Origin of the sequence: Anaerococcus sp. Marseille-P9784 (genome assembly GCF_902500265.1) — a bacterium.
GTDB lineage: Bacteria > Bacillota > Clostridia > Tissierellales > Peptoniphilaceae > Anaerococcus.
In genome coordinates this window covers 172,643-287,985 of sequence record NZ_CABVOZ010000003.1, presented here as the reverse complement: position 1 = coordinate 287,985, position 115,343 = coordinate 172,643, and the positions used below count along the sequence as shown (strand labels likewise).

The window sequence follows — 115,343 nt, the reverse complement described above, 5'->3', positions numbered from 1 at the left end:
AGACTAACTATGGTTTTACTTTCCCAGAATTATTAAATAGAGTAGCAAAAATAAAAGGTGTTGAAAGACTTAGATTTACTTCAAGTCATCCTAAAGATCTTTCAGATGAGCTAATTTATGTTATGCGTGATAATGATAATATATGTAATTTTTTTCACTTGCCGATGCAATCTGGTTCAAACGAAGTTTTAGAGAAGATGAACCGTAAATATACAATCGAAAAATATATAGAAAGAGCTAATAAATTAAAGGAAGAAATTCCTGGAATCGCTCTATCAACAGATATAATTGTAGGATTTCCAACAGAAACTGAAGAAGATTTTCAAAAAACCTTAGAAGCATGTAAAATAGTTCAATTTGATTCGGCTTTTACATTTAAGTACAGTCCAAGACCAAAAACTCTTGCAGCAAAACTTCCGATAATTGACGATGAGATAGTACAAGATAGGTTTCAAAGGCTTTTAGATGAATTATATCCGATATTTTATCAAAAAAATAAAGAATATATAGGAAGAACTGTTAAAGTTCTAATAGAATCAGAATCAAAAAATAACTCTGAAATAATGACAGGTCGCACTGATACCTTTAAATTATGCCATGTCAAAGCTAGCAAAGATTTAATAGGTAAATTTATAGATGTCAAGATAAGAGATAATACTTCTTTTACCATATCAGGAGATTTGATTAAATAGAAAACAATTAAGTTATTATTAATAGAAATTATTTATAATCCTTTAATTGCATTAAATACAGTGTTATCATTCTTATGTTAAAGGAGATTAAAATGAGAGATGTAGTAGTAAAAGCTAAAGCAAAGTTGGGAAAAATTCCAGATAATGAATTTTTTCTAAATCTTGCTAGAGAAAATGATTATAATAAAAAAATTGATATCATATCCCAAAAAAATCCTTCAATTGATCAAAGCATGGATAAAAGAACGATTGAAAGAAGCAATTTTAGATATATTTTTGATGAGTTAAAAAGTATTGACTATTTTCTTCAAGGCATCGAAAGCGACTTCTTTAACCTTTATTTCTCAAAATATGAAATATTATTTTTGCAAGAAATAATAGAAGCCTTAGTAAATGAAAATTTTACAAGAAATTATCTGGATTTTCTGGCAAATCCTCTTAGTAAAAATTTTATTTTACAAGAAGATATGGATCTGGAAAAATTTGTAGAATCAAACAAAGAAAGTAAATATTACAGAACTCTTTTACCATTTTTAAATAAGAATATGCAAAAGGATAATTTGATATTTTTATTATCAAACTCATTGATGAAATATTATTATAGATCGTTAATTAAGTTAGGGAAAAAATTTCCTAGAAATGAAAAAGATAAGATTTTAAACTTTATTGGAGAAGAGATTAATTTAGCTAATTTTCAAATGATTTATCGATTAAAAAATTTCTATGACATTGATGATTATGGTATATTTAATTATCTTATAGCTGGAGGCAACAAATTTAATGGCAAAAGGTTAAAAGAATTATCGATCTTACCAATAGAAGATTTATTAAAATATGTTAGTGCTGGTAAATATAGAAGAATTTTCAAAAATGAAAATAATATTCATAAAGAATTTAGGAAATACCAATATAAGCTCTATCAAAGTGAGATAACTAAGGAAGAGTCAGACATTTTATATGTCATTTCTGCTATGAATATTCTTTTTATTAGTGGAGAAAATATTGATGCTTTGATTGAAATGGACGATAGTTTTTCAATTGATGAGCGTTTAGAATATCTGATTGTGAGGTAATTATGGCAGTAGAAAAAATGTATTTAGTCAATATGGTTTCTGAGCTAAAAAATCTGGATAAATTCCTTGAAGATGTAATAGAAATTGGGGATATTGAACCAGTTGATGCTTTTAACCAAGTGACTAACAGAAACTTTAATATCAAAGCTTCAGCAGAAAATGTCAATATAACTGAAGATATCAATGAACTTTCAGGTTTTGACAAAGAAGATTCCGACGATTTTATTGAAAAACTCAAAGAATTAAAAGAATCTTTGGATCTAAATGAAAGTTCTAATAAAAAGTTAGTTGATAAAAATCAAATCAACGAATTATATGACAAATTAAAATCTTTGCTAAAAGAAAAAGAAGAATTGGAAGAAAAATCAAAAATACTCGATGTTTATTCTGAAAATGTAGAATTGTTGAAGGAATACAAAATTGATATTGAAAAAGTAAAAAATTTAAAATATTTTGATTATAGGTATGGGTCAGTTTCAGAAGATGGTCGTTTTATATTAAAAAATAATTATGAAAATATACCATCTCTTATAATTCACCTTGATGGTAGGATAGATAATGCCAATCTTAGAGCTTTGGATGATATTTATTCTCTTGATCAAACAACCGATAAGCTAGAAGTTCAAACACAAAAAATTCTTAACGATGAAATAATCAATACAAGAAATGTAAGTTTAAGATTAGATCAAGAATATAATTCTAAGAATAAAGATTTATCAGAAAAAATCTATAAAGAAATTTTAGATGATGCAGATGTCAAGATCGAGAAAATCAACTTAGATTATCAATCAAAAATTGATTTTATGGATGAAATATATAAAAAATACAAGGCGGAAGTAGTTGAAGATGTCGTTGAGTCTATAATTAATGATAAGGATTTAAAACTTTAATTTATTAAATGCAGATAAGAATGCAAGTATAAAGTATGTTACAAGTAACTATAAGATATGAATATAGATTTTAGTTATAAATGAATAAAGGAAGTTAAAATTATGAAAAATAAATATCCAGATGAGGAAATGACTTCTAAAAATCAAATGCTTAATAATAAAGACAAAAACGTAGACTATAAGTCTTATAAACAAGCTGATGATGAAAGTTACTTATTAATATATCCCAAACAAGTTAAAGGAGATGTATCTAGATCCATTAATACTCTCGGTTTTTTAGATAAAGATACTCCAGAAGAATCTTCTAAGAAGTATTTGGATGATGAAAAATCTTCTACAACAAAAAAACTTGATGAAATAAGCAGAGAAACTAAAAAATTAAAAAGTGACAATAAAGAAATCTTAGATAACGTTCCTTACACATTGGATTACAATAATAAAGCTGAAGAACTAAAAAATAATATGGCTCATGGGAATGAGTATTTCTACCTATCAGGGAAAGTTCCTGAAAGTAAATTGGAGGATTTTGAAAAACTTGGGGAAAAATATCCTAACACTCTAATTAGTAATAAATACGAATATAAAGGGGGAGAAAGTCCGCCAAAGAGAAATAAAAATAATCAATATGTAAAATCAAATGAAGAAAATTACTTATTAATTTATCCCGAAAAAGTAAGAGAGGACGTTTCCAGATCTATAAATACACTCGGTTTTATTGATAAGGAAATACCTAAAGATTTTTTAATTGATTCTATAGACGATGAAAGATTTAAAACAAGTCAAAGACTAGATGAGATTGATAAAGAGATTAGAAGTATAAATGCTAACTATCAAGATTTACTAGAAAATATTCCTTATAGCTTGGATTACAGCAAAAAAGCTAATGATTTAAAAAATAACATGGCTCATGGAAGTGATTATTTTTATCTTTCAGGTTGGGTTCCAGAAAGTAAACTTGAGAGTTTTCAAAAACTAGAAAGCAAACATAAAAACACACTTATTAATAGCAAAGAAGTTTCAGAAGTTAGTGAACAGCCGCCAACAAGGTTGAAAAACAATCCTTTTGTAAAACCTTTTGAATATATGGTAAATATGTACGGTCCTCCATCTTATAATGAGATTGACCCAACACCATTTTTTGCCATAACTTATATGCTTTTATATGGGCTAATGTTTGGTGATCTTGGTCAAGGTTTAGTATTCTTAGGACTTGGTTTCTGGCTATCAAAGAAAAATGAAACTTTTGGAGCCTTATTAAAGAGAATTGGTATATCAGCATCCGTATTTGGGCTAATGTATGGTTCGTTTTTTGGTAGAGAAGATTTGATCCCTGCCTTGCTGATAAAACCATTTGATAACATTATGACAGTCCTAATTGCTTCAGTTGCATTTGGTGTGACTTTGATGGTGATTTCATATATAATCGGTATCTATAACAAAGTCCACCTTCAAAAAAACATTGAAGAAGGTATCTTTGGCAAAGAAGGGCTTGCAGGGCTTATGATGATGACAGCATTTATCATTATAGTTCTTGCAGTTGTAAATATAGGTCCTATTCCAAAAACTATTGGCCTAATCTTGCTTATACTTTCTATAGTGATGATAATATTTAAACAACCTATAGCAAGAAAGTTAGAAGGAAACAAAAGATTATATGACCAAGCAAAGGGAGATTACTATCTCGAAGGTTCGTTTTCAGTTATAGAAGCTCTACTATCAGTATTTTCAAATCTTGTATCCTTTACAAGAGTTGGAGCCTTTGCCATAAACCACGTTGGTTTGTATATGGCTTTTGAAGTTATGGCAAAACTTATTGGTGGTGGTGTCAAGGGCTTTATAATATTGGTAATTGGAAATATATTTATAATAGGTCTAGAAGGCATGATTGTAGGTATCCAAGGACTAAGACTAGAATTTTATGAAATGTTTAGTAAGTATTACGAAGGAAATGGTCGTTTATTTAGACCAATTAGTAAATAAATAATTAAAAAAAGGAAAGTAAGGAAAATTATGATAAAAAATATTGCATTTTTAGCATTAGCAGTTGTTGCTATAACAATTTATTCAGGTTTGTATTTATTAAAAACAAATGAAGATTCATCAAAAAATAAAATTAGAAAAGCGTTAAAAATTAACCTATTCACCTTTGTCCCAATAATGGCGATGATTATAATATTACTTTTGCCAGCAAATTCAATAGCTGCAGGAGGTGCTGCTGCTAGTAGTGCTGATGGATTAAAATATATAGGTGCTGCATTATCAACTGGTCTTGCTACTATTGGTACAGGATTTGCAGTAGGTAATGTAGGATCTGCAGCACTTGGAGCAATTTCTGAAGACCAATCTATATTAGGTCGTACAATTATCTTCGTTGGTCTAGCAGAAGGTATTGCTATCTTTGGTGTTATAATCTCTATAATGATTTTAAACGCATAAAATGAAAGCAAGAATACTTACTAATGACCCTAGTCTAATAGTTATGTTTAGATTAGGATCTATTGAAGGGAAGCTTGTTAAAAATACAAGCGAAGCAAAAGAAATGTTTAAAAATTCAATCAAAGATGAAAACTTGGCAGTTTTAATACTAACAAGAACAATTGAAGAATGGATTAATAAAGAACTTAGCTTATATAAACAAAAAGAAAGCATTCCCTTAATTGTAGTAATAGATGGTTGATAGGAGGGTATTATGCTCGATTTAAATGCAAAACTTACAAGCTTTAGAAAAATGGTTTGGGGTGAAGCAAAAGCAAAAAGTGAAGATCAATTGTATAATTCAACAATTGTCAATAGTAATCAAATTGAAGAAAAAAAGGAAAAATTAGAAAAAGATTTAGAAGAATCTTTGATAGCAAGAAGGAATTTCGCTCAAATAAGAGCAAATGAAAAAATTTCAAAACTAGAAGAAGAACAAAAAACTAATTTTTATTCCCACAAAGAATTACTACTTAATGATTTGATAGAAGAAATAGAAGAAAAGTTAGAAAATTATACAAAAACTGATGAGTACAAAGATAATTTAAAAGAAAGTATTGATAATACCATAAATAATCTAAAAGAAGATCCAAATGATTATCTAATTTTGGTAAAAAAATCAGATGCTAATTATCTTGATTATCCAAATATAGGTATTATGGATGATAAATATCTTGGTGGCTTTATATTAAAATCAACCAAGGGCAATTACCAATACAACAAAACTTATCTAAAACGTATCAAAGATAAAAAATATGAAATTGGTAAAACTTTGTACAAATTGATTGAAAGAGAGAGTTTTAATGAATCCAATAATTAAAACAATAAATGGACCTGTTGTTACAGCAAAAAATGCAGGAAAACTTAAAATTCGAGAGATGGTTTCTGTTGGTAAACTAAAATTAATTGGTGAAGTTATTTCTGTAGAAGGAGAACTTGCTACAATAGAAGTTTATGAAGATACATCTGGATTATCCAGTGGCGAAGAAGTTATTTCTACTGGTAGACCTCTTTCTGTAAAACTTGGACCAGGTCTTTTGAAAAATATGTTCGATGGAATAGAAAGACCACTTCTAAAAATCAAAGATAAGCATGGAGCTTTTATTCCGCAAGGAATTGGTTTTGAAAATTTAGACGATGAAAAAAAATGGGATGTAGAAATAAAAGTATCCAAAGGTGATCAAATTCACAATGGTGATATTTACGCTACCATTATGGAAACAAAAACGATAGAGCATAGGCTTATGAGCAGTTTTGATGGAACTGTAATCGATGTTAAAGCTTCAGGCTCTTATACTCTTGAAGATACTATTGTAAAATTGTCTACAAAAGAAGGCGATAAGGAATTAAAACTTTATCAATATTGGCCAGTAAGAGTTCCAAGACCAGTAAAAAAAATTAGACCACTTGAGTTATTACTTAACACAGGTCAAAGAGTTTTAGATATATTTTTACCTATAGCTAAGGGTGGAACTGTTGCTATACCAGGAGGTTTTGGAACAGGAAAAACTATGCTTCAACACCAACTAGCTCAATATTCTGATGCTGATATTATTATTTACATCGGTTGTGGAGAGCGTGGTAATGAGATGACACAAGTACTAGAAGAATTTCCTGAATTAATAGATCCTAATACTGGTTATGGTCTAATGGAGCGAACGATTCTTATAGCAAACACCTCAAACATGCCCGTAGCAGCTCGTGAAGCTAGTATTTATACAGGAATTACAATTGCTGAATACTTTAGAGATATGGGTTACCATGTAGCTTTAATGGCAGATTCTACATCTAGATGGGCAGAAGCTTTGCGTGAAATATCTGGTCGTCTTGAAGAGATACCAGCAGAAGAAGGTTATCCTGCATATTTGGGAAGCAGACTTTCTCAATTTTATGAAAGAGCAGGATATTTTACAAATTTAAATGGCTCAGAAGGGTCAGTTACAATAATAGGTGCTGTATCTCCATCAGGTGGAGATTTCTCAGAACCAGTTACAGAAAATACCAGAAGAAGTGTAAATGTATTTTTAGGCCTTGATAGAAAACTTGCTTATTCCCGTCATTATCCGGCAATAAACTGGTTGACCTCATATTCAAATTACCTAGATACAATTAAATCATATTATATTGAAAAAACTGGCATTGATATAATTGCAATAAGAAATGAGCTTATGAATGTTTTGCTAAAAGAAGAAGAAATAAAATCTATTTTAATGCTAGTAGGTAAAGATGCTTTATCAGATAATCAAAAAAATTTCCTAGATGTAGCTGAACTTATAAGAGTAGCATTCTTGCAACAAAATGCCTATAACGACATTGATAAATATGTTCCTTTAGAAAAGCAAATTAGAATGCTGGAAGTTATAAAAAATTACCTAAAATATTCAACTTCAGCTATCAAAAATGGAGTAACATACAAAGACTTATACAATTCAAGTTTGATTAATCAGATAACACAGATGAAATATACCATTGCAAACGATGATTTGGATAAATTTATAAATCTAAATAATGAGATTGAAAATTATTTTATCTCATTGGAAGGGAGGATTAACTAGTGAAGAAAGAATACACAAAAGTTAAAAAAATCGAATCCTCCATCATAGAAATAGAAAATGTTTCTGATGTAAGCTACAATGCGGTAGTTTCAATTCATGCTCTTGGTATGGATTTTGTAGGACAAGTTGTAAAAATTGATGATGAAACTATTTCAGTCGAAGTTTTTGGCAATACTGAAGATTTTTCCTTAGATGATATAGTCATTAATTTTGAAGAGAAGCCACTAGCTATACCATTAAATGAAAAAATTCTAGGAAGAACTTTTGATGGACTAGCTCGTCCAATTGACAATGGTGGAGAAATTTATGCAGAAAAAAAATATTCCATTGAGGGAGAACCATTAAATCCAGTTTCTCGTGAATATCCTAGAGATTTTATCCAAACTGGTATTTCTGCAATCGATACACTAACAACCTTAATACGTGGACAAAAATTACCAATATTTTCAGGCTATGGTTTATCTCACAACCAAATTGCTGCTCAAATCGTTAGACAAGCAAAGCTAAAAACTGATGAGGACTTTGCTTTTGTTTTTGCTGCCATGGGAATAAAAAAAGATGAAGCAATGTTTTTTGAAGATGCTTTTAATAAGGCTGGAGTTCGTGATAAGGTTGTAATGTATCAAAATCTTGCCGATAGTCCAATTATGGAAAGATTAATAGCACCAAAATGTGCCTTAACAGCAGCCGAATACTTGGCTTATGAAAAAGGCTACCACGTTTTGGTAATTATTACAGATATGACTTCATACTCAGAAGCTTTACGTGAAGTTTCTTCAATTAGACAAGAAGTTCCTTCTCGTAAGGGTTACCCAGGATATTTGTATTCAGACTTGGCGACAATTTATGAAAGAGCAGGAATGATTAGGGGAGAGAAAGGATCAGTAACTCTTATACCAATACTCACCATGCCAAATGATGATATAACCCACCCTGTTCCAGACTTGACTGGTTATATTACTGAGGGGCAAATAGTAATAGACAGATCGCTATCTAACAAAGGTATTTATCCGCCTATTAATGTTTTGCCATCATTATCTAGACTTATGAAAGATGGAATTGGCGAAGGTTATACTAGAGCTGACCATGAGGACTTGATGAATCAAATTTATGAATCTTATTCTCGAGTTGGTGAAGTTAGAAATATTTCTCAAATTGTAGGTGAAGAAGATTTATCAGAAATTGATAAAAAGTATCTTGAATTTGGAGATGAATTTGAAAAAAGATTTTTATCACAAGATCCTACTGAAAATAGAGAACTCGAAAAAAGCCTTGATTTAGGTTGGGAAATTTTAAGCATTTTACCAAGAACCGAACTTCACAGAGTAAGTCCAGAAAATTTGGATAAGTTTATAGGTAAGTAGTATGGAAATTAAATCTACAGCGCCAACCAAAGCTAATTTAATAGCTTCAAAAGATAAACTTAAACTCCTTAATACTGGTTTAGATATATTGGATAAATCAAGAAAAGCTTTAATAAAGGCTCACGATAGCAAAATTAAGCAAAGAAATGAACTTAATGACCAGGTAAACGAGAGTCTTGAGAAAGTTAGAAAAAATTTCAAGAAATCTATGGTTACCATGGGAGAATCAAAGCTTGCAGATATATCAAGACTTATACCAGTAGATAACAGTATTAGTCTAAAGGAAAGTGAATTTATGCAAACAAAAGTTTATGATATAGACTTTGTGCCTTCAAAACTTTCATTATCATATTCGTTTTATGAAACTAATCCTAGTTTTGATAGAGCGTTACTTTCTTTTAATGAGCTAAAAGAAAAAATATTAAAACTTGCAGAAATTGATACAACAATCAATAATTTAGATAGGCAAATAAAAAAGACAAGTAAAAAAGTAAATTCTTTAGAGAAGGTACAAATACCAAAACTTGAAGAAACTATAAAGGAGATATCTTCCCTTATAGAAGAAAAGGAAAGAGAAGAATTTGCAAAGACGAAAATGGTAAAAGATAGAAAACTAACAAAAAACACCGGCAATTAAATGCTCGGTGTTTTTATGTTTCTTTTACTTGATATTGATATTTTGCTTAAATCTACCAAAGAAATAGTATCATAATCTAGGATGTCAGGATCTTTTATAGATTTTTGCATGGATGCTGAAAGTGCTAATCCAATTTCAGAAAGACAAATTAGCTGGAAGGTTCCTCCAGAAGATAGAAAAGGTAAAGGAATACCAGTTACTGGCATAAGTCCAATCGTCATAGCTATATTTTCAAAAATATGGATAAAAAGCATAGCGGCAATTCCAGTTACCATATTAGTAACAAAAGTGTTGCGTGAACTTTTTGCTATTTTAACTAATCTTAAAATAACTATAGCAAATAGTACAATTAGAACTATAGCTCCTATAAATCCCAATTCTTCAGCTAGAACAGAAAATATAAAATCTGTTTCTTTTTCCGGAATATAACCATATTGAGATTGAGTTCCTTTCATGTATCCACGACCATTTAACATTCCAGATCCAATAGCAATAAGCCCTTGCTGTTGTTGCCAGTTAGATCCTGAAGTATCTCTATTAGGATTTAGAAAGTTTTCTATTCTATCGGCTCTATATCCGGATAAGTTGGTAAAAATAATAAATCCAGCTGCTAGCCCTGCTAATAACAAAATTATTATCCACTTCCAAGAAATGCCTGCTACAAATAGCATGGCGGCTATGAAAAACAAATAAACCATAGCTGTACCAAAGTCTGGTTGTAATAAAATCAAACCAACTGGAAATCCAACAAAAATCAAACTTAAAATTAATCTTTTTGGCTCATTAATGGTCAATTTATATTTGTCAAGATAAGCGGCAAATGAAAATATCAATAAAATTTTTACAATTTCTGATGGCTGTATAGAAAATGAACCAATATAAATCCAAGATTTTGCTCCCCAGGCATCCAATCCTCTACCTATTAGCAAAGTTAATATCAATAGGACAATAGAAATTCCGTAAATTACCCGAAAAGATCTTTTTATTACATCAAGATCCATTGTACATAAAATTCCTATGGCAATGAATCCAATTATTGTTGATATTAACTGTGTTCTAATAGCAGAAATATTTCCTCCATAAGCAGATAAAAGGACTATAAGTCCATATACACTTAAGGCAATTGTCGATAAAAGCAAAAGTAAATCTATATCTTTAATATTTTTCTTCTTTAAATTAAACATTATACACTCCCTATTCTAAAGTAATATTATACCATTTAATCCAAAATTCATAAATATGTAAATAACAATACAAGAAGAGTATAGTTTTATTAAAGGAAAAGGTGATATTATTTTAAGTAAAAGTGAAATTAAAGAAGTTTTAAATATTTTAGACAAAAATTATCCAGATCCTTCAAAGAATCTATTAAAATTTTCGACTGCTTTCGAAGCTCTTATAGCAACTATGCTTTCAGCACAAAGTACAGACAAAAGAGTAAATGAAGTTACAAGTAAGCTATTTAAAGTGGCAAATACTCCAGAAGATTTTTATAAGATGGAAATAGATGAGCTTGAAAATTGGATAAAATCTATCGGAATTTACAAAACCAAAGCTAAAAATATAAAAAAAACAAGTGAAATTTTATTAAAAGAATTTAACGGACAAGTTCCAAGAACAAAAGAAGAACTTATAAGTCTACCAGGAGTAGGAGGCAAAACTGCAAATGTAGTTTTAGCTAATGCTTTTGGTATACCTGCTTTTGCTGTTGATACTCACGTTTTTAGAGTTTCAAACAGAATAGGACTTGCTAATGGCAAAGATGTTATATCTACTGAAAAAGATTTAATGGAAAATATTGATAAAAATCGTTGGAATTTGACGCATAAACAACTTATTACCCATGGTAGGGCAATTTGCAAGGCTAGAAATCCGATTTGCCTTACTTGTCCGATAAATGAATATTGTATAGATTATAGGAGAAAATAGGAGAAAAAATGATTAAATTATTTGCAATTGATATGGACGGAACATTATTAAATAGCAATTCTGATATTAGCGAAAAAAATATTGAAGCTATCAAAGAATTAAACCAAGCAGGAATAAAAACTGTTTTGACTTCTGGAAGAGTTTCATCATCTGTTGATTATTTCAATGAAAAAATAGGAATTGATAATCCAATGGTTGCTAACAATGGAGCAGTAATAAAATTAAGTAAGGATGAAGTTTTAGCAACTCATCCCTTAGACGATGATGAATTAATCAATTTATTAGATTTTTGTGATGATAATGAATTTTCCTTCAATTTTTATGATTCAAATACATTTTATACAAATCGATTAATTATTGAAAGGCTTAATCATTTAAGAATCCACAGCGATTATGGTATGAATTATCAATGTGATATTTATGTTTCTTCAAATCCTTATAAAGAGCTAAAAAGAAGAAAAAACATGGCAAATAAATTATTGATTTCAGGTCTTGATAGCCATCCTTATGGTCAAGAAAAAGCCGTAAAGATCATAGAAGACAGATTTTTAGATGAGCTTTATGTAACATCTTCTGGTTTCGGCTTTATAGAAATAATGCATAAAAATGTAGATAAATGGTCATCAATTTTAGAATTAGCTAAATTTTTGGGTATAAATAGAAATGAAATTGCAACAATTGGGGATTCTTTTAATGATCTTCCAATGATAGAAAATTCTGAAATTTCTTTTGCTATGGGAAATGCTAATGAATCTGTAAAAAAAGCTGCAAGTCATGTTGTTTTGGATAATGATTCAGATGGTTTTATTAATGCCAAAGATATAATAATAAATTACAATAAGGAAAATCCAAGTGCTTAATATAGTTCTTTTATCGCCAGAATATCCAGGTAATGTTGGAAACATTGGGAGAACTTGTGTCTTAACAAAATCAACCTTACATTTAGTAAGACCCTTTAAGTTTGATTTATCTGATAAATCATTAAAAAAAGCAGGCATAGATTATTGGGATAAGCTTGATTTAAAAATACATGATAGCTTAGAAGAATTTGAGGAATTTATCAAAGATAAGAATTTTTATCTAATAGAAACTGGAAGCGATAAAGCATATGCTGATGTTAGATTTAAGGACAATGATTATTTGATTTTCGGTAGAGAAAAAGAGGGTATTGATAAGGAGATTTTGAAAAAGAACAAAGAAAAAATACTAACAATACCAATGACAAAAGAAATAGATAGGTCTTTAAATCTCGCAAACTCGGTTAGTATTGTGCTTTATGAAGCTTTAAGACAGAATAATTTTAATTTTTAGGAGATGATAAGAATGTATGATTTAATAATATTAGGAGCAGGTCCAGCTGGCTTAAGTGCAGGACTTTATGCAGGTAGAGCTAAATTAAATTGTTTAATAATTGAAAAAGCAGTTCCTGGTGGACAAATATCTTCAACTGCATATGTAGAGAATTATCCAGGATCAATGGAAGATCCAACTGGAATGGCTTTAGCTGAAAGAATGAGAGAGCAAGCAAGTGAATATTGTAAAATTTTATCAGCAAATGTAACAAAAGTAGAATTGGAAGGAAAAGTTAAAAAAATCCATACAAAAGATGGAAGCATTTACGAGGCAAAGGCTGTAATAATTGCAACTGGAGCAAGCCATAGAAATTTAGATGTTAAAGGTGAAAAAGAATTTGCAAGCAGGGGAGTTTCCTATTGTGCAACTTGTGATGGACCATTCTTCACAGACCTTGATATATTTGTTGTTGGTGGAGGGGATAGCGCCCTTGAGGAAGCCTTACATCTTACAAAATTTGCAAAATCAGTAACTATTATCCACAGAAGAGATTCATTTAGAGCAAGCAAGATTGTTGTTGACAAATGTGAAAATAATGAAAAGATAAAATTCCAATATGATTCTGTAATTAAAGAAATCAAAGGCGACAATCAAGCTGAATCAATAATTATAGAAAATGTCAAAACTGGCGAAGAAAAAGAATTAAAAAGTGATAATAATCAACCAATTGGGGTATTTATATTTATAGGATATCTTCCTCAAACAGAAATTTTCCAAGATCAAATAGAAATGGAAAATGGCTATATAAAAACTAACGAAGATATGAAGACAAATCTAGAAGGAATATTTGCGGTTGGCGATACCAGAGTAAAAAAAGTTCGTCAAATGGTAACTGCTACATCAGATGGTTGCATAGCAGCAGTAATTGCAAATAGATATCTAGAAGGCGAAGCCTGGTAACAATTTAATCGGGAAAACTTTTCCACAGATAAATAACTTGACAAATTCATAACAGATAGTTAAGTATTTATGAATGAAATTTTTAGGAGGAACAATGACAACAAAAGTAGCAATTAATGGATTTGGTAGAATAGGACGTCTTACACTTAGAAGAATTGCAGAAATCGAACAAGATATTGAAGTTGTTGCAATTAATGACCTAATTGACAAACATGGTCTTGCTTATGCTTTTAAATATGATACAGCACAAGGAAGATTCAAAGGTGATTTTGAAGAAACTGAAGATGGATTTAAAGTTAATGGCAAAGAAATAAAAGTTTTTGCTGAAAGAAATCCAGAAGATTTACCTTGGGCAGATCTAGGAGTAGATGTTGTACTAGAATGTACAGGATTCTTTACCGAAAGAGAAAAAGCTGAAGCTCACATCAAAGCTGGAGCTAAGAAAGTATTAATTTCTGCACCAGGTAAAGGTGATATGAAAACAATCGTTTTTGGTGTAAACCATGAAATACTTGATGGTTCTGAAACAGTTGTTTCAGCAGCAAGCTGTACAACAAACTGTTTAGCACCAATGGTAAATGTATTATTAAAAGAATTTGGTTTTGTTACAGGTCAAATGTCTACAATTCACGCTTATACAGCTACACAAGCTATTCAAGATACACCAGCAAGTAAGAAAGATCTTAGAGGTGGTCGTGCAGCAGCTCAAAATACAATTCCAGCATCTACAGGTGCAGCAAAAGCAGTTGGAAAAGTAATTCCAGAAGTTGAAGGCAAACTTGATGGTACAGCTTTAAGAGTTCCTACAATTACAGGCTCAGTTACAGAATTATATTCAATTCTAGAAAAGAAAGTTACAGTTGAACAAGTAAATGAAGCTATGAAAAAATACTCAAATGATGCCTTTGCTTATGAAACTGAAGATGTAGTATCAAGTGATATTATTGGATACCCAGCAGGTTCAATATTTGATTCTCAACTTACAAAAGTTGTAGAAAATGGAGATACTCAATTAGTTAAAACTGTTGCATGGTATGATAACGAAGCAGGATATGTATCAAACCTTGTAAGAACATTAGATTATTTAGCTAAACTATAAGAAATATTTGAGGGCAAGGGATATTATTCTTTTGCCCTTTTTGTGTATGGAGAAAAATTATGAATAAGAAAACTATAAAAGATATAGATGTCAAAGGCAAAAAAGTTCTTGTGAGAGTTGATTTTAACGTTCCTTTATCAAAAGAAAATAAGGAAGAAATTGCCGATGACGCAAGAATTAGAGCAGCAATACCAACAATTGACTACTTACTAGAAAACGGAGCTTGCGTAATCTTAATGAGCCACTTAGGTAGACCAAAAGGAGAAAATAACGCTGATTTTAGCCTAAAACCTGTTGCTAACTGGTTAGAAAATCACTATGGCGAAAAATTCCATTTCCTAGCTTCAGATTTTGTAGTTGACGATAAGGTAAAAGATGAAGTTAAGAACTTAAATTCTGGAGATCTTGCGCTTTTAGAAAATACAAGATTTGTAAAAGGCGAAACTAAAAATGATGAATCTTTTGCAAAAGAATTAGCTTCACTAGCAGATATTTATGTTAATGATGCATTTGGCACAAGCCATAGAGCACATTCATCAAATGTAGGAGTTGCTAGTCTTTTACCATCAGCTGTTGGTTTGTTAATAGAAAAAGAAATCGACATCATGGGTAAAGCCTTAGAGGATCCTGAACATCCATTTGTAGCAATCCTTGGTGGTGCAAAAGTATCTGACAAAATTGGTGTAATTGATAATTTAATAAATAAAGTTGATACCATTCTAATCGGTGGTGGTATGGCTTATACATTTTTAAAAGCTCAAGGCAAAGAAATAGGAAAATCACTTCTTGAAGAAGACAAAATGGATTTATCTTTAGACTTAATCAAAAAAGCTAAGGCAAATAATGTTGAAATTCTTCTTCCAATTGATACAGTAATTGCTGATGAAATAAAGGCTGGAGCAGAAACTCAAATTGTTGATATCGACAATATTCCAGTAGATAAAGAAGCTTTAGACATTGGACCAAAGACAGCAGAAATGTTTGCTGAAAAAATTAAAAATGCTAAAACAGTTGTTTGGAACGGACCTATGGGAGTATTTGAAATAAAAGAATTCTCAAATGGTACAAATGAAGTTGCAAAAGCTTTAGCAGATTCTTCTGCTATAACAATTGTAGGAGGAGGAGATTCTGCACTAGCTATAGAAATGGCTGGATTAAAGGATAAAATAACTCACGTTTCAACAGGTGGCGGTGCTAGCTTAGAATTTTTGGAAGGAAAAACTCTTCCAGGAATTGCAGCAATTGAAGATAAATAAGGAGATATTATGCGTAAACCAGTAATTGTAGGCAATTGGAAAATGAACAAAACTCCAAGCCAAGCTAAAGAGCTATTAAATGCAATCAAAGAAAGAGAACTAGATTCAGAAGTAGAAGCAGGCGTTTGCGTACCAGCTATTGACTTAACTTTAGCATCAGAAATATTAGAGGGTACTAATATCAAATTTGGTGGACAAAATATGTATTTTGAAGAAGAAGGTGCCTTTACAGGTGAAATTTCTCCACTAATGCTAAATGATATCAAAGCAAACTATGTAATATTAGGACATAGCGAACGTCGTGATATTTTTGGCGAATGCGATAAACTTATAAATAAAAAAGTTCTATCTGCTTTCGCTCATAATCTAACACCTATTCTTTGCTGTGGTGAATCTTTAGAAGAAAGAGAAGCTAATAAGCAAGAAGAAAAGGTAAAATCACAAATTACAGCTGACCTTAAAGATGTAAGTGAAGATTTAGTAGAGAAGATGATCATTGCCTATGAACCAATTTGGGCTATAGGAACCGGCAAAACAGCATCTGCTGATGATGCAGAAGCAATGTGTGCTTATATTAGAAACTTAATTGCTGATTTATATACTAAAGAAACAGCTGAAAAAGTTCGTATTCAATACGGAGGTTCAGTAAAACCAGCAAACGTTAAAGAATTAATGGCAAAAGAAAATATTGACGGTGCATTAGTAGGCGGAGCAAGCCTAAAAGCAGATGATTTCGCAGCTTTAGTAAATCATAGAAAATAAATATAATTAATAAGGAGATTTTAAAATGAGTTTAATAACAAGTGTATATGCAAGACAAATTCTTGATTCAAGAGGAAATCCAACAGTTGAAGTAGAAGTTGAAACAGAAATGGGTGCCTTTGGTCGTGCAGCAGTACCTTCAGGTGCATCAACAGGACAATGGGAAGCTGTAGAACTTCGTGACGGAAACGATGATTATTATTTAGGTAAGTCTGTAATACAAGCAGTAGATAATGTTAACGAAAAAATAGCAGAAGAATTAATTCTTAACTACGATGTATTTGATCAAATTGCCATTGACAATGCAATGATAGAACTTGATGGAACAAAAAATAAAGGAAATCTTGGTGCAAATGCAATTTTAGGCGTATCACTAGCTTGTGCAAAAGCAGCTGCTGATGAATTAGGACTTCCACTTTATAATTATATAGGCGGAGTTAATGCAAAATTATTGCCAACACCAATGATGAACATCTTAAATGGTGGCGAACATGCTGATAACTCTGTTGATATTCAAGAATTTATGATTTTCCCACTTGGAGCAGATAGCTTTGCAAATGCTCTACAAATTGGTGCAGAAGTATTCCATAGCCTAAAGAAAGTCTTAAAAGATAAGGGTTACAACACAGCAGTAGGTGATGAAGGTGGATTTGCTCCAAACCTTAAATCAAATGAAGAAGCCCTTCAAATAATCGTTGAAGCAATAGAAAAAGCTGGCTACAAAGCTGGAAAAGATGTTTATATAGCAATGGACTGTGCAGCAAGTGAATTTTACAACGCAGAAGATGGCAAATATCATCTAGAAGGTGAAGGAACAGTTTATTCTGAAGAAGAAATGATAGACTGGTTAGAAAGCTTAGTTGAAAAATACCCAATTATATCAATTGAAGATGGTCTTGACGAAAATGATTGGGAAGGTTGGAAAAAACTTACAGATAGACTTGGCAAAAAAGTTCAATTAGTTGGAGATGACTTATTTGTAACAAATACCGAAAAACTTGAAAAAGGTATCAAAGAAGGCGTTGCTAACTCAATCTTAATAAAAGTTAACCAAATTGGTTCTTTAACAGAAACTCTTAATGCAATTGAAATGGCAAAAGAAGCTGGATACACTGCAGTAGTAAGCCACAGATCTGGAGAAACAGAAGATGTTACAATAGCAGATCTTGTTGTTGCAGTTAATGCTGGACAAATCAAAACAGGTGCTCCTTCAAGAACAGATAGAGTTGCAAAATATAACCAACTACTAAGAATTGAAGAAGAACTTTGGGATAGTGCTGAATTTAAAGGATTGGACGCATTTTACAATCTTAAAAAATAATAAAAAAATAAAAATCTAAAAGCGGCTTAAATGCTGCCTTTAGATTTTTTTATGAAAAATAAGCCTATTAAACGATTATAAAATAATTAAAGGAGTTTTTATGAAACTTATTTGCTATAAAAAATGTACAACCTGTAAATCAGTTGAAAAAATGCTAGAAGAAAAAGGTATTAACTACGAATATAGAGATATTAAAGAAGAAAATCCTACTGCTGAGGAAATAAAAGACTGGCATGAAAAAACAGGACTTGATATAAAAAGATTTTTTAATACTTCTGGTAAAATTTATAGAGAAAATAATATTAAAGATAAATTAAAATCAATGGCCTTAGAAGAAGCTTACCAATTATTATCAACAGATGGAATGCTGGTAAAAAGACCAATACTCTTTACTGATGATGGAAATATTTATATAGGACCAGATGTTAAAAAATATATAGAAAATTTATAAAACCAAAGATTTTACAAATATTGACTATTACAATTACTTGTAATGGTCAATTTTTTTTGTTTTATTTTTAATGATTTGATATAATTATTCAAATAAGAAAGGAATTATAATGAAAAAGAAATTAGATTTTAAAGAAATTCTACTAATAGGATCTTTGCTTTTTGGCTTATATTTTGGGGCTGGGAATTTAATTTTCCCACTAGAATTAGGACAAAAATCAGGCTATAATTTAACACCCGTAACGATTGGATTTTTAATATCTGGAGTAGGACTTCCAGTAATTGGAATTGTAGCAGCAGCGCTTACAGATAGTGAATCTTTATTTGAAATGGTAAGACCAGCTGGGGATAAATTTGCTTACTTTATGACAATTTTATTATATTTGACAATTGGACCAGGCTTTGCAATTCCAAGAACTGCCACTGTTTCTTACGAAGTTTCACTAAAAGGAGTGCTAAATATTAGCGATGGAATTACACTTTTCATTTTCTCTATGATATTTTTTGCACTTGCCTTATATTTTGCCTTAAATAAGGGAAAACTTGTAGATACTATTGGGAAATATATGACGCCGATATTTTTGTTTTTATTAGCAATTTTAGTTATTTTTTCTTTGGTAAATCCCATGGGACCACTAAAAAGTTTAGAGCCAACTAAAACTTATGCAAATAGTCCTTTTGTAAAAGGAATTGTTGACGGATATAATACACTGGATGCACCAGCATCTTTGGCTTTTGCAGTAATCATTATTGGAGCAGTTAAAGAATTAGGAATTAAAGAACCTTCAAAAGTTGCTTCAGAAACATTTAAATCAGGATTAGTTTGCCTTGTTGGGATGAGTTTGGTTTATGCTATGCTTGCAATTTTGGGATCTGAATCTACAGCAATTTTTCCAATACAAGAAAATGGTGCCTTGGTTTTAGCAAAAATATCTCATTATTATTTAGGAAAATATGGACATATACTTCTTAGTTTAATAGTAACTTTAGCTTGTCTAAAAACTTGTATAGGCTTAATATCCGCTTGTTCAGAAATGTTTAATAAATTATTAAAATTTGACATATCTTATGAGAAATATTGCTTTATTTTTGCCGGCGTTTCGTTTTTAATAGCAAACTTAGGTCTAAATAAAATAATTTCCTTATCATTACCAGTTTTAATGTTTTTGTATCCACTATGTATAGTTTTGATTATTCTTTCACTTTTATCAAAGAAATTAGGTAAAAACCAAATTATTTACAAGTGGACGCTAGGCTTTACTTGTATTGCAGCATTTTTTGATTTTTTGAAAAATTCACCAGAAATAATTTCTAAGAGCAATATAGTGGAAAACTTTTTGGCTTTACCAAAGTCAGTTTTACCAGGATTTGATTTGGGATTTTCATGGATAAGTTTGGGATTAATAGGATTTATAATAGGTTTTATTATTGATAAATCAAAAAATAAAAGTAAAATTTGATATAGTGCTGGCAGCTAGACTGCCAGTTTTTTTAAGAGGAGAATTATGAGATTAAGATTTAAGGCAAATGCCATTCCAGAAATGAAAGAAAATCCAAGAATATTCTTCTATCCTAGAGACAAAAGAGGGAAGTGGAGCGAAGTTTTTGGCAATACCAATCCAATTTATCTAGAAGTTGGTGCTGGTAAAGGAGATTTCATAATAGAAATGGCAAAAAAACATCCTGAAATAAATTTTATAGCTCTTGAGATGAATACAAATGCTTTTGTTATCGCTAGTAGGAAAATAAAAGAAGAAAAATTAGAAAATGTAATAGGCTTAATAGATCATGCAGAAGATCTTAGGGATATTTTTGATAAGAAAGAAATAGATAGAATCTTCATTAATTTTTCAACACCCTGGCCAAAGACCAAGCACCACAAAAGACGCCTAAGTCATCCAAGATTTCTAAATATTTATAAGGACATTATAAAAGATAGTGGAATTATTGAACAAAAAACTGATGATAAAGACTTTTTCTTAGATTCCTTAGAATATTACAAAGATTTTCCATTAGAAATCTTAGAAGTTGATTATAAATTAGATATGGAAAAATCAATCGTAACTGAATATGAGAAAAAATGGCGTGATAGGGGAAAAGATATTTATTATTGCAAAGTTAAATTTGGCTATTAAATAAATTTCGAAATAACTAAAATTTCTTAATAATATACTTTATTTTATTAATAAAACCCGTATAGTAACATCAAAATATATACAAAGGATTTAAAATGACTAATAAAAAAAATAAAACAAATAAAAAAGTTTTTGGATTTTTGATTGCAATTATTTTGATATTAGCTCTGGGAGCTTATATAATTTCTAATTTAAAATCCAAAGAAAAAATTAGCATATCTTCAGAAACTGTTGAATCTTCTCTGAAAGAAGCAAAAGAGCTTACAACTCTAAAATACAATTACAAAAATGTGGCATCTTACGAAAATAGTCAAGAATTTCACGGAATCACTCTTCCATTTACGACAAAAAAATTCTTGTACACTTACCAAGGAGAGATTAACGCTGGTGTTGATCTTGACAAGGCAAGAGTTGATGTAAACGAAGCTTCAAAAATTATTAGCGTAACTTTACCACAAGCAAGCATTTTAAGCCATGATATAGATGAAAATTCTGTTATGGTTTATGATGAGAAAAATTCTATCTTTAATCCATTAAAATTAGAAGATTATTCAGATTTTAGAAAGGAAGAAGAAGCAAAAGTTGAAAAAGAAGCTATTGATAAGGGACTTTTGGAAGAAGCTAAGGAAAAATCAGAAAAAGCAGTTAAAGAATTATTAGATATTAATCCTATAATTTCAAAAGAATACACTATTAATATAAAATTTGAATAAAAGCTATAACCTCTTTACTAATAAAGTAAGGAGGTTTTATTTTATTAGAGAAAATATGAATGTTACTAAAGGATATAGAATTATTTGATGACTTAGATAAATTGGCATAGCTAATCTTCCGATTTTTGCTAAAATATTATCTTTTCCTTTATTTAAAAGTAAGTTTTCCTTATTTAAGTATTTTCCAAGAGTAAATCCAGCTAAATAAATAAAAATCCATGGAATCATTGGAAAATAATCACTTGAATTGAAGTTATAGGATGGGAAACCTAAAATAAATAGATTTTTATCGTAAATTCTTCTGAAAAATTCAAAACTATTAAGGCTTCCACTAGGAATATTGTAAGTTATTACAAATAATATCAAAAAAAATATTATGAAATTATCTTTAATATATTTTTGAAATATCCCAGTAATTATCATAGAAATTCCTAGTCCGTTTAACACTCCCCACAAAATAAATTGCTCAGGAGCTAGGAGATAGGTGATTATGGTAATTGCAAAGCCAATTAAACTTGTAAAAATTCCTCTTTTTATATTTTTTTCTGGACTTAAAAAATTAGAAGTTATGCCAGATATGATAAAAAAAGATCCAGCTATTGTAAATTGCCATATTCTATTTAATAATGTCTCATCATACCAGGATACTTGATGGTAAAAGTTTATATTGTAAATTAGATGAAAAAGCACCATAGATATTATAGTAAATCCACGGAACTTATCGATATTATAATTTCTTTTCATGTTTTAATTATAACACTAATTTATATAAAACAATAATTATAAATCTAATGGTCCAAAAATAAAAATGCTGTTTAAAAAAAGGATTAGTTAATCTCATTATTTCAAACAGCTACTAGCTTTATTTATTAAGTTCTTCTACAATTTTTTTGATCTGTGCTGGTAGGTCTTTTGGAGTTCTTGCAGTGATTATTTTATTATCAACTACTGTTTCCTCATCAACCCAAATTGCTCCTGCATTTTTTAGATCGGTTGAGATTTGTTTTACAGATGTTGCTTTAACTCCATCAAGAATACCCGCTTCTACCAACAGCCAAGGACCGTGGCAAATTGCAGCAACTATTTTGCCATCATCGTGCATTTTTTTCACAAAATCTATTGTAGCTTGGCATTTTCTCATTGCATCAGGAGAATAACCACCTGGAACATAAACTGCTTCATAATCGCTAGCTTTTACTTCTGAGCTGGCAATATTAGATTTTACTTTTAGTCCGCCAGATTTTCCTATATATTCCTTATCTTTTTCGCTTCCCACTAAATCAACTTCAAAATCTTCTCTAAATCTATGGTAAGGATAAAGTAATTCGCTTTCTTCAAAATTATTTTCAATTAAAACTGCTATTTTTTTCATTAAATTTCCTTTCTTTTTTATGTGTCTATTAATTCTTACCCATTATTGATTTTTTATATCTAAATAAAAGGGTGAAGGTTGGACTTTCTTGGCAATTCTCTTCTTTAGACTTAATAAGTATAGATTTTCTTTAGTTCTAGTCATTGCCACATAAAAAACTCTTCTTTCTTCTTCTAGATTATTTTCATCATCTCTAAGCATTGGGAACTCATTTTTCACTAAATCTATAATAAAGACATTGTCGTACTCTAAGCCTTTTGATCTATGGATTGTTGATAAAATTAAATTAGATGAAGTTAACTTTTGATTCATTTTTTCATATTTTCTTATTTTTTCGTGAAATTCGTCTAAACTTTTGAGATCTTTTGTAAAATTAATAAGGCTTTCAATATACAAATCTTTGTTATAAATCAATTCATAATATTTTTTTGAGAATGTATCTATATAAATTCCATATCCCATATAAGTGTAAATATAGGATATTTTTTTATCTAAGTGAAGTTTTCGCAAATGAATTAACTTTCGTTTAACATTAGCTAAATTATAGGATTTTTCATCATCGACTATTTCCTCAAGATAAGAAAAAACATCTAAATTTTTTGGCTTGTAAGCTAGCTTTACTATTTCTTCTTTGTTAAGATAAGTATTTATCTTATAATAAATTTCCGAAAATAGGTCAACATTATAAAAATCATTAGAAAATTCAATTATATTTTCCAAATCTCTAATGATTTTGGAATTAAAATAATCATAAGATGGGAAATTTATTGTAAAATCCCTATCATCGTCAATTAAAAAGCTTATTAAATTTAAGCAAGAAATATTATTTCTATATAAAATAGCATTAGTTTTTTTAGGATCCATGTGATCTATGATATACTTATAAGCCTCTTTGCTATCGTTAAGATTTGCCAAATGGACCTTATCTCCCAAATCTTTTTTTGTGAAAATATTTTTCTCATATCTATTAGTATTTTGTTTTATAAACTTATGGCAAACTTCTACAATATTGCCACTAGACCTATGATTTTCATTCATGCTTATGAATTTAGCATTAGGATATTTTTCTCTAAAATTTAGCAAATATGAAGGTTCTGCTGCTCTAAATCCATAAATTGATTGGTCATCATCAGCAACTATCATTAGATTATTATTAGGAGCTACAATTTTTTCAATAATTTTAAATTGGAGAATTGAAGTATCTTGACCTTCATCTAATTGAATATATTTATATTTATTTCTGATTGATTTTAATAAGTTTGGATAAGTATTTATTAATTCTAGGGCTAAAGTTTGCATATCATCATAATCTATGTAAAAATTATCTTTTTTAAATTTTTCATATGATTGATAAATTAAATTTATATTTTTTATTTGAGAATTTTTAAGATAGCTAAGGTCAGAAAGTGAATTTCTCATATAACCAACTACAGAAAAGAAGTTTTTCAAGTCTTCATCTGACATGATTCTTTTATTTGTCTTATAATAAATTTCTTTAATTAAATTGTATTTGTTGTAAGAATCATCTGCTTCTAAGATTTTTAATTCTAAATTCTGTTTTTTATAGAAATTTCTAATTACCAGATAGCAAAAAGCATGAATTGTCATAAAATTAGTATTTATCCTATCTTTTTGACTTTCGTTTAGATATCTGTTTTTCATATCATAAGCTTGATTTTTACTGAAAGTTAGAGTTAGGATTTTATTTGGATCAATATCATTTGATAAAATTTTAATTCTTTCTAAAAGCATTGTTGTTTTTCCTGATCCAGGGACAGCTAAAACCAGACAAGGTCCATCTTTGTGATTAGCAGCAAGCTTTTGTTTTTCTGTTAGTTTCATATAATAATAATACCATAATAAAGAATGAAAATATATTACTTTTATATTAATAAAAAAATAACGTTTTTATTTTATTTAATTATAATATATGTTTACTTTTTGGCAATTCTTGGCAAAGTAATTTTTCGATGTATGATTATTAGGAAAATATTTTCTTTTATCTATATTATATAATCGTAAATAGGGGGATTAATTTGAATCGATTAGAACTAGAAAGTCTAAGCAAAGCTGACTTGGTTATTAATGATATTTACAATAACCTAGCTAGTCGCATAAAAGCAAGTCCACTTGGCTTATGCCCAGTTGAAGTAACTAAATCATTTCTTGAATTGTGTTTAGCTCAATCATGTGGAAAATGTATTCCTTGTAGAATTGGACTCTTACAATTAAAAAATTTGATGGATGATGTTTTAGAAGGTAGAGCAAATGACAATACTTTGGATTTAATAGAGCAAACCTCTAAAATGATCTCTGAAACTGCTGACTGTGCAATTGGAACTGAAGCCAGTCACATGGTTTATGTCAGCATAACAAGTGCTAGAGAAGAATATAAATATCATGTACATAATAATCGTTGCCTAAGCAAAACATCTACACCAGTTCCTTGCGTTGGATTATGTCCGGCTCATGTTGACGTTCCAGGTTATCTTGCCTTGATTAAAGAAGGCCGTTACCAAGATGCAGTTAGAGTAATTAGAAAAGACAACCCATTTCCAACTACTTGTAGTTTTATCTGTGAGCATCCTTGCGAGGCAAGATGCCGTAGAAATATGATAGATAGCTCTATTAATATTAGAGGATTAAAAAGATATGCCGCAGATAAAGCGGGATTTGTAAAACCACCTGAAGTTGGACCATCAACTGGTAAAAAAGTTGCTATAGTTGGGGGAGGACCTGCTGGGTTATCAGCTGCATATTATCTTCAAATTATGGGTCATCAAACTACAGTTTTTGAAATGCTACCAGAATTAGGTGGTATGCTTAGATATGGAATACCAAATTATAGATTGCCAAAAGAAAGACTTGATGAAGACATAAAGGCTATTTTAGATACTGGTGTTGAAGTTAAATATGGTATTAAGGTTAGTAGAGATTTGACTTTAAATGATCTTAGAAATAATTATGATGCAACGTTAATTACAATTGGAGCGTCTACTGATAAGAAACTAGGCTTGGAAGGCGAAGATGCAGACGGAGTAATTTCAGCAGTAGATTTTCTTCGTGGGGTTGGATTGGGCAAAAAAACTGACTTAAAAGGCAAAAAAGCTGCTGTTATTGGTGGTGGAAATGTTGCCATGGATGCTTTAAGAACTTTAATAAGACTAAATGCAGAAAAAGTAACTTGCGTATATAGAAGAAGAATTTCTGATATGACAGCTTTACCAGTTGAAATTGAAGGTGCCGTAGCTGAAGGATGTGAAATGTTAACCTTAAAATCTCCTTCAAGGCTAGAAATAGAAGATGGAAAATTAAAAGGCATTTGGGTAAGTCCTCAAATGATTTCAAATATTAAAAATAACAGAGCTTCAGTAAAATCTAACGGTATGGAAGATGAATTTATTCCTTGCGAAGTTTTGGTCGTTGCAATCGGTCAAGATATCGAAAGTTCTTATTATGAAAAGGAAGGCATACCAGTTGAAAGAGGAAAAATTTTTACCTTAGCTAATGGTGGTTTTAGAGGAATTCCTGGATTATATGCTGGTGGAGATTGCCAATCAGGACCTGCAACGGTAATAAAAGCAATTGCAGCAGCAAAAGTTATGGCGGCAAATATTGACCAATACTTAGGATACAATCATCAGATTACTTGTGATGTTGAAATTCCAGATGTTGATCTTGAAGATAAGTTTTCTTGTGGCAGAAGTGAACTTCCAGAAAGAGAAGCAAATATAAGAATTAGAGACTTTGAATCTGTCGAACTAAATATGGAAGATGGTGCAGCTATGCAAGAAGTTTCTAGATGTTTAAGATGCGATAAAAATGGATTTGGTATTTTTAGGGGAGGACGAATAGAACAATGGTAAATCTAACTATAGATAATAAAAATATAGAAGTTGACGAAGGAACTACCATTATTGAAGCTGCAAAACTTGCTGGAATAGATATACCACATCTATGTTACTTAAAAGGCATAAATCAAATTGCTTCTTGTAAAGTTTGTTCAGTTGAAGTAGAGGGGATAAGTAATCTTGTAACAGCTTGCAATACTCCTGTTAGTGAAAATATGGTCATCCATACAAATTCTCCAAAAGCTATCTTAAATAGAAAAAGAGCAGTTGAATTAATACTATCAGAACATGATGCAAGATGCCCAATGTGCATTAGAAGTGGAAATTGCTCCTTACAAAAACTATCAAACGATCTAAATGTAAGGCAATTGCCTTTTACAGAATACATAATTAAACAAGATTGGGATGAGAATTTCCCACTAATAAGAAATTCATCTAAGTGTATTAGATGCATGAGATGTGTACAGATATGTGACAAGGTTCAAGATTTAAATATTTGGGAGCTTAGTGGCACTGGTCTTAGAGCTAATATTGATGTTTCTGGCTATAAGTCAATAAATGATTCTTCATGCTCACTTTGTGGTCAATGTATAACTCATTGTCCAGTTGGAGCTTTAGTAGAAAGAGATGATACAGATTTATTATGGGATGCAATTTTTGATCCTAACAAAACTGTGGTAGTACAAGTTGCACCAGCTGTAAGAACAGCTTGGGGAGAGGAGATGGGTCTAGCTAGAGAAGAGGCTACTGTAAGTAAAATTTTCGATGGACTAAAACAAATAGGAGTTGATTATGTTTTTGATACAACATTTTCTGCAGATCTAACAATAATGGAAGAGGCAACAGAATTTTTAGAAAGATATACAAAAGGTGAACTTAAAGATAGGCCGATGTTTACGTCTTGTTGTCCTGGTTGGGTTAGATTTATCAAAGGTCAATATCCACATTTGGTAAGTCAATTATCAACAGCCAAATCTCCGATGCAAATGTTTGGTTCAGTAATGAAGTCATATTTTGCAGAAACATTGAACAAAGACCCTTCAGAAATATTTTCTGTGGCTGTAATGCCTTGTCTTGCCAAAAAAAGTGAAAGAGAAAGAGATTTATATTACAATGAATTTGCAGGTCATGATACAGATTGTGTTATAACAACAAGAGAACTTATAAGAATGTTTAAAACAGCAAATATCAATCCAAAGACATTAATAGATGCTGATCCTGACGATTTATTTAGAGATGGATCTGGTGCAGGTGTTATCTTTGGATCAACTGGTGGAGTAATGGAAGCAGCTTTAAGAACTGCCTATCATTCATTAACTGGAGAAAATCCTTCAGCCGATGCATTTAAAGTTGTAAGAAGAGATTCTGAAAAAACTGGATTAGTAGAAGCTAATTTCAAAATTAATGATATAGATTTACACATAGCAGTTGTAAATGGTTTGGCCAATACAAGAAAACTTATAAATGATCTAGAAAATAATAAAAAACATTTTGATTTTGTTGAAGTAATGGCTTGCCCTGGCGGTTGCGTAGGTGGAGGAGGTCAACCAATTCATGATGGAGAAGAACTTGCTTTTACAAGAAGCAAGAATTTATATTTCTTAGATAAAAATGCAAATCCAAGATTTTCTCACGAAAATCAAGATATAATAAATCTTTATGAAAATTTCTTTGGAGAACCTAATAGCCATCTTGCTCATCAACTATTGCATACAGATCAATATAGTTGGCAAATGCCAAATGTTTCAAATAACGAAGAACTATATTATTCAACAATCGTCTAATAAAAAATATTTACCACTTTTTAAAACTATCAGCTTAGCTGATAGTTTTAATTTATACTTAATTTATTGTGTAAAAAGATTTAGAAATATGATAAAATAATAGTAAAGTATAGATATACGGGGGTTATAATGCTTACAACAAATTTTTTAAAATCTAGAACATCTACTAGAGAGTATAAAGATGAAAAACTTGATGAAACAATTACAAAAAAAGTATTTGACTTAGTTGATGAAGAATCAAAAAAATTAGGAAAAGAAAATCTTGACTTTATTTTTAATACAGATGGTAAGAAAGTTTACGATGCATTAAATGGTATTGCAGGATATAAAGGAGTAATGATTAAAGCACCAGCTTATATAGCAGTTGATGCTAAAAACAATGACCCTATTACAATAGTGAAAGCTGCTTATGGAGTTGAAGAGCTAATAACTCATCTTAATAAAATAGGACTTGGCACTTGTTGGATAACAGTTAGTGAAGTTGACGAAAAGATTAAACAATCTGCTTTTGACTACGAAAAAGGAGATATAAATATACTTTTGTCAGTGGGTTACCCTGCAAATCCAGAAGTTAGAGAACATAAGTATGATGATAGAATTGCAACAGAAGAATTAGTATTCTTTGGTGATTTTGATACACCAGCTACTGACGAAGAATTAAAGCAAAGAGGACTTAACAACATATTTGATTATGCAAAATTTGCACCGTCAACAAATAATGCTCAACCATGGAGATTTTTGATTGTTGGTGATGAAATTCAATTGTATATAGAAAATTATAAGGGCTATATTAACCTTATAGATGCTGGAATTATGATGTACTATATAGATGAATTAAGCAGAGCTTATGCAATGCCAATAGGATTTGATATTAATCCTAAGATAAACTCAACAGAAAAATACACTTATATAGGAAAGACAAAAATGTAGATAGGACGCTTTGGCGTCTTATTTACTTAGAGAAGGGAATAATGATTAGATTATATACTGAAGATGATTTTGTAAAGATGAGAGCTGCAGCAGAAATATTATGTCAGACTCATTTAGCAATAAAAAAAGTTATAAAAGCAGGTATTTCTACAAAAGCTTTAGATGACTTTGCCAATAAATTTATAGTAGACCACAAAAAAGCAATACCTGCACAATTGGGTTATGGAGATTTTCCATACACTTTATGTATATCAGTAAACGATGAGATATGCCACGGTTTTCCATCTGATTATATCTTAAAAGATGGAGATTTAGTATCAATTGACAATGTAGTTAACCTAAATGGTGGCTTGGCTGATTCTTGTTGGTCATATAAAATAGGAGATCTTTCTGATAGAAATCAAGAACTTATGGACACAACTCTATTTGCCTTAAATGAAGCCATAAAAGAAGCAATTCCTGGTAATAGGATAGGAGATATTGGAAATAGAATACAAACGATAGCAGAAGTAGACCATGATTTTTCTGTAATCCGTGATTTTATAGGTCATGGCATAGGTAAAGAAATGCATGAAGATCCACAAGTACCACATTATGGTAAAGCTCACAGAGGACCAAGAATTCAAAAAGGAATGGTATTTACCATTGAGCCAATGATTGCCAGTGGCAATTGGCAAAGTAAAATAGATGATAATGGTTGGGTAGCAAGAACGGTTGATGGCTCAACTTGCTGCCAATTTGAACACCAGTTAATAATTCATGAAGATGGGCCAGAAGTAATTACAGATCAAAGTAAGTATCAACTCACTGATGATGATCTAGCTTTTATTGATGCTTACAAATTTTAGAAAAGGAAGTTTATGGATTTAGTTTCGGTAAATAATGAAAAAACTAAAGATTATTTTGAATATTTATATGATGAAGCCTTTCCAGAATATGAACAGGTTGAAATACAAAAGCTATACAAATTAGCAAATAAGGAACTAATAGATATTAATCTGATAGCTCATAATGATCAATACACTGGACTTGCAGTTGTTTTTTTAAATGATGATATTAACCTCTTATCATATTTTGCAATTGATCCAGAATATAGGGGAGAAGGACTTGGAAGTAAGTCTTTGGATGTGCTTTTAGATTCTTATGATGACTTGATGATAGAAATAGAAAGTACAAAAGAACAAAATGCTTCTGACATAAAGACAAGAAAAAAACGCAAAAATTTTTATATAAAAAATGGTTTTTATAATATGGATGAGGATATAAACTATTTTGGGACTGATATGGAACTTATGGTAACAAATGAAGATGCTTCAATTCATGATTATTTTAACACATATGAAAATATTTTTGATAAAGACTATATAAAAGAAAACATAAAAGTTCTTGCTTAATAATAAATAGATTTAAATTATATTTAAATTAAAAACATTGAAAAAATTTTAACTCAAAGTAAAATGGCTTTGTAGAAATATAATTTTAAAGGAGAAGTTATGAAAAATTATAAATCATTAATTTTAGGATTATTCCTAACGGGAGCTATTTTAACAGCTTGTGGTAACCAAAAAGAGGATGCAAAAACAGACGATTCTGCTAAAACTGAAACAACTGAAACAACAGAAGCTGATACAAGCAACGAAGAAGCTACAACAGAAGATAGCAAAGAAGAAGAAAACACAGAAACTGAAAATGCTGACGAAATCAAAGGCGTTAGCAAAGAAAACAATATAGTTGTTGACAAAGAAAATAAAACTGTAACAATTTACACAACATTTAACGGCAAATTCTTAACAGAATCAACAAGACACTTAGTAGTTTCAGAATCTGGAAAATTTGGTGATAAACCAGTATTTATTTCTTATGTATCACCAGCAGATTTCCACCAAGCACTATTAGATATTGGTGCTGAAGCAGGAAATAACATGACACCAGAAAATGCAGAAGAAACAACATCAGAAGGATCACACCTTGACATCACAGCATATTGGGCTGGAAATGAAGATGGTAAAAATGTAAATGAAATTGTTAAAGATTCTAATGGAAAAGATTTAGATATTAGATTTACAGGAAACTTAGATCGTTCAAACGAATTTAAAACAGGTTGTATCTCTTGTCTAGATTCTTGTACAGTTGGAATTACTTCAAATGCTAACTATCCACTTGGTTCTGTTGAAAAAACAAAAATTGTAGAATATAGCATTGATAAAGACAATGCTCCAGAAGATGGAACACCAATTGCTCTAGTATATTCAATTAGAGATTAATGAGGCTTATAGATAAAGTTTCCAGATATATCATAAGTTCGATCATACTATTTACGCTAGCATCAAGCTTAATAAGCCTAAGTGTCTGGCTTGATATGAGATTACACGCAAGGCATGTAGTTTATGTATGCTTTGCCATAATGCTCTTATTTATAGTTTTAAAAGATTTTAAAAATCCAAAGCCATTATTAATTGGTGAGCTTGCTATGATTATCATATTTTTTCTAGGCAAGTTTAATAGGGTTGCTTATGAGTTAAGAGAAGCTTTTAAAATAGGATTAAAAATTTATGATTTTAAGATTATTTTGATAGTAGTAATCACAATTACAAGCTTTATAACTTTTTACAATTACTACAAAAATCTTAGAAACATAGAAAATAGTTAATAAAAAGCAGATGAAAAATAAATTCATCTGCTTTTAAATTTACTGGTTTAAATCTTCCATAGCTATTTGATTTTTGGTTTTTTCTCTTTCACTCATTTTCTTTGTATAACATTCTCTACATAGGGGTTCGTATTTATCTTTTGAGCCTATTTGAATTCTTGAATCGTCAGATGATTTTCTATAAGAAGCCCAAGCATCTTCTCCACAGCTAGCACAAATTGCGTGGTGTTTTGTAAGTTCATCTGCTATTGGCATAATTTCTTTGATTATTTCAAAAGGTCTTGTTTTAAAATCCATATCCAATCCAGAGACAACTATTGTAATTCGTTTTTTCATCAACTTTGTAAAAATATCTATAACTTCACTTGGGTCATTTGGGAAAAATTGGACTTCATCAATTCCAATAGCGTCAAGTTCATGGTTTTCTGCGTAATCAACTATTTCATTTAAGTCTGATATTTTGATGGCATCTATCTCTAGCTTATCATGAGAAACAATTTTTCTTTCATCATCTCTATTATCAACTGACGGTTTAAAAGCTGCAATTTTATAATTTGCAATTTTCATTCTATAAAGTTCACGCCATAATGAAGTGGTCTTGCCAGAAAACATTGAACCAGTGTGAACAATTAATTTTCCTTGTTTTTTCATAATTAACCTAAACATTAAAGCGGAAGTTTACAACATCGCCATCTTTCATTATATAATCTTTTCCTTCCATCCTTAGAAGTCCTTTTTCACGAGCAGATAGGAGAGAACCTGAATTTACTAAATCATCATAGGAAACAATTTCTGCTTTAATAAAGCCTCTAGAAATATCACTGTGAATCTTTCCAGCTGCATCGACAGCTTTTGTACCAGCTTTGATGGTCCAAGCGCGTGATTCCATTTCTCCAGTTGTTAAAAATGAGATTAAATTTAAAGTTCTATAAGAATCTCTAATAACTTTATCTGTCCCAGATTCTTCAAGACCAATCATTGAAAGAAATTCAATTTTTTCTTCATCACTTTCTAATTGAGAAATTTCCTCTTCAATTTTTGCAGAAACAACAGATACTTCAGCATTTTCATTTTTTGCATATTTTCTAACATCATTTACATAAGAATTATTAGCACCATCATTTGCTGCATCTTCTTCATTGACATTGCAAACATAGATTATTGGCTTTGAAGATAGTAATTGATAAGATTTAAGTAATTTCTTTTCTTCTTCTGATAAATCAAGACTTCTGGCTGACTTTCCACTTGCTAAAACATTTCTAACCTTATCTAATACTTCAACTTCTTTTAAAATTTCCTTGTCATTTCTTGCCATTTTTCTACGTTTTTCTAAAACTTTATCAATCATATCAAAATCGGCAAAAACTAATTCCAAATCAATAGTTTCAATATCACGTAAAGGGTCGACAGAACCATCAACGTGAGTTACATTTGGATCATCAAAGCACCTTAAAACTTCAACAATTGCGTCAGTTTCTCTTATATTTGACAAAAATTTATTTCCTAGACCTTCGCCCTTGCTAGCTCCCTTAACCAAACCAGCAATATCATAAAATTCTATGACAGCTGGAACAATTCTTTTTGAATTACTCATATCACTTAATACTTTTAATCTAGAGTCAGGAACATTTACAAGGCCAACATTTGGATCAATTGTTGCAAAAGGGTAGTTCGCTATAAGCGCGCCAGCCTTAGTTATTGCATTAAATAAAGTTGATTTTCCAACATTTGGCAAACCTACTATACCAAGTTTCATAAACTATTTCACCTCAAATTTCTTATTTTACGATGTTAATATTATAATTGTTTTAATATAAAAATCAATTGAAAGATTTCCTACAAAATATTTGCCAATTAAGTATAGTTATTTTAAGTACATTTTTACTTAAAAATAAATGTAAAAAGGGAGAAGTTATGAATATTAACCAAAGAATAGAAAATTTAAGAAAATTAATGAAAGATAGAAAAATCGAAGCTTATATTGTACCAACTTCTGATCCGCACCAATCAGAATATTTACCAGATCATTACAAAGAAAGAGAATTTATATCTGGATTTACTGGTTCTGCCGGAACAGCTGTTGTGACAATGGATCAAGCAAAATTATGGACGGATTCTAGATATTTTTTGCAAGCTGCTAGTGAATTAGAAAATTCAGAGTTTGAACTTATGAAAATAGGAGATGAAGATTATCCTACTATTGAAGAATATCTTGATGACGTAGTAACAGAATTTGGCAAAATTGCTTTTAATGGTAATTTATTTTCTGTAAAAGAATATAAAAAACTTAGCGAATCTATGGGAGCTAGGACTTTGATTTCTGACTTAGATTATATATCTAAACTATGGCATGATAGACCAACTCTTCGTACTGATAAAGTTTGGCTTATGGATGAGAAATACACTGGTGAAAGTTATGAGTCAAAAATAAATCGTCTTCGCGATTTAATGGAAATAAATGGCTACGACTATTATTTTCTTGGAGCAATTGAAGATATTTGTTGGTTATTAAACATTAGAGGAAATGATATTGACTATTGTCCAGTTACCTTATCTTATATGCTCATAAGCAAAGATAAAGTAAGTCTTTGTATAGACGAAAATAAACTCGATGATAAAATAAGAGCTTACTTGGAAGAAAATGAAATAAATGTTTATCCTTATGATCATATCTTTACTCTAATAAAAAATATTCCAGGTAAAAATAGAATTTTCTTAGATCCAGAAAGAACCAATGTAGCAATATATGATTCAATTAATTCTAATGTAAAAATTTCTATGGGAATTAATATTACTGAAAATATGAAAGCCATAAAAAGCCAAAAAGAAATAGAAAATACCAAAAATGCCTATATCAAAGATGGTGTTACTTTGGTTAAATTTTTCAATTGGCTAGAAATTGGAGCTTCTACAGGAACTCTTAATGAATATGTGGCAAGCAAGAAATTACACGAAATGAGAGCGGAAAATGAAGGATTTATCGACGATTCTTTTGAAGCTATCATAGGATATAAAGACAATGCAGCAATAGTTCATTATGAGCCATCACAACTAGGATCAAAAACTTTTAAAAATGAATCAATGGTATTAATAGATTCCGGAGCTCATTATATGGAGGGAACAACTGATATTACTAGAACAATTGCTTTGGGAAATTTAACCGAAGCTGAAAAAATTGATTACACTTTAGTTTTAAAATCTCACATAGATCTATTTCTTGCAAAATTTAAAAATAAAACAACTGGTCAAAGACTAGATGCCATTGCCAAATATCCATTGTGGAAAGCTGGTAAAGATTTCTTCCATGGAACAGGTCATGGAGTTGGTTATGTCTTATCAGTTCATGAAGGACCACAAAGAATTGCCCAAGGGTCAGATATCGAATTTAAAGAAAATATGTTTACATCTATCGAGCCAGGACTTTATATAGCCAATAGTCATGGAATTAGAATAGAAAGTCAAGCACGTGTTAAATTTGCATTTAAGAATGAATTTGGAAAATTCTTAGAATTTGAAAACCTAACATATGTGCCAATAGATACTAGACCTATAAAAGTTGAAATGCTAACAAATGAAGAATACGAATGGATAAATTCTTATAATAAAAAATGCCAAGAGTTACTAAGTCCTTACTTAGAAGGCTCTGATCTTGAATATTTGAAAGAGAGTTGTAAAGAAATTTGAGCAAAAAAGAGCTTAAGGAAAAACTAAAAGAACTTCCAGACTTGCCTGGCGTATATATAATGAGAGATAAAGATGATGAAATAATCTATGTGGGAAAAGCCATATCTCTTAAAAAAAGAGTACGCCAATATTTCGACAATAACAAAAACAAGGGGGCCAAGGTACTTGCCATGGTCTCCCATATTGACCATTTTGAGTATATCATAGTTGAAAATGAAGTAGAGGCCTTAGTCCTTGAGTCTAATCTCATAAAGAAAAATAGACCAAAATATAACATCGTACTGCGTGATGATAAGCAATATCCTTATATAAAAATTACTAGTGAAAAATTTCCAAGAATTCAAAAAGTCAGACAGATTATAGATGATGGTGCCTGGTATTTTGGGCCTTATCCTGATGCTTATGCAGTAAATGACTCAATTGATTTATTTCATATCTACTATCCTTTCAGAACTTGTAATTTAGATTTTTCTAAGGGTCAAACATTAAAAAGACCTTGTTTAAACTATTTTATAAAAAAATGCAATGGACCTTGCATAGACAAGGAAGATCAGAAAGTTTATGACCAAGCAATTCTTGATGTAAAAGAATTTTTGGAAAATAAATCAAATAAAATCCCAGATTGGATTTCACTAAAAATGAATGAAGAAAGTGGAAAATTAAACTTTGAAATGGCAGCAATCTATAGAGATTATTATAAGGCTTTACAAACTATAGCCCAAAGGCAAAAAGTTACAGATTCTACTAAAGAAGATATGGATATAGTTGCCATGAGCAAGGGTTCGAGCCTTATAATTATGCAAGTTTTCTTTATGAGAGATGGGAAAATTGTAGATAGGGAGCATTTTGTAATAAAAAATGACTTTAGAGAAAGCGATAATGAAATTTTTTCATCGTTTTTAAAACAATTCTATCTTGATATAATCTATGTTCCAAAAGAAATATTAATTGAAAGCGAGCCAGATGATTTGGATACCATTAACGAATTTCTTAACCAAAAAAAGGCAAGCAAAGTTTATATTCACAAACCAAAACTCGGCAAGAAAAAAGATTTGATCAATATGGCCTTTACCAATGCCAATGATATGCGAATCAAATATGAAAAACGCTTAGAAAGAAAAGATCGTAAGAAAAATGCAAGTGTAAATTATCTAAAAGAGATGCTTGGATTAAAAGAGATTAACCGAATAGAAGCTTATGATATTTCTAACACATCCGGGGTTTTGTCTGTTGGATCTATGGTTGTTTTTGAAGATGGTTTCCCAGCAAAAAAAGAATATAGAAAATTTAAAATAAAAACAGTAGAAGGACCAAATGATTATGAATCTTTAAAAGAAGTGATCAGTAGAAGATTTAACCAAGGTCTTAAACAAAGAGAAAATTCAAATACCACTACTGGTTTTGGCAAATTTCCTGATCTAATATTGATGGATGGGGGAAAGGGTCAAGTAAATGCTGCAGAAGAAATTCTTAATAAACTCAATTTGGACATTGCAGTAGCTGGTCTTGTCAAAGATGATTTTCACAAGGTACGAGGAATTATTTATAAAGATGTAGAAATTCCAATAAATCCTCGTCATCCTTTGTATAAACTAATTTATGAGATTGATGAAGAAGCTCATAGATTTGCTATAAATTATCATAGAAAATTAATGAGCAATACTATGAAAAATAGCCAACTTGATCAAATAAAAGGTGTTGGAGAAAAAACAAGAACAAATCTATATAAGCATTTCAAAAGCATTGAGAATATTAAGAAAGCTAGCGTAGAAGAACTTATGGAAGTTCCATTGGTAGGCAAGAAACAAGCACTTGAGATTTATAAATACTTTAAGCTGAAAGGTTAGGTTTTAGATAAATATGGAAGTAAATGAAAATCAAATTTCAGAAAATAATATAAAAGAAATAAAACTACTTAAAGAAATAAGAAGTTTAAGTCTTCATACAGTAGTTGAAAATTTAGGCTTGGAAGTAGTTCATCAATCATCTGATTATCACGATATAACTCTTACTAGCGCAGATGTAAATAGACCTGGTCTTCAGTTAACTGGTTATTTGGAGGAATTTCCTTATAAAAGATTACAGATTATTGGGGCGGTTGAATATACCTATCTTACAAGTCTTGATAGTAAACTCCAATATGAAAGATTTAGGGGGATTTTGTCATATGATATACCAGCTTGCATTTTTTCATATAACGCAGAAATTAATCAAGATATACTAGATTTGGCTGATTATTATGATAAAACTCTTTTAAGATCTCCAGCTAAAACCACCAAATTAATTTCAGATATCTCTGATGAGCTAGAATATCAACTTGCACCTAGAAGCAATGTCCATGGAGAATTGCTAGAAGTATTTGGAGTAGGTGTTCTAATTATAGGCAAATCATCAATAGGAAAATCAGAAACAGCCTTAGATTTAGTAAATAGAGGCCATAGATTGGTAGCTGATGATATGGTAGACATAGTGGCTATTGATAATAAACTTACTGGAGCATCTCCTGATAATATACGCCATTATATGGAAATTAGAGGTCTTGGTATTGTAAATGTGCGTAGGCTTTATGGAACAGGTTCTGTAAAAAAATCTACGGAAATAGATTTGGTTATTGAATTAGAGCAATGGAAAGAAGATTATGAGTATGATAGGCTAGGTATCGATGATCATTATATTAAATTACTAGATGTAGCTGTTCCACATATTGTTGTACCAGTTAGAGCTGGTAGAAACTTAGCTTTAATAGTTGAGGTTGCAGCAAAAAATCAAAGAGAGAAGAATTTTGGTTATAATGCTGCAAGATATATGACAAATAATATATTTCACAAAGAGTTAGTAAAGCCAGAAGATGACTTTATCTAGAAGTAAAAAGAATGTTAAAAATTTTACATATTTTTCGTTAACTATTGACTTTTTAAGCAATTTTAATTATACTTAAAATAGTGTTAACGATAATGTTATTATTAATTTTAGGAGGTCTAAATGACAATTACTAGAGCAATGAAGACTATGGATGGTAATACAGCTGCAGCTCATGTATCATACGCATTTACTGATGTTGCAACAATTTACCCAATTACCCCATCTTCACCAATGCCAGAAGCTGTAGATGTTTGGGCAGCTAATGGCAGAAAGAATGTTTTCGGAAGAGAAGTTATTGTAAAAGAGATGCAATCTGAAGCAGGCGCTGCAGCAGCAGTTCACGGTTCACTTGCAGCAGGAGCACTTACTACTACATATACAGCAAGCCAAGGATTATTATTAATGATTCCAAATATGTATAAAATTGCTGGCGAAAGATTACCTGGTGTATTCCATGTTGCAGCTAGAACTATAGCTACTCAAGCACTTTCAATTTATGGCGATCATTCAGATGTTATGGCAACAAGACAAACAGGTTGTGCTATGCTATGCTCAAACTCTGTTCAAGAAGTAATGGACTTATCACCAGTAGCTCACGCAGCTGCTATCAAAGGTAGACTACCATTTGTTAACTTCTTCGATGGATTTAGAACAAGCCATGAAGTTTCAAAAATAGAAGTTTGGGACTACGATACATTAAAAGAAATGGTTGATTTTGACGCTGTAGATGAATTTAAAAATCATTCACTAAACCCAGAAAGACCAAAACACATGGGTACAGCTGAGAAAAATACATTCTTCCAAAGAACTATTGCTTCTAACAAAGCTTATGAAGAGATAGTTGGAATAGTTGAAGAATATATGAACCAAGTAAATGAACTAATCGGTACAAACTACGGATTATTCAATTACTACGGTGCTGATGATGCAGAAAATGTTATTATTGCTATGGGTTCATTCTGCCAAGCAGCAAGAGAAACTATCGATGTACTATTAGAAGATGGCTACAAAGTTGGTTTAATTGAAGTTCATCTATATAGACCATTCTCTAATGAACATTTACTAAAAGCACTACCAAAAACAGTTAAGAAAATTGCTGTTCTTGATAGAACAAAGGAAAAAGGTGCTGAAGGACAACCTCTATACTTAGATGTTAAAGCAGCATTTTACGGCAAAGAAAATGCACCAGAAATATTTGGTGGAGTTTATGGTTTAGCTGGTAAAGATACAATTCCTGCAGATGTTAAAGCAGTATTTGATAATCTTGCTAAAGAAGATACAAAAGATAACTTCACTCTAGCAATTACAGATGATGTTACAAATTCTTCTTTAGAAAGAGAAGATTTCAAAGTACGCCAAGAAGGTACATCTAGATGTAAATTCTGGGGCTTTGGATCTGATGGTACAGTTGGAGCTAACAAACAAGCAATCAAAATTATCGGTGACAATACAGATATGTATGCTCAAGGATATTTTGACTATGACTCTAAGAAATCTGGTGGTCTAACAGTTTCACACTTAAGATTTGGTAAATCTCCAATTAGATCAACATATTTATTAGATGAAGCAGACTTTATTTCTTGCTCAAAACAAGCTTACGTTCACCAATATGATATTCTTGCTGGCTTAAAAGACGGAGGAACATTCCTACTAAACTGCGTATGGGGTGAAGAAGAATTAGAAGAACACTTACCTGCAAGTATAAAAAATTATATAGCAAAACACAATATTGATTTTTATATAATTGATGCAAGCCACATAGCTCAACAACTAGGACTTGGTTCAAGAACCAACATGATCATGCAAGCAGCATTCTTTAAACTTTCTGAAGTACTTCCAATAGACGATGCTGTTAAGTATCTAAAAGATTCTATAGTTAAATCTTATGGTCATAAGGGCGATGATATTGTAAATATGAACTACTCAGCCGTAGACTCAGGTTTAACAGCCGCTAAGAAAATAGAAGTTCCTGAAAGCTGGGCTAATGCAACAGATCCTATTAAAGAAGAAAAAGAATTACCAGAATTTGTAAAGACAATCTTAAAACCAATGATCGAACAAAAAGAAGATCAAATCCCAGTATCAGCATTTACAAATCTTGATCTTGAAAATGGTGAATTCCCATCAGGAACAACTGCTTATGAAAAACGTGGTATAGCACTAAATGTTCCACAATGGCAAATTGAAAATTGTATACAATGTAACCAATGTTCATACGTTTGTCCTCATGCAGTAATTAGACCATTCTTAATAACAGAAGAAGAAAAAGCTAAAGCTCCAGAAGGATTTACAAGCAAAAAAGCTATTGGTAAAGGTATGGATGGCTATGAATTTAGAATTCAAGTTTCACCACTTGATTGTACAGGTTGTGGAAACTGTGCTGATATCTGTCCTGCTCCAAAGAAAGCTTTATTAATGAAACCTTTTGAAGAAGAAATAGCTAAAGAAAAAGATAATTGGATATTTGCAAACGATGAAGTTGGTTACAAAGAAGATGTTATGGATCCAATGACACTTAAAGGCAGCCAATTCAAACAACCATTACTAGAATTTTCTGGTGCTTGTGCAGGCTGTGGAGAAACTCCATATGCAAAATTAGTTACTCAATTATTTGGTGATAGAATGTATATAGCAAATGCTACTGGTTGTTCATCAATTTGGGGTGCTAGTGCACCATCTATGGCTTATACTAAAAATCTAGCTACAGGTAAAGGTCCAGCTTGGGGTAACTCACTATTTGAAGATGCAGCAGAATACGGATATGGTATGAAACTTGCAGCAGATTCTAATGCTCTATTACTAGAAAATCACATGAATGATTTCTTAGATCTAAACATCGAATCACCATTTAACGAAGCATTCAAGATGTGGATTGATGGAAAAGATGATGTTAAAGCTTCTAAAGAAGCAACAGCAAAGATTTTAAGTCTTAAAGATGAAAAAATCGATAACGAACAAGCTTCTGATTTGGTAAATAAAATTCTAAACCTAAAAGATTACATGATCAAAAAATCATTATGGATCTTTGGTGGTGACGGTTGGAGTTACGATATAGGATTTGGTGGAGTAGACCATGTTCTTGCTAGTGGTGAAAACATCAATATTTTAGTATTTGATACTGAAGTTTATTCAAATACAGGTGGACAATCATCTAAATCTACACCACTTTCAGCAGTAGCACAATTTGCTGCTTCAGGTAAGAAAGTACGTAAAAAAGATTTAGGATTAATGATGACATCTTATGGTTATGTATATGTAGCACAAGTTGCTATGGGTGCTAACCAAAATCAAACTCTAAAAGCAATCAAAGAAGCTGAAAGCTATGATGGACCATCTCTAGTAATAGCTTATGCTCCATGTATCAACCACGGTATTAGAATGGGTATGGGCAAATCTCAATATAGAGAAAAACAAGCAGTAGATGCTGGTTACTGGCACTTATGGAGATTTGATCCAAGACTAGCTGATGAAGGAAAGAATCCATTTACTTTAGATTCTAAAGAACCTAGCGAATCATTCCAAGAATTTATTCAAGGAGAAGTTAGATACTCATCACTTAAGAGATCATTCCCAGAAACAGCAGATGAATTATATCAAGAAGCAGAAAAAGCTGCTAATGAAAGATATGAAACATACAAGAGATTAGCTGGAAAATAAAAAAAGAAAATTAAATCGCCATAGTATTATGGCGATTTTTTTTAAGATTAATAGAGAAAAAATGGACAAATTAATATTTTTTACTAAAGCACCTAACCTAGATAACTGTAAAACAAGGATGAGCGATTTTTTATCCCCTAAAGAAAGATATGAATTAATGCTTACATTAATTAATCAAAATTATGAGAAAATAAAGTCTACAAATAAAGATCTTATAATTTATTATGATGGGGATATTAAAGATATTGATTTTTTAAATGAAAAAAAACATATGCAAAATGGCTTAGATCTAGGTTATAAAATGAGAAATGCTATTTTTGACCACTTAGATGGAGCCAACAAAGTCGTCCTTTTAGGTTCAGATTTAGCAAATTTAGAAAGCTCTCACATTATTGATGCTTTTAAGAAACTAGATGATTATGATTTTGTTATTTCTCCAACATTTGATGGTGGATTTGGCTTAATAGGGATGAAAGAAAAATTTGATATTTTCAAAGGAATAGAATATTCTAATGAGTCAGTACTTAATAATATTATTGAAAAAATTGAATCTTTTAATAAGTCATATTATTTACTTCCTAGAATTAGAGATATAGATAATATGCAAGATCTTGTTGCCTGTGAATTTTCTGATGATAGTGTAGAGCTTTTAGGGGCTGGTGAATATAACTTAAATTATAGATTAGACGATAAAGTTATTAGAATTAACTTAGCTAGTCAGATAAATTTAGCTGATAAACAGTTAAAATATGAATTTGATGTCCTAAAAACTCTGGAAAGTTCCGAGGTTACACCAAAAGTTTTCGATTATTACGATATGGGAAGACTAATACCTAAAAGTTTTTTAACCATGGAATATGTTGAGGGTCGAGCACTTGATTATAGTAAGGATATGGAAATTGCAGCTAAGCTTTTAAGCTCAGTTCACAATCTAAAGGTTGATTTTTCTAAATTTATTTATGCTAAAAAACCCTTTCAAGCCATGTATGATGAATTTGTTAGTATGTTTAGCCATTATCAAGCCTTTGAAAAAAAAGATAGAAACGTTGAAGAGAAAATTTTATATTTCTTAAACCTTGCAAAAAAATCTGGCTTAGATGAGAATATTTCAAATCCATGCATAATAAACACCGAATTAAATAATAGAAATTTTATTATTGGAGAAAAGTCCGTAATTATAGATTGGGAAAAGCCAATAATTGGAGAATGCGAGCAAGATTTAGCTCATTTTCTTGTTCCAACAACCACTAATTGGAAAACTGACACCATACTTACCGAAGATGAAATGTTAGATTTTTTAAAAATCTATGAAAATTATCGCAAAATTTCTTATGATAAATTCTATAAATATTTGATGTTTAATTCTCTTAGGGGAGTAACTTGGTGTTCCATGGCAAAAGTCCAATATGAAGAAGATAGATTTATCAAAAATGCTGACACTTACAACAAAATTAATAAGTTTTTATCTTATGATTTTTTGAATATGCTAGAAAAATTTTATAGGAGATTTGATGGATGAAGAAAAATTAATAGAGTACGGAAAAAAAGGCTATAATTGTTCGCAAACAGTTTTTTGCTATTTTGCAAGCCTTATGGGTATGGACGAAAATACTGCAGCAAAAATAGCAACTCCATTTGAGATGGGCATGTATAAGTCAGATATATGCGGAGCATTAACAGCATCATATATGGCCTTAGGCTTAAAATATGGATCAACTGATATGGAGGAAAAATTAGAACTTATAAAAAAAGTACTTAAGCTTGATAGTGAGTTTGAAAAAAGAATGGCTAATACTAAATGTGCGGACTTATTAAAAGTCGATGTAAATACGGATTCTGGTATGAATTATGCCATAGAAAATAACTTATTAACAAGCGTTTGTGGGAAATGTATTACAAATGCAATAGACATTACTGAAAAAATTATGGGAGAAAGTAATGAAAATTAAAAATTTCTTTATAACTGGAGCTTTATGTTTAGGATTATTAACTGGATGTGGAAATAATTCAAATGTAGATACCAATAAAGATACCAAAGAAGAAACAAAAGTTGAAACTAGTGAAAATACAGACGATACTGCAAAAAATGAAGAAAACAAAGAGGAAAAATCAGATGAAACATCTAGTGATGATTTGTCAAATCTTTCCTTTGAAGAAATAGCTGAAAAAGCAAAAGGTTCCAGCGTAAACTTCTACGGTTGGGGTGGAGATGATAAAAGAAATCAATGGATAGATACTTATGCAATTCCAAAAGTTAAAGAACAATATGACGTTACTGTAAATAGAGTTCCTATGGATATTGATGAGATCAATAACCTTATGCTTGCAGAAAAAGATTCAACTGACGGAAATATAGATGTTGTTTGGATAAACGGTGAAAACTTTGCTAATGCTAAAGAAAATGGAATGCTTTATGGACCATTTACTAAACAACTACCAAATTATAATGATTATGTAGATGAAAATAGTTCATCTGTTAATAGCGATTTTGGTGAGCCTGTTGAAAATATGGAAGCTCCTTATGGTGGAGCACAATTTGTATTTATTTATGACAGTTCAAAAATAGATACTCCACCTAAAAATGCTCAAGAATTACTAGAGCTTGCAAAAGCTAATCCTGGTAAAATCACCTACGCTTCTTTACCAGATTTTACAGGCTCTGCATTTATTCGAAATATAATCTCTGATATCCAAGGCTATGAAGATTTTATGGATAAAAATTTAACCAAAGATCAATTAAAAGAAATGCTAAAACCAACAATTGATTATCTAAATGAACTTAAAGCATATTTGTGGAACGAAGGAAAATCTTACCCACCAGATAACCCAACACTTGCAAATATGTTTGCTGATGGAGAAGTAATAATGGCTATGAGCTATAATCCTAACAACGCTTCAATAGGTTATGCCGATGGACTTTATGACGAAAATGTAAGAACATTTGTATTTGATAAGGGAAATATTGCTAATACACACTTCTTAGCTATAAGCAAAGGAGCTAAAAATAAGGCTGGTGCTATGGTTTTAATTAACTTTATTTTATCACCAGAAGCACAAATTTCTAAGGCTTACCCTGAAACTCTTGGCGATCTACCTATCATTTCTTATGATAAATTAAACGATGAACAAAAGAAGATGTATGATGAAATTCCAACAGGTGAATTAACTTTATCAAACAAAATTTTAGATGAACACAAGATTCCAGAAATGCCAGCTCAAATAGTACCATTAATTGAAGAGATATGGGAAGAAGAAGTTCTAAATTAGAAAGTTTCTTAGCCTATCAAGGATTAATTTTAATTATAATCTTAATCCTTATAGGCTTAGGAAAATCTTTACTTATAAGTTTTGGAATTTATGATGAAATTGGCATAAACACTTTTACTACAAGCTATTATTCTAGTATATTTAACGATAAAACTTTTATTGAAAGTTTAATTTTTTCATTAAAAATATCCGTAATTTCTAGTTTAATAGCTTTGGTATTAGGTGTTTTTTTATCTTATGGAATCTTTAATAGCAAAATATTTGACATTTATCTTAAAATACCTGTAATAATCCCTCATATAATTATTGCGATTAGTCTTGTTAATTTGTTTAGTCAAACTGGAATAATTTCAAGAGTTTTATATAATTTAGGACTTTTATCTAATAGCAGTGATTTTTACCAAATGTTTTATGATAAGAATGCTGTAGGAGTTATATTTACCTATGCCTTCAAAGGAGCAGCTTATGCTGCTATGGTATTTTTGGAAATTTATAGAAAGATTTCGATAAATCAGCTCTATGTTGCCAAGAATTTAGGAGCTAGCGATTTCAATGAATTTTATTATGTAATTTTTCCTTATATTAAAAGAGAAATGTTAGAAATTTTCCTAATTTTATTTAATTTTTCTATTAGTTCTTATGAAGTTCCACTATTGATTGGGCCAACGGTACCAAGAACTCTTGCCATAAAATCTTATGTTGAATTTTCTAAGAATAGTTTTATTTATAAACCTAATGCCTTTGCTATAAATATTATACTAACTGTAATTGGCTTATTATCAGTAATTTTGTTGTTAGTTTTTGGAGTAAAAAATGATGAAAAAGATCTCTAAAATTTTATTATATATCTATATTATCCTATTAATTTTAGCTGGAATTGACATTATTTTTACAAGTTTTAGGCAAAATTATCCCTATCCAAACTTAATTAAGGCAAATTATTCTTTAAGAAGTTATTCATATTTATTAAAGGAAATGAAACTAAGAACTGGTACTATTAATTCATTTATTATTGGCATAGGATCTTCTGTTTTTTCCTTGATATTAGCTTATCCTATAGCAAAAAAAATTTATGACAAGGATAAAAACTATAAAGCTATAAATTTTTTGGTTTTTTTACCATTTTTGATTGCTGCAACAACAATAGGTCTAGGATTGCAAACTTTTTTATTAAGCATTGGCATAAAAAATTCAAAAATAGTTATAGGCTTAATTCAATCGATATATATAATTCCATATTGTGTTAGAATTATAAAACCTGGTTTTGAATTTCTTTCAGAAAATATTTTATCATCAGCTTATATGCTAGGAGCAAATCAAAAAGATGTTATAAAAAATATTGCCATTCCAATTACGGCACCTTTTATAAAAACTGCCTTTATCATGGGCTTTATTTTATCTGTTAGTCAATATTATATTACCTTGGTTTTAGGATCTGGATTAGTCGATACTTTTATAACCGTTGCTTTTCCTTTCTTTGCAGCAAGAGATAGAGCTATTTCATCAGCTTTAATCATATTATTTTTATTGATAAATATTTTTTTGATTTTGTTTGTAGAACTTATTTTTAGATTGATATTCAGGAGAAAAAAATGGCAGATATAAGAGCAATTGACATAAGTAAAAAATTTAATGATAAGCTTATTTTAGATAAGATAAGTTTTAAATTAAATAAAGGTGAAGTTTTATCAATTGTAGGTCGCAGTGGATCTGGTAAAAGTACTTTGCTTAAAATCCTTGCTGGAATTATCAATAATTATGATGGCGATGTATTTTTTGATGATAATAATATAAAATCTTTAGATATTAGAAAAAGAAAGTTTATTTTAATGTTTCAGGATGCTGAATTATTTCCTCACATGAATATCCATGATAATGTGGCTTTTGGCTTAAAAATGCAAGGTGAAAAATCAGACTTTATAGAAAAAGAAACAAATATATATCTAGACCTTGTAGGACTTATAGATCATAAAGATAAGTATCCTAACCAAATATCTGGAGGAGAGAGGCAAAGAGTTTCACTAATAAGAAGTCTTATAGTAAAGCCAAATATGCTATTATTAGATGAGCCTTTTTCTGCCTTGGATGAAAGTCTAAGAGCAAATTTAAGAAATGAAACATTTAATATAATAAAAGAGCATGATATACCGACTTTGTTTGTCACACATGATATTAATGAAGCTGTTGAGGTATCTGACAAGATGGCAATATTAAAAAATGGAAAATTTATTGCCTATGATAAGCCTAGAAACATTTATGAAAATCCAAAAAATCTAGCAACTGCTAAATTTATTTTTAAAGATAATATCATTGATAATATGTTAATAAAAAAATCCGATATAGAAATAGTTGCTGGAAATTCTTATCAAATACTTGAAAAGATTTATAGGGGAGATTATTATACCTATAAAATTCATGGTAAATATAGCCTATTTGTCGATTCAAGGAATGAATATGATATTAATGATAGAATAGATATAAGAATTAGAAATAAAATCATTTTGGAGGAAAAGTGAAAAAAGTAATAATTGATACTGACTGTACTATTGATGTTAGGGGTTGTGACTTAGACGATGCTTTTGCAATTTTATATATGATTGCTAATCCAGATATAGAAGTAAAACTTGTAACAACAACATTTGGAAATAACAACGAAGATATGACTTATAAGTCCACTAAAAAAATGTTTGATGATCTATCTATAGATATTCCACTGGTTAAAGGCGGTCTATACACTAATGATGGGGGAGTTGCCATTAAAAAAGCAGTTGAAGAAAATAAAGATATAACAATACTTTCATTAGGTTCAACAACAAATACTCAAAAGGCACTTTCACTTGGCCTAGATCCTAAAAAAATAAAATCTTTTGTAGCCATGGGTGGAATAACAGAAGAACTAAAATTCAAGAAAAAAACAATGCGTGAATTAAATTTAAGTATAGATTATCTTTCAACAAATTATGTATTAAATAAAGTTAAAAATGTCGATATAATTACAGGAAATAATTGTATGAGCCATACTTATAGGGTTAACGATCATCCGACTTATAAAAGCATATATATGAATTATCTAAAAAAATCTTTAATTCGACTAACTGATGAATTTTTAGAAGAATTTGGTCAAAGAGAGCTTGTAGTTTGGGATGCTTTAGCTGCATTATATATTACAAATCCAGAATTTTTCATAGACCATAAAAAAAATATTTGCCTTGATGAAAATCTTTTAAATGGATATTTAGTAGAAGGAAATGATAAAAAAGTTAATCTACCTGAGCTTAAAGACGATTTTGATGCTATGGCTTATATAGTAAATATAATTGAAAAAGAGGCTTTTATCTAAAAGATAAGAGCCTCAAATTTTTTTGTAAATTTCTGCGATTTTTTCTATATCGTAGCCTTCTCTGTATTTTTTTTGTAGTTTTTTCATCCTATAGCCTGTAATAAATTCTTTGCCCAATAATTTTCTTGATGAAGTATAGATTGGATAAGAAATTTGCTTGATTGGATTTCCACTTTCTATCAAATCTAAGGAAAGTTGGTAATCTTCCATTAGTGGTATGGATTTATAACCTCCAATTTTTTCAAATAAATCTTTTTTTACAAAAATCCCTTGATCTCCAAAAGCAATATTTCTTTTTCTAACTCTCTTGTTAGAGTAATAGGCAATTGTTTTAAGTTTGAAATTATTAGGAATAAAACTCATTTTAAAGCAACCGGCTGCAAGATTTGAAGAATTTATAATATTTACACAATTAGGGCCAATAATAGAATCTGCATGTAGGAAAAAAAGATATTCTCCTTTAGCATATTTAGCTGCTGCATTCATTTGATTGGATCTAAATTTTCTTTCTCTAATTTTTGGGTATTTTATTAAATCAAATGTATCATCTGATGAAAATCCATCTGAAAATATTACCTCAAAATTGCCCTTGATATTACTAAGAAATTCTTCAATCTTGCTAATATTATCAGCTTCATTGTATGTCGGAATTATTATCGTTACCATGTTTTTTATCATAAATTTTCTTTGCTAACAAGGTTAATACTGTAAAAGCAAGTAAAAGGATGACAGAAAAAATAAATTTTTCTTTATTTTGACTTCCTATATTAGTACCAACATTTAAATATATCATCATTCCGGGAATAACGCCGATAACGGTAGTTAGTACATAGGGCAACAATTTGATTTCAGTTAGCCCAGCTAGATAATTTTCAAAAATGTATGGTATAGCAGGGATTAGCCTTGAAATGAAGAATGTTGTTATTAGTTTTTTTTGATTCTTAGTGTAAATCAAATTAAAATATTGTGGAGATAATTTATCTTTTAATCTATCATATATTTTATCCTTAGCAAATTTATTAGAAATAAAATACATAAGTGTAGTATTTGTAATTACTCCGATTAAAGTTAAAGTAATACCTTTATAAAAACCAAATAAAGTACCTGCAACTACAACTATTGTTAGGGTTGGCACAAATATGGCTGGTAAAATAGTAAAACTAATTATATATACAATTGGAGCTAAAGAGCCAAAAGAGTCGATTCTTGCTTGTAGAGATTCTATATTAATAGATTTATTTATCCAAATTATAAAAGCTATCACTAGGATAGCTTTTATAATATTAAAAATTCGTTTTGTGTTTGGCATTATATCTTTTCCTTAATAATGCTACAATTACAGCAAGGACTGATATACCAATAACAAAGAAGAATATACCACGAATTCCACCGTCAAGTTCTCCACCTGTGTAAGAATAAACTATAGTAGCTGGCAATTGCCCAATTCCTGTAGCTATAAAAAATCCCCAGAATCCCATTGATGTTAGACCAGCCGCATAGCTTACAACATCAAAAGATATAAATGGAAGCAAACGAGCAATTAGTATTGTGTAATTACCGTACCTATTGAAAAATTCTTCTATATTTTCTAAGGCTCCCTTGCCACTTAATTTTATAACGACATCTCTTCCTAAAGCTCTTGCAATGAAAAAGCAAAGAGCTGCACCAACCATAGCAGATGACCAAGATAGAATTGCTCCTTTTACCCAACCAAATATTGCGGCATTTGCAAGTGTTATCATAACCGCTGGTATTGGTGCGATAATTGATTGAAGGATCATTAATAGAAATGAAATTACAGCAGCTTGTTTACCATAGCCTCTGATATATTCAATTACAGAATTAATACCTCCAGATTTTAGTGCGGAAATTGCACTATTTATACCATTTTTAAATGGTGGAATTAAAAAGTAGGCTAAAACCAAAGCAACAAGTGGTATCAAAATAATTAATTTGGAAGACTTATTTAGTTTCTCCTCGTTAGGGTTTGTTTTATCTACTTGTGTATTTTTCATCTATTCCTCTTTTATTTTTCAGATAGGTCAAATTCTTCGTATTCTTTTGTTCCGTCGAATCCGTTTATAACTTCATGACTATCTTCAGCTAGTTTGCTAGCAATAACAAAAGACTTATTTCCAGAATAGCAGTAAGTTAAGAATGGTTTATCTGTTGGAAGTGTTGGATAAATTTCATCAATTTTATCAGATGGAACATTTATTGCTCCAGGCATATGTCCTGCATCATAATCTTTAGCATCTCTTGCATCGATTATTGTATAATCACCACTAGCTGCTAAATCTTTAAATTCTTTTCCTAAAACTGTTTTTACTTTTGTAACTGTTGTATATGTGAAATCTTCTAAACCAGCTGCGTTATAAAGATCTGTAAATCCATTGGCAGCTAATGTTTTGTAAGCTTCTTTAGAATCATCTGCTTTATTTGCATATACTACAACTGATTTATCTTTCCAGTCTTCAATTTCAGCTAATCTTGATTCAAGATCTTCTGCTGGAATAGAAAGTGCGTGTTTAATATGACCATTTTTATAATCATCTTCACTTCTAACATCGATTACTAGATATTTTTCTTTTTGCTTGTTATCTTCTTCGATTTTGTCAAGATCTTCACCTGTCATTTCTTTTACTTCAACTTCTTCAGTTTCAGTTTCTTCTTCAGCAGGTTTTTCTCCTTTATTATCTTCAGTTGTTGCAGATTCTTCAGTTGTTGTTGCTGCTGGTTCATCTTTTTTTGTTTCATCAGTTTTGTTACCACAAGCTTGTAGAGCTAATGTACCAACTAATAATAGTGCCAATAATTTATTTGATTTTTTCATTTACTTTCTCCTCTTTAATAAATTGAAATATATTTATAATGCTGAGCATTACCAATATAGGATACCTCGTTAATCTAATTTTATCAATATCTAATAGCAATATTCCAAACATAATTATAGTTATTATAAAAGAAGTCGGGAATAGATTTTTAGATTTTTTTGAGATTAGAATAATTCTTAATAGAAATGCAATATTTACAAGTATGAATAGCAACTTATACTTGTTTTCTATAAGGTAACTATAATACATGAGAGTTCTTTGAACGCCCATTTTTTTATTTACAAAGTATTGGACTATAAAAATTCCTAATAGTCCAATACTCTGTATTATATTGATTGTAATAATTTTATTCTTTTTTTGCTTTATCATTTGATAATTCGCCAACTGTTGTCATCTTAACATCAGTTTTTGGATCGCCTAGTTGAACTGGAAGCTCATCATGCATTTGCCATTCGTTCCATCCGCCATCAAATAGCTTCACGTTTGTCCCTCTTTCATAGAACTTCAATACAGGAATAGCAGCTCTCCAACCAGTTCCACAGTAAAATATCATTTCTTTAGAAAGTTTAACTCCTTCTTTTTTTAACATTTCTACCATGTCATCATAGCTAATATATGTTCCATCTGCATTCTTATAATCAGCTTCATCATGACCATAAATTGCACCTGGAAGTTCTCCAGCTTTTGGGATATAAGTATAACCACTAGTTTCTCCAATGTATTCTTCATAGGTTCTAGTAGTTATATATTGCTTATTTTCATCTTTATCTTCAATATCTTTTATAGCTTGATCAAGACTTACTAAAAGCTCAGGATGAGCTGGATATTCGCCTTTAAAGTCTGTTTTTGCAACTGCTTTATTAGCTTTACTTTCAGTTTCATAACCTTTATCCATCCAAGCTTTTATACCACCATTTATAATTTTGATGTTTTCAACACCCTCAATTAGATAAGCTAAGGCAACTCTTGCAACTCCTGAATCAGGACCATATAAAAATACTGTTGTATCTTTATCAATTCCATAGTTTAGTATGGATTTTACAATCTCATCATCACTTTTAAGATTCCAAACTGGTCCTTCTTCTACAGAATCAGTATTTATATGAATAGCTCCAGGAATATGATTTTTTAGATAATCTGGGCTGGCATCATCTTCACCCCAAGTTACTTCTGCTATTACATAATCTTTTACGTCTTTTTTTCCATCAAATACATCTTTTAGATAATCAGCACTAACGAAAATTTCTTTTGAGATTTGCGCACAGCAATCTCCCATGATTTTAGCTTCTTCATTAGTATCTTCTTTATCTTGATCTTCTTTGTTAGCCTCTTTATCTGTTTCAGTAACTTCTTTTTCATCAGATTTGGCATCATCAGCTTTTTCAGTTTCAATTACTTCCTTATTATCCTTAGTATCAGTAGTATCTTTACTATTTTGACAAGAAGTAAAGGAAAAGCATAACAAAATAGCTAATAATGGAAAGCTAATTTTTTTTATTACTTGATCTAATTTAAACATTTTTATCTACCTCTTATTTTATGATAAAAATTTACCCTTAATTGCATTCTTAAAAAAGTTATTATCAACTTCTTCATCAATTCCTAAGAAAACTGAAGCAAGGTGATGAACTTTGTTATATTTTGAAAATCGCATAGAGCAGGTTGCACAATATGTGTATATTTCATCATCTTTGATTGAAGATGTCATATCATTTGCAAGTTCACTTTCACATTTACTAGCAAGTCCTCCAGCTCCACAACAGTTAGTTGATGTAAATTTATCGTTATAATTTGGTGCATGTCTTTTTATAACTTCAAAAATTTCTCGATTATATCTATCTGAACAGGGGAAGAAAATATTAATAGGTTCATTTATATTAACGATATAATCATATTCTTCAAGCCATTGAAAAATAGAAATTATTTTAGCATCATACTTATTCATTAGAAAATGGTAACAATTTGGACAAGCTGTAACAATTCTTTGAATTTTTTTACTTTTAATTTCCTCAGATAAATTTTTACTTATCGATGGTTTAAAGCCTGTACTTGGAACAGGTTTTCCACAACAGTCGATAGAAAAATCAAATCCTTTTTCTTTAAATAATTCAATTAATTTTTTTGAAGTTTTAGGGTAAAAGGCAGGAAAATTACATCCTAAAAAAAGAATATCTTCCGAACGTTTTTTCTTATAAGGTAAATTCCTATAAGGATAGTGTTCTTTTGTTAATTTTACAAATTTGTATTTAGGATTCTTTTTTCTGAGTGCATTTGAAACAAATGCACCATTTAGATTTTTTGGACAAACGTTTTGACATTTATTGCATTCAAAACAAGAAAAAGCTAAATCTTCTCTTTTTGTAAAATCTTTAAGATTTATCTTATATTTTTCCAAAAATATACAGTTTTTCGTGCATAATCCGCAATCTATACAGGATTCTTCGACATGTTTAAGGTAATTCATTTAAAATCCTTATCATCAATAATAACTTCTCAAATTCTAAGTGTGTACTAAAGCCAAAAGGCTATCTTAGAATTGTGCTTAATTTATTTTATATATGTATAAATATTTCACAGTGTACTTATTGCATTTGCAAATATGAAGCTATCTAACATATATACTTGCAATATATCATAAATTTATTTTTTGTCAATTTTAATATTTATTTCAATTTATGGTATAATAATAACATTTGTTATAGTATAATAGATATGATATAACATTCCAAAAATCAATGGAGGAAGATATGCCAGTTAAATATGTTAATAATTATGGAAAAGTAACTATTGATGATTCAGTAATATCAAATATTATTGCAGCAACAGTAATGCAATCTTATGGTGTCGTTGGTCTTGCTAGTAGATCAACCAAAGATGATATCTACGAACTTTTAAGACTTGAAAATATGAACAAGGGAGTAGAAATTTATAAACGCGATAATGGCACTATTGATATTTATGTTTCAATATTTATTTTATATGGAATTAGGATACCAGTAGTTAGTCAAAATATTATAGACAATGTTAAATATAAAGTAGAAAAATCCTTAAATGTTAGAGTTAATTCAGTTAACATTTTAGTCCAAGGAATTGGTAAGTAGGTGAATATGAGAGAAATTGATGCAAACAAACTTCAGCAAATGATTGTTGGAGCTTATGAATTGTTAAATGAAAATAAAGAATTAGTAAACGACTTAAATGTTTTTCCAGTACCAGATGGTGATACTGGGACAAATATGACTATGACAATGCGATCTGGAGTTGATAGAGCTAACCAAATAAATGCTAATAACGTTAGTGATATCACTAAAGCCTTATCTCAGGGAACTTTAATGGGAGCTCGTGGTAATTCTGGGGTGATTTTATCACAACTTGTAAGAGGTCTATCAAAAGCTACAAAAGGAAAAACCGCAATAATTGCTGAAGATATTAAGGAAATATTTAATCTTGCTAATAAAACTGCGTATAAAGCTGTTATGAAGCCAACAGAAGGAACTATTCTTACTGTTAGCCAAAAGATGACTGATAAGGCAAGTGAAATTTATACTGACGACATTGAAATAGACAAGTATTTATATGAAATAATTTTAGCAGGACAAATAGCTTTAGATAATACGCCAAATCAATTACCAGTTCTAAAAGAAGCAGGAGTCGTAGATTCAGGTGGACAAGGCTTGATGATTCTTCTTAAAGGGGCTTTTGCTGCCCTAAATAGTGATTATCAAATTGAAAATATTAAAAGTGAAAGCAATGTAAGAACTGATGATTTGCCATACACTTTAAATGCAGAATTAGCTCTTAGCGAAGATTCATATCAAAAATCAATAGAATCTATTAAATCAATGGCAGAGATTATAGATCAATCTTATGAAGACAATATCTTAAAGATCAAAGTAAAAACTGACTCAGCTGTTGGTCTTATACAAATGCTTTCTGTAGATGGAATAATATTAAAATTAGATTTAGAAAATACAAAAGCAGATCTTAGTTTGATAGAAAAAGCAAGCGAAAAACCTCTAAAAAAATACGGTTTTATTGCTGTTAGCCGAGGGGAAGGATATGATGCAATTTTAAAAAGCATGGAAATTGATGAAATTATCTCTGGTGGTCAAACTATGAATCCTTCAACTGAAGATATTTATAATTCCCTAGATAGAATTAAAGCTGAAAATATAATAATCTTCCCTAATAATAAAAATATTATTATGAGCGCAAAACAAGCTTGTCAAATTACTGACAAAAATGCAGTTGTAGTAGAAACTAGATCAATACCAGAAACATTTTCTGCGATGTTAGAATTTGATGAAGATAGCGACATTAATGAAAATGTTGATAATATGAATCAAGCTATAAAAGATTTGCATATAGCAGAATTTTCAATTTCTATTAGAGATACATCAGTAAGTGGTATTGAAATTAAAAAAGACGACTATTTAGGTATTCTTGATGGGAAAATTGTAAAATCTGAGAGAAAACTAGAAGTTTCTGTAATTGAGACTTTAAGTAAAGCTATTGAAGAATTTGACGATGTTTCTTTAATTACTATATACTATGGTAAAGAAATTGATAAAAAAGATGCTAACAACTTAGCAAAAAAACTTGAGAAAAAATTCAAAGACATAGATACAGAATTAATTTATGGTGGTCAGCCAGTATATTATTACACGATAACTTTAGAATAATGGATTTATTAGATCTTAAGGGAATTGGTCCTAAGAAAAAAGAACTGTTAAATAAATTAGATATAAATTCAATTTCTGATCTTTATAATTATTATCCGAATTCTTTTGAAGATAGGAGAAATAGATCCATATGTTCTAAGGCTAATATTGGTGTAAAGCATTATTTCCAATGGATTATAACTAGTAAAGCTAAGCAAATTAGGACAAAAAATAGACTAATTACTTATCTATATGCTAAAGAAGAAAATTCTTCTGATAAAATTAAAATAATTCGGTTTAACGATAGGTTTTCAGCTAACAAACTCATTGTAGGAAAAACTTATAAATTCTATACAAAAATTGATTATGAAAATGGAATTTATGTTGCTTATAATCCAACCTTTGCAGAGCTTAATGATGATTCTATTGGCTCAATAATTCCAATTTATGGACTAACTGCAGGATTAAATCAAAAAAACATTTCTAATTTCATAAGGCAAGCACTTAATTATTATGATAAGAGCGAAGAAATTTTTAATAAATCTTTGCTTGATAGATTTAACTTAGAAAGTAAATATGATAATTTACTAGAAGTTCACAAACCTACAAGCAAGGAAAAGCTCCTAAAAGCTAAATCTCAGCTTAAAGTCCTCGATTTTACCAAAGAATTGATTTTTCTTGATTGTTTAAATAGAGAAAATAATTATAAGGATGATATAAATTTAATCTACAATTTGGATGAAATTTTAGAAAAAATTCCCTTTGAACTGACTAGATCACAATTAATTGCCCTAAAAGAAATTTTAGAAGATGCAAATGATAGTAAACTTATGAATAGGCTATTAATAGGAGATGTAGGTTCTGGCAAAACAATTATTGCTATTATTGTAATGATTGTTTTTGCTATTAATTCTTATCAATCTGCTATGATGGTACCAACAGAAGTTTTGGCAATTCAACAATTTGAAAAAAATAGAGAATTTGTTGAATCGTTTGGATTGAAATTAGGATTATTAACAGGATCAAGTAAAAATAAAGACCAGGTAAAAAATGATTTACTCAATCGAAAAATTGATATAGTCATTGGAACTCATGCCTTAATTCAAGATGATGTTAAATTTAAAAATTTAAAGCTTGTTATTAATGATGAGCAACAGAGATTTGGAGTTTTTCAAAGACAAGATTTAGCTTTAAAAGCAAAAAAAGTAAATTATTTGTCTATGACAGCAACTCCAATCCCTAGAACTTTAAGTTTAAAAATTGCAAAAATTTTGGATCTTTCAATGATAACAGAACTTCCAAAAGGAAGAAAGCCAATAAATACAAAAGTTATTAGCATTTCTTTAGAAAAATTGCTTGTTGAAAAACTTAAAGAAAACATAAAAATGGGCAGACAAATTTATATTGTTACCAATAATATAAATTCTTGCGATAATAATAGCTTGGAAAATCTGTTTAAGAGATATAAAGACTACTTTCAAAATTTCACAGTAAAAAAACTCCATGGTGAGATGAAAGCCGCAGACAAAGAAAAAACTTTAAAGGATTTTTCTGATGGGAAAATTGATGTTTTAATTTCAACAACTGTAATTGAAGTGGGAATTGATGTCAAAAATGCCAATACTATGGTAATTTACAATGCAATTAACTTTGGACTTTCTACTCTTCATCAGCTTCGAGGTAGAGTTGGCAGGGGAACTTATGATTCTTTTTGCTATCTTGTAAGCAATGATTCTAATAAAAATTCAAAGTTAAATATTTTAGTTAATAGTCAAGATGGATTTGAGATTGCAAGAAAAGATTACGACCTAAGAGGTGGGGGCAAAATATTATCCTCAATTCAACATGGAAGAAATTTAGAGCAAATAGAATATTTAACTATGACTAAAAAAGAAATCGATAAAAGTTTTGAAATACTAGATTTTACTAAAAAAACTAATTATGATAATGTTAATTTATCAGAAATTGAAAAGTTTTTTGATGAAGATAAGAGGATTATATTAAATTAATGAGAGTTGTATCAGGAAATTTTAAGGGTCTAAAACTAAAAGCTCCAAAAAACAATTTGACTAGACCGACAGAAAATAAAGTAAAAGAAGCAATCTTTGATATGCTTTATCCAATAGACCCTCAATCAACAGCCCTTGATTTGTTTGCAGGTTCTGGTCAAATTGGTATTGAGTTTATGTCAAGAGGATTAAAAAAAGTTTATCTTAATGATTTTGACAGAGCAAGTTTTAGGATTTTAAAAGAAAATACATATAAATTCGACAAAAACACTTATATTCTAACTAATAAAGATTTCAAAAAAGCACTAAGATTTTATAAAGAAAATGATATAACATTTGATTATATATATCTAGATCCACCTTTTGATTCAGATTATTATAAAATTTCAATTCAATTAATAAATGATTATGAATTATTAAATGAGGATGGTATAGTAATAACAGAATCTGATAAAAAATTAAATTTAGATGAAAAATATAAGCTTTTTTTAATAAAAGAAAAAGTCTATGGAAGGAAAATAGTTAATATTTACCAAAAATGAAAGTAATATATCCAGGAAGTTTTGACCCGCTGACTTATGGGCATATCGATATAATAAAAAGATTAAATGATATGTTTGATGAAGTGGTTGTGGCTATTCTAAAAAATGAAGAAAAAAAGTCTCTTTTCACTTTAGAGGAAAGAGAAGAAATGATTAGAGAAGTAATAAAAGAAAATGATTTAGATCATGTTAAAATCAAATCTTTCGATGGTCTTTTAGTAAATTTTGCTAAAGAAGAAAATTCTAAGATAATAGCAAGAGGTTTAAGACTTGTTGCAGATTATGAATATGAAAAAAATATTGCGAGAATCAATGCATCATTATATGATGGCTTAGAAACAATTTTTTTATTAGCTAATTCTAACTATTCCTTTATAAGCTCAAGCGGTGTAAAAGAAGTAGCTAGTTTTAAAGGTGACATATCACCGTTTGTAAGTAAGAATGTTGAATTAAAATTAAAAGAAAAATATAAATACTAGGGGGAAAAAATGGCAAGTACAATAACTCAATTGATCAATGAAATGGAAGATGTAATGGATGAGGCAAGCGCAGTTCCTTTTTCAAGAAAAGTTTCTGTAGATCCAGATGAAATTTACGAAATTTTAACTGAAATGAAAGATTCACTTCCTCAAGAAATCAAACAAGCAGAATGGACAATAGCAGAAAAAGATAGAATAATCGGAGAAGCAGAAGCTGCAGCAAATCAAAGACTCGAAAATGCAGACAAAGAGATTCAAAAATTCAAAGAACAAGCAAAAGATCAATATCAAAGAATGATTTCTGAACATGAAATAACACTACAAGCAAGAACAGAAGCTGATAGAATTTTGCAAGAAGCTGCGACAGAAGCAAATAAACTTCGCCAACAATCTTATGAATATATAGATAAATTATTCTCATCTTCATCAGAAAATTTCTCACAACTAGCTAGTCAGTTAGAAAAAAACAGGAGATCTATATTAGAATCTAGATAAAAATATTTAAAGTAGGTAAGTAATTTACCTACTTTTTTTGTAAAAAAATATGCTATAGAAAACTATAACATATAAGAAAATATTATTAAATAAAAAAAATATTGGTGCACCATCAGAGACTCGAACTCTGGACACCCTGATTAAGAGTCAGGTGCTCTACCGACTGAGCTAATGGTGCAAAACAATACTTTATTATTATATATTATAAGCTTGTTTTTGTCAAGTTAATAAATAGACCAAATATGTATAATCTGATCCTTTATTTCATCAAAAGTCCATTCTCTCTTTGAATTTTTTATGCTATTAGGATCATTAATTAAGAATTTTCCATCTTTATAAGAATCTATTACAAATAAATGTCCAAACAAGGTAAAATAGCCCTTTTTTACTGATACAAGTAAGGGACCTTTTTCTAAAGCCTTTTTCATTAAATTTTCATCTAGGTTGACATTTTCTATGTTGTAATTATACTTATTTTTGTAATCATTAAAGAAATTCCAAGAAATTCCTTCAGCTACCATATAAGCTTTAGCATCTTCTGCAACCTTATCTGGAGTAATAGAAGGATCGTTTTTAAGTCTTGAAAGAATCATAGCCATAGAAGTTGGGCCACAACCATTAACTCCAATATTTCGATTTCCTAACTGTTTATAAGCCCAACGATTATCCCATTGAAGATACATTGGAGTTTTTCTTTCTAAAGCTAGAGATTCTCCTTCTTTAAAAGGGAAATCAGTAATATTATTATTCATATTATAGACAAACTCAATTGTATCTAAATCGTTTCCAGTTAAGTAAGCTTCAACATCATCAATTTTATAAAAATTATCATAAATCCATTTTGCCTTTGGATTAGTATTTATTTCTTTTTTAATATTGAGGATTAGTTCTGATTTATTGTCTGATTTAACTTTAGTAGACAAATCGTCATCTAAATCATTATTACTTATGGAAATATCCTTTGGCTTTACGATGAAAGTATCAATAGCTAAGTTATTAATATTGGTTAAAATATTCAAATTTTCTTCGTTGTCCAATCCTTTTTTTATTTTTTCTTTTTTGCTATGGCAAGAAGGAAGAATTAGGATAATAAGTATTAGACATAAAAAATTCTTTTTCATAAAGATATTCTACGCTTAAAAAAATTTGCTTCAATATAGGGACACTTATTAATTTTGTGGTATAATAATTTGGTAATGTTTCTTGGCACCCATTATAAAAAAATCAAGGAGAGTAAAATGAATAATAACTATTTTAAGGACACTAATTTTTTAGTAAAATCCGCAGCTATAGCAGCTTTGTATGCTGTATTAACTTTAGTTGTGCCAATGCCACAATATGGACCAATTCAATTTAGGTTTTCAGAAATTTTGGTACTATTGGTTTTCTACAACAAAAAGTATATACCAGGTCTTTTGCTAGGCTGTGCAATTGCTAATATTTTTAGTCCGATGGCATGGTTTGATGTTATTTTTGGAACTTTGTCTTCATATATTGCTTTTAGGCTAATGAGAAAGACAGATAATATTTTTATAGCATCTTTATTTCCAGTAATAATGACATCTGTTCCAGCTTTAGGAACCTATTTTATTTTAGATAATTCCACAAGCTTTATAATGATGTTAGCATCATTTATGGCTAGTGAATTTGTTATGGTTAGCATAATTGGAATTATAATTTTTAAAATAATCGAAAAAAATTCTTTCTTAATTAATTTCATTAAAGAATTTTAAAAGCTCCCTAGTAAACGGATTCATAATCTTGGTAATACAATTTTATGAAATCCGTTTAAAATAGGAAGCTTTTTTATATTTTATTTAATTTATCTATAATTTGTTCAATTTCTTTTATTTTTTCTATTTTTTCATCTTTTTTGCCATTTTCAAGGGCATCATAGACACAATGCTCAAGATGAGCTCCTAAGATATCCTTGTTAATATTTTTTAAAATTGAAATTGAAGCCATAAGTTGATTACTTATATCGATACAATATCTATCATCTTCAATCATTTTTATTAATCCATCAATTTGCCCGCTTACAGTTTTTAATTTTCTAATTGTCTTAGCCTTATCAGCCCTCATTATTTATAGTCAATTCCTTTAAATTCATAGCCTGCTTCATTTATTGCATTTTCAATTGCTTCTTCATTAGCTAAATCAGAGTAGCTTACTAGAGCTAATTTATTTTTTAAATCAACTTCTGCTTTTTCTACAAAGTCTAGAGAATTTAGAGCTTTTTCTACATTGGCTTTGCAATGTTCGCATGACATACCTTCAACATTTACGATTAATTTTTTGTTTTCTTTCATTGATTTTTCTCCTTTTATATTTTCTTCTAATTTTTCTTTAGTTGAATCTTTTATAACTTCTTGGTTTTCAAATTTTGCTTTAAATGATCTAAGTCTTAATGAGTTAAGGCAGACAAATATTGAAGACATACTCATAGCAAAAGCGGCAAACATTGGATTTAATTTTATTCCAAAAGCTGGATATAAAATTCCACTGGCAACAGGGATTAAAATCACATTGTAAAAAAATGCCCAGAATAGATTTTCTTTTATAATTTTTATAGTTTCTTTAGAAAGATTTATCGAATTAACTATGTCCAATAAAGAATTTCTCATCAGTACAATATCAGCAGAATCTATTGCAACATCAGTTCCATTTCCTATAGCAATTCCTATATCGCTTCTAGCTAGGGCAGGGGCATCGTTTATTCCATCTCCAACCATCGCTACTTTTTTACCCGAATCTTGTAAATTTTTTACAACCTTATCCTTATCTTTAGGTAAGACTTCGGCTATTTTTTTGTCTATAGATAAATTTTTCCTAATTGCTTCTGCAGTTTTCTCATTATCACCAGTTAGCATAATAACTTCATAGGAAAGTTTTTTTAACTCTTCTATGGCTAATTTTGAGGTGGATTTTGGAGTATCCATAACCGCTATAATGCCTAAAACTTTTTTGTCATCAGAAAAATACATAGCAGTTTTACCATCAGAAGAATATTTTTCTGCTAAATTTTTGTAAGAACTTATATCTATATCATTATCTAGCATTAGTTTTTCATTTCCTCCATAATAAGTTGTGGAGTTAAGTTTTCCAATAATTCCCTTGCCGGAAATTGCAGAGAATTCATCAACTTTTTCAAGATCTATATCATTATCTTTGGCATACAAAACTATAGCATTACTTAATGGATGTTCTGAAGAATTTTCTATGCTGGCTGCAATTTTAATAAATTCATCTTCATTTAAAATCGTATCAATATCTGTGACAATAGGTTTACCATTGGTAATGGTTCCTGTTTTATCTAATAAAATACTATCAACTTTGTGTAAATTTTCTAAAGCTTCTGCATTTTTAAATAAAAGACCAAGTTCTGCAGATTTTCCAGTTGCAACCATTATTGCCATTGGAGTTGCAAGTCCTAAAGCACAAGGACAAGAAATTACAAGAACTGAAATCATCATATTTAGAGCAAATTCAAAGTTATAACCCAATATTTTCCAAATTATAAAAGTAATAATTGAAATTATTATAACAGCAGGTACAAATATTGCGGCAATTTTATCGGCTATCCTTGCTATTGGTGCTTTGGTTTCATTAGCCTCATTAACAAGGTTAATTATTTGAGAAAGAGTTGTATCATCTCCAACTTCAGTCGCGATAAATTTAAAACTACCTTGTTTATTTATGGTAGCAGAAATAACTCTGTCATCAATATTTTTTGCTATAGGAATTGATTCACCAGTTATAGCGGACTCATCAACTAAAGAAGATCCTTCTATGATTTTTCCATCTACTGGTATAGAATCACCTGGTTTTATTAAAACAATATCACCTTTTTTAATTTGATCTACACTAACAACAATTTCTTCATTGTCTTTTATAATAGTAGCTTGTTTTGGTGCTAAATCTATTAAATGCTCTAAAGATGCTTTAGTCTGTCCTTTAGATCTAGCTTCAAAATATTTTCCCAAGGTAATTAGAGTTAATATCATAGCTGAAGATTCAAAATATAAATTGTGCATATATTGATGAATTATTTCTTCATTGCCAAAAGAAAAACCATAGGCGATTCTTAAAATTGCAAACAATCCATAAATGAATGCCGAACTTGAACCTAAAGCTATAAGCGTATCCATGTTATAAGCTCTATTAATTAATCCTTTAAAGCCATTTATAAAAAACTTTCTATTAACTATAAGAACTGGCATAGTCAATAAAAATTGAACAATTGCATTTAGCAAAGATCCTTTATAACCAATTAAATAATAGGGAAGAGCTAGTCCAAACATGGGACCCATAGATACATACATCAAAGGAATTAAAAATAAAAATGATATTTTCAATCTAAATTTTGTATTATCTTCATCTTTTGCTAATTCCTTATCTTCAGGACTTTTTGTAATTATTTTAGTCTCATCAGATTTTAGTCTTGCGCCATAGCCAATTTTTTCAACGGCAGTAATAATATCTTCATCAGAAATCATATCTGGATTATAATCAACACTCATACTTTGACTTATGAGATTTACATTTACTTCATTTACTCCAAGTTTCTCAACAGCTTTTGTAACGTTGGACTGACAAGCTGCACAAGACATTCCACTTACGTCGAAACGCTTTTTCATATTGCCTCCTTAACACCCATAGGGGGTGTCAATAAGATTAAACTTGAAAGCTTTAAATTGTCAAGTAAAACTAAAATAAGAGGATACTTTTATGAAGCGATATAAATTGATATTTAAAGGCAGAGTCCAAGGAGTAGGATTTAGGTACACAGCAAGAATTTTGGCCAATCAACTTAATTTAACTGGAAGTGTAAGAAATCTTTATAATTATGATGTAGAATGCATTATTCAAGGAAAGGAAAATGCAATTGATGAATTTATAGAGAAATTAGAAAATCAAAGATTTATTAGAGTTGATCATGTAGAAAAATATGAGCTTAAAATTGTAGACGATGAAGATGATTTTATAATTACATATTAATCATTGGATATAATAAAAATTTATGATATATTAAAAATATGAGTTTAAAAAGTAAAATTACAAAAATTATAGCTAAAGCCATAAGAGGAGGTCTAAAAATTACCAATCATAATGCGACCTCGCTTCCTGGTTATGTAGCTTACAAGTTAGATAAAAATATACTAGATGAGTTATCAAAGAATACAAAATTTATTTTCGTTACAGGTACCAATGGAAAGACAATGACAACTCATTTTCTAGTAAGCATACTAAAAGAAAAATATGATAAAGTATATACCAATGAATCTGGTTCTAATATGGTTCAAGGAATTATTACTACTTTGTTAGACAATCCAAGTAATGAAGAAACTATAGCAGTGCTTGAAGTCGATGAGGCCAATATTTTACGAATTGGAAAAAACATTAAAGCAGATTATATAGTTTTTACCAATATTTTTAGAGATCAAATGGATAGATTTGGAGAAATATATAACATATTTAAAAAAATAATTTCTGGTGTAAAAATTATGCCTAAGGCAAAAATTATTGCAAATGGCGATTTGCCGATTTTCTCTTACCCACAAATAGATGAATTTGATAAAGTATATTTTGCAATTAGGGATAAAAAAGACGAAGCTAATGATTATTCTTTAGATCCTGAATTAAATTCTGATGGGATACTTTGTCCTAAATGCCAGCATATATTAAAATATAAATTAAATAATTATTCTTCTTTGGGAGATTTTGCTTGTCCTAATTGTGACTTTAAATCTCCTAAAATAACTTATAAATTAGATAAAAAAGATAGATTAGAAGCAAATTATTCTAGCTTTTACTTGGGAAATGAGTTTTATGAAATAAACGTTGGTGGACTTTATAACATCTACAATGCTCTTGCAGCAATAAGTTGTGCTAAAGAATTAGGTCTTTCTTATGATGAAATTTATAGAGGATTAAAAAATCAAAAAAACGTTTTTGGTAGACAAGAAAATATAAAAATAAATGATAAAAATTTAATAATCAATCTTGTAAAAAACCCTACTGGATTAAATCAAATTATAGATCTTATGCTACTCGAAAAAGAACCTATAAGCCTTATATGTCTACTAAACGATAATTATGCTGATGGGACAGATGTTAGCTGGATTTACGATTCTTATTATGAGAAACTAAAAGACTTAGATATTAAGGATGTATATGTATCGGGGAAAAGAAAAGAAGATATGAAAAGAAGGCTAGAAATATCTGAAATATTTAAGGGCGAGATTAGTGAATTTGATTACGAAAATGATATTAATGATATTATTTCAAATACAAAATCCAATAATATATACATTTTATCAACCTACACCGCAATGCTTAGATTAAGGGAGTTACTAAAATTATGAAAAAATTAAAAATCTGTCATCTTTATGGGAACCTCCTTAATACTTACGGTGATGTCGGAAATATAATGGCTTTCACTCATGAAGCGAAGAAAAGAGGCTATGAAGTTGAAACTGAGATTATAAGTCTTGGAGATAGTTTTGATGAGAAAAAATATGATTTTGTATTTTTTGGAGGTGGTCAAGATTACGAACAAAGTATTGTTCAGTTAGATTTAAAAGATAAAAAAAATGCAATCCAAAGGTATATTGAAAATTCAGGTTTATTTTTAGCCATTTGTGGAGGTTATCAATTATTAGGCAAGTATTATTATGATGCCTATAATAATAAAATTGAAGGCTTAAATATATTTGATCATTATACGAAAAATCAGGAAGAAGGAAAGAGATTTACAGGTAATATTAGGATAAGAGATTCTATTAATGGCTCAATCTATAATGGATTTGAAAATCATGGTGGTATTACATATTTAGGAGAAAATCAACAACCGTTTGGAATCGTAGTAGAGGGTAATGGCAATAATGGAATCGATAAAACAGAGGGATTTCGTTATAAAAATACTATTGGAACTTATTTGCATGGTCCGCTTTTGGCTAGAAATAATGAATTGTGCAATGAATTTTTAAATATCTTAGAAAGGTAGATTTATGAAAACAGATATAGAAATAGCAAAAGAAGTGAAACTAAAAGATGTTGATGAGATTTGTAAAGATCTTGGTATAGAAAAATACGAAAAATTCGGAAACTATAAGGCAAAAATTGATTTATCATATGCTAATCAAAAAAAAGAAAATTCTAAACTTATCTTAGTAACAGCAACAAACCCTACTCCAAGTGGAGAAGGAAAAACAACCTTAAATATTGGTTTATCAATGGCTCTTAATAAAATTGGTAAAAAAGCGATCTCAGTTTTAAGAGAACCTTCAATGGGTCCATCCTTTGGTAAAAAAGGAGGAGCAACTGGTGGAGGATATAGCCAAGTTCTTCCTATGGAAGAAATAAATCTTCACTTTACTGGTGATTTTCACGCTATAACTAGTGCTGTAAACCTTGTAGCTGCTATTTTAGATAATCATATTTATCAAGGAAATGAAAAAAATATCGACCCTAAACGTATAGTTTGGAGAAGATGTTTAGATATTAATGATAGAGCTCTAAGAAATATTGTAATTGGTTTGGGAAATAGAACTGATGGCATAACAAGAGAAGATAAATTTGATATAACTGTTGCAACAGAAATGATGGCTGTTTTATGTTTAGCAACAAGTGTTGAAGATTTCAAAAATAGAGTAAGTAAGATGATAGTTGCTTACGACATTGATAATAATCCAGTAACAATTGAAGACATCAAAGCTACTGGATCTGTAGCAGTAGTTATGAAAGAAGCTTTAAAAGCAAATCTTGTACAAACTATAGAAAATACACCAGCACTAATCCACGGTGGTCCTTTTGCAAATATTGCACATGGTTGCAACTCTTTACTTGCTACAAAAACAGCTTTAGGTTTAGCTGATTATGTTGTTACAGAAGCAGGTTTTGGTGCAGATTTAGGAGCTGAGAAATTTAACGATATCAAATGTAGATTAGGCGGATTAAAACCAGATGCAACAGTAATTGTAACATCTATAAGATCCTTAAAATACCACGCAGGAATGCCTTTATCAGATCTTCAAGAAGAAAATTTAGAATATTTAAAGACTGGATTTAAAAATTTGAGAATTCATATAGAAAATATGAAAAAGTTTGGTAAAAATATTGTTGTTGCCATCAATAAATTTGCTACCGATACTGACAATGAAGTTAAATTATTAAAAGAATTAACTGAAAAAGCTGATGCCAAAGCCATAGAAACATCTGTATTTAGCGATGGTGGAAGTGGTGCTATTGAACTTGCTAATTATGTAGTAGAATTATGTGAAAAAGAAAATGAATTCAAATTCTTATATGATACAAGTTTATCTATTAAAGAAAAAATAGAAATTATTTGTAAAGAAATATATAGGGCAAAGGATGTTGTTTATACAGATAAAGCCAACAAAGAAATAAAGAGAATAGAAAGTTTATCTTATTCCAATTTGCCAATCTGTATCGCAAAAACTCCATATTCTCTATCAGATGATCCTAATGTAAAAATAACTGATGAAAATTATAAAATTACAATTAGAGATATGAGAATAAATGCTGGTGCTGGCTTCTTGGTAGCATATACAGCAAATATTTTGACCATGCCAGGTCTTCCGAAATCACCAATGGCTTATAAGATTGATCTTGATAGCGAAAATAACATCGTTGGTTTATCTTAGTATAATAATTTAATGAATTAATAGTAGAAATATATAAAGCATTGAAGTAAAATATACCATAAGAACAAATATGATTGAATATAATCTTACGGGGGTAATATGACAGAATCAAAATTAAAAAATGCGCAAATTGATGAATTATTTGAAGCAATATTAATGCTAGAAGATATAGATCAATGCTATAACTTTTTTACAGATATTTGTACAGCTAGAGAAATCCAATCTATAGCTCAAAGACTTCATGTTGCAAAATTACTAAAAATTAGAAAAACTTATAATGTAATTGAAGAAGAAACAGGTGCATCAACAGCTACCATATCTAGAGTAAATAGATCTTTGAATTATGGTTCAAGCGGATATGATCTTGTACTTGAAAAACTTATTGAAAAAGATTTGAAAAAACAAAAAGAATCCGAAAAGTAAATTTTACTTAATAAATAAAAGGATCTGTTGTAAAATAAACTATAGTTTATATATTTACAACGGCTCCTTTTTTTGTATGGTATAATATTTAGGTAGGAAGGATGTATCAATGATACTTGACGGATTAAATAATAAACAAAAAGAAGCAGTTTTACATAATAAAGGCCCCCTATTAGTAGTAGCTGGAGCTGGTAGTGGCAAAACCAGAGTTTTAACCACCTCAATTGCAAATTTAATAGAAAATGAAGATGTAGACCCTAGAAATATCTTGGCCATAACCTTTACCAACAAAGCGGCAAATGAAATGAAAGATAGGGTAAGTAAGCTATTAAATTTCGACACTAGTAATCTATGGATTGGGACTTTTCATTCAATTTGTGCAAGAATTTTGCGAATGAATATTGAAAAAATAGGATATTCCAATAATTTTACAATTTATGATACCAATGATCAAAAAACTCTTCTTAAAGAAATAGTTAATGATTTGGGTTATAAAGAAGAAATAAGCCCTAAAAATGCACAAAATATAATATCAAACTTAAAAAATAAAGCTATTAATCCAGAAGATTTTCTTAATATGGACGGATTTTATCAGTACCATAGAGAATATTATAATGTTTATAAGCTTTATGAAAAAAGAAAGTTTGAATATAATGCTCTTGATTTTGATGATTTAATTGGCAAAGTATTGGAATTATTAAATAAAGATTTAGAAACACTAGAATATTATCAAAAAAAATTTGAGTATGTATTTGTGGATGAATACCAGGATACAAATGCTAGCCAGTATGAGCTTATAAAATTATTTGCAGGCTTACATCAAAATGTTTTTGTGGTTGGAGATGCTGACCAATCTATTTATAGCTTTAGAGGAGCTGATATCAATAATATTTTAAATTTTGAGAAAGACTTTAATAATGCAAAAATAATAAAATTAGAGCAAAATTATAGGTCAACTTCAAATATCTTAGATACCGCTAATTCTTTAATAGCTAATAATGTTCAAAGAAAATATAAAAATCTTTGGACGGAAAATGAGAAGGGTGACGAAGTAATCTATAAAAATACTTCTACAGAAAGTGAAGAGAGCAAATTTGTAGTTGATGAAATAAAATCTCTTAAAAATCAGGGATATTCTTACAAAGATATGGCGATTTTGTATAGGACTAATGCCCAATCCAGACCATTTGAAGAAAGTTTGATGAAAAACTTGATTGATTATAAGGTTGTAGGAGGTCTTAAATTTTATGATAGAAAGGAAATTAAAGATTTAGTTTCTTATTTAAAAATTATTGTAAATCCAAAAGACGACCTTGCCCTAAAAAGAATCATTAACGAGCCTAAAAGAGGGATAGGATTAAAAACTGTTGAAAAACTAAGCGATATAGCAACTGATAACGATATTTCAATAATGGAGTTAATTACAGATGATAATTATAATAAAATTTTAACTGATAGAATGAGAACTTTAGTTAATAAATTTTATGATCCTCTGAAGGAATTATTTGAAAATCCTTATGCTTATACTATAACAGATTTGATTAAAGAACTTTTAGAAAAATCTACATACATAAAAGCCTTGGAAGAAAATTTTTCAATTGAAGATAGATCAAGAATTGATAATATTAATGAATTTATTTCAGCAGCTAGCGAATATGAAGAAAATAACCCAGCTGACAATATATTTGATTATTTGGAAAATTTAAGTTTGATGTCAGAAATGGAAAAAACTGAGCAAATTGATGATAGCGTATCTCTTATGACTATGCACGCTGCAAAGGGTCTTGAATTTCAGGTTGTATTTATAGTTGGCTTAGATGAAGGACTTTTTCCAGGAAAAAGATCAATAGACGAAGGAAATATAGAAGAAGAGCGAAGATTATTTTATGTAGGAATTACAAGAGCTTGCCAAAAACTTTACCTAACAAGTAGCAAATTAAGACGAGCTTACGGAAGCCCAATTTATTATAAACCTTCAAGGTTTATAGAAGAGATAAAATCAAATGTAAAAGAATTAGAAAATTACTCATATTCTTACTTTTCATCAACTATAGATGAAAAAATCTCAAATGAATATTATATGAGAGAAAAAACCAGAAGATCTGTTTTAGATACAAAGCTAAAAGTAAGAGAAGATGGTAGTGAAGATTATAATATTGGAGATAAAATCATGCATTCCAAATGGGGTGAGGGAATGATAGTTCAAATAAAAGAAAGCGAAGACGGCAATGAGCTAGTTGTTGCTTTTGATAAAAAAGGTTTAAAAAAATTAAATCAAAAATATGCCCCAATTTATAAGGTGTGAAATGGATATAATAAAAGAAATAGATGAGCTTGCAAAAAAAATAGAAGAACTAAACTATAATTATTACACTTTGGATGCTCCTTTAGTTTCTGATGGTGAATATGATAAGCTCTATGATAGATTAAGAAAACTTGAAAAAGAAAGTGGCTATAGACCAGAAAACTCGCCAACGCAAAAAGTTGGAGGAGAAATTTTAGAAAAATTTGAAAAGCATAACCATATATCAAGATTATATTCGCAAGATAAGGCTCAATCTTATGAAGATTTAGCAAATTGGATAGATAGGTCAAAAAGACTTGTAAATTCTTATAATGAGCTTAATTCTCAAAAATTACCTCCATTAGAATTTATCATGGAATATAAGTTTGATGGACTAACAATAAATCTAACTTATAATGATGGAAAACTTATAAATGCTGCAACTAGAGGAAATGGAATCCAAGGCGAGGAGATTTCTGCTCAAGTTAGGACAATAAGATCTATACCGCTTCAGATAAAAGAAAAGTCTCTTTTAGAAATACAAGGCGAAGCTTTAATGCCCTTATCCGAATTAAAAAAGTATAATAAAAATAATGAGCTTCAACTTAAAAATGCAAGAAATGCAGCAGCAGGAGCTATAAGAAATTTAGATACCAGTGAAACTAAAAAAAGAAATCTAACAGCTTTTTTCTATAATATTTCAACAACTTCGCTAGATTTTAATAGTGAGGAAGAAAAGCTTGAATTTTTAAAAAAACAAGGATTTAATGTAGATACTTATCATAAAAAAGTCAAAACTTATGAAGAAATTATTGACGAGCTAAAAATAATAGAAAAACAAAGAGAAACTTTGGATATATTAACCGATGGAGTGGTAATAAAAATAAATGATAAAAAAACTCAAGATGTTTTAGGATATACTAATAAATTTCCTAGATGGTCAATAGCCTTTAAATTTGAGGCTGAAGAATACACGACAACTTTATTAGATGTCGTATGGAACGTCGGCAGAACTGGTAAAGTTACACCATCTGCAATCCTAGAACCAGTTGATTTTTCTGGTGTTACCGTATCAAGAGCAACGCTAAATAATTATGATGATATTAAAAGAAAAAAAGTAAAAATTGGATCAAAAGTTTTTATTAGACGCTCAAATGATGTTATTCCTGAAATTTTAGGGGTAGTTGATGAAAATCAAGAGGGAACAGTAGAAATTGAAAAACCGAAATATTGTCCATATTGCCACACAGAGTTAATCGAAGGAAATGTCCACATCATTTGTCCAAATTCAATCTCTTGCACTCCACAATTATTAGCAAGAATGCAGCATTTTGCATCAAGGAATGCTATGGATATTGAAGGCTTATCAGAGAAAACTATAGGTCAATTGATGGATGAATTAGGAATAAAAGAAATTTACGATCTTTATGACCTAACCTACGACGATCTAATAAATTTGGATAGATTTGCCGATAAAAAAACTAGAAATTTACTTGACGCAATAGAAAAAAGCAAAAACACACAACTTAGTAATTTTATATATGCAATTGGAATACCTAATGTTGGAGAAAGAAGTGCAAAAGATTTGGCCGATAAATTCAAAACATTAGATGATTTAAGAACTGCAAATATTGAACAATTAAAAGAAGTTAATGATATTGGAGAAATTACTTCAAAAGAAATCGTTAAATTTTTTAAAGATGATGAGATTAAAGAATCCTTAGACATATTGCTATCAAAGGGAATAATAATTAATAGAGAAAATAATAAAAGTACTAATAAATCACTTGATGGTTTGACATTTGTAATAACAGGCACTGTTGAAAATTACAATAGAGATCAGATAAAAGAATTGATAGAAGATAATGGTGGAAAGGTCACAGGTCAAGTATCAAAGAACACCGATGTTCTAATTTGTGGACTAAAGCCAGGCTCTAAGCTTGATAAAGCCAAAAAATTCTCTGTTGAAATTTATGAAGATAAACAATTATATGATTTTTTAGAAAAATTAGAGGGGAAATAGGATGAATAATAAAGAAGTAGAAAAAATATACAATCTTTCAAATCTTAGCCTTGAAGGAAAAGATATTGATGCTTTGACAAATAAGTTTAATAAAGTATTAGATTTTGTTGAAGATATTTTTGATATTGATACAGATGGTGTTGAAATGACTGAAGAAATTTTTAACCATAAGGCAATTTTTAGAGATGATGAAGTACAAGGATCAATAAAAAGAGAAGAGGCCCTAAAAAATGCTAAAGATACTGAATTTGGTTATTTCAGATTGGATTGGAAATTATAGGAGTTTTTATGAATATAGAAGAATTAGTAAGTAAATTTAAAACAGGTGAAATTTCCGTAACCGAATATACAAAAGAGACTCTAGCAAAAATCAAAGCCAATGAATATAACGCTTATATTAGCTACAATGAAGAAGACAGCATTAAAAGAGCTGAGTTTTTGGAAGAAAAATTAAAAAATGGCGAAAAATTAGGAAAATTATTTGGATTACCAATTTCTGTTAAAGATAATATTTCTTATAAAAATATGAGAATGACTTGCGGATCAAAAATGCTAGAAGTTTTTACTCCAGTTTATAACGCTACAGTAGTTAACAATTTATTAAATGAAGATGCTATAATAATTGCAAAGACAAACATGGACGAATTTGCAATGGGAGCAAGCTCAAGAACATCTTATTTTGGCATTGTAAAAAACAATTTGGATACAGAAAGAATAGCAGGTGGGTCATCATCTGGATCTGCAGTTTCTGTTTCCAATGGTGATGTATTAGTTTCTCTTGGAACAGATACGGGTGGCTCTGTTAGAGGCCCTGCTTCCTATACAAATATACTAGGCTATAAACCAACTTATTCTTTAATGAGTCGATACGGTGTAGTTTCAATGGCAAATACCCTTGATCAAGTATCTTTATTCGCTAAAAATATTGAAGATATGAAATTGTTAGCTAGTATAACTTCATCTTGCGACTCCAATGATATGACTTCAATTTTGGAAGAATATGAATTTATAGATGAAGATTATGATTTTTCTGGCAAAAAAATTGGCGTAATTAGTACAGATACTGATATATATGAAGGCATAGAAGATACAGTAAAAGATGATTATAAATCAGCCATAGAAAGATTAGAAAAATTAGGGGCAGAAATCCACACTGTTGATTTTAAATACGCCAAATTTGCCAACCCAGTTTATAATGTAGTAATGAGTAGCGAAGTTTCCTCAAATATGAGTAGATTTGATGGTATAAGATTTGGTCATCAAACTGAAAATTATGATAACTTAGATGATTTATTTATAAAATCAAGATCAGAAGGTTTTGGAGAAGAAGTCCAAAGAAGAATAGCTCTTGGAACAATGTATTTATCAGCAAGTGATAATCAAAGAATCTATAAAAAGGGTCTACAATTAAGAACACTAATTAAAAAAGAACTCGAAAACTTATTAAAAGAATACGATTTAATAATTACACCAACAACTACAAACTTACCAACAAAAATAACAGAAAATAAAGATAATCCACTAAGTGATTTTAAAGCTGATGGTTTTAATGTAATTGTTAACCTTGCTGGTATGTGTGGTATATCTGTTCCTGTAAGATCAGGATTATCTGGATCTATACAATTTATAGGAAATAGATTTGATGATAATAAAATATTAAATGCAGCACAAAGATTTATCAAGGAGGCAAAATGAACACAAAAACTATAATAGGTCTTGAAATCCACGTTGAATTAGCGACAAAAACAAAAATGTTTTGTGGTTGTGCTAATGAGTTTGGAGCAATACCAAATACGAATGTTTGCCCAGTTTGTTTAGGCCATCCTGGTGCATTACCAGTTATGAATAAAAGAGCAGTCGAACTTGCATTGACAGCTGGTATGGCTTTTAATTGTCAAATAGATAGAAATCAAAAAATGGATAGGAAGAAATATTTTTATCCAGATCTTACAAAAGGCTATCAAATAACCCAATATGACAAGCCATTTGCAAAAGAAGGTTATGTAGAACTATCAAATGGCAAGAAAATTGGTCTAATTGAAATTCATATGGAAGAAGATACTGGTAAATCAAATCACGATGAAGATGGGAAAGTTTTGATGGATTATAACAGAGCTGGAGTTCCTTTAATAGAAATAGTAACAAAACCAGAAATGAATTCACCAGAAGAAGCACGAGAATTTGTTGAAACATTAGCATCAAATCTAAGATTTTTGGGAGTTTCTGATTGCATTATGGCTGAAGGATCTATGCGCTGTGATGTAAATATAAATATAGTTGATCTAGACAATAATATTAAAACCAATATAGCAGAAATAAAAAATATTAACTCCATCAAAGCTATCGAAAATGCATTGGAATACGAACAAAAAAGGCAAATCGAATTATTAGCCAAGGGAGAAACTGGAGTTAAAGAAACTAGACGTTGGGATGATGAATTGCTTGAAACTGTTCATATGCGTTTAAAAGAAACTGGAAATGATTATAGATTTGCAATCGATGGAGACATTCCAGAAATTTTTATAAGTGAAGAATTTATAAAAGAAATTGAAGATAATATCCCAGAACTTCCAAAAGATAAATTACAAAGATATATAAATGATTATAAAATGAGCGAATATGATGCAAGTCAACTAGCTAATGATAGAGAACTTGCAGAATTGTTTGAAAAAACTAACCAGATAGTAAATGATCCAAAAATTACTGCAAACTGGATATTAAGTGAATTATCAAGAAGATTAAATGAAACTGAAAAAAGTCCTTCAACAATGCAATTATCAGTAGAAAATTTTGCCAAACTAATAAATCTAGCAAAAGATAATAAAATTAACAATAATGTTGCAAAAAAACTTCTTAGAGATATCTTTGAAAGTGATGAGGATCCAGAAAAATTAGCCAAAGAAAGAAATTTATTGCAAATTTCTGATTCTAATTTTTTGGCAAGTATTGTTGATGAAGTTTTAAGCGAAAATAAAGAATCTATTGAAGACATTAAAAATGGAAAAGATAGGGCCTTTGGATATCTTGTTGGTCAAGCTATGAAGAAAACAAAAGGCAAGGGAAATCCACAAGAAATTAATGCTTTATTGAAAGAAAAAATAGGAGAATTGGAGTGAATTTCACTCCTTTTTTAAAAAATGAATATATTAATTAAAAATACTTCTGTCTTGTCTATGGAAGATGAGAAAATAAATATTTCTAATATTTACATAGAAAATGATTTAATAAAAGCAATAGGATATTTAGATGATTTTAAGGCAGATAGAATAATTGACGGTTCTAATTACTTAACTATGCCAGGATTTATAAACTCTCATACTCATGTTGCCATGAGCCATTTTAGAAATTATGGCAATGACACTGATTTGATGACTTGGTTAAATGATTATATCTTCCCAGCAGAAGAGAAATTAAATGAAGATATTGTTTACAACGCTTCACTTTTATCTTTTGTAGAAATGATAAAATCTGGTACTACTAGTTTTGCTGATATGTATTTTTTTGAAGAAGAAACTATAAAAGCATTAGAAAAATCAAAATTAAGAGCTCAAATTGCAAGGGGTTTAACTTATCCTGATGAAAACTTCTTAAAATTAAAAGAAAATATTGATCTTTTTAAAAAATATAATAATAAAGACGATAAAATATTTATAGCTTTAGGCCCTCATGCTATTTATACAAATACTATAAATTATCTAAAGGAAATTAGTAAAGTAGCTAAAGAATTTAATATGCCTATCCACATTCATTTATCAGAAACAAGAGTAGAAAATGATGAATGTATAAAAAAATATGGCAAAACTCCAACAGAAATTTTTGACGAATGTGGGATATTTGATCAAAAAACAATAGCAGCTCATGGTGTTTATCTTACTGATAATGATCTTTCCATACTAAAGGAAAAAAATGTTTCTGTTGTTCATAATCCATCTAGTAATCTAAAATTATCTTCTGGAATTTTAGATGTTACAAGACTTCTAGATTATGGAATTAACGTGTGCTTAGGAACAGATTCTGCGGCTAGTAATAATAAACAGTCTATGTTAAAAGAAATTGAAATTTGTGCTCTCTTATCTAAATTAAAAGATGCTTCTAATTTAAAAGCTTTTGACGTATTGAAAATGGCAACAATAAATGGTGCAAAAGCACTTGGAATTGATAAGCTTACTGGTACTTTAAAAGCTGGCAAAAAAGCAGATCTAATTATGATAAATACTAACAATGTAAATCATTTTCCAACTGATGAGCTTATCGCTTCAGTATGTTATTCGACATACGAAAGAGATATAGAATATGTTTTTGTTGATGGTGATTTATTACTTGATAAGGGAAAATTGACCTATTTAGATGAGGATGAAATACTCAAAAAAGCAAAAAGTATTCATAAAGAGTTATTATGATTGGTATAGATATTGTAGAAATAAAAAGATTTTCATTAAAAAAAAATATTTTAAAAATTTTCACTAAAGAAGAATTAGACTATGCAAGTTCAAAGGCAAACTATTGGCAAAGCTTAGCTGGTATTTTTGCTGCCAAAGAAGCAGCTTTAAAAGTTTATGGACTTAAAATTTCTAGTATTATTAGAAAAAAAATAGAAATTAGACATATAAATAATATTCCAATTCTTTATATAGATTCAGTCAAAACAAATGCCTCAATTTCAATAAGCCATGATGGAGATTATGCAGTAGCAGTATGCCAAATCAGTGACTTATATTCTTTTGATATAGATAAAAATATTAGGTCTTTATTGAAAAAAAGAAAATCTGATACTCATAAAGGAACTTACGGAAGGATTGGAATCTTAGGTGGAAGTCCTGGAATGGCTGGATCAATTTATCTATCAAGCCTTGCATCAATGCGTTCTGGTGCAGGGCTGAGCTATCTAATTGCACCTAAATCCATAAGCACAATTTTGCAAATAAAAGCAAATGAACAAATTATAAAATCTATAGACTGTGAAAATTTTTATTATAGCAAAGAAATATTTAATGAGATTTTAGAAAAAATCAAAGACTTAGATGTATTAGCGATCGGCCCTGGTATGGGCAAAGGCGATGGATTAAATAAACTAATAGATGAAATAATCCAAAATACAAAAATAAAATTAGTCATAGATGCTGATGGATTAAATGCTTTAAGTAAAGATTTAAGTATAATAGATACAAGAAATAATATTATCTTAACGCCGCATTTGGGAGAATTTTCACGACTTACCAATATAAGTATCGATGAAATAAATAAGGATAGGGAAAATATTGCAAAAGAATTTGCAAAAGAACATAAAATAGTTTTAGTTTTAAAGAGCAATCATACCATTGTTACTGATGGCAATAAAATTTACATAAATAAAATTGGAAATCCAGGTATGGCAACAGCAGGAAGTGGTGATGTCCTAACTGGAATAATAGCTTCATTGATGAAAAATTTAGATTCCTATAATGCTGCAATTTTAGGAGTATACATTCATTCATTAGCTGGAGATATCGCAAAAATGAAATTAGGTGAAGAATCTTTAATGGCTAGCGATATAATAAATAATATAGCAGAAGCAATAAAACTTTTGAGGTGATAGATGGAAACATATTTAACTATTAATTTAGATGCTATAAAAGAAAATGTAATAAAAATAAAAGAATTAAATAAAAATTCTATGTTTTGTGCTGTTGTAAAAGCTAACGCATATGGTTTAGGATCAGTTGAAATTGCTCAATATATAGAAAATGAAGTAGATTATTTTGCTGTTGCTAAAGTTAGTGAAGCTTTAATTTTAAGAAAAAATGGAATAAAAAAACCAATTATTATCCTAGGTTATGTTTCTTATAAAGATGTGGATTTATGCACAAAACACAAAATAGATATTCCCATTTATGACATAGAATATGCAAAAAAAATAAATTCTAACTTAAATAATAAAATAAACGTACATATAGCTTTAGATACAGGTCATTCTAGGATAGGATTTAGAGATTATGAATTGGATAAAATAAGAGAGTTAAAAAATCTAAAAAACATCAACGTGATCTCTGCTTTTAGTCATTATGCCAGCGCAGATGAAGAAGATGAAAGCTTTATGGATTTGCAAGCTAAAAGATATGACAATATAATTAATCAAATTAAAAACGATTTTAACTTTAAATTTTTGCATTTGTCAAATAGCGCTGGAGCATTAAAGCAAAAAACTGTAAAAGATATGGTTAGAGTGGGAATTGCCATCTATGGAATTTATCCTTCTATTTATCTAAGAGAAAATTCAAATATTGATTTAATTCAATGTTTTAGCTTAAAATCCAAGGTTACTTTTGTAAAAAATATAAAAAAGGGAACTCCGATTAGCTATGGATCTACTTTTATTTCTCCCAATGAGATGAAAGTAGCAACTGTTGCAATTGGCTATGCTGATGGTTTTTTTAGGGCATTCTCAAATGTAGGTGAACTTAGGATTAAAGATAAAAATTGCAAAGTATTGGGAAGAGTTTGCATGGATCAACTTATGGTTGACGTAAGCGACCTAGATGTAAAAATTGACGATGAAGTCATTATTTATCCTGATATTTATAAAGAAGCAGAAAAAATCTCAACTATTACTTATGAATTAATGACATCAGTTTCAATGAGAGTGCCAAGAGTTTACATGAAAAACAACTCAGTTATAAAAATAGTTGATTATTTAGGTATTAGCAATGAAAATTAAAAGAGGAGATTTATTTTATGCAGACTTATCTCCAGTTGTAGGTAGCGAGCAAGGGGGAGTAAGACCAGTAATTATTGTACAAAACGATGTAGGAAATAAATATTCACCAACAATTATTATTGCACCAATAACCAGTCAACTTAATAAGGCGAAGCTTCCTACTCACGTAAAAATAAGGGGGAATGAATTTGGTCTTCCTAAAAATAGCGTAGCCTTGTTGGAACAATTAAGAACCATAGATAAAAGGCGCCTACGTGAAAAAATTGGAAGTTTTGATGATGCAATAATGCAAAAAATAAATGAAGCTATGGCGATTTCATTAGATATAGAATGTGAATATTAAAAGAGCTGACAGCAAATATTCATCTTAGAATAAGAAGATAAATAAATGCTATCAGCTTATTTTTATTTATTATTTTTCTTATAATCATTTACTATCATTTTTGCTAGCACATCTGGATTTCCACAACCTGTTGTGATTATCAAGTCAGAAGGCTCAGCAATTTGATAAACATAATCACGAGCTTCTTCAAAAGTACCCAAATATTTGGCGTTGATTCCTTTTTTTACCAAGGCATCAACTACATCTTTTGAATGAATTGTAGGGTCAAATTTTTCCCTTGCTGCATAAATATCTGTAACTACGACTTCATCAGCTCCATCAAAGCATTTCAAAAAGTCGTTAAATAAAGTTTTGGTTCTGCTGTAAGTGTGAGGTTGCCAAATACAAACTAATTTTCCATCGGTATGTTCTCTTAAAGCTTTTAGGGTAACATCAATTTCTGATGGATGATGGCCATAATCAGTCATAATAGTGGCATCATTAACATGTCCTAAGATTTGCATTCTTCTGTTTAGACCTTTGTAAGCTTTGATGTTTTTTCTAATAGTTTCGATATCAATTCCGTTTTCATAGGTTGCAATAATTGAAGCCATGGCGTTGTTTATATTGTGTCTACCAATTACTCCAAGTTCAAAGTGTTCAATAGAACCATCTTTCATTTTTAAATCAAAATTTGGTCTACCGATTTCGTCAAATTTTATATTTTTTGCAACATAATCAGCTTCGTCATTTTCTTGAGCGTAAGTAATGAGTCTTCCTTGAACAGAATCAAAAATCAATCGGTTGTTAGCTTCATTTAAATTACTAATAGTAATAGAATTTTCATCTTGATTTCTCAAATATTCTTTGAAAGTATCAACAATATGATCTAGATTTTTATAATAATCTAAATGATCTTGGTCAATATTAAGAACAATTAGAGTTTGAGGAAAATAATATCTTATATTTCCCTTATATTCGCAAGCTTCAGTTACCAAGAATTTCTCATCTCCAACATGAACGTTACCTTCCAAATCTTCAAGTTCGCCGCCTAAAAGAACTGTTGGATTTTCCTTAGAATTTAGAAGAATTTTTGATATCATACTTGTAGTTGTTGATTTTCCATGAGAACCAGAAATAGCTATTGAATTTTCATAATTTCTCATCAAGGCTCCTAGAAAAACTCCTCTGCTTATAACAGGAACATCTAGATTTCTTGCAGCTATTAATTCTTCATTATCATCCAAAATAGCATCAGTATAAATTACTAAATCTGGATTATTTATATTATTTTTACTTTGACCAATATAAATTTTTGCACCGTGATTTTCAAGATTTTTAACTATATCACTCATTGATCTATCAGATCCAGAAACATTGTATCCTTTATTTAACAACAAAGCAGCGATACCACTCATAGATATACCGCCTATTCCAATAAAATGAACATTAGATACTTCATGTTCATCTAATTTAAATTCAAACATTATTACTCCTAATTAAGTTATTCTTTTAGTATTATTAAATATATGATATGCTTTTTTATCAAACTTGTAAAGTTTAACATCCTATGATACCATAATTTTATACTATAATAAGAAAAAATGAAAGGAATATTTTATGAAATATGTTATAGGAAATGATCATGGTGGAATCGATTTATATGAGTCTGTAAAAGAAAAAATAGAGTCTATGGGACATGTTGTTATTCATGTAGGTACAAATGGTCATGAAAGTGTAGATTACCCTGATTATGCGAAGCTAGCTTGCGAAAAAGTTTTATCAAAAGAAGCTGATTATGCTATATTAATATGTGGCACAGGCATTGGAATGAGTATGTCAGCAAATAAGATTGATGGCATTAGAGCAGCTTGCGTTTCTGATACATATTCTGCAAGAATGAGTAGAGCTCATAATAATGCAAATTGTCTATGTATTGGGGCAAGAGTATTAGGCAATGAATTAGCTAATATGATTGTAGAAGAATTCGTCAAGACACAATTTGAAGGAGGAAGACACCAAAAAAGAGTAGATAAGATAAATAAATTAGAGATAAGATAAACTATTCTAATACTTTAAAATTTGTATAAAAATGATAAAATATAGATGTAAATTTTAGTTTAAGGAGAAAAATATGAATATACCAACACCCCATATATCGGCAACAAGTCCTGATGAAATTGCAAGCACAGTACTAATGCCAGGAGATCCACTCAGAGCAAAATTTATTGCAGAAAATTTTTTAGATAATGTTAAACAATTTAATAAAACTCGTGGAATGCTCGGATTTACAGGATACTACAAAGGGAAAAAAGTTTCTGTAATGGGTTCAGGAATGGGCATACCATCATCTATGATTTATTACAATGAGTTATTCGCTTTCTACGATGTGGACACTATAATTAGAATTGGAACAGCTGGTTCTATGCAAGAAGATATCAAACTTCATGATATTGTTATAGCAACAAGTGCTTGCTCAGAAAGTTCAATAAACGATAATTTATTTGCAAATATTAATTTTTCACCAACACCAGATTTTGATCTTTTGCTTAAAGCCTATAACAAGTCAAATGAATTGTCTTATACAACTCATTGCGGTCAAGTTCATAGCTCTGATCAATTTTATAATAAACTACCAGATGGAGTATTTGATAATTTAAGAAAATATGGAGTTTTGTGCGTAGAAATGGAAACTTATGGACTTTATATGACTGCTAGAAAATATGGTAAAAAAGCCCTTGGTATATTTACAATTAGCGACTCTTTGGTTGAAGAAGTTGCAGATAGTGCCGAAAATAGAGAAATATCATACACAAATATGATGAATTTAGCTTTAGAAATAGCTTAGGAAAAAATATGTTAAAAGTAATTATAATGGCAGCTGGAGAGGGAACAAGAATGAAATCTTCAACCTCAAAAGTTTTACACAAATTATTAAATAGAGAAATGATTAAATATGTTGTAGACGCTTCAAGATTTGAGGATTCTAAAACCATAATTATAGCTGGGAAAAATAAAAATCAAATCGAAGAATTATTCCCTAATGATCTTGTGATAGAGCAAAAAATCGGAGAAAATTACCCTTATGGCACAGGATACGCCGCATCATTAGCTTCAAATTATATTGAAGATAATGATCAAGTATTGGTTTTAAACGGCGATATTCCTCTTATTACAAAAGCCTCAATTAAATATTTCATCAATAATCACGTGGAAAATAATAACGATGCTTCAGTCTTATCTACAAAAATAGTAAATCCTATTAGTTATGGACGAATTATAAGAGACGATAAGGGAGAATTTATAGGGATTGTCGAGCATAAGGACCTTAATATCAACCAAAATAATATTGATGAAATAAACACTGGTATTTATATTTTCAAAGGTTCAAATTTTAAAGAATCAATCAAAAAACTAAATTCCTCAAACAATCAAAATGAACTATATTTAACTGATTGTATCGAAATATTATCAAACGAAGGGAAAAAAGTTATGGCATTTACAGCTGATCATGCTGATGAGTTTTATGGAATAAACACAAAAAAAGAATTAGCAGAAGCAAGTAAAATAATCCAAAAAAGAGTTAATGAAAATCATATGTTAAACGGTGTAATAATAGAAACACCTGATATGGTATACATCGATCCAGAAGTAAAAATTGGAAAAGATACAATAATAAGTGGACCAGTAAAATTATTAGGAAAAACTATTATTGGTGAAAATTGCATAATTGAAGGTTCAAGTAGAATTGTAAATTCAATCTTAGACAAAGGTGTAAAAATAGATAATTCTGTTATTGAAGATTCCACCATTGGTGAAAATACAGATGTTGGACCATATTCTCACTTAAGACCAAAGGCAAAACTTGGTAAACATGTACACATTGGTAATTTTGTTGAAGTTAAAAATTCTAACGTTGGAGATAATACAAAGGCTGGTCACTTAGCCTATGTTGGAGATTGTGATCTTGGAAGTGGAATAAATATTGGCTGTGGCGTGATTTTTGTAAATTATGATGGTAAATTTAAACATAGATCAATTGTAGGAGATGATGCATTTATAGGTTCTAATTCAAATATTGTAGCTCCAGTAAACATTGAAAAAGATGCTTACATTGCCGCAGGATCTACAATTACTAAAGATGTTGGCTCTGGTATGCTTTCCATTGAGCGTGCGGAACAAAAAAATATAGCTGGCTATACTGAGAAAAAAAGAAAAAGAGATTTAGAAAAATCAAAGGAGAATTAATGACATCAAGTAATGCAAAGGCTTTTATCCAAAGAGGCGAACTAAAATTATTAAGTGGTAATGCAAATTTAAAATTAGCAAATTCTGTTGCAAAATCTTTGGGAATCGAATTAGGGGCTTCAGAAATCGAAAAATTTAGCGACGGAGAAATTAAAATAAAAATAAACGAGTCTATCAGGGGCAAAGATGTCTATATAATGCAGCCGACTTCCTATCCAACTAATGATAATTTGATGGAATTATTAATAATGATAGATGCTTGTAGACGTGCTTCAGCAGGCTACATAAACGCAATAATACCATATTATGGCTATGCTAGACAAGATAGAAAAACTCGCGGTCGTGAGCCGATAACAGCAAAGCTTGTAGCTAATTTAATTACACAAGCTGGTGCAGATAGAATTATAACAATGGATTTACACGCTGGACAAATTCAAGGATATTTTGATATACCAGTAGATCACTTCTCTGCAATCAAACTTCTTTCATCATACTTTATTGATATGGCTTATAATAAGAGTGATCAATTTGTAGTGGTAAGTCCTGATCTAGGTGGAGTAAGAAGAGCAAGAGCATTTTCAGATTATTTAAAATTACCAATTGCAATCATAGAAAAAAGAAGACCAGAACCTAATGTTTCTGAAGTTATGAGTGTAATAGGTGATTTCAAAGGTAAACATGCAATTTTAGTTGATGATATGGTTGATACTGCAGGAACTATAACAAATGCTGCAAATTATCTAATTGATAATGGAGCTAAGGATGTTTATATAGCTGCAACTCATGGAGTATTCTCTGGTAAAGCCATAGAAAGATTATCAGATTCCTCAGTTAAAGAAGTAATTATAACTGATACTATACAGCTACCAAAAGAAAAACAATTAGATAAAATCAAACAACTTGAAGTAGGCCCACTTTTGGCTGAAGCAATTCATAGAATAAATACTTACGAATCAATTTCTGGTTTGTTTGATGATGGAGAATAGATGTATTTTATAGTAGGACTAGGAAATCCTGGTGATAAATATGAAAATACCAGACATAATATGGGATTTCTAACTATTGATTATCTTAGTAGAAAATTTGATATTAAAGTAAAAAAATTAAAATTTAAGTCTTTGTATGGTCAGGGAGAAATCTCTGGCCAAAAAGTCATGCTCATAAAGCCACAAACTTACATGAATTCATCAGGCGAGGCCATTAGAGAATTGAGAAATTATTACAATTTTGATATGGATAAGCTAATTGTAATAGTAGATGATATAGATATTAATTTTGGAACAATTCGTATAAAAGCAAAAGGTTCTTCAGGCAGCCATAATGGCATGAAATCGATAATTTATAACTTAGTCGATGATTCATTTCCAAGAATTAAAATTGCTGTTGGTAAAAAACCTGAATATATGGATTTGGCTAATTTTGTTTTAAGTGGATTTACTGAGAAAGAAGTAGAAATTATTAGAGATGAAATTGCTTTGGCAAGCGATGCTGTTGAAATGATCTTAGATAGTGGAGTTGAAAAAGCAATGAATAAGTTCAACTCAATAAAATTAATAGATGAATAAAGAAAAAAATTTCCTAATAAATAGGTTAAATAATTTAGAACAATTAAATATTATTAAGGAGAACATCACTAAAAAATCTCCTATACAAATCCATGGACTTAGCGATGGAATAAAAACCCACTTGGTTCTATCGATTTTTGAAAGCTTAAATCAAAATCTGATATTGATTGTAGAAAATGAAAAAATCGCTAAAGAATATTTAAATATAATTAATAGCATTGAGGATGTAGCTTTTTTTTATCCGGCTAGAGAAATTAATTTTTACAATATAAAATCAATTGATGAAAAAATCTCTGCAAATCGACTAGAAATTTTAATTAAACAATCTAAAGGCGAAAAGTTCATTACTATAACGACCTTAGAGGCCATAAAAAATAAACTAACTACTTTATCTCAATTTAATAATAACTTTGTTAAAATTAGCTCTGAGGATGAAATAGACCAAGATGAATTCATAAAAAAATTAATAAATTTAAACTACTCTTTATCATCTCTAGTAGAAAATAAAGGCGAATTTGCTAAACGTGGTTCTATTATTGATATTTGGCCTATAAATTATGAGAACCCTATAAGAATCGAGCTTTTTGATAATGAGATTGATTCGATAAGATTTTTTGATAAATCTACTCAAAGAACGATAGAGAAAATTAATGAATTTACTATTTCTACTACCAATGAGCTATCATATGAAAGTAAAGATTTTGATGAAGTAACTAAGTTAATTACTGATGAAATTAGTAAATTATCTAAAAATATCAAAACTAGCTCTGATCAAAAATTAAAAGATAAGTATTTGCAAATATTAGATTTTATTAATAACAGATCCTATATTTCTAATCTTGATCTTATAAATCCATACAGAGCTACAAATTATCAAAACTTTTTAGATTATTTATCAGAAGATACAGTATTTATTTTTGATGATGTCAATAGAATTTATGATCAAAATGAAAAATCTGATCTTGAATTTTTGGAAGCTGTAACCTATCAAAGAGATAGGGGAGAAGTCTTTTCAAGCTTTAATAATTTATTAGTTGATAGCAAAATAATTTATGAGCAAGTAAAAAAATTTAACATAATAAATTTTACATCACTTTTAAAAAAATCTAAATTATTTTACCCTAAACAATTAATAGAACTTAAAACTATTGAAGTTGAGCATTTTAATAATAATTTAGGTCAGTTTATAGAAACAATTTCTAATTTGCCTGTAAATTGTAAGGCCTATGCACTTTTGCCAAATTCTATCAAAAGCCAAAATCTATTAGAAGAATTCAATAATAGAGAAAATTTTGATGTTTCTTTTTCGGATAATACTAAGTTAACATTATTAGATATTCAAGCTAAAGATGGTTATTATATTAGAGATGCTAATTTATTTGTTTTTAATGAAAACAATATTTTTACAACTAATAGGAAAAATTATCATAAAAAAACCAAATCAAAGTTATCATCATCAGATATTATAAACTATTCAGATCTTACAATTGGAGATTATGTAGTTCATGAAAATAATGGAATAGGAATTTATAGTGGACTAGAAAAGATTATAGTTAACAACATACAAAAAGATTTTATTGTTATAAATTATAAGGGCAATGATAAGGTTTTTGTTCCAATTGATCAAATGGATTTAGTTTCAAAATACATAGGTAATAAGGGCGAAAAGCCAACTCTTTCAAGTCTTGGAAGCCAAAGTTGGGTAAAAGCAAAACAAAGAGCAAGAAGAGCGGTAAATGAGATTGCTGATGATTTAGTTAAACTTTATGCTAAAAGATCCAAAGAAAAAGGTCATGCTTTTAGCAAGGATTCCACTTGGCAAAATGAATTTGAAGATTCATTTTTTTACGAAGAAACCATTAGTCAACTTAGAAGTATAGAAGAAATTAAAGAAGATATGCAAACTGATAGGCCGATGGATAGGCTTTTAACAGGAGATGTTGGTTATGGAAAGACTGAGGTCGCTTTAAGAGCTGCGTTTAAAGCAATACTTGATGGTTATCAAGTTGCTTTTTTAGTGCCTACTACAATTTTAGCTAATCAACATTATGAAACAAGCAAAGAAAGATTTAAAAATTTTCCAGTGGAAATTCAAATGCTTTCAAGATTTGTAAGTAAAAATAAACAAAAAGAAATACTTAAAGACTTAAAATCTGGTAAAGTTGATATGGTAATAGCCACTCACAGATTGTTATCAAAAGATGTAAAATTCAACAAACTTGGTCTTTTAATAATCGATGAGGAACAAAGATTTGGTGTTAAAGATAAAGAAAAATTAAAAACCTTAAAAACTAATATTGATGTTTTAACTTTGTCCGCAACACCTATTCCTAGAACACTACAAATGTCTTTAGCAGGCATAAGAGATTTATCTACCTTAGACGAGCCACCTGAAGAGAGAATGCCTGTAAATACATATGTTTTGGAATATGACGATAATATTATAAAATCTGCCATTGAAAAAGAATTAAATCGCAATGGACAAGTATATTTTGTTTATAACAGAGTCTATAATATTACTAGTATTTTTAATCATCTAAAAACTTTAATTCCTGATGCAAGAATAGAAATAATTCATGGAAAGTTATCCCCTAAGCAAATAGAATCTATAATGAATGATTTTATATTGGGCGATATCGATATACTTCTTTCAACTACTATAATTGAAACCGGTATGGATATTGCAAATGTAAATACTCTTATAGTTTATGATGCTGATAATATGGGTCTTGCTCAGCTTTATCAACTTAAAGGTAGAATTGGTAGGTCTAATCGCTCATCCTACGCTTACTTCACCTACAGAAAGGGCAAAGTTTTATCAGAAGTTTCTGAAAAAAGGTTAAAATCAATAAGAGATTTCTCAGACTTTGGAAGCGGTTATAAAATTGCTATGAAAGATCTGGAATTAAGAGGAGCAGGAAATCTTTTGGGTGAAAGCCAAAGTGGCCATGTTAGCTCAATTGGATATGATTTATATGTGAAATTTCTTCAAGAGGCTGTAAGTAAAGCTTCAGGAAAAGAAATTAAAGAAAACAAAAGCAATGATGTTTATATTGACATAAAAGTTGATGCATACATTCCAAATTCCTATATAAGTGATCAATCACAAAAAATAGAAATATATAAAAGAATAGCTAAAATTGAAAATTCTCACGATTACGATATATTAGTTGAAGATTTGATAGATATTTATGGCGATATTCCGATAATGGTGGATAATATAATGTATGTATCCTTAATAAAATCACTTGCTGGTGAAACTGGTTTTAAAGAAATTAGAGAAAAGAATTCAAGTATAAATCTATATTTTGAAAACAGAGATCTATTTTCTATTGAAGAATTAAAAGAAATAAGCCAGAATTATAAATCTGAGATGAAGATAAACTTATCAACTAATCCATCATTTATTCTACCAGCAAGTAAAACAAAATTATTAGATACTTATGAATTTTTAAATACAATAAGAAAAATAAGGAGTAAAAATGAAAAAATCAAGTAAGTTAATAGCGTTATTATTGACAAGTTCAATGATATTTTCAGCTTGTAATAATGCTGAAAATAAGACAGACAAAAAAGAGAACACACAAACAGAAAGCACTGAAACTTCCAAAGAAGCTAGCTCTAAGAAAAAACTACCTGATAATGTAGTTGCAGTAGTAAATGGAGAAAATTTGAGCAAAGATGATTACAAAAAAGAGATCTCTTTTTATGGAGCAATGTTAGCTAGTCAACAACAACTTAAAAACTCTATTGTTCAAATGATGATTCAAGATAAACTAATATCTGACGACTTGAAAAAGAATGACATCAAAGTTACAGATAAGGAAATTTCTGACCAATTCATGCAAGCTGTCCAAAGAATGGGCGGTCAAGAAGCATTTGATAAAATGTTAGATGACTATAACATGGATGTCGATATGTTTAAAGAAACAGTCAAAAAAGATTTGATGTATCAAAAACATAAAGAATGGTTTGAAAAAAATAACGAAGTTACAGATGAAGAAATAAAAAAATATTACGAAGAAAACAAAGATCAATATAGCAAAGTTGATGCATCTCACATACTAGTAGAAGATGAAGAAACTGCTAAAGAAGTAAAATCTAAATTAGATAAGGGCGAAGATTTTGATAAACTAGCTAGTGAGTATTCAAAAGATACACAAAATAAGGATAATGGTGGAAAACTTGGTGAATTCACCAGAGGTCAAATGGTAAAAGAATTTGAAGATAAAGCTTTTTCAATGAAAGAAGGAGACATAAGCGATCCAGTTAAAACAAAATTTGGATATCATATTATAAAAGTAAATAAAGTTTTAGAATCAGTTGATGACTTCAAAGATGAAATTAAAGCTGCAGTTGCTAACAAAAAATATTCTGACTATATTAACGAATTAAAAGAAAAAGCAAATATAGAAACTGAAGATACAAACAAGGCAGAAGAATCAACAACTGAAAATCCAACAAACGATCAAGCCGATAAAGAAGAAAATAAAGATAAAGATTCAACTGACAGTAAAGAAAATGCTGACGATTCTGAAGAATCAAAAGATGAAGATAAAAACAACTAAGGTATTTTTGCTATCAATATTGGCGTTAGCAATCCTATCTTCATGTAATAAAAAAAATGAATATAAAGGCAATGTAGCCTTAGTTGATGATGTAGCAATAAGTCAGGATCTTTATTCAAAAGAACTTAAATTTTACCAAAATTTTTATACAAAAATGTACGGTGAAAATTATTTGGATCAAGAAGTTGAAAAAGGCAAAACAAATAACAAGATTTTAGAAAAAGAATTAGTAGACTCTCTAATAAAAGACCAAGTTATGCTAAATGATCTAAAAGAAAAAAATATAAAACTTGATGATAATGGCGCGACTGATCTAAGGAATGAGCTTGAAAATGAATTAGGAGGTAAGGACTCATTAAAGGCAAATCTTACAGCGTTAGGATTAAGTGAAAAAGATTTTAATGATATCTTATTTAGAGACTCTATAAGAAAACAACATTATGACTATTTTCTAGCCCATAATAATATTAAAGATTCTGATATTTTAAAATTTTACAAGAAAAATCAAAAATATCAGAGAATGTATAAATACAATATTTTAGTTTTTGATAGCAAATATGAAGCTGACAAAGCCAAAGCAAAGATAAAATCAGCCAGTGATTACAAAACTTATCTTGATAAGTTAATAAAAAATTACGAAGTAATTAATAGTAAATTTGTTTATATTGATGATCCATATTTATCATTAGCTAAAGTTAAAAAATTAGATGAAATTAGTGAAGTATTCGAAAAAGATGGAAAATTCATGATTTTGAGAGTAAATTCTTATAATGAAAACGAAAATGAATTATTAATCAACCTAAAGGATATCTATTTAAAAGAATCTTATACAGATTATTTAAATAAATTAACAAAAAAGTCTAAAATTAGGCTTTTTATCTAAGTTTACTCTTGAAAAATAGTAAATTATTTTGTATAATCAACAATAGAGTTAAACAGAATCATATATTTGATTTATAGGAGGAAATATGAATAAATCAGAATTATTAGTAAGCATTTCAGAAAAAAGTGGTCTTAAGAAAAGCGAATCTGAAAAAGCTTTAAACGCAATGATAGAAACAATTACTGAAACTTTAGCAAAAGGCGAAAAAGTTCAATTAGTTGGTTTCGGAACATTTGAAACAAGAGATAGAAAAGCTCGTGAAGGAAGAAACCCTAGAAAACCTGACGAAGTTATTAAAATTCCAGCTAGCAAAGCACCAGTATTTAAAGCAGGAAAAACTTTAAAAGAAGCTGTTAATAAATAAAAAATTATATTAGACAAAAAAACCGGAACTTGAAATAAAGAACCGGTTTTTATATTTCTCTATAATCTTCATCGATTTTTTTCACATAATCTACAGTAACTGTTTTAAAATCTTCATAGTAGACCATACCAACAGCTGCACCTTTTGCTTTTTTCACATTTTTTTTGAATGTATAATCTACATCAATTTTATTTTCATTTTCTACAGAAGAATTTTTATAAGCTAAAAAAGCAGCTATTTTTATATCTTCTTCATTATAATTATTTGACCTTAAAATTACATGGCTACCTGGAAAATCTTTAACGTGAAACCACAAATCGTCCTTATTAGCTAATTTTAGGGTGATATAATCATTTTGCTTGCTATTTTTCCCAACATAGATGTCACAATCATTTTTTGTGAGAAAGTGATATGGCTTAGATTTTTTATTTTTATTAATTTTTTTGCTTTGTTTTTTAATTAAATTATTTTCTGCCATCTCTTCTTTTATATCATTAAGATCATCGATGGTTTTTGATCTTTCAATAAAATCAATTAATTGATTTAAGTATGATAGTTTTTCTTTTTGTTTTGGCAGATCTTTTTTAGCAAAATCTAAAGAATTTTTTAATTTTTTACTTTTAGAATAATAGCTTTCAACATTTTCCCATGAATTTTTTGTAGGGTCAAGGCTAATGGTTATTAAATTATTGTTTTCGTAGAAATTATTAACCTCAATATTTTTAGCGCCCTTTTCAATTAAATGGACATTTGCAGCTAATAAATCCCCGTACGACCTAAATTTTGCAATTTTTTCTTCGTTTAGTAAATTATCATTTAGTATGCTTATTTTTTTCTTGCTTTGTTTGATGTGAGCATTAACTTTTTTGGTCAAATCTTTTTTTATTTGATTAAGTCTATCATTTGTCTTGTTAGATTCATAAAACTTTTCAATTGCTTCACTCATCAAATCACAATCAATTTTTTTATAAGCTAAGTGTTTTAAGTCAATTGTGTGAAATTCTCTTATTTTGCCTTCGGATTCGTAATAATAGGACTTTAGATTATCATTTCTTATATCTTCTCTTAGTTTTAAAAAAAGATCATTTAATTTCCTTTTTTCATCTTCACTTACTAATCCCCATTTAATTTTAGGATCAATATTAGCCTGATAAATCAATTCTTTGCCCACAATAGGTGAAAAGCCAGTATAATTTTGGTTGAATATTTTGTAAGGTATAGCTGTGTCTGGAAGTTTTTGATCTAATTTTAATATATCAAATGAAAAATCATCTGCGCTTATATCGTATTTACCATCATCTATAAATTCATAGGTTAAGTTAGGAAGTATTTGCCTTACTGATGATATTGATTGATTAATTCTTTTAATGGAATCAATAATATTAAAATCATCGTCAGTTAGAACTATATTCGAATGCTTTCCCATTATTTCTACTATTAGCTTTTTTGACTTATTAAATCCCATTTCATCAATAGAGCTTATAGAAAATATCACAACTCTATCCAGGCCTTTTTGCTCGATATCAACTATTTTTGCTTGGTTTATATGTTTTCTTAAAACAAAGGTAAAATTAGGTGGGACTTCTGGGTTTTCATATTTTTTATTAGTTAAATTTATTCTAGCCTCATTATTATTTGCACTAAGCAATAGCTTATAACTTTTGCCCATTGAATATATATTTAAAATCACATCGTTTTTAGAAGGTTGGGTAATTTTCTGTATTTTTCCACCTAAAAGTTTATCTTTTAATTCATTTACTACTTTTCTTGTAACTATTCCATCGTAACTCATAAAATCTCCTTTTTTTTACTATACTATAAAATCAACTTGTAATAAGGTTTCATAAAAGTAAAATACATATGATAAGGAGGCGTAATGAATAAAGGATTTTTATTGGTTATATCAGGCCCTTCCGGAGTAGGAAAGGGAACTGTCCTTCACGATCTTATGAATACTCAAGAAAATTTAGTTTATTCAGTTTCAGCTACGACCAGGAAAAAAAGAGATGGTGAAATTGAAGGAGTAAGTTATTTTTATAAGAGTCATGAAGAATTTGAAAAAATGATTAGCGAAGATAAGTTTTTAGAATATGCTTATGTACATAACAATTATTACGGAACTCCTAAGGATTTTGTAGAAAAGAAAATAAGCGAAGGCAAAATAGTAGTTTTAGAAATCGATGTTCAGGGTGCTGTAAATGTGAAAAACAATACAGACAATGCTGTATTTATTTTTTTGGCTCCTCCAAGCCTATCAGAATTAAAAAATAGGATAGTTGGGAGAGGTACTGAAACAGAAAATGACATAAATCTTAGAATGAATAATGCTAGAAAGGAACTTGAGTACATAAAATATTATGATTACTTGGTAATAAATGACCATATAAATTCAGCAATAAATTCTGTTAATGAGATTATTAACGCCGAAAAACACAAGGTATTTAGAGAAGAAGATTTTAATATAAAGGAGATACTAGATGAATAATCCATCTTTTAAAAAACTTTCAGAAATTAGTCCAAGCAGATACGATATTTGTATGATGGTATCTAAAAGAGCCAGGAGAATTGTCAGTGGTTCAGCTCCATTAACTAAACATATTGAGGCTAAACCTGTTACTCAGGCATTACATGAAGTAATTGAGGGAAAAGTAACAAAAAAATGATTAAAGGAAAAAATATCTTACTAGGAATAAGTGGTGGAATAGCTTGTTATAAAGATTTGGAGCTTTGCTCAAGATTAATTAAAAAAGGCGCCAATCTTAAAATAATAATGACAAAATCTGCAACAGAATTTGTCAGACCCTTAGCTTTTGAAACTATGGGCAAATGCGAAGTTTACGAAGATATGTGGCAAGGTCATCACAATGAAGTTTACCATATAGAACTTCCTAAATGGGCAGATGTTTTTTTAATAGCTCCAGCTACAGCATCTACTATTGGGAAAATGGCAAATGCTATAGCTGATAATTTTTTAATAGCTTCTTATTTAGCTTGCTCAAAAGATGTTATCATAGCCCCATCAATGAATACTCAAATGCTAAATAATCCTGCGACCCAAAAAAATATTGAAACATTAATTTCCTATGGAGTAAAAGTTATAAATCCTGAATCTGGAATACTCGCCTGTAATACCATTGGCGATGGTAGGATGGAAGAACCTTCAAATATTGTTGAGCATTTGGAAGATTATTTTACAAAAAAAGATTTAGCAGGCAAAAAAATTATAGTTTCAGCAGGTCCTACAATAGAACCTATAGACTATGTAAGATATGTAACCAACCATTCTTCTGGGAAAATGGGCTACAATATAGCAAGAGAAGCTAAAAAAAGAGGTGCTGATGTAGTTTTAGTATCTGGTCCTGTAAATCCTTTTGAAATTAAAGGAATAACAAAAATAAACGTAAAAACAAATATCGAAATGAAAGAAGCAATCGAAAAGCATTTTGATAGTGCTGATGGTCTAATAATGGCTGCAGCACCTGTAGATTATAGGAGTAAAGAAGTTTCTGATAAAAAAATAAAAAAATCTGGAGAAAGCTTATACCTAGAATTCATAGAAAATTTAGATATATTAAAATATTTTGCAAGTAAAAAAAATAATCAAATCGTAATTGGTTTTGCTGCAGAAACTGACGATTTAATAACAAACGCCAACAAAAAACTTACTAGTAAAAATGCCGATTATATAATAGCTAATGACCTTAAAAAAGAAGGTGCTGGTTTTAACACAGATACAAATATTGCAAGTATTATTTCTAAAGATTCTGTAAGAAATTTAGAACTTATGACTAAATCAGAACTTGCAAATGAAATTTTAAATTTAATAAGGTGATAGTATTTACGCAAAAGTAATTATCAATAGTAAAAGCAGATATTTAAACAGAGCTTTTACTTATCAGATACCAAAAAAATTTAATAATAAATTAGACGTAGCAATGAGAGTTTTAGTTCCATTCGGCAAAGGTAACAAAACTAGCGTTGCTTTTGTTTATGAAATAGTTGAAAATATTAAAGCAGATTATGAGATTAAGGAAATTCTTGCAATAATTGATGAAAGACGAATTATTTCAAAAGAGTTGATGGATATGGCTTTTTTTATGACAAAATCATATATGTCGCCAATCCAAGCTTCTTTAAGACAAGTAATGCCTCCTACTGAAGTAAAAAACATTATTACTTATTATAAATCTGAATACGAAGAAGAAAATGATCTTTTTAAATTTCTTAAAATTCCTAAAACTATGGATGAAATAAGAGCTAAATTTGGAAATATCGAAGATCAAGTTCTAAGTAAAGTCGATCAAGGGAAAATAAGTATATCTTATGATGTTAAAAAAACACAAAATGTAACTTATGACGAATTTGTTAGTATAAACTCAAATAAGAACTATATCCTTAATAAAAATGCCAAAAAACAATTAGAAATAATTGAATATTTAGAAAAAAATGGAAAGACAAATTTAAAAATTTTATTAGCAAAAACAAAGGCTAATAAATCAAGCTTGATATCTCTTTACAATAAAGGATATATAAATATTGAAAAAATCGAACAAAATAAAGAATTAAAGTTAGATTATAATATTTATAAAAAATACAACTTGTCTAAAGAACAAAAAGAAGCCTTTGATAAAATTAAATCCAACCCCTCTGGACAATTTCTATTATTTGGGGTTACAGGTTCAGGGAAAACTGAAATTTTTTTACAAATAGTGGAAGAAGTTATAAAAGATAGAAAAGAAGCAATAATTTTAGTTCCAGAAATCTCACTTACTCCTCAAACTATAGAAAGATTTAAAGGTAGATTTAAAGAAAAAATAGCTATAATACATTCTGGATTGACCCCAAAAGAACGCTTTAATCAGTGGAAAATGATAAATAATAAAGAAGTAAAAATTGCAATCGGAGCAAGATCTGCAATTTTTGCACCTTTTAATAATTTGGGAGTAATTATTATTGACGAAGAGCATGATAGCTCCTACATTTCATCAAAAGATCCTAAATATCACACTGAGGATTTAGCAAGATTTAGAGCAAGCTATAATAACTGCAATTTAATCCTTGCCTCTGCAACACCATCTATTAGCACAATGAAAAAAACAGAAGATGGAATTTATGAATTAATTCATCTAACACATAGAATTAACAAGTCTATGCCAAAAATAGAGATTGTTGATCTAAGAGAAGAGCTTAAAAAATCAAATTATTCTGTGATTAGCCATAGATTGCGTGAAGAAATAGAAATAAATCTAAAGAATAGAGAGCAAAGTATTTTATTTTTAAATAAAATTGGCCATGACTCTTTTACTTTCTGTAGAACTTGTGGCTATGTGGTCAAATGCGAAGCTTGTGATGTAGCAATGACCTATCATAAAGGAATAGATAGGTTAGTTTGCCATTATTGTGGAAGAACTAGTAAACAAGTTAAAATTTGTCCTAATTGCCATTCAAAAAAAATCAAAGAATTCGGCGCTGGAACAGAAAAGCTTGAACAAGAAGTAAGAGAAATTTTTAAAGATGCTAAAATTATGAGAATGGATAGCATGGTAGCAAATAATAAAAAAAAATATCAAGCTATGTATGAAGGAATGAAAGAAAATAAAATTGACATTCTTTTGGGAACTCAAATGATTGCAAAAGGCTTAGATTTTAAAAATGTTACCCTTGTAGGAATTATTTCTGCAGATCTTAGCCTAAATGTTGGAGATTTTAGAGCTCAAGAAAATACTTTTCAACTTTTAACGCAAGTGGCTGGTAGAAGTGGAAGAGCTGATAAACCTGGAAGAGTCATAATTCAAACTTATAGACCAGATAATTTTGTAATCCAAGCTGTAAAAAAAAATGATTATATGAGTTTTTACAAGAATGAATTGGCTCAAAGAAAGGCTTTTTCATATCCGCCTTATAAAAATATCATAAGTTTAAAAGTTGTAAATAGTGATAGAATCAACACTATAGAAATTTCTAAGAAATTTGTAAATCAATTAAGAAAATATTTAAAAAATGATAAAGATATTGATATAATAGGTCCTAATCCATGTAAGATATCAAGAATTAACAATAAATACAGGTATAATATAATTGTTAAGTCATTTGATAAGGACCTAGAAAAGCTAATAAAAACAATTAATTTTATCCGCAATGATTTTATCAATAAATACACCGAAACTAGTTTTATACCAGCGCTTAACCCAACTAATATAAATTAAGGAGCTAAAATGTTTGATTTTTTTAGACGAAAAAAAGATATTAAAGATGAAATAGAAGAAGTCGAAGAAAGCTTAGAAGATAATACAAGTAAAGATGATGATTCCAATGAAAATATTGTTGAATCAGAAAATCTTGAAAATGAAGAATCAAATCCAATCGATGAAACGCACGATTATTTGGATGTCGATACAGATCTAAATAATGCAGAAGAAGAAATAGAAAAAAATATAAAAAAAGTAAGCTTCTTTGATAAACTTAAAGATGGACTTATAAAAACACGTGACCAGTTTTCTTCACAAGTAAAAAATCTTTTTACTGCAAATGTGAAAATAGATGATGAATTATTTGAAGAATTAGAAGAAATACTTATATCAGCAGATATAGGAATGGATAGTACTTTAGCAATTGTAGAAAGTCTTAGAGATGAAATAAAAGAAAGAAAAATCAAAGATACAAATGAAATTTATCCTCTACTTGAAGAGATAATGATTAAACATTTGGATAAAAATAATTTAGACAACGAATTAAATATTAAGCAAGATGAGCTATCTATTATATTAGTAATCGGAGTAAACGGTGTTGGCAAAACAACGACAATAGGAAAACTTGCTTATGATTTAAAACAAGAAGGAAAGAAAGTAATGTTAGCTGCAGCAGATACTTTTAGAGCAGCAGCTATAGAACAGCTTGGAGAATGGGCAAATAAGGCAGATGTGGAAATGGTAGCTCTTGATCAAGGAGCTGATCCTTCAGCTGTAATTTTTGATGCTATAAGAGCTGCTAAAAGCAAAGATATAGATGTCTTAATTTGTGATACTGCAGGTAGACTTCATAATAAGAAAAATCTAATGAAAGAATTAGAAAAAATTAATAAGACAATAGATACTCACGCTGGTAAAGCTAACAGAGATAATTTATTGGTCTTAGATGCTACAACTGGACAAAATGCAGTAAGTCAACTTAGAGAATTTAAAAATGTTACAGATATCACAGGTCTTTTTTTAACAAAACTAGATGGAACTGCAAAAGGTGGAATAATATTTCCTCTACAATCTGAGCTTAATGTACCTGTAAAATATATAGGTCTGGGTGAAGGAATAGATGATTTAGAAAAATTTGATTCTAAATCTTTCGTAAAAGCTTTGTTTTGATGTTGAAATTTTAATCAATCTATAGTAAAATACTTAAGTACTACAAAAATATACACATCCTTGGATAAGTATTTCGTTGCCTTAATTAGGTTAAATATTTATAAGAAGAGGATGGAAGAAGAAAACGGAGGAATTTATATGGCAGTAGTTTCAATGAAAAAATTACTTGAAGCAGGTGTACACTTTGGACACCAAACTAGAAGATGGAATCCTAAAATGTCTAGATTCATCTTCACAGAAAGAAATGGAATCTATATTATAGATTTGCAAAAAACATCTAATCAAATTGATCAAGCTTATTTAATGGTTAGAGATATTGTAGCTGATGGTGGAGATGTTTTATTTGTTGGTACAAAAAAACAAGCTCAAGATGCTATAGAGTATGAAGCAAAAAGAAGTGGACAATACTACGTTTCTAACAGATGGTTAGGTGGTATGCTAACAAACTTTAATACAATTAGAAAAAGTATTGACAAGCTAAAAAGATATGAACTTATGGAAGAAGATGGAACATTTGACCTTCTACCAAAAAAAGAAGTTTTACAATATCAAAAAGAAATGGATAAACTTGAAAAGAATCTTGGTGGAATAAAAGAAATGGAAAAACTTCCAGATGTTTTATTCGTAGTAGATCCAGGTGAGGAATCAATTGCAGTTCATGAAGCAAAAATCTTAGGAATCCCAGTTGTAGCAATTGTTGATACAAACTGTGATCCAGATGAAGTGGATATGGCAATTCCTGGAAACGATGATGCAATTCGTGCCGTAAAACTTATCACATCTGTAATTGCAGATGCTGTTATAGAAGCTAATCAAGGCAGTGAATTTGCCCCAAGAGAAGATGATTTAAACGACCAATCTGAAGAATATATAGAAGAAAATGTCGATGATGAAGCTGATAATGAAGAAGTATCAGATGAAGAAATAAAAGCAGCTAAAGAAGAAATAGAAGCGTCAGCTAGCGAAGATAGTGAAGAAATCTAAGGAGAATAATATGGCTATAAGTGCAAGTTTAGTAAAAGAATTAAGAGAAATAACCGGTGCAGGAATGATGGACTGCAAAAAAGCTTTAGAAGAAACTAATGGTAATGTAGATCAAGCTGTAAAACTCTTAAAAGAAAAAGGACAAGCAACACTTGATAAAAAAGCTGGACGTATAGCAGCTGAAGGTGTAATTGGTTCTTATATTCATAACAACAAGATTGGTGTTATAGTAGAAATAAATACTGAAACAGATTTCTCTGCTAATACCGATACAGTTAAAAATTTTGCTCGTGATATAGCTATGCATATTGCAGCATCTAGTCCACTTTATATTTCTGAAGAAGATGCTGATGAAGCTGATATAGCTGAACAAAGAGAAATCTTAATTAAACAAGCAATCAATGAAGCAAATGCAAATATGCCTGAAGATAAGAAAAAAATGATTGCTGAGAAAAAAGTAGAGGGAAGACTTAAAAAATATATGTCTGAAGTTTGCTTACTAGATCAAGCTTACATTAAAAATCCAGATCAAACAGTTGAACAATATCTAAGAGACACTGCAAATAGTGTAGGTGAAAACATCAAAATTAGAAGATTTGCAAGATTTGAAGTAGGTGAAGGTCTAGAAAAGAAAGAAGAAGATTTTGCTGCTGAAGTAGCATCACAAATGAACGCTTAATAAAGAATTTTCAAACTTTAGGGTTGTTGCTAATAAAACTATTTACTAGTTTAGCAACGACCCTTTTTTAGTAATTATAGGAGGGGATAATGTTTAAAAATTTTAAATGGTTTTTAAAATATTCCAAAAAGAATTATTTGATAGGATCTATTTCCTTAATAGTAACTGATATTATTTCTTTATTTTTACCTTACATTACAGGAAAACTTATAGATATTGTTTATAATAATTCACTTGATTCTGTCACATTTAGAAACTTAATATTATTTGCAGTATTTATGGTATTTTTAAAATACATAACTGCAATTGCTTGGTCTTATAATATTTTTAAAGCATCAGCAAAGATGGAATATATATCAAGAGATAAATTAATGAATAAGTTTTTGAGGCAATCTCAAAGATTTTTTGAAAAAAATCCTACTGGATCTTTGATGAGTAAGTCAACTCAAGATGTTAGTCAAATAGCAATGTATGCTGGTTTTGGAGTTTTGGCTTTTTTTGATGCAATTTTATTTCCTATTTTTATAATAATCATGATGATTATAAATACTGGATTTAAAATAACTGTATTTTCAATTTTACCTTTAGCCTTGTTGGGTCTTGTTCTAACTAAAATTATGGAGAAAATTTACTCAAAGAGCAAAGCAGTTAATAAATCTTTTGATGAGCTTACAGATAAAGTTCTTGAAGATGTTGAAGGTATTAGAATTATAAGAGTATATAATATAGAAAATATTAGAGAAGAAGCCTTTAAAGAAAAAGCTAGAATTTTAGCTGATAATAACGTATCGCTTGCTAAAACAGATGCCATAATAGAACCTGTTGAAAGATCTCTAACAGCTTTGTCTTTTGTAATTGCAGTAGCTTTTGGTTCTTATTTGATATCTAATGGAAAACTTAGCCTTGGACAATTAGTATCCTTCACTTATTATTTGAATATGCTTATTTGGCCAGTTTTTGCTATGGGAGAATTTTTAAATCTTCATCAGCAAGCTAGTGCGGCCATGGATAGAATTAATGAAATTTTAGTTTATAGAGAGGAAATTGAAGATTCCAGCAAATTTAAAAGAGTTAATGATAATCCAGATATTTTTTTCAAAGATCATAATTTTTCATATCCTACAAGCAAAGATAATGTTTTAAAAAATATTAATCTTTCTATAAAAAATGGAAGTTCTCTAGGAATTATTGGAAAAACTGCTAGTGGGAAAACAACAATAATTAAACAACTTTTGGATTTATATAAAGTTGATAAAGACACAATAATTATCGGAGATCAGTATTATAGTGATATATCAAGTTCATCGTTGAAGGATTTAATTGGCTATGTGCCGCAAAAGCATATGATTTTTTCTGATACCATAGAAAATAACATTAAATTTTCAAATCCTAAAGCTAGCGATGAACAAATAAATAAAGCTATAAAAATAGCTGATTTTACAAAAGATATAGGCGAATTTACAGACGGACTTAATACAATGACTGGTGAAAAGGGGGTATCCTTATCTGGGGGACAGAAGCAAAGAATTTCAATTGCTAGAGCTGTATTAAATAATCCTCAAATTTTGATTCTTGATGATGCCATGAGTGCAGTAGATGCTAATACTGAAAAAAATATAATTAATAATTTAAAAGCTATTAGAAATAATAAAACAACAATAATTATCGCTCACAGGATTAGTCAAGTTCAAAATTGTGATAAAATCATAGTTCTTGATGATGGAAAAATTGTAGAAGAAGGCAATCATGATGAATTGATGAGTAAAGATAGTTGGTATAAAAAACAATACGAAAATCAAATTATTGGGGGTGCTATAGATGATAAAGAAAAATAAATATCAAATAAAAACATTAAAATCTTATGCAATTTCTGAAAAAATTGATTTTATTAAAGGATTTATATTTTCTGTTCTTTGTACAATTCTACAAATTATATCACCTTTGATAATAGCTAACATAATAAATAATTTGATCAAGAAAAATATGTCAGTTGATGAATTTACGAAAATAATCTTATTTTTGCTATTGTATTTAATTATCAATTTTTTGGCTGGATTTTTCTTAAATAGAACATTAATCTCATTTTCTATTGCGGCAAATAATGTTGCTTACAATATACAAAAAGATGTTTACAGGAAAGTCAATTCCTTTCCTATAAGCTATTTTGATAGCCTACCTGCTGGGAAGATTTCATCTAGAATAACAAATGATACAAATAAAGTTAAAAATATGTTTAGACTTTTATTCTCAGACCTTCTAACTTCAAATATTCAGATTATAGGATTGATAATAATTATATTTGTTACAAATTATAGAGCAGGTCTGATGCTTCTAATATTAGCTCCTTTAGTCTATATCATCTTTAAATCTTATACGACTTACACGAGAAAATACACTGGTGAAATTAGAAAAAACACATCTGAAATTAACGCACAAATTAATGAATACATTCAAAACATGGAAATAATACAAGTCTATAATAAAGAAGATTATATAAAAGAAAAATTTGACCAAACAAATAGCAAAATTTTTGATCTTTCATCAAAACTTGCAAAAATCAGATCCTATTCTGGTTTTAGAGCTATGGATATAGTATCTTATCTTGCATCTATAATAGTATTAATTTACTTTGGGCTAGGGCAAGTAACTGATTGGTATAAAGTAAGCATTGGAAGTTTGTATGTGATTTTTGATTATACTAGCAGACTTTTTAATGAAATCAGATTTTCAATAATGAGATTTGGTGAAGTTGAAGAATCTATGGCTTCAGCTGATCATATTTTTGAACTCTTAAAACTTGAAAGTCAAGAGAACTTGACTAAGAACATTGATTCTATTGATAATGAAATAATATTTGATAATGTAAGATTTTCATATATAGATGGTGAAGAAGTAATAAAGGGAATTTCTTTTAAAGTTGATAGGGGAGAATCTGTTGCTTTTGTTGGACAAACTGGTTCTGGAAAATCTACACTCATTAATTTACTTTTAAATTTCTATCAAGTTGATTCAGGAAAAATAACTATTGGTGGGGTTGATATCGCAAGTGTAAATAGGGAGAGTCTGAGAAAAGATATGGCAGTAGTTTTGCAAGATTCTTTCTTATTTAAATCTGATATTGCAAAAAATATAACTTTAGATCAAGATTTCACAGATAGAGAAGTAAAAGAGGCATTAATAGCTGTAGGTGGTGAAAATTTAGTAAAAAAAGGTATTCACACTCCTGTCATGGAAGGTGGATCTAATTTATCTCAAGGAGAAAAGCAATTAATTTCATTTGCACGCGCCTATATTAGAAATCCAAAGATTTTAATTCTAGATGAAGCAACAAGTAACATCGATACAGAAACAGAAAAAATAATTCAAGATGGCATAGAGAAATTAAAAGAAAATAGAACTACATTTATTATAGCTCATAGGCTTTCAACTATAAAAGATGTTGACAAAATAATAGTTTTATCATATGGAAAAATTGTCGAAATGGGAAATCATAATAATTTGATGAAATATGATGGTTATTACAAAGAAATGTACAAAAAACAAATGAAAGACAAAAATACTTATAGCTTTTAAAAAACATTTTATAAATAAATCAAAAAATAAGTTTCGTATAAATATCAAAATATGGTATAATTATAAAGGAATCATTATTCCGATAAATCAAATAGGAGGTGATAATAAATGGATAATCCAATTGTTATAATCATTACTGTCGCCTTCGTATTGTTAGCTTTTATTTTGGGCTTTATTTATCAAAAAAAATCTAGTGAAAAAAAGATAGGCAAGGCTGAAGAACTAAGCCGCCAAATCATCGAAGATGCTAATAAGCAAGCTGAAACTTTAAGAAGAGAAACTCTTAAAGAAGCTAAAGATGAGATATCTAAAATAAAACTAGAAAACGATAAAAAGTTTAATAAAAAAACAGATGAGCTAGATAAAAAAGAAGCTCGTTTGTTTAAAAAGGAAGAAAGTCTTGACAATAGAGCTTTATTGATTGACAAAAAGGCTGATCAAATCTCTAGTGATCAGAAGAGGTTAAAACAAAAAGAAGACAGCATTGATAAACTGATTGAAAAACAACAATCAGAATTGCAAAGAATCGCTGGGCTTACAAATAGTGAAGCTAAAGAAATAATCTTAGAAAATGTAAAAAAAGATACTATTCACGAATCTGCAAAACTTATTAAAGAAGCTGAGGAAAGAATAAAAACAGAAAGCAAAAAAATTGCCACTGAAATTCTTGCTACTACAATACAAAGATATGCATCAGATCAAGTAGCAGAAAATACTGTTTCAGTTGTAAATCTTCCAAATGATGAGATGAAAGGAAGAATTATTGGACGCGAAGGTAGAAATATTAGAGCCTTCGAACAACTTTCAGGAGTTGATCTAATAATTGATGACACACCAGAAGCTGTAGTTATATCTTCATTTGAACCAGTTAGAAGAGAAGTTGCTAAAGTTGCTTTAGAAAGATTAATTTTAGATGGAAGAATTAATCCATCAAGAATTGAAGAAACTCTATTAAAAGCAGAAGAAGAAGTTGAGCAGAGAATAATAGAAGATGGAGAAAAATCCGTAGATGCTGCAGGAGTTCGTAATTTACATCCACAATTAGTTAGATTAGTTGGTAAGATGAAATTTAGAACAAGCTATGGGCAAAATGTTATGAAACATTCTGTAGAAGTAGCAAACTTAGCTGGAATGTTGGCTGAAGAAATCGGCGCTGATGCGCAAATTGCCCGTAGAGGCGGATTATTACACGATATAGGCAAATCTATAGACCAAGAAGTATCTGGAACTCACATCGATCTTGGAGTAGAAATGGCTACTCGCTATGGAGAAAATAAATATGTAATTAACGCCATAGCATCACACCACGGAGATGTAGCTCCAAATTGTGTTGAATCTATACTAGTTCAAACCGCTGATGCAATATCAGCTGCTAGACCAGGTGCACGTCGTGAAAGTTTGGAAAATTATATTAAGAGATTAGAAAATCTTGAACAAATAGCTAATACTTTTGATGGAGTTGATAAATCGTTTGCTTTACAAGCTGGTAGAGAACTAAGAATTATGGTTAAACCAGAAAAAATAAGCGATGATAAAATGATTGTAATTGCTAGAGAGATTGCAATGAGGATCGAAAGTGAATTAGAGTATCCTGGAGAAATTAAAGTTAACGTTCTAAGAGAATCAAATGCGATAGAATATGCAAGATAAGATTTAAAATTAAGAGCTTGGTAAATAAATTTATTTACAAGGCTCTTTTTTAAATTGTCACTTTATAAGCTAATTTCCAAAATATTTCTACCTATGATAGATTATAGAAAATGAGAGATATGACAAAAATAAATTATTGCACAAAATAGTTATTTTGTGCAATAATTGTATTATACAAAATAAGAAGTAAAATATATAATGAGATTATCAGAAACCGGAGTTTTTATAAATATGACTAATGCAATTATACTAACAGACTACTTGAATTTTTTAAAATCAGTTAGAGGTTTATCGGAAAAAACAATTAAAGAATACTCTTATGACCTTGAAGGATTTTTAAAATTTCAAATTATTAGAAAGGTTTATTTTGGAGATGAATTAGATTTTGAGAAAAATTTCAATTATAAAGATATTAACAAGATAATAAATCCATCTTTTCTTGAAAATTTAAACATAACTGATTTTTACGCATATCTTTCTTTTTTGGATAATGAAAAAGATGATAATCCAACTACCAGATCGAGAAAAATTTCTGCATTGAAATCTTTCTATAAATACCTTTATCAAGAGATTGAAGTGATTGATAAAAATATCACAGAGAAGTTAAGAAACCCTAAAATAAGTCAAAGGCAACCAGTCTATCTTACCCTAAACGAAACCGAAAGACTTTTAGATGCAATAAATACCGAAAAAAATACTTTATTAAGAAATAGAGATATGGCCATCGTTTTTACATTTTTAACAACTGGTATGAGGCTTTCAGAGCTTGTAAGTATTAATGTTAGCGATATTTATGATGATCATTTTAAAATTATCGGGAAAGGAAATAAAGAACGCACTATATATTTGACAGATAACGCATTAGTATTAATTCATCAATATTTAAAAATAAGAAATGAATATTTAGATGGCCAATATGTTGATGCTTTATTTATTTCAACCAGAAAAAAAAGAATCAGCAACAGGACTGTTCAAGCAACGATTGAAAAATACTTACGAAAAGCAGGTTTTGACACTTCTATATATTCTACTCATAAATTACGTCATACAGCAGCTACATTAATGTATAAGTATGGCAACGTCGATATTAGAGCTCTTAAAGATATCTTAGGACACGCTAATGTTTCAACTACGCAAATATATACACACTTAGATGATGAAGATTTGAAAAATGCAGTTAAAAAAAATCCCTTATCAAATTTGGAGATTTAAAAACAAGGGTACTTATATGTATCCTTGTTTTTTAAAATTGCTTAAAACGAGTTTTAGAGCGAGCATTCCTTGATAATAATTTAAGCCACCTTGTAAATATGCTATATAAGGGCTTCTTAATGGTCCATCTGCTGATAATTCTGAAGTTGCTCCTTCAACAAAGCCACCGGAAGCCATTATTACTGGATCTTCGTAACCTGGCATAGGAAATGGTTCTGGTATCAAATATGAATCTACGGTTGAGGCTTCCTGGATAGATTTACAAAAAGTAATCACCTTATTAGGGTCTTTAAATTTTATTGCTTGAACTACATCACTTTGAGGATCGTTTATTTTTGGAATTACTTCATAACCAAAAGAATCAAATATTTTAGCAAATAGCATTCCTACTTTGATAGCTTCCTTTACTATGTGTGGAGCAAAATATAAGCCCTGCAAAACTGATCTGCTTGTTCCAAAGCTTAAACCTTCGTCTTTACCAATTCCTGGTGCGGTAAGAGTATTGGAGCAATATTCTATAAGATCTTTTTTCCCACAAATATAACCACCTGTAATTGCAATTCCCCCACCAAGATTTTTTATTAAAGATCCCGCCAATATATCTGCACCAACTTCTATAGGTTCCTTATCTTCGGTAAATTCTCCATAGCAATTATCCACAAATACAATTGTTTTTGGATTTGCTTTTTTTATTTCTATTATGGCTCTTTCAATTTCATCAATAGTAAAAGCTCTACGTTCTGTATAACCAGTTGATCTTTGTATTAAGGCTAATTTGGTATCTTTATCTACAACTTGTGAAATATTTTTATAGTCTATAAGTAAATTATCATCCAAGTCCAATTTTTTATACTTTATTCCTTTTGATAATAAATTTCCTTTTTTATTTCCTACAATTCCAATTACTTGTTGCATAGTATCATAAGGGTCATCAGTTATGGCAACCATCTTATCACCGTAATTTAATAGAGAAAATAAAACTAAGGACAAGGCGTGCGTTCCAGCGACAATAGATGGCCTTACAAGAGCATCTTCAGCTTTAAAAATATCAGCAAAAATTGCTTCAACTTTTGCTCTTCCGACATCAGCGTAGCCATAGCCAGTTGCTGAAATAAAATCTTGAGTAGAAAGTTTATTCTTATTAAAAGCCTTCAAAACTTTTAATTGATTAAATTCAGAGATTTCTTCTAAGATTTCAAAGTTGCCTTTTAGTTCATTTTCTTTACTTTTTATTAATTCTTCAAAAGATTTGTCTAAATTAAAAAAATTATATATACTATCAAAATTCATAAGTATCCTTTATGATGCTGGTAATTATGTCGCCAGCATCTGTTTTATTTATATTATCCATAAATATTTTGTGGCAGAAACTATAATCTAAGTATCTTTTCATCCATGTAACTTGTCTTTTTGCGTAATGTCTGGTATTTTTTTGTATATTATCTATTAATTGATCTATACCAATATCCCCACTAATATATGGAAAAATTTCTTTATAACCTATTGCAGCCATAGACTGACTATAAGTATTCAATTTATATATCTTAACTAAGTCTATAAATTCTTCAATCAATCCATCATCTATCATAGAAATTACTCGATTGTTAATTTTTTCGTAAAGTCTACTTCTATCATTGTAATTTAGAAAAAATAATATTGGATTGATATTTTCATTTAATTTTTTATTTCCTTTTCTTGCCTTAGAAGGAATTTCTCCTGTTGTTTCATATATTTCTAAGGCTCTAATTATTCTGTTTGTTTCATTAGGATGATATTTTTCTGCAGAAATCGGATCAATTTTTTTTAGCTGATTATATAAATAATCATTACCTTTTTTATTTACAATTTCATTTAGCTTATTGCGAATATCGTCATTTCTTGGACTATTTCCAAAATTCATGTCAAATAAAATTGAATCTATATAAAAACCAGTTCCACCAACTAAAATAGGAATTTTACCATAATTATTTATATCGCTTATTAAATTTCTTGTTATTGTAGAATAATCATCCACAGAAAAGTTATCATTAGGGTTAATTATATTTATCATGTGATGAGCAATATTTTCATAATCTAAAACTTTGTTTGTTCCTATGTCCATATATTTATAAATTTGCTGGCTATCCGCTGATATTATCTCTCCATTAAAATTTTTCGCAATATTTATAGCTATATCACTTTTACCACTTGCTGTAGGACCTGTAATAATAATTAAATTATTTTTCAAAATATTTCTCCAATTCTTCATTTGTCAAAATTAGCATGGTCTTTTTGCCTTGCTGAGTTTTATATGGATTTTTTAGACTAAATAGCTTATCAAGTAGTTCATTTGCTTCTAATGCGCCAATGGAATGACCTTTTCTAAAGGAATTTGATTTAATTATCTTGTTGATTTGATCAAAAAGAATTTCTTTCTTATTATCTATGTCAATATCCAAAAGATCATAAAAAAATTGATCAGATTCTGGACTTTCAAATATTTGTGGAATAGATCTTATAATAATTGTATCATTTGCAAAATCATCTATTTCAAAGCCTAATTTTAATAATAGATCCTTTTTATTTTTGTATTTTATTCTATCACTAGCTTTTAAATTCACAATAATTGGATCTAATAAAATTTGACTATCTATGTTATCCTTGTTAAAATTTTTTAAAAAATAATCGTATTTTAAAGCTTCATCGGCTCTCCTATGATCTAGAATTAGAACATTGTTATCACTTGCTAAAAAAATTGAATATCTATTAAATATGCTTGTTAAATATCTATAAGTTAATTTTTTTTCAATAAAACTTACATTTTCTTCTATCTTATTATTATCTAATAATTCTTCATCAATAGTGTTTATAGGCTGATTATTATTTTCTAATTTTTTATTGACATCAAAAAAATCATCATTTTCATAAGATGCTTGATCTTCACTTACTTTTGAAAGAGATTTATATTTATCTAACAATTTTTCATAATCGCTTAAATCCAATAAGGAATTATCTTTAATTTCTGGAGCCTTTAAAATTGCTGGATTTGCGTTTATTTTTAAAGCACTAGTTATTGTTTCTGCTAATAAATCAGAAAGTTCATCTTCGTATACAAATTTTATTTCTCTTTTATTTGGATGAACATTGATATCGATATTTTTTGGATTAGTTTGAATATATAAAAACAAAGCGGGATACCTACCATTAGGTATTAGACTTTTATACTCATTTTCAACCATATTTATTATAAAATTACTAGTAATAAGTCTTTTATTTACAAAGATATATTGTAAGGCGCGTGTGCCTCTATAATAATTAGCATCTGAAATATAACCATGTATTTGATATATAGTATTAGAATTTTTGATATTTATCAAATTATCCTTTAGTTTATCATCTAATAAATTTGTAATTCTTAAATCTAGATTTTCATTTGCACGAGTTTGAAATTCTAATCTACCATCTTTGATATATTTTATAGAGACATCATCATAACCTAAGGCTAGAGAATACATAAGCTTTGATATTGCATTTGTTTCAGAAAGATCAGACTTTAAGAATTTTTTCCTAACTGGTAAATTTTTAAAAATATCTCTAACTTCGATACTTGTACCAGTATTAGTAGCTATAGGTGATTGAATTATATTTTTTCCATTTAAAAGAATTTTTTGACCTATTTTTTCTTCTTTGGTTTTTGAAATAGCACTTACTTCGCTTACACTAACAATGCTAGCTAGTGCCTCACCTCTAAATCCTAAGGAATAAATGCTATATAAATCTTTAAAATCTACTATTTTTGATGTTGTATGTTTTTCAAAGGCTAATTTTAATTGATCACTTTCAATGCCAACTCCATCATCTGTTACTCTTATATAGGTTTTTCCACCGTTTTTAATTTCTACAGTGATATTTTTTGCCTTAGCATCTATAGAATTTTCAAATAACTCTTTTACAACAGAAAGAGGTGACTCTATCACCTCCCCTGCCGCTATTTGATCAATTGTATATTTGTCTAATTTTACAATCGGCATTATAGCTCACTTATCCTTTCAACTAAAAAATTTAATTTATTTATTGCTTCTAGAGGAGTAAGATCATTAACATTTATTTCACTTGCTAATTCTTTAATATATTTATAATTTTCATCATCTATTGTTTTTATAGTTTGCTTTATTGTGTCAGCCTTACTATCTTCAAAATCCTCGTTATCGATTCTATCCATAAATATTCGTGCATTGGCAATAAGTTCATCAGGTAAACCACTTAATTTAGCTACTTCAATACCATAAGATCTATCAGACTTGCCATAAGAGATTTTTCTAAGAAAAACCAAATTTTGCTTATCATTTAAAATCTCAATTTTTAAATTTTTAACATTATCTAATTCATTTTCTAATTCAGTTAGTTCATGGAAATGTGTTGCAAAAACAGTTTTAAATTTCTTTTTTTTGGAAATATAATTTACTAAAGCCATAGCAATACTCAATCCATCATCAGATGAAGTTCCTCTACCAACTTCATCTAAGATAACAAATGAATGTTCGCTAGCGTTTTCCAAAATATTGCTAACTTCATTCATTTCTAACATAAAAGTAGATTCGCCCTTTGAAATGTTATCGCTAGCACCAATTCTAGAAAATAATTTATCGCATATGCCAATACTAGCAAAAGATGCAGGTACAAATGAACCCATCTGTGCCATAATTATTATTATTGCAATTTGTCTCATGTAAGTAGATTTGCCAGCCATATTTGGGCCGGTTATTATTTGAATAATGTTATTATCTTCACCGATATCGGTATCATTTGCTATAAATTCATTTTCTTTTAATTTTTTTTCTATTACTGGATGTCGACCATCTTTTATTATTATCTTATTATCATTAGTTAAAATAGGTCTTGTGTAATTATTTTCTACGGCAACCTTAGCCAAAGTATTTAAAGTATCAATATTTGCTATCATTTTAGCTAAAGCTTGTAAATGTAAAGTTTCCCCAAGAATTTTATCTCTGATATCGTTAAAAATTTTATACTCTAAGTCATTTTTTTTATCGTTGCCATTAATTATTAGATTTGCTAATTCTTCTAGTTTTTCTGTAGTATATCTTTCTTGATTTTTAAGAGTTTGCTTTCTGATATAAGAATTTGGTACCTTATCTAAGTTACTTTTAGTTATTTCTATAGAATATCCATTATTTTTGTTATAAACAATTTTGTAGTTTTTAATCCCAGTCCTTTCCTTTTCGGACTCTTCGTAGGATTTTAAATCATTAATTGCATGATTTGATTTTTCTACTAAATCATCTAAGGAATCATCATAATATTTTTTTATTATTCCTCCCTCTGTTATTGAAATAGGAGGATCATCGACTATTGAATCTTCTAATAAATCGTACAACTTATCCATATCAGGTAAATTAATTCCAAGATTTTTCATATCTTCATTATCTAAATTCAATAAATAAGATTTTAATTTAGGAATATCTTTTATGGAATTTTTTAGAGAAATAAAGTCTCTAGCATTAGCTCTTTTATAAGAGATTTTTCCAAGTATTCTCTCTAAATCAAAAATATTGGATAAGTAATTTGAAATATTTTGAGATTCAATCCTATTTTCTGAAAAATATTCAACTATATCTAGTCTTTTGTCTATTTTTTCTATATCTATAAGAGGTCTCTCCAACCATTCTTTGATAAGTCTTGAGCCCATGACAGTGTCGCATTTGTCTAGAATTTCTATAACAGTATCAGATTTCGAATTATTATTTAAATTCCTAAGTAATTCTAAATTTTTGCTGGTATTTGCTTCTAGTTCTAAATAATCATTTATTTCAAGTATTTCAATATTGTTTATGTGACTAAGCTTATCATCGTAAAATTTATATATATAATCTAATAAGTTGGCTAAGGAAATTATTGATAATCTTAAATTCTTTATTTTTTCAAAATTTTCAGCTCCTAAATATGAGTAAACACTTTGACTTCGGCTATCGTAATCTTTATCATCTTCTATATAATTTACAAAAATATTAGATTGATAATTAAGATATTTTTTTAGCTCATTTAGATCATATTTTTCGTTAATTATTAATTCTGAAGGATTGATTTTTTCTATTTGATCAATTGTTCTTTTTTCTATAAGACTAGTAGATCCTTTTATTTCAAAGCAAACAAGTTTACCAGTAGAAATATCACAATAAGATATGCCAAGACCATAAACATTTTGAAAAATTGATAATAGATAGTTATTTTCTGTATTTTCCAAGGAATCCATATCAGTTATGGTTCCAGGAGTAATAACTCTTGTAACTGCTCTTTTTACAAGGCCCTTTGCATCTTTAGGATCTTCAATTTGATCGCATAATGCAACCTTATAACCTTTTTTTACAAGTTTGGAAACATAATTATCAATAACATGGTGAGGAACTCCACACATAGGCGCTCTATTTTCATGACCACAATCTTTACCAGTAAGAGTAAGTCCTAAATTTTTGCTAATAATTATTGCATCATCAAAAAAAGATTCAAAAAAATCTCCCACTCTATAGAGCAATAAAGCATCTTTTAAATTATTTTTAACATCTACGTAATGTTTTAACATTGGAGAAAGTTTCTCATAAGAGAATTTATCTTTCATTTCATCCTCCATAACTAATCACAGTAAAAATACTCACTTATTGTGAGTATTATCTAATATCAAGCGTTTTAACATTTCTAATCCAAGATGATGAAGAATCAGAAGCTATATCAATTAAAATGATTTTTCCATATTTTGGATTAACATCATATACTGGAGTATCAGCTAATTTGTAAACTAGATAAACTCTATCAGGTTCTAGAGCTTGCGACATCGAAATTTTTTTAACATTACCCTCATCATCTTCAACATCAATTACAGAGCTATCTTTGAAATTATAATCAAGTTTCCCTATTATTTTCTCAAGAGAAACTCCTTCGATTGAAGTTTTTTCTAATCCTTTATTTGTAGAAACATTCTTAACTTCACAACCAATTTCTCTAAGTTCTTTTAAAGTAATAGCTTCTAATTGATCTCCATTCCCTTTAAAAATTATAATTTCACTGTCATATTTTGCTATTTCTTTTTCTTTAGAAACTTTAAAAAAAATTAGGCTTACAATTAGTATTGTTACAATAAAGGCCATAACTAGCGCTATTCTATATTTATTTTTCTTAATTCTCTTATTAATTTTTTTTCTAATCATTATTGTCCAGTTGATCCAAATCCATCTTCACCACGAACTGATTGAGAAAGCTCCTCAACAAATTCAATATCACATCTTTGATATGGTTGTATAATTAATTGTGCTAACCTGTCTCCATTTTTTATTATTTGCTTATCTTGACCGTAATTATACAAGAATATAACTATTTCACCTCTATAATCAGAATCTATTACACCAACGGTATTTGCTAACATCAAAGATTTTTTTACTCCGGTTGAAGATCTTGGATAAACTGCTCCAAAAAATCCATCTGGAATTTGAACTTTAACACCCGTGTTAATTTTTTTTACACTAGCAGGATTAATTATTATATCTTTATCAGTCAAGCATGGTAGGTCAATTCCTGCTGCACCTGATGTCTGATATCCTAAATTTTTAAATTCTGAGATTACTTTTAATTTTTTTGTCATTTTATCACCTTCATATGCTTAATATACCAATTTTTTACTATAATTACAAAATTTTAGTATTTTATATATTTTACTAACAATAAATTTCGTATATCATTTCTTAATTTTAAAATAATTGCTAAAGAAATTTAACTGTTATATAATAGTATATATAGTAAAATAAATATATCGAAGGAGGAATTGCTATGAGTAA

At 29.4% G+C, this 115,343-nt stretch carries 105 protein-coding genes and 1 tRNA gene (2 of these 106 running past the window's edge); 82 read left to right on the top strand and 24 right to left on the bottom strand.

The genetic code is table 11. From position 1 onward, the window contains the following. The 10 genes from miaB to GAN53_RS07965 all read left to right on the top strand — a co-directional run. Positions 1–692, top strand: the 3' portion of a protein-coding gene (gene miaB, locus GAN53_RS08010) for a tRNA (N6-isopentenyl adenosine(37)-C2)-methylthiotransferase MiaB (protein WP_151410582.1). Its footprint begins 658 nt before the window's first position; only the last 692 of its 1,350 coding nucleotides appear in the window; its start codon lies beyond the left edge, outside the window; it ends in the stop codon at positions 690–692. A gap of 92 nt (positions 693–784) precedes the next feature. Beyond that, positions 785–1,765: a V0D/AC39 family V-type ATPase subunit gene (locus tag GAN53_RS08005; RefSeq protein ID WP_192574103.1), complete on the top strand. Its 981-nt coding sequence runs from the start codon at positions 785–787 to the stop codon at positions 1,763–1,765. Between the two features lie 2 nt (positions 1,766–1,767). Further along, the gene (locus tag GAN53_RS08000; protein WP_151410580.1) at positions 1,768–2,655 is read left to right on the top strand and encodes a hypothetical protein; all 888 of its coding nucleotides are present in this window, start codon (positions 1,768–1,770) and stop codon (positions 2,653–2,655) included. Between the two features lie 102 nt (positions 2,656–2,757). Beyond that, on the top strand, positions 2,758–4,635 hold the full coding sequence (locus GAN53_RS07995; RefSeq protein ID WP_225791850.1) for a V-type ATP synthase subunit I: 1,878 nt from the start codon (positions 2,758–2,760) through the stop codon (positions 4,633–4,635). Between the two features lie 30 nt (positions 4,636–4,665). Next, a complete protein-coding gene (locus GAN53_RS07990) occupies positions 4,666–5,091 on the top strand; it encodes an ATP synthase subunit C (protein ID WP_151410579.1) in 426 nt (141 codons plus the stop codon). Between the two features lies 1 nt (position 5,092). Further along, positions 5,093–5,332, top strand: a complete 240-nt coding sequence (locus GAN53_RS07985) for a V-type ATP synthase subunit F (RefSeq protein ID WP_151410578.1) — start codon at positions 5,093–5,095, stop codon at positions 5,330–5,332. A gap of 12 nt (positions 5,333–5,344) precedes the next feature. Next, positions 5,345–5,950 carry an ATPase gene (locus GAN53_RS07980; RefSeq protein WP_151410577.1) on the top strand — a complete coding sequence of 202 codons (606 nt, stop codon included), beginning with the start codon at positions 5,345–5,347 and terminating at the stop codon, positions 5,948–5,950. Next, positions 5,934–7,685 carry a V-type ATP synthase subunit A gene (locus GAN53_RS07975; RefSeq protein WP_151410576.1) on the top strand — a complete coding sequence of 584 codons (1,752 nt, stop codon included), beginning with the start codon at positions 5,934–5,936 and terminating at the stop codon, positions 7,683–7,685. The genes GAN53_RS07980 and GAN53_RS07975 overlap by 17 nt, the downstream gene beginning before the upstream one ends. Continuing rightward, positions 7,685–9,049, top strand: a complete 1,365-nt coding sequence (locus tag GAN53_RS07970) for a V-type ATP synthase subunit B (protein WP_151410575.1) — start codon at positions 7,685–7,687, stop codon at positions 9,047–9,049. Before GAN53_RS07975 ends, GAN53_RS07970 begins: the two co-directional genes overlap by 1 nt. A gap of 1 nt (position 9,050) precedes the next feature. Continuing rightward, positions 9,051–9,686, top strand: a complete 636-nt coding sequence (locus GAN53_RS07965) for a V-type ATP synthase subunit D (protein WP_151410574.1) — start codon at positions 9,051–9,053, stop codon at positions 9,684–9,686. On the opposite strand, the gene rodA is transcribed toward GAN53_RS07965, so the two are convergent. Beyond that, a complete protein-coding gene (gene rodA, locus GAN53_RS07960; RefSeq protein WP_151410573.1) occupies positions 9,683–10,870 on the bottom strand; it encodes a rod shape-determining protein RodA in 1,188 nt (395 codons plus the stop codon). The genes GAN53_RS07965 and rodA overlap by 4 nt on opposite strands. 106 nt (positions 10,871–10,976) lie before the next feature. On the opposite strand from rodA, the gene nth reads away from it, so the two are divergent. The 12 genes from nth (at position 10,977) to GAN53_RS07900 (ending at position 21,604) form a co-directional block, all read left to right on the top strand. Continuing rightward, complete coding sequence (nth, locus tag GAN53_RS07955) at positions 10,977–11,615, top strand: endonuclease III (protein ID WP_151410572.1); 639 nt, start codon at positions 10,977–10,979, stop codon at positions 11,613–11,615. Between the two features lie 8 nt (positions 11,616–11,623). Beyond that, a complete protein-coding gene (locus GAN53_RS07950; RefSeq protein ID WP_151410571.1) occupies positions 11,624–12,475 on the top strand; it encodes an HAD family hydrolase in 852 nt (283 codons plus the stop codon). Further along, the gene (locus GAN53_RS07945; RefSeq protein WP_151410570.1) at positions 12,468–12,926 is read left to right on the top strand and encodes a tRNA (cytidine(34)-2'-O)-methyltransferase; all 459 of its coding nucleotides are present in this window, start codon (positions 12,468–12,470) and stop codon (positions 12,924–12,926) included. Before GAN53_RS07950 ends, GAN53_RS07945 begins: the two co-directional genes overlap by 8 nt. Before the next feature lie 12 nt (positions 12,927–12,938). Then, positions 12,939–13,868, top strand: coding sequence for a thioredoxin-disulfide reductase (trxB, locus tag GAN53_RS07940; protein ID WP_151410569.1), 930 nt, complete (start codon positions 12,939–12,941; stop codon positions 13,866–13,868). Positions 13,869–13,962: 94 nt separating this feature from the next. Then, entirely contained in the window at positions 13,963–14,967 is a 1,005-nt protein-coding gene (gene gap, locus GAN53_RS07935; protein WP_151410568.1) for a type I glyceraldehyde-3-phosphate dehydrogenase, read from the top strand. Positions 14,968–15,026: 59 nt separating this feature from the next. Continuing rightward, the gene (locus tag GAN53_RS07930; RefSeq protein WP_151410567.1) at positions 15,027–16,223 is read left to right on the top strand and encodes a phosphoglycerate kinase; all 1,197 of its coding nucleotides are present in this window, start codon (positions 15,027–15,029) and stop codon (positions 16,221–16,223) included. 9 nt (positions 16,224–16,232) lie between these two features. After that, on the top strand, positions 16,233–16,985 hold the full coding sequence (gene tpiA, locus GAN53_RS07925) for a triose-phosphate isomerase (protein WP_151410566.1): 753 nt from the start codon (positions 16,233–16,235) through the stop codon (positions 16,983–16,985). A 25-nt stretch (positions 16,986–17,010) separates the two neighbouring features. Next, positions 17,011–18,306 carry a phosphopyruvate hydratase gene (eno, locus tag GAN53_RS07920; protein ID WP_151410565.1) on the top strand — a complete coding sequence of 432 codons (1,296 nt, stop codon included), beginning with the start codon at positions 17,011–17,013 and terminating at the stop codon, positions 18,304–18,306. Between the two features lie 100 nt (positions 18,307–18,406). Next, the gene (locus GAN53_RS07915; protein WP_151410564.1) at positions 18,407–18,757 is read left to right on the top strand and encodes a Spx/MgsR family RNA polymerase-binding regulatory protein; all 351 of its coding nucleotides are present in this window, start codon (positions 18,407–18,409) and stop codon (positions 18,755–18,757) included. Between the two features lie 109 nt (positions 18,758–18,866). Further along, the gene (gene brnQ / locus GAN53_RS07910; protein ID WP_151410563.1) at positions 18,867–20,216 is read left to right on the top strand and encodes a branched-chain amino acid transport system II carrier protein; all 1,350 of its coding nucleotides are present in this window, start codon (positions 18,867–18,869) and stop codon (positions 20,214–20,216) included. A gap of 45 nt (positions 20,217–20,261) precedes the next feature. Continuing rightward, positions 20,262–20,891, top strand: a complete 630-nt coding sequence (gene trmB / locus GAN53_RS07905) for a tRNA (guanosine(46)-N7)-methyltransferase TrmB (protein ID WP_151410562.1) — start codon at positions 20,262–20,264, stop codon at positions 20,889–20,891. A 95-nt stretch (positions 20,892–20,986) separates the two neighbouring features. Continuing rightward, positions 20,987–21,604 (top strand): DUF4230 domain-containing protein, encoded by a 618-nt coding sequence (locus GAN53_RS07900; protein WP_151410561.1) that lies wholly within the window; start codon positions 20,987–20,989, stop codon positions 21,602–21,604. A gap of 36 nt (positions 21,605–21,640) precedes the next feature. Here the strand turns inward: GAN53_RS07900 and GAN53_RS07895 are convergent, their stop codons facing one another. From GAN53_RS07895 to GAN53_RS07885, 3 genes are all read right to left on the bottom strand, one after another. Beyond that, the gene (locus GAN53_RS07895; protein WP_151410560.1) at positions 21,641–22,348 is read right to left on the bottom strand and encodes a heparan-alpha-glucosaminide N-acetyltransferase domain-containing protein; all 708 of its coding nucleotides are present in this window, start codon (positions 22,346–22,348) and stop codon (positions 21,641–21,643) included. Positions 22,349–22,466: 118 nt separating this feature from the next. After that, a complete protein-coding gene (locus GAN53_RS07890) occupies positions 22,467–22,976 on the bottom strand; it encodes a type 1 glutamine amidotransferase domain-containing protein (protein ID WP_151410559.1) in 510 nt (169 codons plus the stop codon). Positions 22,977–23,018: 42 nt separating this feature from the next. Continuing rightward, positions 23,019–24,818 (bottom strand): ATP-dependent helicase, encoded by a 1,800-nt coding sequence (locus GAN53_RS07885; protein WP_151410558.1) that lies wholly within the window; start codon positions 24,816–24,818, stop codon positions 23,019–23,021. A 194-nt stretch (positions 24,819–25,012) separates the two neighbouring features. On the opposite strand from GAN53_RS07885, the gene GAN53_RS07880 reads away from it, so the two are divergent. The 7 genes from GAN53_RS07880 to GAN53_RS07850 all read left to right on the top strand — a co-directional run bounded on the left by GAN53_RS07880 (position 25,013) and on the right by GAN53_RS07850 (position 32,191). After that, the gene (locus tag GAN53_RS07880) at positions 25,013–26,842 is read left to right on the top strand and encodes an NAD(P)-binding protein (protein ID WP_151410557.1); all 1,830 of its coding nucleotides are present in this window, start codon (positions 25,013–25,015) and stop codon (positions 26,840–26,842) included. Beyond that, on the top strand, positions 26,836–28,611 hold the full coding sequence (locus GAN53_RS07875) for a [FeFe] hydrogenase, group A (protein ID WP_151410556.1): 1,776 nt from the start codon (positions 26,836–26,838) through the stop codon (positions 28,609–28,611). Before GAN53_RS07880 ends, GAN53_RS07875 begins: the two co-directional genes overlap by 7 nt. Before the next feature lie 129 nt (positions 28,612–28,740). After that, positions 28,741–29,541, top strand: coding sequence for a nitroreductase family protein (locus tag GAN53_RS07870; protein ID WP_151410555.1), 801 nt, complete (start codon positions 28,741–28,743; stop codon positions 29,539–29,541). Positions 29,542–29,582: 41 nt separating this feature from the next. Next, entirely contained in the window at positions 29,583–30,389 is an 807-nt protein-coding gene (map, locus tag GAN53_RS07865; protein ID WP_151410554.1) for a type I methionyl aminopeptidase, read from the top strand. A 12-nt stretch (positions 30,390–30,401) separates the two neighbouring features. Further along, positions 30,402–30,935, top strand: a complete 534-nt coding sequence (locus GAN53_RS07860) for a GNAT family N-acetyltransferase (RefSeq protein ID WP_151410553.1) — start codon at positions 30,402–30,404, stop codon at positions 30,933–30,935. Between the two features lie 99 nt (positions 30,936–31,034). Then, positions 31,035–31,805: a YdjY domain-containing protein gene (locus GAN53_RS07855; protein WP_151410552.1), complete on the top strand. Its 771-nt coding sequence runs from the start codon at positions 31,035–31,037 to the stop codon at positions 31,803–31,805. Beyond that, positions 31,805–32,191 carry a hypothetical protein gene (locus GAN53_RS07850; RefSeq protein WP_151410551.1) on the top strand — a complete coding sequence of 129 codons (387 nt, stop codon included), beginning with the start codon at positions 31,805–31,807 and terminating at the stop codon, positions 32,189–32,191. Before GAN53_RS07855 ends, GAN53_RS07850 begins: the two co-directional genes overlap by 1 nt. A gap of 39 nt (positions 32,192–32,230) precedes the next feature. On the opposite strand, the gene GAN53_RS07845 is transcribed toward GAN53_RS07850, so the two are convergent. Further along, positions 32,231–32,842, bottom strand: coding sequence for a thymidine kinase (locus GAN53_RS07845; protein ID WP_151410550.1), 612 nt, complete (start codon positions 32,840–32,842; stop codon positions 32,231–32,233). A 7-nt stretch (positions 32,843–32,849) separates the two neighbouring features. Then, a complete protein-coding gene (gene ychF, locus GAN53_RS07840) occupies positions 32,850–33,947 on the bottom strand; it encodes a redox-regulated ATPase YchF (protein WP_151410549.1) in 1,098 nt (365 codons plus the stop codon). A 158-nt stretch (positions 33,948–34,105) separates the two neighbouring features. Here ychF and GAN53_RS07835 point away from each other — a divergent pair, with 158 nt between their 5' ends. The 11 genes from GAN53_RS07835 (at position 34,106) to GAN53_RS07785 (ending at position 49,001) form a co-directional block, all read left to right on the top strand. After that, on the top strand, positions 34,106–35,875 hold the full coding sequence (locus GAN53_RS07835) for an aminopeptidase P family protein (RefSeq protein WP_151410548.1): 1,770 nt from the start codon (positions 34,106–34,108) through the stop codon (positions 35,873–35,875). Continuing rightward, a complete protein-coding gene (uvrC, locus tag GAN53_RS07830) occupies positions 35,872–37,722 on the top strand; it encodes an excinuclease ABC subunit UvrC (protein WP_151410547.1) in 1,851 nt (616 codons plus the stop codon). Before GAN53_RS07835 ends, uvrC begins: the two co-directional genes overlap by 4 nt. 13 nt (positions 37,723–37,735) lie before the next feature. Beyond that, a complete protein-coding gene (hprK, locus tag GAN53_RS07825) occupies positions 37,736–38,737 on the top strand; it encodes an HPr(Ser) kinase/phosphatase (RefSeq protein WP_151410546.1) in 1,002 nt (333 codons plus the stop codon). 120 nt (positions 38,738–38,857) lie between these two features. Next, entirely contained in the window at positions 38,858–42,394 is a 3,537-nt protein-coding gene (nifJ, locus tag GAN53_RS07820; protein ID WP_151410545.1) for a pyruvate:ferredoxin (flavodoxin) oxidoreductase, read from the top strand. Positions 42,395–42,455: 61 nt separating this feature from the next. Beyond that, positions 42,456–43,913, top strand: a complete 1,458-nt coding sequence (locus GAN53_RS07815; RefSeq protein WP_151410544.1) for a TIGR04282 family arsenosugar biosynthesis glycosyltransferase — start codon at positions 42,456–42,458, stop codon at positions 43,911–43,913. Further along, positions 43,906–44,343 (top strand): C-GCAxxG-C-C family protein, encoded by a 438-nt coding sequence (locus GAN53_RS07810; RefSeq protein ID WP_151410543.1) that lies wholly within the window; start codon positions 43,906–43,908, stop codon positions 44,341–44,343. The genes GAN53_RS07815 and GAN53_RS07810 overlap by 8 nt, the downstream gene beginning before the upstream one ends. Further along, on the top strand, positions 44,333–45,661 hold the full coding sequence (locus GAN53_RS07805; RefSeq protein ID WP_151410542.1) for an ABC transporter substrate-binding protein: 1,329 nt from the start codon (positions 44,333–44,335) through the stop codon (positions 45,659–45,661). The genes GAN53_RS07810 and GAN53_RS07805 overlap by 11 nt, the downstream gene beginning before the upstream one ends. Continuing rightward, on the top strand, positions 45,637–46,494 hold the full coding sequence (locus GAN53_RS07800) for an ABC transporter permease subunit (protein WP_151410541.1): 858 nt from the start codon (positions 45,637–45,639) through the stop codon (positions 46,492–46,494). The genes GAN53_RS07805 and GAN53_RS07800 overlap by 25 nt, the downstream gene beginning before the upstream one ends. Then, positions 46,475–47,266, top strand: a complete 792-nt coding sequence (locus GAN53_RS07795) for an ABC transporter permease (RefSeq protein WP_151410540.1) — start codon at positions 46,475–46,477, stop codon at positions 47,264–47,266. The genes GAN53_RS07800 and GAN53_RS07795 overlap by 20 nt, the downstream gene beginning before the upstream one ends. Beyond that, positions 47,254–48,177 carry an ABC transporter ATP-binding protein gene (locus tag GAN53_RS07790; RefSeq protein WP_151410539.1) on the top strand — a complete coding sequence of 308 codons (924 nt, stop codon included), beginning with the start codon at positions 47,254–47,256 and terminating at the stop codon, positions 48,175–48,177. Before GAN53_RS07795 ends, GAN53_RS07790 begins: the two co-directional genes overlap by 13 nt. Next, complete coding sequence (locus GAN53_RS07785) at positions 48,174–49,001, top strand: nucleoside hydrolase (RefSeq protein WP_151410538.1); 828 nt, start codon at positions 48,174–48,176, stop codon at positions 48,999–49,001. The genes GAN53_RS07790 and GAN53_RS07785 overlap by 4 nt, the downstream gene beginning before the upstream one ends. Before the next feature lie 12 nt (positions 49,002–49,013). On the opposite strand, the gene GAN53_RS07780 is transcribed toward GAN53_RS07785, so the two are convergent. The 6 genes from GAN53_RS07780 to GAN53_RS07755 all read right to left on the bottom strand — a co-directional run bounded on the left by GAN53_RS07780 (position 49,014) and on the right by GAN53_RS07755 (position 54,299). Further along, positions 49,014–49,679, bottom strand: coding sequence for a TIGR04283 family arsenosugar biosynthesis glycosyltransferase (locus GAN53_RS07780; protein ID WP_225791849.1), 666 nt, complete (start codon positions 49,677–49,679; stop codon positions 49,014–49,016). Then, a complete protein-coding gene (locus GAN53_RS07775; protein WP_151410537.1) occupies positions 49,636–50,310 on the bottom strand; it encodes a TVP38/TMEM64 family protein in 675 nt (224 codons plus the stop codon). The genes GAN53_RS07780 and GAN53_RS07775 overlap by 44 nt, the downstream gene beginning before the upstream one ends. Continuing rightward, positions 50,285–51,016 (bottom strand): TVP38/TMEM64 family protein, encoded by a 732-nt coding sequence (locus GAN53_RS07770; protein WP_151410536.1) that lies wholly within the window; start codon positions 51,014–51,016, stop codon positions 50,285–50,287. Before GAN53_RS07770 ends, GAN53_RS07775 begins: the two co-directional genes overlap by 26 nt. Before the next feature lie 11 nt (positions 51,017–51,027). Further along, the gene (locus tag GAN53_RS07765) at positions 51,028–51,834 is read right to left on the bottom strand and encodes a rhodanese-like domain-containing protein (protein ID WP_151410535.1); all 807 of its coding nucleotides are present in this window, start codon (positions 51,832–51,834) and stop codon (positions 51,028–51,030) included. A 347-nt stretch (positions 51,835–52,181) separates the two neighbouring features. Continuing rightward, complete coding sequence (locus GAN53_RS07760) at positions 52,182–53,354, bottom strand: sulfurtransferase (RefSeq protein ID WP_151410534.1); 1,173 nt, start codon at positions 53,352–53,354, stop codon at positions 52,182–52,184. Between the two features lie 18 nt (positions 53,355–53,372). After that, complete coding sequence (locus GAN53_RS07755) at positions 53,373–54,299, bottom strand: (Fe-S)-binding protein (protein WP_151410533.1); 927 nt, start codon at positions 54,297–54,299, stop codon at positions 53,373–53,375. A gap of 283 nt (positions 54,300–54,582) precedes the next feature. On the opposite strand from GAN53_RS07755, the gene GAN53_RS07750 reads away from it, so the two are divergent. Genes GAN53_RS07750 through GAN53_RS07725 form a run of 6 tightly spaced genes read left to right on the top strand, consistent with a single transcriptional unit; the run spans position 54,583 to position 60,021 of the window. Next, the gene (locus GAN53_RS07750) at positions 54,583–54,936 is read left to right on the top strand and encodes an Asp23/Gls24 family envelope stress response protein (protein ID WP_099320645.1); all 354 of its coding nucleotides are present in this window, start codon (positions 54,583–54,585) and stop codon (positions 54,934–54,936) included. A 6-nt stretch (positions 54,937–54,942) separates the two neighbouring features. Continuing rightward, the gene (locus tag GAN53_RS07745) at positions 54,943–56,517 is read left to right on the top strand and encodes a DAK2 domain-containing protein (RefSeq protein ID WP_151410532.1); all 1,575 of its coding nucleotides are present in this window, start codon (positions 54,943–54,945) and stop codon (positions 56,515–56,517) included. Continuing rightward, positions 56,517–58,505: an ATP-dependent DNA helicase RecG gene (locus GAN53_RS07740; RefSeq protein WP_151410531.1), complete on the top strand. Its 1,989-nt coding sequence runs from the start codon at positions 56,517–56,519 to the stop codon at positions 58,503–58,505. Before GAN53_RS07745 ends, GAN53_RS07740 begins: the two co-directional genes overlap by 1 nt. Further along, on the top strand, positions 58,505–59,047 hold the full coding sequence (rsmD, locus tag GAN53_RS07735; RefSeq protein WP_151410530.1) for a 16S rRNA (guanine(966)-N(2))-methyltransferase RsmD: 543 nt from the start codon (positions 58,505–58,507) through the stop codon (positions 59,045–59,047). The genes GAN53_RS07740 and rsmD overlap by 1 nt, the downstream gene beginning before the upstream one ends. Beyond that, positions 59,044–59,526 (top strand): pantetheine-phosphate adenylyltransferase, encoded by a 483-nt coding sequence (gene coaD, locus GAN53_RS07730; protein ID WP_151410529.1) that lies wholly within the window; start codon positions 59,044–59,046, stop codon positions 59,524–59,526. Before rsmD ends, coaD begins: the two co-directional genes overlap by 4 nt. A gap of 9 nt (positions 59,527–59,535) precedes the next feature. Further along, positions 59,536–60,021: an ATPase gene (locus GAN53_RS07725; protein WP_099320650.1), complete on the top strand. Its 486-nt coding sequence runs from the start codon at positions 59,536–59,538 to the stop codon at positions 60,019–60,021. Between the two features lie 102 nt (positions 60,022–60,123). Here GAN53_RS07725 and GAN53_RS07720 read toward each other — a convergent pair. Beyond that, a tRNA-Lys gene (locus tag GAN53_RS07720) sits at positions 60,124–60,199 on the bottom strand. A 46-nt stretch (positions 60,200–60,245) separates the two neighbouring features. Next, entirely contained in the window at positions 60,246–61,142 is an 897-nt protein-coding gene (locus GAN53_RS07715; protein WP_151410528.1) for a C39 family peptidase, read from the bottom strand. A gap of 117 nt (positions 61,143–61,259) precedes the next feature. On the opposite strand from GAN53_RS07715, the gene GAN53_RS07710 reads away from it, so the two are divergent. Continuing rightward, complete coding sequence (locus tag GAN53_RS07710) at positions 61,260–61,754, top strand: QueT transporter family protein (RefSeq protein WP_099320652.1); 495 nt, start codon at positions 61,260–61,262, stop codon at positions 61,752–61,754. Positions 61,755–61,827: 73 nt separating this feature from the next. Here GAN53_RS07710 and GAN53_RS07705 read toward each other — a convergent pair whose 3' ends face one another. Together GAN53_RS07705 and GAN53_RS07700 are read right to left on the bottom strand one after the other, a co-directional pair. Further along, positions 61,828–62,103 carry a metal-sensing transcriptional repressor gene (locus GAN53_RS07705; RefSeq protein ID WP_151410527.1) on the bottom strand — a complete coding sequence of 92 codons (276 nt, stop codon included), beginning with the start codon at positions 62,101–62,103 and terminating at the stop codon, positions 61,828–61,830. Next, positions 62,103–64,658, bottom strand: coding sequence for a heavy metal translocating P-type ATPase (locus tag GAN53_RS07700; RefSeq protein ID WP_151410526.1), 2,556 nt, complete (start codon positions 64,656–64,658; stop codon positions 62,103–62,105). The genes GAN53_RS07705 and GAN53_RS07700 overlap by 1 nt, the downstream gene beginning before the upstream one ends. A gap of 91 nt (positions 64,659–64,749) precedes the next feature. Between GAN53_RS07700 and GAN53_RS07695 the strand changes: the two genes are divergently transcribed. From GAN53_RS07695 to GAN53_RS07630, 14 genes are all read left to right on the top strand, one after another. Continuing rightward, positions 64,750–65,019, top strand: coding sequence for an acylphosphatase (locus GAN53_RS07695; RefSeq protein WP_151410525.1), 270 nt, complete (start codon positions 64,750–64,752; stop codon positions 65,017–65,019). A gap of 38 nt (positions 65,020–65,057) precedes the next feature. Then, positions 65,058–66,386, top strand: coding sequence for a Mur ligase family protein (locus GAN53_RS07690; protein ID WP_151410524.1), 1,329 nt, complete (start codon positions 65,058–65,060; stop codon positions 66,384–66,386). Next, a complete protein-coding gene (locus GAN53_RS07685) occupies positions 66,383–67,027 on the top strand; it encodes a type 1 glutamine amidotransferase (protein ID WP_151410523.1) in 645 nt (214 codons plus the stop codon). Before GAN53_RS07690 ends, GAN53_RS07685 begins: the two co-directional genes overlap by 4 nt. Before the next feature lie 4 nt (positions 67,028–67,031). Next, positions 67,032–68,687 (top strand): formate--tetrahydrofolate ligase, encoded by a 1,656-nt coding sequence (locus GAN53_RS07680; protein ID WP_151410522.1) that lies wholly within the window; start codon positions 67,032–67,034, stop codon positions 68,685–68,687. A gap of 99 nt (positions 68,688–68,786) precedes the next feature. Further along, positions 68,787–69,110, top strand: coding sequence for a YerC/YecD family TrpR-related protein (locus GAN53_RS07675; RefSeq protein WP_151410521.1), 324 nt, complete (start codon positions 68,787–68,789; stop codon positions 69,108–69,110). 109 nt (positions 69,111–69,219) lie between these two features. Further along, complete coding sequence (locus tag GAN53_RS07670) at positions 69,220–71,415, top strand: ATP-dependent helicase (RefSeq protein ID WP_151410520.1); 2,196 nt, start codon at positions 69,220–69,222, stop codon at positions 71,413–71,415. Between the two features lies 1 nt (position 71,416). Continuing rightward, positions 71,417–73,417, top strand: a complete 2,001-nt coding sequence (gene ligA, locus GAN53_RS07665) for an NAD-dependent DNA ligase LigA (protein ID WP_151410519.1) — start codon at positions 71,417–71,419, stop codon at positions 73,415–73,417. Position 73,418: 1 nt separating this feature from the next. After that, complete coding sequence (gatC, locus tag GAN53_RS07660; protein ID WP_151410518.1) at positions 73,419–73,697, top strand: Asp-tRNA(Asn)/Glu-tRNA(Gln) amidotransferase subunit GatC; 279 nt, start codon at positions 73,419–73,421, stop codon at positions 73,695–73,697. Between the two features lie 8 nt (positions 73,698–73,705). Beyond that, positions 73,706–75,112 (top strand): Asp-tRNA(Asn)/Glu-tRNA(Gln) amidotransferase subunit GatA, encoded by a 1,407-nt coding sequence (gatA, locus tag GAN53_RS07655; RefSeq protein WP_151410517.1) that lies wholly within the window; start codon positions 73,706–73,708, stop codon positions 75,110–75,112. Then, on the top strand, positions 75,109–76,533 hold the full coding sequence (gatB, locus tag GAN53_RS07650; protein WP_151410516.1) for an Asp-tRNA(Asn)/Glu-tRNA(Gln) amidotransferase subunit GatB: 1,425 nt from the start codon (positions 75,109–75,111) through the stop codon (positions 76,531–76,533). Before gatA ends, gatB begins: the two co-directional genes overlap by 4 nt. Positions 76,534–76,590: 57 nt before the next feature. Further along, positions 76,591–77,817 (top strand): amidohydrolase, encoded by a 1,227-nt coding sequence (locus tag GAN53_RS07645; RefSeq protein ID WP_318655665.1) that lies wholly within the window; start codon positions 76,591–76,593, stop codon positions 77,815–77,817. Next, the gene (locus GAN53_RS07640) at positions 77,814–78,989 is read left to right on the top strand and encodes an NAD(P)H-hydrate dehydratase (RefSeq protein ID WP_151410514.1); all 1,176 of its coding nucleotides are present in this window, start codon (positions 77,814–77,816) and stop codon (positions 78,987–78,989) included. The genes GAN53_RS07645 and GAN53_RS07640 overlap by 4 nt, the downstream gene beginning before the upstream one ends. A 3-nt stretch (positions 78,990–78,992) precedes the next feature. Beyond that, complete coding sequence (gene alr, locus GAN53_RS07635) at positions 78,993–80,111, top strand: alanine racemase (RefSeq protein ID WP_151410513.1); 1,119 nt, start codon at positions 78,993–78,995, stop codon at positions 80,109–80,111. Continuing rightward, complete coding sequence (locus tag GAN53_RS07630) at positions 80,101–80,454, top strand: type II toxin-antitoxin system PemK/MazF family toxin (protein ID WP_151410512.1); 354 nt, start codon at positions 80,101–80,103, stop codon at positions 80,452–80,454. The genes alr and GAN53_RS07630 overlap by 11 nt, the downstream gene beginning before the upstream one ends. A gap of 62 nt (positions 80,455–80,516) precedes the next feature. On the opposite strand, the gene murC is transcribed toward GAN53_RS07630, so the two are convergent. Then, positions 80,517–81,920, bottom strand: a complete 1,404-nt coding sequence (gene murC, locus GAN53_RS07625; RefSeq protein ID WP_151410511.1) for a UDP-N-acetylmuramate--L-alanine ligase — start codon at positions 81,918–81,920, stop codon at positions 80,517–80,519. Between the two features lie 133 nt (positions 81,921–82,053). Between murC and rpiB the strand changes: the two genes are divergently transcribed. The 9 genes from rpiB to GAN53_RS07580 all read left to right on the top strand — a co-directional run bounded on the left by rpiB (position 82,054) and on the right by GAN53_RS07580 (position 92,061). Beyond that, positions 82,054–82,494, top strand: a complete 441-nt coding sequence (gene rpiB / locus GAN53_RS07620; RefSeq protein ID WP_151410510.1) for a ribose 5-phosphate isomerase B — start codon at positions 82,054–82,056, stop codon at positions 82,492–82,494. Positions 82,495–82,567: 73 nt separating this feature from the next. Continuing rightward, positions 82,568–83,281: a purine-nucleoside phosphorylase gene (gene deoD, locus GAN53_RS07615; protein WP_151410509.1), complete on the top strand. Its 714-nt coding sequence runs from the start codon at positions 82,568–82,570 to the stop codon at positions 83,279–83,281. Positions 83,282–83,289: 8 nt separating this feature from the next. After that, positions 83,290–84,681: a bifunctional UDP-N-acetylglucosamine diphosphorylase/glucosamine-1-phosphate N-acetyltransferase GlmU gene (glmU, locus tag GAN53_RS07610; protein ID WP_151410508.1), complete on the top strand. Its 1,392-nt coding sequence runs from the start codon at positions 83,290–83,292 to the stop codon at positions 84,679–84,681. Further along, positions 84,681–85,667: a ribose-phosphate diphosphokinase gene (locus GAN53_RS07605; protein WP_151410507.1), complete on the top strand. Its 987-nt coding sequence runs from the start codon at positions 84,681–84,683 to the stop codon at positions 85,665–85,667. The genes glmU and GAN53_RS07605 overlap by 1 nt, the downstream gene beginning before the upstream one ends. After that, positions 85,668–86,246 (top strand): aminoacyl-tRNA hydrolase, encoded by a 579-nt coding sequence (pth, locus tag GAN53_RS07600; RefSeq protein WP_099320674.1) that lies wholly within the window; start codon positions 85,668–85,670, stop codon positions 86,244–86,246. Then, positions 86,239–89,745: a transcription-repair coupling factor gene (gene mfd, locus GAN53_RS07595; RefSeq protein WP_151410506.1), complete on the top strand. Its 3,507-nt coding sequence runs from the start codon at positions 86,239–86,241 to the stop codon at positions 89,743–89,745. Before pth ends, mfd begins: the two co-directional genes overlap by 8 nt. Next, on the top strand, positions 89,729–90,814 hold the full coding sequence (locus GAN53_RS07590) for a peptidylprolyl isomerase (protein WP_151410505.1): 1,086 nt from the start codon (positions 89,729–89,731) through the stop codon (positions 90,812–90,814). The genes mfd and GAN53_RS07590 overlap by 17 nt, the downstream gene beginning before the upstream one ends. Beyond that, on the top strand, positions 90,795–91,697 hold the full coding sequence (locus tag GAN53_RS07585; protein ID WP_263969953.1) for a peptidylprolyl isomerase: 903 nt from the start codon (positions 90,795–90,797) through the stop codon (positions 91,695–91,697). The genes GAN53_RS07590 and GAN53_RS07585 overlap by 20 nt, the downstream gene beginning before the upstream one ends. 85 nt (positions 91,698–91,782) lie before the next feature. Further along, on the top strand, positions 91,783–92,061 hold the full coding sequence (locus tag GAN53_RS07580) for an HU family DNA-binding protein (protein WP_099320678.1): 279 nt from the start codon (positions 91,783–91,785) through the stop codon (positions 92,059–92,061). A gap of 49 nt (positions 92,062–92,110) precedes the next feature. Here the strand turns inward: GAN53_RS07580 and GAN53_RS07575 are convergent, their stop codons facing one another. Continuing rightward, complete coding sequence (locus tag GAN53_RS07575) at positions 92,111–93,853, bottom strand: NFACT family protein (protein ID WP_151410503.1); 1,743 nt, start codon at positions 93,851–93,853, stop codon at positions 92,111–92,113. 84 nt (positions 93,854–93,937) lie between these two features. On the opposite strand from GAN53_RS07575, the gene gmk reads away from it, so the two are divergent. From gmk to GAN53_RS07520, 11 genes are all read left to right on the top strand, one after another. Continuing rightward, complete coding sequence (gmk, locus tag GAN53_RS07570) at positions 93,938–94,546, top strand: guanylate kinase (protein WP_151410502.1); 609 nt, start codon at positions 93,938–93,940, stop codon at positions 94,544–94,546. Beyond that, positions 94,539–94,724, top strand: a complete 186-nt coding sequence (rpoZ, locus tag GAN53_RS07565; protein WP_151410501.1) for a DNA-directed RNA polymerase subunit omega — start codon at positions 94,539–94,541, stop codon at positions 94,722–94,724. Before gmk ends, rpoZ begins: the two co-directional genes overlap by 8 nt. Next, positions 94,721–95,893, top strand: a complete 1,173-nt coding sequence (coaBC, locus tag GAN53_RS07560; protein ID WP_151410500.1) for a bifunctional phosphopantothenoylcysteine decarboxylase/phosphopantothenate--cysteine ligase CoaBC — start codon at positions 94,721–94,723, stop codon at positions 95,891–95,893. The genes rpoZ and coaBC overlap by 4 nt, the downstream gene beginning before the upstream one ends. A 4-nt stretch (positions 95,894–95,897) precedes the next feature. Next, complete coding sequence (priA, locus tag GAN53_RS07555; RefSeq protein WP_151410499.1) at positions 95,898–98,267, top strand: primosomal protein N'; 2,370 nt, start codon at positions 95,898–95,900, stop codon at positions 98,265–98,267. A gap of 9 nt (positions 98,268–98,276) precedes the next feature. Then, positions 98,277–99,419 carry a signal recognition particle-docking protein FtsY gene (ftsY, locus tag GAN53_RS07550; RefSeq protein ID WP_151410498.1) on the top strand — a complete coding sequence of 381 codons (1,143 nt, stop codon included), beginning with the start codon at positions 98,277–98,279 and terminating at the stop codon, positions 99,417–99,419. Positions 99,420–99,557: 138 nt separating this feature from the next. After that, positions 99,558–100,403: a 30S ribosomal protein S2 gene (gene rpsB, locus GAN53_RS07545; protein WP_151410765.1), complete on the top strand. Its 846-nt coding sequence runs from the start codon at positions 99,558–99,560 to the stop codon at positions 100,401–100,403. A 10-nt stretch (positions 100,404–100,413) separates the two neighbouring features. Next, positions 100,414–101,082 (top strand): translation elongation factor Ts, encoded by a 669-nt coding sequence (gene tsf / locus GAN53_RS07540; RefSeq protein WP_151410497.1) that lies wholly within the window; start codon positions 100,414–100,416, stop codon positions 101,080–101,082. An 89-nt stretch (positions 101,083–101,171) separates the two neighbouring features. Then, a complete protein-coding gene (locus tag GAN53_RS07535) occupies positions 101,172–102,917 on the top strand; it encodes an ABC transporter ATP-binding protein (RefSeq protein ID WP_151410496.1) in 1,746 nt (581 codons plus the stop codon). Further along, positions 102,901–104,655: an ABC transporter ATP-binding protein gene (locus GAN53_RS07530; RefSeq protein ID WP_151410495.1), complete on the top strand. Its 1,755-nt coding sequence runs from the start codon at positions 102,901–102,903 to the stop codon at positions 104,653–104,655. Before GAN53_RS07535 ends, GAN53_RS07530 begins: the two co-directional genes overlap by 17 nt. A 108-nt stretch (positions 104,656–104,763) precedes the next feature. Then, the gene (gene rny / locus GAN53_RS07525; protein ID WP_151410494.1) at positions 104,764–106,305 is read left to right on the top strand and encodes a ribonuclease Y; all 1,542 of its coding nucleotides are present in this window, start codon (positions 104,764–104,766) and stop codon (positions 106,303–106,305) included. Positions 106,306–106,503: 198 nt separating this feature from the next. After that, positions 106,504–107,517 (top strand): tyrosine recombinase XerC, encoded by a 1,014-nt coding sequence (locus tag GAN53_RS07520; protein ID WP_225791848.1) that lies wholly within the window; start codon positions 106,504–106,506, stop codon positions 107,515–107,517. A 12-nt stretch (positions 107,518–107,529) separates the two neighbouring features. On the opposite strand, the gene GAN53_RS07515 is transcribed toward GAN53_RS07520, so the two are convergent. The 6 genes from GAN53_RS07515 to dut are packed head-to-tail and all read right to left on the bottom strand — an operon-like array spanning position 107,530 to position 115,150. Then, the gene (locus tag GAN53_RS07515; protein ID WP_151410493.1) at positions 107,530–108,807 is read right to left on the bottom strand and encodes an aminotransferase class I/II-fold pyridoxal phosphate-dependent enzyme; all 1,278 of its coding nucleotides are present in this window, start codon (positions 108,805–108,807) and stop codon (positions 107,530–107,532) included. Next, complete coding sequence (gene miaA / locus GAN53_RS07510; RefSeq protein WP_151410492.1) at positions 108,797–109,744, bottom strand: tRNA (adenosine(37)-N6)-dimethylallyltransferase MiaA; 948 nt, start codon at positions 109,742–109,744, stop codon at positions 108,797–108,799. The genes GAN53_RS07515 and miaA overlap by 11 nt, the downstream gene beginning before the upstream one ends. After that, positions 109,734–111,527 carry a DNA mismatch repair endonuclease MutL gene (gene mutL, locus GAN53_RS07505; RefSeq protein WP_192574102.1) on the bottom strand — a complete coding sequence of 598 codons (1,794 nt, stop codon included), beginning with the start codon at positions 111,525–111,527 and terminating at the stop codon, positions 109,734–109,736. Before mutL ends, miaA begins: the two co-directional genes overlap by 11 nt. Next, entirely contained in the window at positions 111,527–114,133 is a 2,607-nt protein-coding gene (gene mutS, locus GAN53_RS07500; protein WP_151410490.1) for a DNA mismatch repair protein MutS, read from the bottom strand. Before mutS ends, mutL begins: the two co-directional genes overlap by 1 nt. A gap of 49 nt (positions 114,134–114,182) precedes the next feature. Next, positions 114,183–114,719: a hypothetical protein gene (locus GAN53_RS07495; RefSeq protein ID WP_151410489.1), complete on the bottom strand. Its 537-nt coding sequence runs from the start codon at positions 114,717–114,719 to the stop codon at positions 114,183–114,185. Next, positions 114,719–115,150, bottom strand: a complete 432-nt coding sequence (gene dut / locus GAN53_RS07490) for a dUTP diphosphatase (RefSeq protein WP_151410488.1) — start codon at positions 115,148–115,150, stop codon at positions 114,719–114,721. The genes GAN53_RS07495 and dut overlap by 1 nt, the downstream gene beginning before the upstream one ends. A 185-nt stretch (positions 115,151–115,335) precedes the next feature. Here dut and GAN53_RS07485 point away from each other — a divergent pair, with 185 nt between their 5' ends. Next, on the top strand, positions 115,336–115,343 hold the 5' portion of the coding sequence (locus GAN53_RS07485; protein ID WP_151410487.1) for an elastin-binding protein EbpS. 253 nt of this gene lie beyond the right edge of the window; the window shows 8 of its 261 coding nt (coding positions 1–8); the start codon lies at positions 115,336–115,338; the stop codon falls past the right edge of the window.

What these genes read in the sequence shown, in the direction of transcription:
- GAN53_RS07915 (WP_151410564.1), top strand. Translation starts at nt 18,407, where the DNA reads ATGAAACTTATTTGCTATAAAAAATGTACAACCTGTAAATCAGTTGAA.
- GAN53_RS08005 (WP_192574103.1), top strand. Translation starts at nt 785, where the DNA reads ATGAGAGATGTAGTAGTAAAAGCTAAAGCAAAGTTGGGAAAAATTCCA.
- trxB (WP_151410569.1), top strand. Translation starts at nt 12,939, where the DNA reads ATGTATGATTTAATAATATTAGGAGCAGGTCCAGCTGGCTTAAGTGCA.
- GAN53_RS07575 (WP_151410503.1), bottom strand. Translation starts at nt 93,853, where the DNA reads ATGAGTTACGATGGAATAGTTACAAGAAAAGTAGTAAATGAATTAAAA.
- GAN53_RS07765 (WP_151410535.1), bottom strand. Translation starts at nt 51,834, where the DNA reads ATGAAAAAATCAAATAAATTATTGGCACTATTATTAGTTGGTACATTA.
- GAN53_RS07515 (WP_151410493.1), bottom strand. Translation starts at nt 108,807, where the DNA reads ATGAATTTTGATAGTATATATAATTTTTTTAATTTAGACAAATCTTTT.
- murC (WP_151410511.1), bottom strand. Translation starts at nt 81,920, where the DNA reads ATGTTTGAATTTAAATTAGATGAACATGAAGTATCTAATGTTCATTTT.
- GAN53_RS07710 (WP_099320652.1), top strand. Translation starts at nt 61,260, where the DNA reads ATGAATAATAACTATTTTAAGGACACTAATTTTTTAGTAAAATCCGCA.
- pth (WP_099320674.1), top strand. Translation starts at nt 85,668, where the DNA reads ATGTATTTTATAGTAGGACTAGGAAATCCTGGTGATAAATATGAAAAT.
- GAN53_RS07715 (WP_151410528.1), bottom strand. Translation starts at nt 61,142, where the DNA reads ATGAAAAAGAATTTTTTATGTCTAATACTTATTATCCTAATTCTTCCT.
- GAN53_RS07705 (WP_151410527.1), bottom strand. Translation starts at nt 62,103, where the DNA reads ATGAGGGCTGATAAGGCTAAGACAATTAGAAAATTAAAAACTGTAAGC.
- nifJ (WP_151410545.1), top strand. Translation starts at nt 38,858, where the DNA reads ATGACAATTACTAGAGCAATGAAGACTATGGATGGTAATACAGCTGCA.
- GAN53_RS07640 (WP_151410514.1), top strand. Translation starts at nt 77,814, where the DNA reads ATGATTGGTATAGATATTGTAGAAATAAAAAGATTTTCATTAAAAAAA.
- GAN53_RS07675 (WP_151410521.1), top strand. Translation starts at nt 68,787, where the DNA reads ATGACAGAATCAAAATTAAAAAATGCGCAAATTGATGAATTATTTGAA.
- rodA (WP_151410573.1), bottom strand. Translation starts at nt 10,870, where the DNA reads ATGTTTAATTTAAAGAAGAAAAATATTAAAGATATAGATTTACTTTTG.
- gatA (WP_151410517.1), top strand. Translation starts at nt 73,706, where the DNA reads ATGAATATAGAAGAATTAGTAAGTAAATTTAAAACAGGTGAAATTTCC.
- GAN53_RS07605 (WP_151410507.1), top strand. Translation starts at nt 84,681, where the DNA reads ATGACATCAAGTAATGCAAAGGCTTTTATCCAAAGAGGCGAACTAAAA.
- gatB (WP_151410516.1), top strand. Translation starts at nt 75,109, where the DNA reads ATGAACACAAAAACTATAATAGGTCTTGAAATCCACGTTGAATTAGCG.
- GAN53_RS07585 (WP_263969953.1), top strand. Translation starts at nt 90,795, where the DNA reads ATGAAGATAAAAACAACTAAGGTATTTTTGCTATCAATATTGGCGTTA.
- GAN53_RS07850 (WP_151410551.1), top strand. Translation starts at nt 31,805, where the DNA reads ATGAGGCTTATAGATAAAGTTTCCAGATATATCATAAGTTCGATCATA.
- gmk (WP_151410502.1), top strand. Translation starts at nt 93,938, where the DNA reads ATGAATAAAGGATTTTTATTGGTTATATCAGGCCCTTCCGGAGTAGGA.
- alr (WP_151410513.1), top strand. Translation starts at nt 78,993, where the DNA reads ATGGAAACATATTTAACTATTAATTTAGATGCTATAAAAGAAAATGTA.
- tsf (WP_151410497.1), top strand. Translation starts at nt 100,414, where the DNA reads ATGGCTATAAGTGCAAGTTTAGTAAAAGAATTAAGAGAAATAACCGGT.
- GAN53_RS07695 (WP_151410525.1), top strand. Translation starts at nt 64,750, where the DNA reads ATGAAGCGATATAAATTGATATTTAAAGGCAGAGTCCAAGGAGTAGGA.
- rpiB (WP_151410510.1), top strand. Translation starts at nt 82,054, where the DNA reads ATGAAATATGTTATAGGAAATGATCATGGTGGAATCGATTTATATGAG.
- GAN53_RS07805 (WP_151410542.1), top strand. Translation starts at nt 44,333, where the DNA reads ATGAAAATTAAAAATTTCTTTATAACTGGAGCTTTATGTTTAGGATTA.
- GAN53_RS07780 (WP_225791849.1), bottom strand. Translation starts at nt 49,679, where the DNA reads ATGATAAAAAACATGGTAACGATAATAATTCCGACATACAATGAAGCT.
- ftsY (WP_151410498.1), top strand. Translation starts at nt 98,277, where the DNA reads ATGTTTGATTTTTTTAGACGAAAAAAAGATATTAAAGATGAAATAGAA.
- GAN53_RS07495 (WP_151410489.1), bottom strand. Translation starts at nt 114,719, where the DNA reads ATGATTAGAAAAAAAATTAATAAGAGAATTAAGAAAAATAAATATAGA.
- GAN53_RS07790 (WP_151410539.1), top strand. Translation starts at nt 47,254, where the DNA reads ATGGCAGATATAAGAGCAATTGACATAAGTAAAAAATTTAATGATAAG.
- GAN53_RS07685 (WP_151410523.1), top strand. Translation starts at nt 66,383, where the DNA reads ATGAAAAAATTAAAAATCTGTCATCTTTATGGGAACCTCCTTAATACT.
- GAN53_RS07520 (WP_225791848.1), top strand. Translation starts at nt 106,504, where the DNA reads ATGAGATTATCAGAAACCGGAGTTTTTATAAATATGACTAATGCAATT.
- coaBC (WP_151410500.1), top strand. Translation starts at nt 94,721, where the DNA reads ATGATTAAAGGAAAAAATATCTTACTAGGAATAAGTGGTGGAATAGCT.
- GAN53_RS07980 (WP_151410577.1), top strand. Translation starts at nt 5,345, where the DNA reads ATGCTCGATTTAAATGCAAAACTTACAAGCTTTAGAAAAATGGTTTGG.
- GAN53_RS07845 (WP_151410550.1), bottom strand. Translation starts at nt 32,842, where the DNA reads ATGAAAAAACAAGGAAAATTAATTGTTCACACTGGTTCAATGTTTTCT.
- GAN53_RS07900 (WP_151410561.1), top strand. Translation starts at nt 20,987, where the DNA reads ATGACTAATAAAAAAAATAAAACAAATAAAAAAGTTTTTGGATTTTTG.
- glmU (WP_151410508.1), top strand. Translation starts at nt 83,290, where the DNA reads ATGTTAAAAGTAATTATAATGGCAGCTGGAGAGGGAACAAGAATGAAA.
- GAN53_RS07795 (WP_151410540.1), top strand. Translation starts at nt 46,475, where the DNA reads ATGATGAAAAAGATCTCTAAAATTTTATTATATATCTATATTATCCTA.
- GAN53_RS07860 (WP_151410553.1), top strand. Translation starts at nt 30,402, where the DNA reads ATGGATTTAGTTTCGGTAAATAATGAAAAAACTAAAGATTATTTTGAA.
- GAN53_RS07985 (WP_151410578.1), top strand. Translation starts at nt 5,093, where the DNA reads ATGAAAGCAAGAATACTTACTAATGACCCTAGTCTAATAGTTATGTTT.
- rpsB (WP_151410765.1), top strand. Translation starts at nt 99,558, where the DNA reads ATGGCAGTAGTTTCAATGAAAAAATTACTTGAAGCAGGTGTACACTTT.
- GAN53_RS07690 (WP_151410524.1), top strand. Translation starts at nt 65,058, where the DNA reads ATGAGTTTAAAAAGTAAAATTACAAAAATTATAGCTAAAGCCATAAGA.
- GAN53_RS07810 (WP_151410543.1), top strand. Translation starts at nt 43,906, where the DNA reads ATGGATGAAGAAAAATTAATAGAGTACGGAAAAAAAGGCTATAATTGT.
- GAN53_RS07530 (WP_151410495.1), top strand. Translation starts at nt 102,901, where the DNA reads ATGATAAAGAAAAATAAATATCAAATAAAAACATTAAAATCTTATGCA.
- GAN53_RS07855 (WP_151410552.1), top strand. Translation starts at nt 31,035, where the DNA reads ATGAAAAATTATAAATCATTAATTTTAGGATTATTCCTAACGGGAGCT.
- GAN53_RS07895 (WP_151410560.1), bottom strand. Translation starts at nt 22,348, where the DNA reads ATGAAAAGAAATTATAATATCGATAAGTTCCGTGGATTTACTATAATA.
- GAN53_RS07535 (WP_151410496.1), top strand. Translation starts at nt 101,172, where the DNA reads ATGTTTAAAAATTTTAAATGGTTTTTAAAATATTCCAAAAAGAATTAT.
- gatC (WP_151410518.1), top strand. Translation starts at nt 73,419, where the DNA reads ATGAATAATAAAGAAGTAGAAAAAATATACAATCTTTCAAATCTTAGC.
- GAN53_RS07930 (WP_151410567.1), top strand. Translation starts at nt 15,027, where the DNA reads ATGAATAAGAAAACTATAAAAGATATAGATGTCAAAGGCAAAAAAGTT.
- tpiA (WP_151410566.1), top strand. Translation starts at nt 16,233, where the DNA reads ATGCGTAAACCAGTAATTGTAGGCAATTGGAAAATGAACAAAACTCCA.
- mutS (WP_151410490.1), bottom strand. Translation starts at nt 114,133, where the DNA reads ATGAAAGATAAATTCTCTTATGAGAAACTTTCTCCAATGTTAAAACAT.
- GAN53_RS07580 (WP_099320678.1), top strand. Translation starts at nt 91,783, where the DNA reads ATGAATAAATCAGAATTATTAGTAAGCATTTCAGAAAAAAGTGGTCTT.
- GAN53_RS07670 (WP_151410520.1), top strand. Translation starts at nt 69,220, where the DNA reads ATGATACTTGACGGATTAAATAATAAACAAAAAGAAGCAGTTTTACAT.
- GAN53_RS08000 (WP_151410580.1), top strand. Translation starts at nt 1,768, where the DNA reads ATGGCAGTAGAAAAAATGTATTTAGTCAATATGGTTTCTGAGCTAAAA.
- gap (WP_151410568.1), top strand. Translation starts at nt 13,963, where the DNA reads ATGACAACAAAAGTAGCAATTAATGGATTTGGTAGAATAGGACGTCTT.
- GAN53_RS07890 (WP_151410559.1), bottom strand. Translation starts at nt 22,976, where the DNA reads ATGAAAAAAATAGCAGTTTTAATTGAAAATAATTTTGAAGAAAGCGAA.
- rsmD (WP_151410530.1), top strand. Translation starts at nt 58,505, where the DNA reads ATGAGAGTTGTATCAGGAAATTTTAAGGGTCTAAAACTAAAAGCTCCA.
- GAN53_RS07590 (WP_151410505.1), top strand. Translation starts at nt 89,729, where the DNA reads ATGAAAAAATCAAGTAAGTTAATAGCGTTATTATTGACAAGTTCAATG.
- GAN53_RS07870 (WP_151410555.1), top strand. Translation starts at nt 28,741, where the DNA reads ATGCTTACAACAAATTTTTTAAAATCTAGAACATCTACTAGAGAGTAT.
- mutL (WP_192574102.1), bottom strand. Translation starts at nt 111,527, where the DNA reads ATGCCGATTGTAAAATTAGACAAATATACAATTGATCAAATAGCGGCA.
- GAN53_RS07680 (WP_151410522.1), top strand. Translation starts at nt 67,032, where the DNA reads ATGAAAACAGATATAGAAATAGCAAAAGAAGTGAAACTAAAAGATGTT.
- mfd (WP_151410506.1), top strand. Translation starts at nt 86,239, where the DNA reads ATGAATAAAGAAAAAAATTTCCTAATAAATAGGTTAAATAATTTAGAA.
- coaD (WP_151410529.1), top strand. Translation starts at nt 59,044, where the DNA reads ATGAAAGTAATATATCCAGGAAGTTTTGACCCGCTGACTTATGGGCAT.
- GAN53_RS07630 (WP_151410512.1), top strand. Translation starts at nt 80,101, where the DNA reads ATGAAAATTAAAAGAGGAGATTTATTTTATGCAGACTTATCTCCAGTT.
- GAN53_RS07965 (WP_151410574.1), top strand. Translation starts at nt 9,051, where the DNA reads ATGGAAATTAAATCTACAGCGCCAACCAAAGCTAATTTAATAGCTTCA.
- brnQ (WP_151410563.1), top strand. Translation starts at nt 18,867, where the DNA reads ATGAAAAAGAAATTAGATTTTAAAGAAATTCTACTAATAGGATCTTTG.
- GAN53_RS07775 (WP_151410537.1), bottom strand. Translation starts at nt 50,310, where the DNA reads ATGCCAAACACAAAACGAATTTTTAATATTATAAAAGCTATCCTAGTG.
- GAN53_RS07750 (WP_099320645.1), top strand. Translation starts at nt 54,583, where the DNA reads ATGCCAGTTAAATATGTTAATAATTATGGAAAAGTAACTATTGATGAT.
- deoD (WP_151410509.1), top strand. Translation starts at nt 82,568, where the DNA reads ATGAATATACCAACACCCCATATATCGGCAACAAGTCCTGATGAAATT.
- GAN53_RS07885 (WP_151410558.1), bottom strand. Translation starts at nt 24,818, where the DNA reads ATGAAACTAACAGAAAAACAAAAGCTTGCTGCTAATCACAAAGATGGA.
- dut (WP_151410488.1), bottom strand. Translation starts at nt 115,150, where the DNA reads ATGACAAAAAAATTAAAAGTAATCTCAGAATTTAAAAATTTAGGATAT.
- eno (WP_151410565.1), top strand. Translation starts at nt 17,011, where the DNA reads ATGAGTTTAATAACAAGTGTATATGCAAGACAAATTCTTGATTCAAGA.
- GAN53_RS07975 (WP_151410576.1), top strand. Translation starts at nt 5,934, where the DNA reads ATGAATCCAATAATTAAAACAATAAATGGACCTGTTGTTACAGCAAAA.
- GAN53_RS07770 (WP_151410536.1), bottom strand. Translation starts at nt 51,016, where the DNA reads ATGAAAAATACACAAGTAGATAAAACAAACCCTAACGAGGAGAAACTA.
- trmB (WP_151410562.1), top strand. Translation starts at nt 20,262, where the DNA reads ATGAGATTAAGATTTAAGGCAAATGCCATTCCAGAAATGAAAGAAAAT.
- GAN53_RS07875 (WP_151410556.1), top strand. Translation starts at nt 26,836, where the DNA reads ATGGTAAATCTAACTATAGATAATAAAAATATAGAAGTTGACGAAGGA.
- rpoZ (WP_151410501.1), top strand. Translation starts at nt 94,539, where the DNA reads ATGAATAATCCATCTTTTAAAAAACTTTCAGAAATTAGTCCAAGCAGA.
- ychF (WP_151410549.1), bottom strand. Translation starts at nt 33,947, where the DNA reads ATGAAACTTGGTATAGTAGGTTTGCCAAATGTTGGAAAATCAACTTTA.
- GAN53_RS07645 (WP_318655665.1), top strand. Translation starts at nt 76,591, where the DNA reads ATGGAAGATGAGAAAATAAATATTTCTAATATTTACATAGAAAATGAT.
- GAN53_RS07700 (WP_151410526.1), bottom strand. Translation starts at nt 64,658, where the DNA reads ATGAAAAAGCGTTTCGACGTAAGTGGAATGTCTTGTGCAGCTTGTCAG.
- ligA (WP_151410519.1), top strand. Translation starts at nt 71,417, where the DNA reads ATGGATATAATAAAAGAAATAGATGAGCTTGCAAAAAAAATAGAAGAA.
- GAN53_RS07745 (WP_151410532.1), top strand. Translation starts at nt 54,943, where the DNA reads ATGAGAGAAATTGATGCAAACAAACTTCAGCAAATGATTGTTGGAGCT.
- GAN53_RS07815 (WP_151410544.1), top strand. Translation starts at nt 42,456, where the DNA reads ATGGACAAATTAATATTTTTTACTAAAGCACCTAACCTAGATAACTGT.
- GAN53_RS07740 (WP_151410531.1), top strand. Translation starts at nt 56,517, where the DNA reads ATGGATTTATTAGATCTTAAGGGAATTGGTCCTAAGAAAAAAGAACTG.
- GAN53_RS07760 (WP_151410534.1), bottom strand. Translation starts at nt 53,354, where the DNA reads ATGTTTAAATTAGATCAAGTAATAAAAAAAATTAGCTTTCCATTATTA.
- GAN53_RS07990 (WP_151410579.1), top strand. Translation starts at nt 4,666, where the DNA reads ATGATAAAAAATATTGCATTTTTAGCATTAGCAGTTGTTGCTATAACA.
- GAN53_RS07755 (WP_151410533.1), bottom strand. Translation starts at nt 54,299, where the DNA reads ATGAATTACCTTAAACATGTCGAAGAATCCTGTATAGATTGCGGATTA.
- GAN53_RS07950 (WP_151410571.1), top strand. Translation starts at nt 11,624, where the DNA reads ATGATTAAATTATTTGCAATTGATATGGACGGAACATTATTAAATAGC.
- hprK (WP_151410546.1), top strand. Translation starts at nt 37,736, where the DNA reads ATGGAAGTAAATGAAAATCAAATTTCAGAAAATAATATAAAAGAAATA.
- GAN53_RS07835 (WP_151410548.1), top strand. Translation starts at nt 34,106, where the DNA reads ATGAATATTAACCAAAGAATAGAAAATTTAAGAAAATTAATGAAAGAT.
- map (WP_151410554.1), top strand. Translation starts at nt 29,583, where the DNA reads ATGATTAGATTATATACTGAAGATGATTTTGTAAAGATGAGAGCTGCA.
- GAN53_RS07800 (WP_151410541.1), top strand. Translation starts at nt 45,637, where the DNA reads ATGGGAAGAAGAAGTTCTAAATTAGAAAGTTTCTTAGCCTATCAAGGA.
- GAN53_RS07725 (WP_099320650.1), top strand. Translation starts at nt 59,536, where the DNA reads ATGGCAAGTACAATAACTCAATTGATCAATGAAATGGAAGATGTAATG.
- GAN53_RS07995 (WP_225791850.1), top strand. Translation starts at nt 2,758, where the DNA reads ATGAAAAATAAATATCCAGATGAGGAAATGACTTCTAAAAATCAAATG.
- rny (WP_151410494.1), top strand. Translation starts at nt 104,764, where the DNA reads ATGGATAATCCAATTGTTATAATCATTACTGTCGCCTTCGTATTGTTA.